The sequence below is a fragment of the Sphingomonas sp. AP4-R1 genome (genome assembly GCF_013113735.1).
Lineage (GTDB): Bacteria > Pseudomonadota > Alphaproteobacteria > Sphingomonadales > Sphingomonadaceae > Sphingomonas_I.
Window position 1 is genome coordinate 677,682 of sequence record NZ_CP053346.1, and the last position, 114,112, is coordinate 791,793.

The 114,112-nt window shown below is 65.1% G+C and carries 98 protein-coding genes, 1 tRNA gene and 5 pseudogenes (2 of these 104 only partly in view); 48 read left to right on the forward strand and 56 right to left on the reverse strand.

Features of this window, described 5'->3' with window-relative positions:
* Together HL653_RS03310 and HL653_RS03315 are read left to right on the forward strand one after the other, a co-directional pair.
* Window positions 1-61: the 3' end of a transposase gene (locus HL653_RS03310; protein WP_171743252.1), read on the forward strand. 173 nt of this gene lie to the left of the window's left edge; 61 of the gene's 234 nt are visible here — the last part of the coding sequence; its start codon lies off the left edge, out of view; the stop codon is at window positions 59-61.
* Window positions 62-118: 57 nt separating this feature from the next.
* Window positions 119-433: a DUF1153 domain-containing protein gene (locus HL653_RS03315; RefSeq protein ID WP_171743253.1), complete on the forward strand. Its 315-nt coding sequence runs from the start codon at window positions 119-121 to the stop codon at window positions 431-433.
* Window positions 434-1,535: 1,102 nt separating this feature from the next.
* Here the strand turns inward: HL653_RS03315 and HL653_RS03320 are convergent.
* Window positions 1,536-2,776, reverse strand: a pseudogene (locus HL653_RS03320) (IS701 family transposase); the annotation flags it as partial.
* A 325-nt stretch (window positions 2,777-3,101) separates the two neighbouring features.
* Between HL653_RS03320 and HL653_RS03325 the strand changes: the two are divergent.
* Both HL653_RS03325 and HL653_RS03330 read left to right on the forward strand, forming a co-directional pair.
* Window positions 3,102-3,503 (forward strand): annotated as a pseudogene (locus HL653_RS03325) (transposase); the annotation flags it as partial.
* 163 nt (window positions 3,504-3,666) lie between these two features.
* A pseudogene (locus tag HL653_RS03330) lies at window positions 3,667-3,954 on the forward strand (integrase core domain-containing protein); the annotation flags it as partial.
* 354 nt (window positions 3,955-4,308) lie between these two features.
* Here the strand turns inward: HL653_RS03330 and HL653_RS03335 are convergent.
* From HL653_RS03335 to HL653_RS03355, 5 genes are read right to left on the reverse strand one after another with little or no spacing between them, the layout of a single operon-like run.
* The gene (locus HL653_RS03335; RefSeq protein WP_171743255.1) at window positions 4,309-5,649 is read right to left on the reverse strand and encodes a peptide MFS transporter; all 1,341 of its coding nucleotides are present in this window, start codon (window positions 5,647-5,649) and stop codon (window positions 4,309-4,311) included.
* 29 nt (window positions 5,650-5,678) lie between these two features.
* On the reverse strand, window positions 5,679-6,857 hold the full coding sequence (locus HL653_RS03340; RefSeq protein WP_171743256.1) for a Xaa-Pro peptidase family protein: 1,179 nt from the start codon (window positions 6,855-6,857) through the stop codon (window positions 5,679-5,681).
* Window positions 6,858-6,859: 2 nt separating this feature from the next.
* A complete protein-coding gene (locus tag HL653_RS03345; protein WP_171743257.1) occupies window positions 6,860-7,924 on the reverse strand; it encodes a succinylglutamate desuccinylase/aspartoacylase family protein in 1,065 nt (354 codons plus the stop codon).
* Complete coding sequence (locus tag HL653_RS03350) at window positions 7,921-9,309, reverse strand: aldehyde dehydrogenase family protein (protein WP_171743258.1); 1,389 nt, start codon at window positions 9,307-9,309, stop codon at window positions 7,921-7,923. The genes HL653_RS03345 and HL653_RS03350 overlap by 4 nt, the downstream gene beginning before the upstream one ends.
* 3 nt (window positions 9,310-9,312) lie before the next feature.
* Window positions 9,313-10,701, reverse strand: coding sequence for an aminotransferase (locus tag HL653_RS03355; RefSeq protein ID WP_171743259.1), 1,389 nt, complete (start codon window positions 10,699-10,701; stop codon window positions 9,313-9,315).
* A gap of 96 nt (window positions 10,702-10,797) precedes the next feature.
* Here HL653_RS03355 and HL653_RS03360 point away from each other — a divergent pair, with 96 nt between their 5' ends.
* Window positions 10,798-11,274 carry an Lrp/AsnC family transcriptional regulator gene (locus HL653_RS03360; protein WP_171743260.1) on the forward strand — a complete coding sequence of 159 codons (477 nt, stop codon included), beginning with the start codon at window positions 10,798-10,800 and terminating at the stop codon, window positions 11,272-11,274.
* A gap of 24 nt (window positions 11,275-11,298) precedes the next feature.
* Here the strand turns inward: HL653_RS03360 and HL653_RS03365 are convergent, their stop codons facing one another.
* The gene (locus HL653_RS03365; RefSeq protein WP_171743261.1) at window positions 11,299-13,632 is read right to left on the reverse strand and encodes a hypothetical protein; all 2,334 of its coding nucleotides are present in this window, start codon (window positions 13,630-13,632) and stop codon (window positions 11,299-11,301) included.
* Between the two features lie 116 nt (window positions 13,633-13,748).
* A complete protein-coding gene (locus HL653_RS03370; protein WP_171743262.1) occupies window positions 13,749-16,679 on the reverse strand; it encodes a TonB-dependent siderophore receptor in 2,931 nt (976 codons plus the stop codon).
* A gap of 368 nt (window positions 16,680-17,047) precedes the next feature.
* Between HL653_RS03370 and HL653_RS03375 the strand changes: the two genes are divergently transcribed.
* Both HL653_RS03375 and HL653_RS24560 read left to right on the forward strand, forming a co-directional pair.
* On the forward strand, window positions 17,048-17,530 hold the full coding sequence (locus tag HL653_RS03375) for an Lrp/AsnC family transcriptional regulator (RefSeq protein WP_171743263.1): 483 nt from the start codon (window positions 17,048-17,050) through the stop codon (window positions 17,528-17,530).
* Between the two features lie 215 nt (window positions 17,531-17,745).
* The gene (locus tag HL653_RS24560) at window positions 17,746-17,889 is read left to right on the forward strand and encodes a hypothetical protein (protein WP_367613589.1); all 144 of its coding nucleotides are present in this window, start codon (window positions 17,746-17,748) and stop codon (window positions 17,887-17,889) included.
* A 668-nt stretch (window positions 17,890-18,557) separates the two neighbouring features.
* Here the strand turns inward: HL653_RS24560 and HL653_RS03385 are convergent.
* From HL653_RS03385 to HL653_RS24080, 3 genes and pseudogenes are all read right to left on the reverse strand, one after another.
* Window positions 18,558-19,798, reverse strand: a protein-coding gene (locus HL653_RS03385; protein WP_171743264.1) for an IS3 family transposase whose coding sequence is annotated in 2 segments (ribosomal slippage) — window positions 18,558-19,451 and window positions 19,454-19,798 — 1,239 coding nt in all. Because the reading frame shifts where the segments join, the coding sequence is not laid out codon by codon here.
* A 41-nt stretch (window positions 19,799-19,839) separates the two neighbouring features.
* A pseudogene (locus tag HL653_RS03390) lies at window positions 19,840-20,160 on the reverse strand (transposase); the annotation flags it as partial.
* A 58-nt stretch (window positions 20,161-20,218) separates the two neighbouring features.
* Window positions 20,219-20,452 (reverse strand): annotated as a pseudogene (locus HL653_RS24080) (IS481 family transposase); the annotation flags it as partial.
* A gap of 578 nt (window positions 20,453-21,030) precedes the next feature.
* Here HL653_RS24080 and HL653_RS03395 point away from each other — a divergent pair.
* Both HL653_RS03395 and HL653_RS03400 read left to right on the forward strand, forming a co-directional pair.
* Window positions 21,031-21,270: a hypothetical protein gene (locus tag HL653_RS03395; protein ID WP_253717487.1), complete on the forward strand. Its 240-nt coding sequence runs from the start codon at window positions 21,031-21,033 to the stop codon at window positions 21,268-21,270.
* Between the two features lie 159 nt (window positions 21,271-21,429).
* A complete protein-coding gene (locus tag HL653_RS03400; protein ID WP_171746752.1) occupies window positions 21,430-22,782 on the forward strand; it encodes an IS1380 family transposase in 1,353 nt (450 codons plus the stop codon).
* 180 nt (window positions 22,783-22,962) lie between these two features.
* Here HL653_RS03400 and HL653_RS03405 read toward each other — a convergent pair whose 3' ends face one another.
* On the reverse strand, window positions 22,963-23,715 hold the full coding sequence (locus HL653_RS03405; protein WP_171743265.1) for a DUF6118 family protein: 753 nt from the start codon (window positions 23,713-23,715) through the stop codon (window positions 22,963-22,965).
* Window positions 23,716-23,732: 17 nt separating this feature from the next.
* Complete coding sequence (gene traA, locus HL653_RS03410) at window positions 23,733-26,747, reverse strand: Ti-type conjugative transfer relaxase TraA (RefSeq protein WP_171743266.1); 3,015 nt, start codon at window positions 26,745-26,747, stop codon at window positions 23,733-23,735.
* A 173-nt stretch (window positions 26,748-26,920) separates the two neighbouring features.
* Between traA and traD the strand changes: the two genes are divergently transcribed.
* The gene (gene traD, locus HL653_RS03415) at window positions 26,921-27,178 is read left to right on the forward strand and encodes a conjugal transfer protein TraD (protein ID WP_171743267.1); all 258 of its coding nucleotides are present in this window, start codon (window positions 26,921-26,923) and stop codon (window positions 27,176-27,178) included.
* 85 nt (window positions 27,179-27,263) lie between these two features.
* Window positions 27,264-27,488: a conjugal transfer protein TraD gene (locus HL653_RS03420; protein ID WP_171743268.1), complete on the forward strand. Its 225-nt coding sequence runs from the start codon at window positions 27,264-27,266 to the stop codon at window positions 27,486-27,488.
* Window positions 27,489-27,509: 21 nt separating this feature from the next.
* On the opposite strand, the gene HL653_RS03425 is transcribed toward HL653_RS03420, so the two are convergent.
* The 5 genes from HL653_RS03425 to HL653_RS03435 all read right to left on the reverse strand — a co-directional run bounded on the left by HL653_RS03425 (window position 27,510) and on the right by HL653_RS03435 (window position 30,727).
* The gene (locus HL653_RS03425; RefSeq protein WP_171743269.1) at window positions 27,510-28,472 is read right to left on the reverse strand and encodes a nucleotidyltransferase; all 963 of its coding nucleotides are present in this window, start codon (window positions 28,470-28,472) and stop codon (window positions 27,510-27,512) included.
* A gap of 98 nt (window positions 28,473-28,570) precedes the next feature.
* Window positions 28,571-28,774, reverse strand: a complete 204-nt coding sequence (locus HL653_RS24085; protein WP_253717489.1) for a hypothetical protein — start codon at window positions 28,772-28,774, stop codon at window positions 28,571-28,573.
* A 10-nt stretch (window positions 28,775-28,784) separates the two neighbouring features.
* Window positions 28,785-29,819 carry a HEPN domain-containing protein gene (locus tag HL653_RS03430; RefSeq protein ID WP_253717496.1) on the reverse strand — a complete coding sequence of 345 codons (1,035 nt, stop codon included), beginning with the start codon at window positions 29,817-29,819 and terminating at the stop codon, window positions 28,785-28,787.
* Between the two features lie 87 nt (window positions 29,820-29,906).
* Entirely contained in the window at window positions 29,907-30,086 is a 180-nt protein-coding gene (locus HL653_RS24090) for a hypothetical protein (protein WP_253717498.1), read from the reverse strand.
* On the reverse strand, window positions 30,083-30,727 hold the full coding sequence (locus HL653_RS03435) for a hypothetical protein (protein ID WP_171743270.1): 645 nt from the start codon (window positions 30,725-30,727) through the stop codon (window positions 30,083-30,085). The genes HL653_RS24090 and HL653_RS03435 overlap by 4 nt, the downstream gene beginning before the upstream one ends.
* A gap of 135 nt (window positions 30,728-30,862) precedes the next feature.
* Between HL653_RS03435 and HL653_RS03440 the strand changes: the two genes are divergently transcribed.
* The 5 genes from HL653_RS03440 (at window position 30,863) to HL653_RS03460 (ending at window position 35,389) form a co-directional block, all read left to right on the forward strand.
* The gene (locus HL653_RS03440) at window positions 30,863-31,069 is read left to right on the forward strand and encodes a ribbon-helix-helix domain-containing protein (protein WP_216599944.1); all 207 of its coding nucleotides are present in this window, start codon (window positions 30,863-30,865) and stop codon (window positions 31,067-31,069) included.
* A gap of 368 nt (window positions 31,070-31,437) precedes the next feature.
* Entirely contained in the window at window positions 31,438-32,226 is a 789-nt protein-coding gene (locus HL653_RS03445) for a class I SAM-dependent methyltransferase (RefSeq protein WP_171743271.1), read from the forward strand.
* A gap of 242 nt (window positions 32,227-32,468) precedes the next feature.
* Complete coding sequence (locus HL653_RS03450) at window positions 32,469-33,821, forward strand: S41 family peptidase (RefSeq protein ID WP_171743272.1); 1,353 nt, start codon at window positions 32,469-32,471, stop codon at window positions 33,819-33,821.
* Between the two features lie 79 nt (window positions 33,822-33,900).
* Window positions 33,901-34,827 (forward strand): phosphotransferase enzyme family protein, encoded by a 927-nt coding sequence (locus tag HL653_RS03455; RefSeq protein ID WP_171743273.1) that lies wholly within the window; start codon window positions 33,901-33,903, stop codon window positions 34,825-34,827.
* A gap of 178 nt (window positions 34,828-35,005) precedes the next feature.
* Window positions 35,006-35,389 carry a GFA family protein gene (locus HL653_RS03460; protein ID WP_253717973.1) on the forward strand — a complete coding sequence of 128 codons (384 nt, stop codon included), beginning with the start codon at window positions 35,006-35,008 and terminating at the stop codon, window positions 35,387-35,389.
* 62 nt (window positions 35,390-35,451) lie between these two features.
* On the opposite strand, the gene HL653_RS03465 is transcribed toward HL653_RS03460, so the two are convergent.
* The 4 genes from HL653_RS03465 to HL653_RS03480 all read right to left on the reverse strand — a co-directional run bounded on the left by HL653_RS03465 (window position 35,452) and on the right by HL653_RS03480 (window position 37,773).
* A complete protein-coding gene (locus HL653_RS03465) occupies window positions 35,452-36,468 on the reverse strand; it encodes a hypothetical protein (RefSeq protein ID WP_171743275.1) in 1,017 nt (338 codons plus the stop codon).
* 383 nt (window positions 36,469-36,851) lie between these two features.
* Window positions 36,852-36,992, reverse strand: coding sequence for a hypothetical protein (locus HL653_RS23940; RefSeq protein ID WP_216599945.1), 141 nt, complete (start codon window positions 36,990-36,992; stop codon window positions 36,852-36,854).
* Between the two features lie 173 nt (window positions 36,993-37,165).
* Window positions 37,166-37,471, reverse strand: coding sequence for a type II toxin-antitoxin system RelE/ParE family toxin (locus HL653_RS03475; protein WP_171743276.1), 306 nt, complete (start codon window positions 37,469-37,471; stop codon window positions 37,166-37,168).
* Window positions 37,468-37,773, reverse strand: coding sequence for a type II toxin-antitoxin system RelB/DinJ family antitoxin (locus HL653_RS03480; protein WP_171743277.1), 306 nt, complete (start codon window positions 37,771-37,773; stop codon window positions 37,468-37,470). Before HL653_RS03480 ends, HL653_RS03475 begins: the two co-directional genes overlap by 4 nt.
* A 547-nt stretch (window positions 37,774-38,320) precedes the next feature.
* Between HL653_RS03480 and HL653_RS03485 the strand changes: the two genes are divergently transcribed.
* Entirely contained in the window at window positions 38,321-38,536 is a 216-nt protein-coding gene (locus tag HL653_RS03485) for an AlpA family transcriptional regulator (RefSeq protein WP_021316615.1), read from the forward strand.
* A complete protein-coding gene (locus HL653_RS03490) occupies window positions 38,533-38,727 on the forward strand; it encodes a helix-turn-helix domain-containing protein (protein ID WP_171743278.1) in 195 nt (64 codons plus the stop codon). Before HL653_RS03485 ends, HL653_RS03490 begins: the two co-directional genes overlap by 4 nt.
* Here HL653_RS03490 and HL653_RS03495 read toward each other — a convergent pair.
* Window positions 38,702-40,039, reverse strand: coding sequence for a site-specific integrase (locus HL653_RS03495; protein ID WP_253717500.1), 1,338 nt, complete (start codon window positions 40,037-40,039; stop codon window positions 38,702-38,704). The genes HL653_RS03490 and HL653_RS03495 overlap by 26 nt on opposite strands.
* Before the next feature lie 411 nt (window positions 40,040-40,450).
* Here HL653_RS03495 and HL653_RS03500 point away from each other — a divergent pair, with 411 nt between their 5' ends.
* The 3 genes from HL653_RS03500 to HL653_RS03510 all read left to right on the forward strand — a co-directional run bounded on the left by HL653_RS03500 (window position 40,451) and on the right by HL653_RS03510 (window position 43,555).
* The gene (locus HL653_RS03500; protein WP_171743279.1) at window positions 40,451-41,467 is read left to right on the forward strand and encodes a zinc-dependent alcohol dehydrogenase family protein; all 1,017 of its coding nucleotides are present in this window, start codon (window positions 40,451-40,453) and stop codon (window positions 41,465-41,467) included.
* Between the two features lie 110 nt (window positions 41,468-41,577).
* Window positions 41,578-42,408 (forward strand): SDR family oxidoreductase, encoded by an 831-nt coding sequence (locus HL653_RS03505; RefSeq protein WP_171743280.1) that lies wholly within the window; start codon window positions 41,578-41,580, stop codon window positions 42,406-42,408.
* 121 nt (window positions 42,409-42,529) lie between these two features.
* Window positions 42,530-43,555: an aldo/keto reductase gene (locus HL653_RS03510; protein WP_171743281.1), complete on the forward strand. Its 1,026-nt coding sequence runs from the start codon at window positions 42,530-42,532 to the stop codon at window positions 43,553-43,555.
* Window positions 43,556-43,643: 88 nt separating this feature from the next.
* Here HL653_RS03510 and HL653_RS03515 read toward each other — a convergent pair whose 3' ends face one another.
* From HL653_RS03515 to paoA, 5 genes are read right to left on the reverse strand one after another with little or no spacing between them, the layout of a single operon-like run.
* Window positions 43,644-44,261, reverse strand: a complete 618-nt coding sequence (locus HL653_RS03515) for a cysteine hydrolase family protein (RefSeq protein WP_171743282.1) — start codon at window positions 44,259-44,261, stop codon at window positions 43,644-43,646.
* Between the two features lie 14 nt (window positions 44,262-44,275).
* Window positions 44,276-46,471 carry an aldehyde oxidoreductase molybdenum-binding subunit PaoC gene (gene paoC / locus HL653_RS03520; protein ID WP_171743283.1) on the reverse strand — a complete coding sequence of 732 codons (2,196 nt, stop codon included), beginning with the start codon at window positions 46,469-46,471 and terminating at the stop codon, window positions 44,276-44,278.
* A gap of 22 nt (window positions 46,472-46,493) precedes the next feature.
* Window positions 46,494-48,707, reverse strand: a complete 2,214-nt coding sequence (gene paoC, locus HL653_RS03525) for an aldehyde oxidoreductase molybdenum-binding subunit PaoC (protein ID WP_171743284.1) — start codon at window positions 48,705-48,707, stop codon at window positions 46,494-46,496.
* 4 nt (window positions 48,708-48,711) lie between these two features.
* Window positions 48,712-49,662: a xanthine dehydrogenase family protein subunit M gene (locus tag HL653_RS03530; RefSeq protein ID WP_171743285.1), complete on the reverse strand. Its 951-nt coding sequence runs from the start codon at window positions 49,660-49,662 to the stop codon at window positions 48,712-48,714.
* Window positions 49,659-50,309 carry an aldehyde dehydrogenase iron-sulfur subunit PaoA gene (gene paoA, locus HL653_RS03535; RefSeq protein ID WP_171743286.1) on the reverse strand — a complete coding sequence of 217 codons (651 nt, stop codon included), beginning with the start codon at window positions 50,307-50,309 and terminating at the stop codon, window positions 49,659-49,661. The genes HL653_RS03530 and paoA overlap by 4 nt, the downstream gene beginning before the upstream one ends.
* 330 nt (window positions 50,310-50,639) lie before the next feature.
* Here paoA and HL653_RS03540 point away from each other — a divergent pair, with 330 nt between their 5' ends.
* Window positions 50,640-51,533, forward strand: a complete 894-nt coding sequence (locus tag HL653_RS03540; protein ID WP_171743287.1) for a LysR family transcriptional regulator — start codon at window positions 50,640-50,642, stop codon at window positions 51,531-51,533.
* 125 nt (window positions 51,534-51,658) lie between these two features.
* On the opposite strand, the gene HL653_RS03545 is transcribed toward HL653_RS03540, so the two are convergent.
* The 3 genes from HL653_RS03545 to HL653_RS03555 form a co-directional block, all read right to left on the reverse strand.
* Window positions 51,659-54,760 carry an efflux RND transporter permease subunit gene (locus tag HL653_RS03545; protein ID WP_171743288.1) on the reverse strand — a complete coding sequence of 1,034 codons (3,102 nt, stop codon included), beginning with the start codon at window positions 54,758-54,760 and terminating at the stop codon, window positions 51,659-51,661.
* Entirely contained in the window at window positions 54,757-55,854 is a 1,098-nt protein-coding gene (locus HL653_RS03550) for an efflux RND transporter periplasmic adaptor subunit (protein WP_171743289.1), read from the reverse strand. The genes HL653_RS03545 and HL653_RS03550 overlap by 4 nt, the downstream gene beginning before the upstream one ends.
* Before the next feature lie 76 nt (window positions 55,855-55,930).
* Window positions 55,931-56,551 (reverse strand): TetR/AcrR family transcriptional regulator, encoded by a 621-nt coding sequence (locus HL653_RS03555; protein ID WP_171743290.1) that lies wholly within the window; start codon window positions 56,549-56,551, stop codon window positions 55,931-55,933.
* Window positions 56,552-56,652: 101 nt separating this feature from the next.
* Between HL653_RS03555 and HL653_RS03560 the strand changes: the two genes are divergently transcribed.
* Window positions 56,653-58,107 carry an efflux transporter outer membrane subunit gene (locus tag HL653_RS03560; RefSeq protein WP_171743291.1) on the forward strand — a complete coding sequence of 485 codons (1,455 nt, stop codon included), beginning with the start codon at window positions 56,653-56,655 and terminating at the stop codon, window positions 58,105-58,107.
* 25 nt (window positions 58,108-58,132) lie between these two features.
* On the opposite strand, the gene HL653_RS03565 is transcribed toward HL653_RS03560, so the two are convergent.
* The gene (locus HL653_RS03565) at window positions 58,133-58,756 is read right to left on the reverse strand and encodes a tyrosine-type recombinase/integrase (RefSeq protein WP_367613590.1); all 624 of its coding nucleotides are present in this window, start codon (window positions 58,754-58,756) and stop codon (window positions 58,133-58,135) included.
* 672 nt (window positions 58,757-59,428) lie between these two features.
* Window positions 59,429-59,941: a spore coat protein U domain-containing protein gene (locus HL653_RS03570; protein WP_171743292.1), complete on the reverse strand. Its 513-nt coding sequence runs from the start codon at window positions 59,939-59,941 to the stop codon at window positions 59,429-59,431.
* A gap of 50 nt (window positions 59,942-59,991) precedes the next feature.
* On the opposite strand from HL653_RS03570, the gene HL653_RS03575 reads away from it, so the two are divergent.
* On the forward strand, window positions 59,992-60,150 hold the full coding sequence (locus tag HL653_RS03575) for a hypothetical protein (RefSeq protein ID WP_171743293.1): 159 nt from the start codon (window positions 59,992-59,994) through the stop codon (window positions 60,148-60,150).
* Here HL653_RS03575 and HL653_RS03580 read toward each other — a convergent pair.
* The 8 genes from HL653_RS03580 to HL653_RS03615 all read right to left on the reverse strand — a co-directional run bounded on the left by HL653_RS03580 (window position 60,144) and on the right by HL653_RS03615 (window position 68,258).
* The gene (locus HL653_RS03580; RefSeq protein ID WP_171743294.1) at window positions 60,144-60,653 is read right to left on the reverse strand and encodes a spore coat U domain-containing protein; all 510 of its coding nucleotides are present in this window, start codon (window positions 60,651-60,653) and stop codon (window positions 60,144-60,146) included. The two genes, HL653_RS03575 and HL653_RS03580, sit on opposite strands and share 7 nt — an antisense overlap.
* A 172-nt stretch (window positions 60,654-60,825) precedes the next feature.
* The gene (locus HL653_RS03585; protein WP_171743295.1) at window positions 60,826-61,389 is read right to left on the reverse strand and encodes a spore coat U domain-containing protein; all 564 of its coding nucleotides are present in this window, start codon (window positions 61,387-61,389) and stop codon (window positions 60,826-60,828) included.
* Window positions 61,389-62,450, reverse strand: a complete 1,062-nt coding sequence (locus HL653_RS03590) for a spore coat protein U domain-containing protein (protein ID WP_171743296.1) — start codon at window positions 62,448-62,450, stop codon at window positions 61,389-61,391. The genes HL653_RS03585 and HL653_RS03590 overlap by 1 nt, the downstream gene beginning before the upstream one ends.
* Before the next feature lie 2 nt (window positions 62,451-62,452).
* A complete protein-coding gene (locus HL653_RS03595) occupies window positions 62,453-62,872 on the reverse strand; it encodes a hypothetical protein (protein WP_171743297.1) in 420 nt (139 codons plus the stop codon).
* Window positions 62,863-65,364 carry a fimbria/pilus outer membrane usher protein gene (locus HL653_RS03600; protein ID WP_171743298.1) on the reverse strand — a complete coding sequence of 834 codons (2,502 nt, stop codon included), beginning with the start codon at window positions 65,362-65,364 and terminating at the stop codon, window positions 62,863-62,865. The genes HL653_RS03595 and HL653_RS03600 overlap by 10 nt, the downstream gene beginning before the upstream one ends.
* Before the next feature lie 28 nt (window positions 65,365-65,392).
* Complete coding sequence (locus HL653_RS03605) at window positions 65,393-66,154, reverse strand: molecular chaperone (protein ID WP_171743299.1); 762 nt, start codon at window positions 66,152-66,154, stop codon at window positions 65,393-65,395.
* Window positions 66,155-66,167: 13 nt separating this feature from the next.
* Window positions 66,168-66,734 (reverse strand): spore coat protein U domain-containing protein, encoded by a 567-nt coding sequence (locus tag HL653_RS03610; protein ID WP_171743300.1) that lies wholly within the window; start codon window positions 66,732-66,734, stop codon window positions 66,168-66,170.
* A 177-nt stretch (window positions 66,735-66,911) separates the two neighbouring features.
* The gene (locus HL653_RS03615) at window positions 66,912-68,258 is read right to left on the reverse strand and encodes an EAL domain-containing protein (RefSeq protein ID WP_171743301.1); all 1,347 of its coding nucleotides are present in this window, start codon (window positions 68,256-68,258) and stop codon (window positions 66,912-66,914) included.
* Window positions 68,259-68,362: 104 nt separating this feature from the next.
* Between HL653_RS03615 and HL653_RS03620 the strand changes: the two genes are divergently transcribed.
* Window positions 68,363-68,962: a site-specific integrase gene (locus HL653_RS03620; RefSeq protein WP_171743302.1), complete on the forward strand. Its 600-nt coding sequence runs from the start codon at window positions 68,363-68,365 to the stop codon at window positions 68,960-68,962.
* An 855-nt stretch (window positions 68,963-69,817) separates the two neighbouring features.
* On the opposite strand, the gene HL653_RS03625 is transcribed toward HL653_RS03620, so the two are convergent.
* Entirely contained in the window at window positions 69,818-70,951 is a 1,134-nt protein-coding gene (locus HL653_RS03625; protein ID WP_216599946.1) for an HNH endonuclease, read from the reverse strand.
* Between the two features lie 295 nt (window positions 70,952-71,246).
* Here HL653_RS03625 and HL653_RS03630 point away from each other — a divergent pair, with 295 nt between their 5' ends.
* From HL653_RS03630 to HL653_RS03645, 4 genes are all read left to right on the forward strand, one after another.
* A complete protein-coding gene (locus tag HL653_RS03630) occupies window positions 71,247-72,053 on the forward strand; it encodes a matrixin family metalloprotease (RefSeq protein ID WP_171743303.1) in 807 nt (268 codons plus the stop codon).
* Window positions 72,054-72,113: 60 nt separating this feature from the next.
* On the forward strand, window positions 72,114-73,547 hold the full coding sequence (locus HL653_RS03635; protein WP_171743304.1) for a hypothetical protein: 1,434 nt from the start codon (window positions 72,114-72,116) through the stop codon (window positions 73,545-73,547).
* A gap of 141 nt (window positions 73,548-73,688) precedes the next feature.
* Window positions 73,689-73,880, forward strand: coding sequence for a hypothetical protein (locus HL653_RS03640; protein ID WP_171743305.1), 192 nt, complete (start codon window positions 73,689-73,691; stop codon window positions 73,878-73,880).
* Between the two features lie 12 nt (window positions 73,881-73,892).
* Window positions 73,893-74,045, forward strand: coding sequence for a hypothetical protein (locus HL653_RS03645; RefSeq protein WP_171743306.1), 153 nt, complete (start codon window positions 73,893-73,895; stop codon window positions 74,043-74,045).
* 66 nt (window positions 74,046-74,111) lie between these two features.
* Here the strand turns inward: HL653_RS03645 and HL653_RS03650 are convergent, their stop codons facing one another.
* The 3 genes from HL653_RS03650 to HL653_RS03660 all read right to left on the reverse strand — a co-directional run bounded on the left by HL653_RS03650 (window position 74,112) and on the right by HL653_RS03660 (window position 76,692).
* A complete protein-coding gene (locus tag HL653_RS03650) occupies window positions 74,112-74,795 on the reverse strand; it encodes a hypothetical protein (protein WP_253717501.1) in 684 nt (227 codons plus the stop codon).
* Between the two features lie 418 nt (window positions 74,796-75,213).
* Window positions 75,214-76,443: a tyrosine-type recombinase/integrase gene (locus tag HL653_RS03655; RefSeq protein WP_171743307.1), complete on the reverse strand. Its 1,230-nt coding sequence runs from the start codon at window positions 76,441-76,443 to the stop codon at window positions 75,214-75,216.
* Between the two features lie 162 nt (window positions 76,444-76,605).
* Window positions 76,606-76,692, reverse strand: a tRNA-Leu gene (locus tag HL653_RS03660).
* A gap of 141 nt (window positions 76,693-76,833) precedes the next feature.
* Here HL653_RS03660 and HL653_RS03665 point away from each other — a divergent pair.
* The 5 genes from HL653_RS03665 to gltB all read left to right on the forward strand — a co-directional run bounded on the left by HL653_RS03665 (window position 76,834) and on the right by gltB (window position 85,397).
* Window positions 76,834-77,757, forward strand: coding sequence for a complex I NDUFA9 subunit family protein (locus HL653_RS03665; protein ID WP_253717975.1), 924 nt, complete (start codon window positions 76,834-76,836; stop codon window positions 77,755-77,757).
* Between the two features lie 73 nt (window positions 77,758-77,830).
* Window positions 77,831-78,640: an undecaprenyl-diphosphate phosphatase gene (locus HL653_RS03670; protein WP_171743309.1), complete on the forward strand. Its 810-nt coding sequence runs from the start codon at window positions 77,831-77,833 to the stop codon at window positions 78,638-78,640.
* Between the two features lie 147 nt (window positions 78,641-78,787).
* The gene (locus HL653_RS03675) at window positions 78,788-80,233 is read left to right on the forward strand and encodes an NAD(P)-dependent oxidoreductase (protein ID WP_171743310.1); all 1,446 of its coding nucleotides are present in this window, start codon (window positions 78,788-78,790) and stop codon (window positions 80,231-80,233) included.
* Window positions 80,230-80,835, forward strand: coding sequence for a DUF2059 domain-containing protein (locus HL653_RS03680; protein WP_171743311.1), 606 nt, complete (start codon window positions 80,230-80,232; stop codon window positions 80,833-80,835). Before HL653_RS03675 ends, HL653_RS03680 begins: the two co-directional genes overlap by 4 nt.
* 14 nt (window positions 80,836-80,849) lie before the next feature.
* A complete protein-coding gene (gene gltB, locus HL653_RS03685; RefSeq protein ID WP_171746758.1) occupies window positions 80,850-85,397 on the forward strand; it encodes a glutamate synthase large subunit in 4,548 nt (1,515 codons plus the stop codon).
* 274 nt (window positions 85,398-85,671) lie between these two features.
* Here gltB and HL653_RS03690 read toward each other — a convergent pair whose 3' ends face one another.
* Window positions 85,672-86,295: a class I SAM-dependent methyltransferase gene (locus HL653_RS03690; protein ID WP_171743312.1), complete on the reverse strand. Its 624-nt coding sequence runs from the start codon at window positions 86,293-86,295 to the stop codon at window positions 85,672-85,674.
* 106 nt (window positions 86,296-86,401) lie between these two features.
* Here HL653_RS03690 and HL653_RS03695 point away from each other — a divergent pair, with 106 nt between their 5' ends.
* Window positions 86,402-86,737, forward strand: a complete 336-nt coding sequence (locus HL653_RS03695; protein WP_171743313.1) for an antibiotic biosynthesis monooxygenase — start codon at window positions 86,402-86,404, stop codon at window positions 86,735-86,737.
* Window positions 86,738-86,824: 87 nt separating this feature from the next.
* Here HL653_RS03695 and HL653_RS03700 read toward each other — a convergent pair whose 3' ends face one another.
* Window positions 86,825-89,110, reverse strand: a complete 2,286-nt coding sequence (locus HL653_RS03700) for a CDC48 family AAA ATPase (RefSeq protein WP_171743314.1) — start codon at window positions 89,108-89,110, stop codon at window positions 86,825-86,827.
* Window positions 89,111-89,404: 294 nt separating this feature from the next.
* Here HL653_RS03700 and HL653_RS03705 point away from each other — a divergent pair, with 294 nt between their 5' ends.
* Complete coding sequence (locus tag HL653_RS03705; protein WP_171743315.1) at window positions 89,405-90,295, forward strand: LysR substrate-binding domain-containing protein; 891 nt, start codon at window positions 89,405-89,407, stop codon at window positions 90,293-90,295.
* Between the two features lie 129 nt (window positions 90,296-90,424).
* Here HL653_RS03705 and HL653_RS03710 read toward each other — a convergent pair whose 3' ends face one another.
* A complete protein-coding gene (locus HL653_RS03710) occupies window positions 90,425-90,877 on the reverse strand; it encodes a peptidylprolyl isomerase (RefSeq protein WP_171743316.1) in 453 nt (150 codons plus the stop codon).
* Window positions 90,878-91,047: 170 nt separating this feature from the next.
* On the opposite strand from HL653_RS03710, the gene mgtE reads away from it, so the two are divergent.
* Window positions 91,048-92,496, forward strand: coding sequence for a magnesium transporter (gene mgtE, locus HL653_RS03715; protein ID WP_171743317.1), 1,449 nt, complete (start codon window positions 91,048-91,050; stop codon window positions 92,494-92,496).
* Between the two features lie 254 nt (window positions 92,497-92,750).
* On the forward strand, window positions 92,751-93,104 hold the full coding sequence (locus HL653_RS03720; RefSeq protein WP_253717977.1) for a DUF1489 family protein: 354 nt from the start codon (window positions 92,751-92,753) through the stop codon (window positions 93,102-93,104).
* 30 nt (window positions 93,105-93,134) lie between these two features.
* On the opposite strand, the gene HL653_RS03725 is transcribed toward HL653_RS03720, so the two are convergent.
* Window positions 93,135-93,494, reverse strand: coding sequence for a hypothetical protein (locus HL653_RS03725; RefSeq protein ID WP_171743318.1), 360 nt, complete (start codon window positions 93,492-93,494; stop codon window positions 93,135-93,137).
* 177 nt (window positions 93,495-93,671) lie between these two features.
* Here HL653_RS03725 and HL653_RS03730 point away from each other — a divergent pair, with 177 nt between their 5' ends.
* On the forward strand, window positions 93,672-93,998 hold the full coding sequence (locus tag HL653_RS03730) for a hypothetical protein (protein ID WP_253717503.1): 327 nt from the start codon (window positions 93,672-93,674) through the stop codon (window positions 93,996-93,998).
* A 52-nt stretch (window positions 93,999-94,050) separates the two neighbouring features.
* On the opposite strand, the gene HL653_RS03735 is transcribed toward HL653_RS03730, so the two are convergent.
* Window positions 94,051-94,749 carry a head GIN domain-containing protein gene (locus tag HL653_RS03735; RefSeq protein ID WP_171743319.1) on the reverse strand — a complete coding sequence of 233 codons (699 nt, stop codon included), beginning with the start codon at window positions 94,747-94,749 and terminating at the stop codon, window positions 94,051-94,053.
* Window positions 94,750-94,884: 135 nt separating this feature from the next.
* Here HL653_RS03735 and HL653_RS03740 point away from each other — a divergent pair, with 135 nt between their 5' ends.
* Window positions 94,885-96,063, forward strand: coding sequence for an FAD-dependent oxidoreductase (locus HL653_RS03740; protein WP_171743320.1), 1,179 nt, complete (start codon window positions 94,885-94,887; stop codon window positions 96,061-96,063).
* 204 nt (window positions 96,064-96,267) lie between these two features.
* Here the strand turns inward: HL653_RS03740 and HL653_RS03745 are convergent, their stop codons facing one another.
* From HL653_RS03745 to HL653_RS03760, 4 genes are all read right to left on the reverse strand, one after another.
* Window positions 96,268-96,786 carry a CarD family transcriptional regulator gene (locus HL653_RS03745; RefSeq protein ID WP_171743321.1) on the reverse strand — a complete coding sequence of 173 codons (519 nt, stop codon included), beginning with the start codon at window positions 96,784-96,786 and terminating at the stop codon, window positions 96,268-96,270.
* A 349-nt stretch (window positions 96,787-97,135) separates the two neighbouring features.
* Complete coding sequence (gene fdxA, locus HL653_RS03750) at window positions 97,136-97,474, reverse strand: ferredoxin FdxA (RefSeq protein WP_171743322.1); 339 nt, start codon at window positions 97,472-97,474, stop codon at window positions 97,136-97,138.
* Window positions 97,475-97,524: 50 nt separating this feature from the next.
* The gene (locus HL653_RS03755; protein ID WP_171743323.1) at window positions 97,525-97,824 is read right to left on the reverse strand and encodes an RNA-binding S4 domain-containing protein; all 300 of its coding nucleotides are present in this window, start codon (window positions 97,822-97,824) and stop codon (window positions 97,525-97,527) included.
* Window positions 97,825-97,937: 113 nt separating this feature from the next.
* Window positions 97,938-100,490, reverse strand: coding sequence for a helicase-related protein (locus tag HL653_RS03760; RefSeq protein ID WP_171746761.1), 2,553 nt, complete (start codon window positions 100,488-100,490; stop codon window positions 97,938-97,940).
* 221 nt (window positions 100,491-100,711) lie between these two features.
* Between HL653_RS03760 and HL653_RS03765 the strand changes: the two genes are divergently transcribed.
* Both HL653_RS03765 and HL653_RS03770 read left to right on the forward strand, forming a co-directional pair.
* Complete coding sequence (locus HL653_RS03765) at window positions 100,712-102,181, forward strand: M23 family metallopeptidase (RefSeq protein WP_171743324.1); 1,470 nt, start codon at window positions 100,712-100,714, stop codon at window positions 102,179-102,181.
* 204 nt (window positions 102,182-102,385) lie between these two features.
* Entirely contained in the window at window positions 102,386-104,200 is a 1,815-nt protein-coding gene (locus HL653_RS03770) for an ABC transporter ATP-binding protein/permease (protein WP_171743325.1), read from the forward strand.
* Here the strand turns inward: HL653_RS03770 and HL653_RS03775 are convergent.
* Window positions 104,140-104,943, reverse strand: a complete 804-nt coding sequence (locus tag HL653_RS03775) for a hypothetical protein (RefSeq protein ID WP_171743326.1) — start codon at window positions 104,941-104,943, stop codon at window positions 104,140-104,142. The genes HL653_RS03770 and HL653_RS03775 overlap by 61 nt on opposite strands.
* Before the next feature lie 313 nt (window positions 104,944-105,256).
* Here HL653_RS03775 and HL653_RS03780 point away from each other — a divergent pair, with 313 nt between their 5' ends.
* Together HL653_RS03780 and recQ are read left to right on the forward strand one after the other, a co-directional pair.
* Window positions 105,257-107,359 carry a M3 family metallopeptidase gene (locus tag HL653_RS03780; RefSeq protein WP_171743327.1) on the forward strand — a complete coding sequence of 701 codons (2,103 nt, stop codon included), beginning with the start codon at window positions 105,257-105,259 and terminating at the stop codon, window positions 107,357-107,359.
* A 118-nt stretch (window positions 107,360-107,477) separates the two neighbouring features.
* Window positions 107,478-109,235, forward strand: a complete 1,758-nt coding sequence (gene recQ, locus HL653_RS03785) for a DNA helicase RecQ (RefSeq protein ID WP_171743328.1) — start codon at window positions 107,478-107,480, stop codon at window positions 109,233-109,235.
* Window positions 109,236-109,317: 82 nt separating this feature from the next.
* Here the strand turns inward: recQ and HL653_RS03790 are convergent, their stop codons facing one another.
* The gene (locus tag HL653_RS03790; RefSeq protein WP_171743329.1) at window positions 109,318-110,298 is read right to left on the reverse strand and encodes a YihY/virulence factor BrkB family protein; all 981 of its coding nucleotides are present in this window, start codon (window positions 110,296-110,298) and stop codon (window positions 109,318-109,320) included.
* 100 nt (window positions 110,299-110,398) lie between these two features.
* Here HL653_RS03790 and HL653_RS03795 point away from each other — a divergent pair, with 100 nt between their 5' ends.
* From HL653_RS03795 to HL653_RS03810, 4 genes are all read left to right on the forward strand, one after another.
* Window positions 110,399-111,211, forward strand: coding sequence for a creatininase family protein (locus HL653_RS03795; protein WP_171743330.1), 813 nt, complete (start codon window positions 110,399-110,401; stop codon window positions 111,209-111,211).
* A 5-nt stretch (window positions 111,212-111,216) separates the two neighbouring features.
* A complete protein-coding gene (gene thiL / locus HL653_RS03800) occupies window positions 111,217-112,140 on the forward strand; it encodes a thiamine-phosphate kinase (RefSeq protein WP_171743331.1) in 924 nt (307 codons plus the stop codon).
* A gap of 113 nt (window positions 112,141-112,253) precedes the next feature.
* On the forward strand, window positions 112,254-112,916 hold the full coding sequence (locus HL653_RS24095) for a PEPxxWA-CTERM sorting domain-containing protein (RefSeq protein WP_253717505.1): 663 nt from the start codon (window positions 112,254-112,256) through the stop codon (window positions 112,914-112,916).
* Between the two features lie 161 nt (window positions 112,917-113,077).
* Window positions 113,078-114,112, forward strand: partial view of a sodium-translocating pyrophosphatase gene (locus HL653_RS03810; protein WP_171743332.1) — the 5' portion only. The gene runs 1,098 nt beyond the window's last position; the window shows 1,035 of its 2,133 coding nt (coding positions 1-1,035); its start codon is at window positions 113,078-113,080; its stop codon lies off the right edge, out of view.

A 114,112-nucleotide genomic window follows, 5' to 3' on the forward strand; every position in this document is an offset into this window, starting at 1 on the left:
CCCGCCCGCCCTGACGGAGTTCGCGATCTCCTATGCGATCCGGGAAGAGCCACTTCGGTAAGCTGACAGCGCTCGGCGCTTTAACCGGATATTGGCATTCGACCGATAGTCACTGTCTATGCCGGATTCCAAACCCGATCGCCTTCAGTTCGGCAGGCGCGCCGACGCTGGCTCCGGCTGGACGATAGGGCCTTTCGGCCAAAAGCTGACGCTTGCCGATCTTCCCCCGCCGAACCCGCCCCGGTGGATTCGGCGACTCAAGGCGGAAGTCGTCGCAGCAGTGAACGGAGGCTTGCTTACGACCGACGAGGCCTGCGAGCGCTACAACCTGACTGCAGAAGAGTTGGCATGTTGGGTATCGGATGCCGCAGCCGGAGGGCTGAATGCCCTGAACGTCAAATCGATACCGAAAAACCGGGCTCGTCGCCGCTGAGGGCACAAATCTGGCGCGAGGCGGCGAGAGGGAGCTGTTCCTATCCGGACGGATCGGCCGCCGCTCACGGGCGCGCAGTGGCGGGCTGCTATGGCGGCGCTGTTCGGCGGCCGAAAGGGTGACTTGGAGCGGCGCCAGACGAACCGTTAGGGCTGTTCGCGCCATAACCCCAAGGTCAGGACCATTCTAACGATCATTCAGTTGGTCAATCGCGAGGTGGGGGCGACGGGGTATTCCGGCGTCTACACCGGCCGGACCGCCATAATACCGCGCAAAAGCACCCAGTATACAATTTGCTTTTGTTAGCACGATTGCAACTATTGTCTTGTTAAGGATTGCGCGGCCAGCCAATCGACCGACTGGCCCCCATTCGCGTTTCCCATTGGGCGACGCGTTCACGGCATCGAGCTGCCAAGCAGCAGTGGATCTTCCGAGTAATTTCATCTCTTGCGGCATTAGCCAGAGCGTTATGCTCAGATAGCCGACGCCGCCAATAGAGCGCCTCCTCTTCGGCCACGCGATCATTGGGCCCCATAGATCCCTCCCGGTTCCGATGATCAGAACATAAAGCCCACCCCTTCCATGAGTCTACCGGATTAAGCTATGCTAGGTAAAAAAATGCCGGTCTATAATCCGCTCATAGAAGGCGTTGCCTGAAAGCCGCCCACGCGGTCTCCTAAACGGACTTCGTTAAATAATCCGCAACAGCATCACGCTTGTGCAGACCGACTCGATAGCTTCCGCAAGCTGTCCGATGTCACGCCAAAATTTCTCCGTCCAGTGTTGGATGCCTGCCGTTCGATCAGGGCGATGCGGGCGCGACCCTATGCGGCACGATCGGCGATATCGTCGGACATCATCTTCTCCTCCCGTCCGGCGCGAAACGCGTCGATCGCTGGTCTGGGCGCGCGTTAAGCTTCCGCCCATAGCGCCGCGTCGATCATCGCGTGCCAGTCCAACTTGCGCTCTTGAAAGTTGAACGTACCTGGATCAGAGCCACTAGCACTACTTTGGCACCTTCAGATTGACGGCGTCCGTGAGAGGCTTGTCACAGTGAGGGCAGCGTAATGGCGGCGGCTAGGCGAAGAGATTGTGGATCGCCTGCCTGATGGCCGGCATGCTCGGCTGTGGCGGCGGCCCCCCCGACTCTTTTTTCCGTCCCGCTGCCATAAGGCGGCGGGATTGGAGGAAGGCGTAGGCGATCATCGTCATCAAGGCATGTCGGTGTAATCCCGTCCAGGATCTGCCCTCGAAGTGGTCGAGGCCCATTTACTCCTTGAGCTGCTGATGCGCCTGCTCGCCGATCCACCGCGCCTTGATCGCGGCGGCGAGCGCCTTGAGCGTGGCATCGACCGGCAGGTTCGACACGTAGTATTTCTGCTCTCCAGTCGATCTCCGCTCGCCGACGAGCCAGACCTCATCACCGGGCATGCATTGCATGCGGTTGTCGAGCATCCGGTGCTTATGGCCTTCGGCGATACGGACGCGACGAGCTGCAAAGAGGCAAGTCAGACGGCCTTTGGTGCCGCGCCGCCAGCTGATCTTCCGCCATTTCTCGTCGGACAGTATCACCTCGGCCGAGACCGGTAGCCGGTCGGGCATGTGGTACAGGCGGCGCCTGCCCTTTGAGGCGACCGGGAAGACCAGGCCGATGTCGGCGGGATAGACGTTCTGTCGTCGCGAAAGCCCTACTGCCCAGAGCAGGCCGCGCTCGCTCAAAGCCTGGCGGAAAGGGCCGCTCGATTCATATCCCGCGTCGGCGAGCACGCAGCCGAACCGCACGCCTGACGCGATGACGCGGTCGATCTCTTCGATCGCGATCTCGGGTTTCGCCAATGCCTTCTGTCGATTGAGCGGGACACGCGCCCGCATCATGCGCTCGGCATCCCCCGTCCAGCTCTCGGGCAGGAAGAGCCGCAAACCCACCATCACCGGCACCTCGCGCGAGGCGAGCGTCACCGACACCAGCGATTGGCAATTGGAGGTCTTGCCGAGCGAAGAGGCATATTGTGGCGCGACGCCGACAGAGTGCTGCCCCTTCTTCGGCAACGCCGTGTCATCGATGACGAGAAAACCAGCCCGATCACCGACCAGGCGATCTGCTTCCTTCAACAAGGCCGCCTCGAGCGGGACGCTGTCCCACACGCCGGCAGCAACGAAATGATCATAGCCGACATCCCCAGTCCGGGCGGCCATCGGCTGCATACTCTTGCGGTCGCCAGGACCGATCAAACCGGCGATGTAGAGCGGGCACATCCGCCGCCGCGCTGGATGCGAAAGCCCCGCCAGAAACGGCTCAAGCCATCGCTCCAGATCGCTCCGCCAGCCTTCGTCCACCACCATCGCCGTTGATCCGTCAGCCCACACTGACACACGAGAATCAACGACGACTCCAGCCGGTTGCTTCAACCTGCCAAAGTAGTGCTAGCCGCGCGAAGCATAGCCACCGTGGGCTCGCGCATAGCGGCTATAACCGTTCGAGCCGGCGCGCGATATTCCTCCCAGTGGTAATGCAGCGTGCCTGGTATCATGCGCGGGGAATCTGGCAGCGGCTGATCAGGATCCAGGCCGGCGAGTCCACAGAGCGCGCCCGCTATCCGCTCGATCATGGTGTCGCTCTTAGGCGCCTCCTCTCGCTCGATCACGGCCCTACCGCCTTCCGCAGCGCCTTGCCCTGGGCGTCATGGCCGACGGCACCAAGGTGGTCCTTGGCTTGTGGCGGGAGCAGAATGAAGGCGCCAAGTTCTGGCTGCGCGTCATGAACGAACTGCGCAACCGCGGTGTCGAAGATATCACTCTGGCCGTCGTCGATGGCCTGAAGGGTTTTCCCGACGAAGTCAGGCGGATCGTATACACTACCAACGCCATCGAGGCCTTGAACTCCAAGCTTTGTCGCGCTGTTCGTGCGCGGGGCCATTTCCCCAATGATGAGGCGGCCACCAAGCTGCTCTATCTGATCTTGAACCGATCGGAAAAAGAGTGGAAAATGCCGCCGCGCGAGTGGAACATGGCGAAGGCTCAATTTGCCGTTCTCTTCGGCGAACGCTTCATCAGGGCCATGACGGCCTGATGCTCAACCGCCTCGCCGCACACGAAATTCCTGACAGTCCCGGCATTGCCGGCTCCCGTTCCGACGCTTCCCGATGTGCTACGGTGTCCAGTTTGCTGACCAGCCGCGCAAACGGAACACCGCCTTCTCGCGTCAGATGCGCTTCGACATGATCTGCGAGGCAAGCGACATCGAGCACCGCTTAACCAAGCCAAACCACCCGTGGACCAACGGACAGGTCGAGCGGATGAACCGCACCATCAAGGAGGCGACCGTCAAACGCTTCCACTACGACAGCCACGAGAAACTCCGCACACATCTCGCCGACTTCATCGCTGCCTACAATTTCGGTCGCCGACTCAAGACACTCAGCGGCCTCACGCCCTACGAATACATCGCCAAGGTCTGGACTTCAGACCCCGACCGATTCATCCTCAACCCGATCCACCAGATGCCGGGACTGAACACCTAATGCAAAAAGCCGGTTGACCCCCCGGATCGGGAGAGCCTACAATGACCGGGTACCTCGAGTGCGAGAGTTTGATCGGGACCCAAGCCACGCGAATGGCATTACGGCCAGCGGCACCATGCGCCGCACCAACAGGTCGGACACATGGCCGCACCAGCCCGCGAAGCAGAGCCTCTGAACAATCTTGCCAACGGAGGGCCGTCCACGTGGGTCCTTGCCCCGAGCCTCAATTAACAGCCCACGGATTTTCGACCGCGCAAATCCGAGCCCTCATTTGTATGACACGAACTAACCCGCTGACCGTCGGCACCGCCCCTATTATTAGGGCAGGAAGCCAACCGCAGCCGTGCGCAGGATCTATAGTGCCACGCCAAACCGGCGCGAAAGAATCTTTCTGACGGGCATCATGAGACCGGCGCACAGCAGCATCAGCACCGAAAGCAAGGTGAAGAGCTGGCGGAAATCGCCCGACGGCGATAGCAAATTGGCGACGAAACCCGTAAAGAAGATCCCGACGCTGGCCGCCATCAGAAACAGGCCGAGCACCATGCTGGTGGCACGTGGCGCAAAGAGGGTGATGGCGTTCAACTGCGGCGGCCAGATCAATGCGTCGGACAATCCCATCAGGATATAGCCGAACAGCATGAGCGCCAGCGCATGCTCGCTCACTCCGATCGAGAGACGGAAGCCCGCAAAAGCGATCCCGATCGCGACAAGGCCAAGTGCCTGCTTCGCCAGCACCCCGAAGCCCCGGCGACCGCTGCCCGCCATCAAAATGGCCGCGGCCGGCGCCAGCACGATGAACGCGAGGTTCGAGATCGACAGGAACCAGGTGACGGGAATGGTGAAGCCGCCGATCGAACGATCGACCTTCGTCGACAGATAAAGGCTCAGCGATCCGCTGAACTGGAAGAAGGCCAGGCTGTAGATCATCGTGAAGAGGCTGAAGACGGCGATCAGCAGCAGCCCGTCGCGGGGACTGCCGGCGGCGTTGCCGCTCGCGCCGCGCCAATTCGCCCCGGCCTTCCAGTTCGGCTGCATGCCCACGCTGCCCAGAAGGCGGCGCGCGAACACGGCATAGAGCCCCTGGGCCACCGCCATGCCCGCACCCGCCGCGAGGAATCCCACATGCCAGCTCACCATCTCGCCCAGCGTGCCCACGATCGGGCCGGCGAGCAGCGAGCCCATCCAGACACCGACCGTGAAGATCACGAAGCCCATCTCCCGCGCCTCGGAGCGGGGGCCGTAAAGACCGCCGATGATCGAGGAGATGCTCGCCTTGAGCAGCCCGGTGCCGATGACGATCAGGCCTAGCGCCGCGATCAGCCCGGTCAGCCGGCTCGTCTGGGGGATGAGCGGCTGCAGGCCGAGGAGGATGTGCCCCAGCAGGATCAGCACGCCGCCGCGCCCGATCGCGCGCCGCTCGCCCCAGAAGCGCCCGGCGATCCAGCCGCCCACCGCCGGCGCGCCGAAGGTGGCTCCACCGAACGCACCGACGATCTCGAGCGCATGGGCGCGCTCGACCCCGAGGCCGCCGGCCCCGAGGGGCGCGACCAGATACAGGATCAGCAGACCGGAAAGGCCATAGAAGCTGAAGCGTTCGCAGAACTCCACGAGCGAGAGCAGGAACACGCCGCGCGGGTGTCGCCCGAACCGCGGTAGCGACTCCGTTTCATCGGCATCCCGCCACGATGACATTGCCGGCTCCATTGGCACCCTTCGCCCTCCTAGCTCGCCCGGTGCAGATCGCGCGGCATCGCGGTGAGTATCTCCGGCGGACCATCGCGCACGATGAAGGTCTCGCTGAGCACGCAGCTCGCCTCCTCGCGCCAGAGACCAGCCATCAGATGCAGGGTCATGCCCTCGCGCAACATGGTCTTGTCGCCCGGCCGCAGGCTCACCGTGCGGTCGATCCACGTCGGCGCCATGCCCACGCCGATCGAATAGCCGACGCGCGACGGCTTGTCGTAACCGTAGCGAGCCAATCGCTCGCGGAATGCCGCCTCGACATCCTCGGCCAGCGCGCCGGCCACCGCATAATCGAGACCGGTGGCGAGCGCCTCCCGGTTGGCATCCATCAGCCGCTCGATCCCCGCGGGAGGCGCGCCGAGCGTGATCGTCCGCGACAGGCCGACATTGTAATGGGCGCGTACGCCGCCCAACTCGACATTGACGCTGCCGTTCGCGGCGAAAGGCGAGGGGCGCCAGTAGAGATGCGGCGCATCGGCCCGCTCGCCGGCGGCGAGAAATACGGGTTCCGACGGGAAATGGCCGCTGATCGTGTCGGTGCCCGCGATCTGCGCGGCGACGATATGGCTCATCGCATCGCATTCGCGCACGCCCGGCCGGATCGCCTCGTAGGCCGCGCGCATCGCCTTGTCGGCGATCATGCCCGCCTCGCGCATCAGCACGAGTTCCGGCCCGGATTTGACCGTGCGCACCCAATTGACCAGCCCGGTCGCGTCGACGATCTCGCTCTCCGGCACCGCCGCCGTGAATTCGGCGGCCGCCTTGGGCGACAGCCAATAGCCTTCCAGTTCCAGCCCGATCCGGCCCGTGGCGAAGCCGCGCTCCCGCAGCGTTCTGGCGAAAAGCGCCCAGGGGTGGCGATCGGGATTGTCGACGTAGCTGTCGTCATATCCCATCAGGCTTTCGGCAGGCAGCCAGCTGGTATGGACCGCGCATCGCACGTCCATCGCGCGCACGATCAGCAAGGGGTCGTGCTCCGCCACCGAGACGAGCAGCACCTGATGGCTGTAGAAGCTGTGCGCGCTGTAGCCCGACAGATAATAGATATTTTCCGGCACGCTGATCGCGATCGTATCGATCCCGCGCGCGGCCATGTCGGCGCGAACGGCGGCGAGCCGGCGATCGAACTCCCCTTGGGTGAAGGCAAGATCCGGCATGGTCACTCCTGATAGGGGGGAAGATGGCGCTCGAAGCTCGCCGCCCAGATCGCATCGTCGTTCGGGAGAGGCGGCAATTCCTCGGCGATCGTCGCGACGAACGCGCCGGCCTCCACCGGGCCGCCGCCCGCAATATTGTAGACGACGCCCGTTCGCGCCGCGCGGATGAACGCGTCGGGCGCGGCGCCGGCCAGATCGATCAGGCGGGCGAGCGCATCCCCGGCGCGCACCTTCGCGCCGATCTCCACGAGCGGCCGCAGGAAGCCGCTCGCTGTCGTCCGTACCGTCAGGTCCTCGCCGATCGCCAGCAGGGCGCGCGGCGACATCGCCCGATCCGATTGACCGGCGGTGAGGCCGAGATGATCGAGCACGCGCGCCACGCCGGCTTCCGCGAGAGCCGCACTCTTCGGCGTCAGCACCGCCGCGCTCCCGATCTCGGCGCAGACGAAGGCCTTGCCCGACGCCATCACCGCTCCGTCGAGCATCGCGCCCGTCTCTTCCTGCTCGATCACAAGCACGGCATCCGCGCCGAATGCCCGCGCCATGCCGAGCGATCGACGGAAGCCTTGCCGGTCGGTCGGCCGGGGATCCAGCATGACGCTTGGCATGATGAGCGCGCGGCCCGCCGCATGCAGATCGAGCACGGCTTCCGCCGCCGGCAGCAGATGCGCCACAAGGAAATCGGCGATCGCTTCCGAAATGCTGGACGCCCCAGCGCGGAAACTGCGGTTGAGATCCCGCCCGTCCACGGGCGAGCGGCGCGCGGAGGCTGCGAGCGCGGCGGGATTGGCGGTCGGCACGAGGATGAGCCGGCCGCGTATCGGCAGTGCTTCGAGCCGGCGGACCAGATCCAGCAGGGCGGCCGGCCCTTCGAATTCGTCGCCATGGATGCCGGCCGTGATCAGCAGGGACGGCCCGTCTTCCCGGTTGAGGATCGAGACAGGCAGGTGCTCGATTTCGCCATCGGCCGCCTCGATGCGGACCCCGATATGCTGGATGCCGGGCAGCGTGCAATCCAGTTCGGACGGCGCCACGCGATGCCGCGCGATCGTGCCCGGCGCCGTCATGCCGATCGCCTCAGCACGAACAATCTTTTTTCCGCCATCGCCTCAATCGCATCCGCAACGCCTTCCCGGCCGAGCCCCGCCCCTCCCGTGCCACCGAACGGCATCGCGTCAATCCGGAAATCGGTGCTGTCGTTGACGATCACGGCTGCCGCCCGCGCCCGCTCGCGCACCGCCAGCGCGGTGTTGAGCGAGGGCGTGAAGATCGCGACGTTGATCGCGTCGGGCGCGGCGGCGATGCGATCCAGCAAATCGTCCCGCCCGTCCGCCGTCTCCAGCGTTGCCACCGGGCCGAAGATTTCGGCCGACGCCAGGAAATGCGTCGGCGCGTCCAGCTCGATCCAGGTCGGTGCGATGTGGCGGCCGCTACGGGTGCCGCCGGTCAGCACCGTGCCGCCGTCACGCGCCGCCGCGATCATCGCCATCACATGATCCGCCGCGCTATCGTCGACGATCGGGCCGACATCCGTGGCGGGGTCCAGCTTCGGGCCGGTACACCGCTTCGCCGCGCGCTCCACCAGACGGTCCCGCAATCCGGTGGCGACCGCGCGATGGGCGATGATCCGCTGGGCATGGACGCAATTCTGTCCGGCGGCGAAAAACGCGCCTGAATCGATCGCGTCAGCGACCGCATCGAGATCGACGCCTTCGTCCACTGCGACGACGCCGACCCCGCCAAGCTCCATCAGCAGCCGCTTAAGCCCCGCCGTCGCCGCGACCGCTGCGCCGGCTTGCCGACCGCCGGTGAAGGAAACGACGCGGATCCTGCCGTCCTTCACCATCGCCGCGCCGGCATCGCCGTGCCCGATCACGATCTGCATGCGCTGCGGCTCAGCGCCCGCATCGAGGAATGCCCGATGGAGCCTGAGCGCGGAGAAGGGCGTCTGCGGATGCGGCTTCAGGATGACGGGTGCGCCAAGGGCCATGGCCGGCGCGAGCTTGTGCGCGACCAGGTTCAGCGGATCGTTGAACGGCGTGATCGCCAGTACGGGCCCGGCAGGCACGAGCTGATACCAGCCCTGCCGATCCTCTCCGGCGGGGGCCTGATCGAAGGGCACCACGCCGCCACCGATCCGACGCGCCTCCTCCGCGCCGAGACGCAGCGTGACGACGCAGCGCCGCACTTCCATTCGCGCTTCGCGGATCGTTTTGATCCCCTCGGTCGCGATCAGTCGCGCATAGATCTCGGCCTCGGCCTCGACCGTGCCCGCCACCGTCTCCAGGATCCGCGCGCGGGCATGCGCTGGCGGAGGCGTGCGCCGTCCGGCCTCGCTTGCGGTCTCCAGCGCCTGCTCGATCTGCGAGGAGGGGGTGATCGCCAGTTCGCCGACGATGGCCCCGTCATCGGGATCGCGGACAATCAGCCGATCGAGATTGGCGATGGCCACGCTTTAGAGGGCGCCTTCGCGCGTCAACTGATCGGCGACCTCGCGGACGGCGGCGGCCGTGATCTCGACCATCAGATCGGCATCCTCGGCGGTCAACACCAATGGCGGCGCGAAGCCGAGGATATCGCCATGCGGCATCGCCCGGGTGATGAGGCCGCGTGCGCGCGCAGCGGCAGACAGCCTCGCCCCCACCTTCAGCGCGGCATCGAAGCGGCGCTTCGTCGCGCGATCGGCCACGAATTCGACGGCGGCGAGCATTCCCACGCCGCGCACTTCGCCCACCATCTCATGCTGCGACAGCGCCTGCGAAAGCCCGGCGAGGAGCCGGCCGCCGACGCGCGCCGCATTGCCGGCAAGATCCTCCTGCTCGACGATATCGAGGCAGGCGTTGGCGGCGGCGGCGGCCAGCGGATGGCCGCTATAGGTGTAGCCGTGGCTGAACGCGCCGGCCTGCGCCGCGCCATCGCGCACGACATCCCACACTTTCTCGCCGATCAGCACGGCCGACATGGGCACATAGGCGCTGGTCAGCCCCTTGGCGCAGGTCATCAGATCGGGCGTGATGCCGTAAAGGTCGCTGCCGAACGGCGCTCCGACGCGGCCGAAGCCCGTGACCACCTCGTCCGCGATCAGAAGCACGTCGTGGTGGCGCAGAACCGCCTGGATCGCCTCCCAATAGCCGGCTGGCGGCGGGATGATGCCGCCTGTGCCCAGCACCGGCTCCGCAATGAAGCCACCGACCGTGTCTGCGCCCTCGCGCTCGATCAGGTCGTTCAGTTCGGCCGCGCGCCGCGCCGAGAAGGCCTGCTCGTCCTCACCATCGTCGGCGCCCCAATAATGATGCGGCACGCCGGCGTGGCGGATGATCGGCAGCGGCAGATCCATCAGATCGTGATAGAAGCTGAGGCCGGTCATCGATCCCGAGATGACCGAACTGCCGTGATAGCCGCGCTCGCGCGCGATGATCTTCTTCTTGGCCGGCTTTCCGCGGAGATTGTTGTAATACCAGACCAGCTTGGCCTGGGTCTCGTTCGCGTCAGAGCCGGACAGGCCGTAAAAGACCTTGCTCATGCCGGCGGGCGCCATGCGGATCAGCCGATCGGACAGGCGCGCCAGGGCCTCCGTCGTATGGCCAGCATAGCTGTGATAATAAGCGAGTTGCTGCGCCTGACGGGAGATCGCATCCGCCACCTCGCGCCGGCCATAACCGACATTCACACAATACAGGCCGCCAAAACCGTCGATCAATTCTTGCCCGTCGGCCGTGCGGATGCGCGCGCCCTGGCCCGTCTCCACGACCACCGGATCAATCTTGCCCCAAGCGTAATCGGCGGCATGCGTGAAAGGATGGAGGACCGTAGCTCGATCCATCGCCTTGATTGTATCCAACATTTGATCCCGCCTTTAAGATTTACGCACCTTAGCTGCGGTAAGGGAGGTTTTTTCTCGTCTTTTCATCCGCCGCGATAATTTCTATCGCGTTTGCCTATGGCCCTTCTCGACGATCTGGATTCTTTCGATCTGCGCCTGCTGGCGATGATGCAGGATGATGCGCGCGTCAGCGCTGCCGCATTGTCGGAGGGCGTGGGCCTTTCGGTCCCCGCCTGCTATCGCCGGATTCAGCGGCTTCGCCGCATAGGGGCGATCAGGCGAGATGTGTCGATCGTCGATCCCGCGACGATGGGCTGGCCGCTCACCATCATCGTGCTCGTGACGCTGGATCGGGAGGGCAAACGCATCCTCGACGATTTTCATCGTGCGATCGCCGCCGTGCCCGAGATCATCGAGGCCTGGTATGTGACGGGAGATCACGATTTCGTGCTTCGCCTGGTCGCGCGCGACATGGCGAGCTTCGATCAGCAGATCAGCGACCTGCTCTATTCCAATCCGGTCATCCGAAGCTTCAAGACATTGGTAACGTTCCGAAATCTCAAGCCGCTGAGCGGCATCCCCTCCGCGCGATAACGCAATCCGCGCGCGGATACCGCTCTAGCGCTTCGCCCGATCGAGCCGGACGGGCTGCGCCATCGCGCCGTTGCCCGCCGTGTCCCAGGCGGCGAAGCGCACCCACTTCTTCCCGCGCGGATCGAACGGGATGGAAAGGCGCTTCGTACCGAAGGGAGCCTCGCCGGTCAGCGAGACGATCTCGCGGCCGGTCTTCTTCCCGTCGCCCCACACGATCTCGGCGAAATCCATGGGGAAGGTCCACTGGATCGTGGCGACCATCGAAGCGCCCTTCGCCGTCCGCTCGAGCGCGACCTGATCGAGCAGAACCTCGCCGGACGTGACGAAGAAATCGCCCTGACGCATCGTTTCGACGATCCCACTCCAGTCGCCGGGCGCCGGAAGCTTGTCCATCCTGAGATAGCTGACCGGATTATTGGCATAGATATCGTCGCCCGGCCCCTGTTCGTAGAATTCGGAGATCGCCTCCATGTGTTTCAGCGGCGCGTCCCGGGCGGCCATCCAGTTGTTCATGTCGTCCCAGGTCTTCTGGCACCGTTTCTCGCACAGGCGGCGCTCGGAAAGATCGAGGCCCATGCCCCAGCGCCAGCCGATGCCCCGGAACTGATCGCTGCGGAAGCGATCGGTGTCGGCGATCGCATCGGGATAGCCCGTCGATCCTTTCGATCGGGGATGCGGCATGAAGGCGATCATCCCCTCGTCCCGCATCATGTCCATGATGTCGCGCTCGCTGCCCAGACGGTAGATCTTCGGATGCCTGGCATCGCTTTCGATCAGCGGCTGGGCCTCCGCACGGCCCTGCGTGAAATACACCGGGTGCGGCATGAGCAGATCCCAATGGCCACCCAGCATCGGCACGATCTTCGGAAGCTCGCCTTCGGTGACTTCCGTATTCGCCATGACGGCGAATGTGCGATCCGAATTGCGCACGGCCAGATCGTAGAAGCGATCCAGATTGGCGAGATATTCGGCGGGCGTCGGCGGGGTGCGCGTGCCGGCGGCACCGCCGTCGATGGGCGCGAAGATATTGGCGCCCGTGGCGCGAATGGTTTCGAAATCCAGCGGCTTCCAGTCGTCACCCTGATTCAGGTGATGCTGGCGGCGGATGAAATAGCCGTGATCGTGAGCGAGCATCACCTGATAGCCGGGCAGGGGCTTGTAATGATCGTCGCGCGTGAATTGCAGGGCATCTGCGATGGCGCGATCGCCTGCGGAAAGGCTGGGCAGCAGGAACAGGATCATGTGCTGCTCGCTGCCGGGCGGCGCGCTGTAGAGCGCGAAATTGCCGCGATCGTCATCCGTGCCCCGGCCCGAATAGCCGGGCGCTATTTCTTCCTCGGCCTGGCGGATACCGAACGAGAAACGGCCTTCATCATCCTTGCGATACCAGCTGTAGCCAAGATTGAAGCTCATCTCGCGCGCCCAGAAGAAAGTGTGCGGGGGCGGGAACAAGGCTATGCTGCCCCCCGCAAACTCCCCGGCGATCAGCCGGTTGGCCGATTGCACGGGTACAGGGCCGGCATTGCGGCCGCCGCCCAAAAGGTTGCCGGTCCAGACGCCGCTGACGTCCCGCCATTTCACCTGGCTGCGATCGTCGATCGGCAATCCCGAGAGGCCCGCATCATATTTGTAGGCGACCGAGGGCGCGTCGGTCTTGGCGACCATCTCCTGCTTGATCAGACCCGCGCCGCGAAAGACCGTGAACTGCAGACGGCCGCGGAACAGCCCCAGTTCGGCACCGGAAAAAGCGACGGTGAGGCGCGCGCCGTCCGAGGTCACAGCGCACTGCGGCTGCGTGAAATGCAGGGTCGCGCGGCGTATCTCGTTCGCCTGGCGCGGCAATGGAGGCTGACCGAGAATGCCTTCCGCCGGCGGCGGCGACGAAGGTCCGCCATTGGAAGGGCTTCCCGGCGGGCTGAGCTGGAGCGGAGCGTCCCAGAACGCATCCCATTTGGCCTCCTCGATCACTTCGGGCGTGATCTTGACGCCGAGCTTGTTGAGCGGATCGAGTTGCTGGTTGGTGATGCGGCGTATCGCCGTGACGATCGAGAAACCCGGTCGCGCATCGCGGACGACGGTCTGCCACCGGTCGTCCACCGCCTGCAGCGAAATATCACGGAGGATCGGCATGCCGCCATCGATCGCGAAGCGGATCTGCGCTTGCCGGTCGTTCGCCTCGCTTTGCCATCTTATCGTCAGCACATCGTCGGCAAGCGTCGCGCGCAGTCCATCCGCCGCGTGATAGGAAGCCAGATCGCAGCGCAGCGGCTCCGACAGGGCGGGAAAGGCACAAAGGGCGGCGACGCCGGCGCAGAAAGCTGCCCGGAGCAGGTGATGGCCTTTCGCGACATCCATCATTCGTCTTCTCGCTCCTTGTCGCCTGCGCCGTGCCCGATTTTTCCCGCAAGGCCCAATGACCTGCGGCGGCAACGTGGGGGCTCCCGTCTGCAGGCCCCCACATGCTTCTTTTCACATCAGAATTTTACGCCTGCGGCCACCCGGAAAACCCGGCCGACCGTATCGTAAAGCGACTCGTTGGTTTGCGGATAGGCGAGGATGTAGGTGCTGGTCGGCCCGTTGCCGAGAAGCTTCGGCGCCGAATTCAGCATGTTCCGCACGATCAGGCTCAACGTCAGCGTATGCGATGCGGCGGGCACCTTCACGCTGATCGATCCGTCCAGATAGAAAGCGGAGGGCGTGTGATTGTAGTTGATCGTGCGATAGCGCGTCGAAGATGCCGGGCAGTTCGACGTGCACTCGACATAATCCTTGCCGTACACACCCGAGCTGAAGCCGCGCCCGACGAGGTTGATCGTCACCGGGTCCAGTTCATAGAAAGCGCTGACGCGATACACCCAAGCCGGGTTCACGTTAGGGGCCGGCGTGGACAGCAGCGGGAAGCCGCCATTGACGCCGGCGGCGTCCACCGGGAAGACGCCGTTGTCCGTCACGTTCTTGATGTAATGCGTCGTATTCGCCTGGATTCTGAACGTGCCCGGCAGGCTTTCCGAAATCGTCGAAAGCGGCAGGCGATAGCTTGTCGAGATGTCGAAGCCCTTGGCGCGCTGCTTCGCGAAATTGACCGGGACGACGAGAATGTTCACCGGCGTTGCACCGGAATAGATGATGCTCTGGCAGAAGGCAGTATTGCCCGAATAGCAGAGATCGATCGTCTGCTGCGCGGAAACCGATCCAATCGCATCGCGGATCTTGATTTCGTAATAGTCGAAGGATACCGCGAAGCCGGGCAGGAAACGCGGCGTCAGCACCGCGCCGGCCGTCCAGGTCGCCGCCCGTTCGGGCCTCAGATCGCGATTGGGAAGGCGCGGCTGCACCAGCGCGATCACGCCCGGCGTCGGCGCATTGGACGGGAAGGTGACCGATCCGGCGCCGGCATTCGCGCTGACGAACAACTCCTGCACGTTGGGCGCGCGAATATCGTGGCTGTAATTGCCGCGGAACTTCACGTCCGGGATCGGCGAATAAGTGGCGCCCAGTTTCCACGTCTGGACGGACCCCGACGTCGTATAGTCGGTGTAGCGGCCGGCAGCGCTGAGATCGACGCCGCGAAGCACGGGAAGGTCGAGTTCGACGAACCCTTCCTTCACGCTGTAGCCGCCCTTGTTCGAAAGGTAGTTACCGAGGCCCCAGCCTGATCCATAAAACGGATCGAGCGAGGTGGTGGACAGGCGCTCCTTGCGCCATTCCCCGCCGGTCGCGATCGACGCGGCACCGCCCGGCAGATCGAACAACTGCCCGGTGACCGATACCGACGCGACATCCTGCTGGAATTTCTGTCCGCGGTAAGGGTTGCTCGGCGTGAGATAGGCCTTGGCCGCGGCGGAGAGCGGCGCCGTCCCAAGCCGATTGACCGGCACGCAGCCGTTGGTGGGACTGGAAAGCGTCGAACGGCAGGCGATGCTACCGAGCGCAAGACCAGAGGATCCGACATTTCCGCTCGTGACCAGCACGGCATCCGTCGCCAGCGCGAGGCGCGAGATGATCCAGTTGTTGACGATGCTGTCGCGCGACTTGGTTTCGCCATGTTGATAATAAGCGTTCCACGACCAGTCATGCCCGAAGAGCGAGAAACCGCCCTTCGCGCCGGCGACGTAACGATAGACGTCGCGCCGGTTGTCGCTTCCGGGAACGCCGAGGATGGTATTCCACGCGCCGACGGGAATGCTGCTCAGGCCGTTCGCCCTCATGCTCGCCGCCACCTGCGGATAGAGCGTCTGGAGATAGGCGTTGTCGGCCTGGATGGTGATTGTGCTCGGCTGCTGCGCGAAGAAGCTCTGCGCGTCATAGCGATTCCAGGAGAACTGGCCGAAGATGGTCAGGTTGTCCGAAACGTCGAAAGATGTCCGATCGAATAGGCTGATCCGCTTTTCGCCGGCCATCAGCGATTGCGTGCCCACGATTCCGTCGAGCGTGGTCTGCCAGTCGCCGCCTACCATCCACGGACTGGATACCGCGCCGTAATTCAACTGTCGGGTCACGCCGTCGGGCAGGAAATAGGTGCCCCGGAGCGCACCCGAGGTGACGAGGCCGCCGGCGGTGAAGCCGTTGGGCCCGGCATTGGCCGTCACCAGATATTGCGGCTGACCGTTGGCGGCCGTGTAGGCCGGGTTGTTGACCGTGAAGAAGCCCTTGTTGTTCCAGGACCGGTTCACGGAATCGATCGGGCTCTGGTGATAATATTCGCCGTTCAGCAGCACGTGCAGGCGATCGTCGAGGAACGAGAGGCCGGCCGTGCCGGTAAAGCGATAGCTGTGGCCGTCGCCGAAGGTGGTGATGCCCTGATCGGCCGAGAGCTTCACGCCCTTGAACTTGGTATCGAGGATGAAATTGACGACGCCGCCGATCGCGTCCGAGCCATATTGCGCGGACGCGCCGCCGGTCACCACTTCGACGCGCTCGACGAGATCCTGCGGGATCGTGTTGACGTCCACGACTTGGTTGGCGGTGCTGCCGACCGAGCGCTGGCCGTCGACCAGCACGAGCGTCCGGGTCGGGCCCAGGCCGCGGAGATTGATTGATGCGATCCCGGCGGTGCCGTCGGAGAGGCTCCCCGAACTGTTCTGCGCGGTGCTGCCAATGCCGATCGCGGGCAGCGTGTTGACGAAATCGGAGATGTTCGCCGGCTTCTGCGCGGCGATCTCCGCGCCGCTCAGCACGGTCACGGGCGTCGGCGCGCTGTAGCCGTCGCGAACGATGCGCGATCCGGTGACGACGACCTCGTTCGCTTCGCCGGGGTCGGCGTTTTCACTGGTTGCCTTCGCGCCCTCGACGGACGTCTGCGCACAAGCGGGATGGCCAAGCAAAAGCGCCAGACCGCCTGCGGTGCCCCACAGCAAGCTACGTTGAAACGATCGGAATCGGCTGGCCGGCGCGTAGGTCGTCATTCTTGCAGTCCCCTTTATGACCTTAATTCCCTCCCCGTGCCTTCACCCCGCCGTTTTTGACCGGCTCTGTTGGTTGAATTCAACGGCCTTCCCTGACCGTCGGCCGTGAGAGGCACGTCCCAGCAAACTTAGCTCTCCACAGCACCGATTTTCGGCGAATATGGCAAGGATTTGCAGATTTTCTGCGTCGTGGACGATCAAGTGGCCGTTTTTGAGTGTACACATGCCCGCGTGTCACATAATTGCGATGTGCTGGAATTGACCTGCAGGGCACCCCTTCTTGCGGGCAGGGCCGACGATCGAAATGAAGATTGCCCAACATGAAATATGCCTGGCCGCGACGCGCCGGATCCAACCGTGAGGGATGAATGAAAATTGATCGGATCGACGCGAAGATTCTGACGGCGATACAGAAGGATTGCCGCCTCACGTCGGATCGGCTCAGCGACATAGCGAACCTTTCGCCGACGGCGGTTCAGCGGCGATTAAAGCAATTGCGCAAGGAAGGCGTCATAGAAAGCGACGTCTCCATCATATCGCCCAAGGCGGTAGGCCGCCCGATTTCGATGATCGTCTCCGTGACACTCGAACGCGAAGGCGCTGCCATCATCGACCGGTTCAAGCAGCTTATCCGCGCCACTCCTGAGATCATGAGCGGATATTATATCGCCGGGGATGCAGATTTTATCCTCATAATTACTGCTAAGAGCATGGATGACTACGAGGGATTCACGAGAGATTTCTTTTACGAAAACAACGATATAAAAGGATTTAAAACCTATGTTGTCATGGACAGGGTGAAAAGTGGGTTTTCTATGCCAATCGAACTTCCAGGCGATTTTAACGAATAAGATTCGGTGATCGGAATAGGGTGCCGGAGCTTTGTTCATCGGCTGGACGCGGCGGTGTTTCCGTTGGCACTGCTGGGCCGGCCGCGCGTATCTGCTACTCGGCTCAATGGCCGCGATCCTGGTTTTCGTGCTCCGAGTGATCGCGTCGCACAATCCGAAAGTCTCTATATCGCGATCGATATACCCTCGCTCTCGCCTGGCTGACGGTTGCCGCAATGGGATTGCGCGCTGCCCGCAACCGGCGCTTCACCTCGCACCGCGAGTGGATGGTCCGGAGCTGCGTCCTGAGTTGGACATTCGTCGGCCGCCGTCTGGCGACGATGATCGACTTCTGCCCTTGGCTTGGCATCGGGGTGTGACATGGCGGCTGTGTGGGTTAACCGGATCGTGCCGGTAGTGATCTGCGAGGTCGTGCTACGCTGGGGGATGGCAGCCGACTTGCTGCATAGACCTCTCCAAGCCTGCGGAACCTGACGGTGCCTAGCTGCCGCGTTGTTCTAGCCCAGCGGCAATACGGGAGGCTCGCAGCCAACTACGCGATTTTGATCAACAAACGCCGGTTTGAGGAAGCGCGCGCCGGCCGCTTTGACTGTCCAGAACTGGGTCCATCTCGTCAACAGCGGGTAAGCTGATGCTCACCGGAAACGGATGTTCAATCGCACGCACGAATACCAACCCAAGGCGTTCCCGAACGCAGGACCGCCGATTGCGCGAATGTCGGCTCTTCTCAGAAACCGATGTTTGGCGATCCGGGCAGGAACGACGGGTTCGTTCCAAATCCCATCATTCCCGCTGCACGACAAACAGGTCAGTCCGTCCGAAAACGCAGGGGCGGATCGAACTTAGGCCGAGCAGGAGGGCGCGGCGCGCCGAGTGTGCTGATTTTCGGCGCAGGAGGTGTGGGAGGGTTCCTGGTGGTCCGTATCAGGCCCTATGGCGTGATGTGGTGGCGTTAGCGGCTGAAGGTGGACCATTTTCAGGCCCGCATCGTGCGTAGCAGAGCCGGAACACCGAGTGTTGTTGCCCCCTAAATGCCTGACGGGGCCTCGCGGGTTTTCGCGATATACTCGCGGGGCGATCGATAGCCCAAAGCGCGATGCGGATGCATCTCGTTATAATGGGCAAGCCAGCCGGGCAGCTGCTCGATGACGGTTTGGGCATCCGGCCTCGGGCTCACGCGGACATAGTCGCGCTTGAGTGTGCGAACGAACGCTTCTGCCATGCCGTTTGATTGGGGACTGCTGACCGGTGTCGTGCGCGGCACGAGGCCGATGTCGCGGGCGAAGGCGCGAGTATTGCGTGCAGTGTAGCAGCTGCCGTTGTCGGTCAGCCATTCGATCGGCTGCGGCACGCGATTTACCTGGCCGTAGCGATGCTCGACGGTGGCGACCATCAGATCCTGAACGTCCTCGGCGGTGATGCCGGCTGTCGTCGCCACATGCCCCATTGCTTCGCGATCGCAGCAGTCGAGCGCGAACGCGACGCGGACCTTCTCACCGTTGTCGCAGGCGATCTCCAGTCCGTCTGAGCACCAGCGAGTGTTGCGCTGTTCGACAGCAACACGGCCATCGTGGCGTCGCTCCTCCCGGCGTTCGCCGTGCCGCTGAAGCAGCAGCCCGTGCACCTTCATGACGCGATAGACGCGCTTGGGGTTGGGCGCTGCTCGCCCGGTCTTCTGGGCTTGGCGGCGGAGCAGGGCATGGACGCGGCGATAGCCGTAAGTTGGCAGGCCGGCGACGAGCAGGCGGATCTCGGCGACCAGCTCGGCATCCGGCAGCGGCGGTCGTCCTCGCGGCCTTGGCGGTGGTCGGTTGCGCATCGCTGACAAATGCGGGCGGGCGATGTCGAGCGCTTGTGCCACCGCGCTCACAGGCCATCCCCCGGCAACGAGGTCGAACGCAACAGCAGTTTTTTTGGGCCTGCGGCCCGGGATACGGCCTCGCGGAGCAGCTCGTTCTCCATGGCCTTCTTGCCGAGCAGCCGGTGCAGCTCGCGCACCTGAGCCTCGAGCGCGCGATACTCGGATGCAGGCACCACTTCCTCGCCAGCCGCCGCAGCAGTCAGCGCACCTTGGCTCATCAGTCTGCGCCAGGTGAAAACCTGGCTGCCACTGATGCCGTGCCGGCGGGCGACGAGCGATACGCTCATCCCGGGCAGATACGTCTCCTCGACGATCTGCACCTTCTCCTCCGGTGTCCATCGCCTCCGGCGCTGAACACCGGAGAGGACCTCGCCTTCGTTATAACGCCTGGTCGTACCGTCAGTCATATGCCTCACTCTTATCTAAGAGCGAGATCCTGTCAGGTCATTTAAGGGGCCACCTCACCGAGGATGTTGATGATCCTGCGTAGATTGTAGGCGAGCGTCGTCAGGCTTAACTCGGCGTTGACGTTGGCAAGGCCCCGCATGAGGAATGCCCCCTGGTTCATCCACTGTTTGATGGTGCCGAAGGGATGCTCGACCATCTCGCGTCGCCGATCGAGAATGTCGGGTCGGGCGGCGAGCCGCTCGGCCATGCGGTCGAGCACGGCTTCCCCCTCCCAGCGATCGATGGTCCGCCGTATACCTGACGCGCATTGAGGCTTGAGGGCGCAGTCGCGGCACGCTCGCATATTGCCGTAGCGGATGTTGACATGCCCGTTCTTCTGCGAGCGGGTATAGGGATCGAGGCGCTGTCCGCCGGGGCAGGTGTCGCCGGAACGCGACGACCATCGCCTCTTCGGCCTCGGTCAGGGTCGCGGAATGAGGGGCCTTCGGCCCGGTCTTCAGATCATCGACCGTCGCCCGCTTAAGCCATTTCGCCACCGTCTTGGGGTTGATCCCCAGTTCCCGGCTCAGCGTCGCGAGCGAAGCCTGCGATCGCTGTATTGCTGCTCGGACAGCGTGCGTGGTCGTGGCGCACCCGTGACGTACCTGTCCCATACTGCATCCTTCCAGTCCAACGAAAGGATCGCACCATCAAACCGTGGGATCAAACTCCTAACTCCAACTGCAATCAGCTTTCGGTAGGGTCTACCTCGTGGACCGTTACCTCGGCCACAACTGGCGTGCTCCATGGGCTTAGCTTTTCTAGTGGTGGAATTTCTTGCTTCACCTCAGCTGATATCCCATTCACGATCATGAAGAGCGGCAATGCTGGAACCTCGTTCTTCTTTAGCTCGGTGGACTTCGGAAGCGGCTGCAATTTCAACGCTAATCTAAACACGGGCGCTGCGCTTACCGTCACCTGACGTGTGCTGCGACAGGGTGGGGTCGGCTACCCGCCCCCGCCCCATCGCTTCAGGCTATTTTAACTTCCTCGCGGATATCGTTGATACTTGCGTGCTACATGGAATTCGTGCGCCGATCTTGATTCAAGACCTTCCGAGTTTATATCATTATCCATGGCGCGATCTGCATTATTGGTCGCCGCACTGGCGGCAGCTTCGCTCGCGGTCGGCGCGAACTCGCCGGCTGCCGCGTAGTCGCAAAATCAGAAGCCGACAGCGCCGCAACCGCGCATGGGCTATGTGCCGGGACGCGGCACGGTGCTTGTTCAGCCCGTGCCGGCCGACGATCCCCACGCGGTTGCCCGCACGGTTATCGTGCCGGATTTCGGTGAGGTCTATGCCGTGCCCGTGCGATCAAAAGACACTCGGACCGCAAGGGAGCGTTGCCTTGACGAAGAAGTTGCGAACGAAGGCGGTTCCATCTCTCCGCTCGCGCGAGGCGCAATTGACCTGAAATGTAGCCAACGCTGAGCCGTCGGCGCCATGCGAATAGCTATGCAAGAGCGGCGGCGACCAAATGGCGCTGTGGAGCGTGACGTCAAGGTCATCACAAGCGCCGGTTTTCTGGATTATCCGCAGCCGCACTGCCTTCCGGTCGTCCCGATGAAGACCTGTCGCGTTCGCGTCCCCATGGCAGACGATAGCCATCTCCCGTTTGCGTTTCCAGCCATCCATCGCCGGAAAGTGACGGCCGCGTTTGACGGTGGCCGACGGACATCGGACGGGGGCGTGCTGCTGCTTGCTCAAGCCGAGCGTCGCATCGGCATCGCTGCTCAGCTTGCCGATTGTATTGCCGATCCGCGTGATCCGTCACGCACCGTTCATAGCCTCGACAGCATATTGCGCGCCCGAATCCTGGCGATCGCCTGTGGTTACGAGGATGCCGACGATCTCGATGCGCTTCGCCATGATCCGGGCTTCAAAATGGCGCTGGGCGAGCTGCCGGATGGTCCGGTTGGCCTCGCCAGCCAGGCGACCATGTCACGCTGGGAGAATACGCCGACGACACGGGAGCTGTTCCGCCTGACCGGCGCGCTGATCGACATCTACTGTGCGAGCTATCCTGCGCCGCCGTCCATGGTAACGCTGGACATCGACGATACCGTCGACGTCGTTCATGGCACGCAGCAGTTGAGCTTCTGGAACGGCCATCATGGCGAGCGTTGCTTTCTGCCGATCCACGTCTACGACACCGCGACCGGCCGCCCTGTCGCGATGCTCTTGCGAACCGGCAAGACGCCATCTGGCGCGGAGATTGCTGGCCATATCCGCCGGCTCGTCCGTCGTATCCGCCGCCATTGGCCCGACACCCACATTATCTTGCGAGGCGACTGCCATTATGGCCGGCCCGAGCCGATGCGCTGGTGCGAGAACAATCGCGTCGACTACGTCTTCGGACTGCCCGGCAATGCGGCGCTTCATGCAGATCCTGTCATCGTGACGGTCGCGGACGGCTGTGCCACCGACCGCGCGATCCGGGGCGACAGCCAGCTGCGTCGCTATGCCGAAACCCACTATGCGGCGAAGAGCTGGGGAAAGACCATGCGCCGCGTTGCCGCGCGCATCGAGGCCAGCGCCCTCGGCCTCGATATCCGCTTCGTCGTCACCTCGCTTAGTAGCGCAAGCGCCGAGCATATCTATGACACGCTCTATTGCGCGCGTGGTCAGGCGGAAAATCTGATCAAGCTCCAAAAGACGCAGCTGAAAAGCGACCGCACCTCCTGCCGCTCGGCCAACGCCAACCAGATGCGCCTGATCCTGCATACGGCCGCCTATTGGTTGATTTGGGCGGTTCGCGAAGCCGTTCCGGCAAAGAACCCTCTGCGCACCGCTGAGTTCGCCACCATCCGCGTGCGTCTGCTCAAGGTCGCCGCACGGGTCATCGAAACCGCCCGCCGCCTCCGCATCGCCTTCGGGAGCGCATGCCCCGACGTGCAGGTTTTCCGCAGTATCTCGCTCTCACTGCGCCCTGTAGGACCCTGATCGACGCGGCCGCGCCGCTCCATTCAGCCCTTCATCTTCAACCCAGCACGGCACCGAGATAAGCGATGGAATAGGCGCACCGGATACCTCGCGCCCTCCACCGAAACCTCAGACGGAGCCGCTCAACACCGCGCTCTTGGATTACCCCGATGAATAAGGGCGGTTAGGCCGTCCATCCGCTTAAAGAGGCTGCCCTATCCTGATCGTGCAGCGCACCGGCTCCTTGGCCTTGGCCGCTCCCCTCTCGCACGCGGCGATGGCGTCGCGGTTCGCCTGCCGCATGTCAGCGGCGTCAACGATAGCCTGCCAGCCGTCCGGGTTCCCGGCCCGCATCAGGCGGATGCCCGCATCCCATGGCGACGGCTCCCCCATCGTGCGCGTCGCGACCCGTTCGGGCCAGTCCCAGCCGCTAGGCGCGAGACCCGCCGCCCATCCCGGATAGAGCAGCCACAGGAGCGAGACGCCAAGCGCCGTGCCTACGCCGGTGTAGAGCATATGCCACCATTGCTGATCCTTAGTGCGGATCGCGCCAATGGCCCGCATCTGATCGGCATGGGCTTCGCGCAGAAGCCCATGCGCCTGTTTGATGGTCGCCTTGTCCGTCTCCCGCGCCGCTTCCGCTGACGCTGCGATCCGCTCCGCCATGCTCTCCGGGGTCATGTTGAGCGCTTCGGACTGCGCAAACGCCTTCATATGCTTGGCGAACTCGGCCAAGGCCGCGTTGATCTTGGCCAGCGTCGGACTGTAGTCGGGAACCTCAATGCTCTGTTTCTCGACGGCGATATGCTCAAGGGCGCGGGCGATGACTGCCAAGCGCCCGTCAAGCCGTTGCTCCATCGCCTCGACGCGCGCCGCCAGGTGCGCGAACGCCTCCGCCGCCGTGCCGGTCGGTGGCTGGGGTTCCGGCCCGTCCAACAGGGATTGGTCGTCCATATGCACTTCTCCTTGGTCTAGCGTTCCATGCCGCGGCTCATGTCGCGGCCATGATCGAAGGGGATGGAAGCGGAGAGGTCGCGACCGATGCTCCGGCCCATGTCCTGACTGATCTCAAGGCCAAGCTCCCGGCTGCGCAGCCCCAAAACCGATTCAAGCTGGGCGTCGCGCTCAAGGCTTTTCGCCATATCGGCGATGTGCTGCGCGGTGGTCTTGGCCGCCCGGAAATTGCCGTCGCGCACAAGCTCCTGATGCTGGCGCTGCAACTGCTGCCAGCCCTCCACGAACCTGTCTGCGCGCTGGAAGGGATCGATGCGGATTTCCGCCTCCGCCTGCATCGCGCGCACGGCGTCATGGCCGCGCCCTTCCGCCGCCTCCCGGATCAGTTCCGGGCCTGCCCGGAACGCGCTGTTCAAATCGGTGGAGCCTTCGGGCCGGATTGCATCGAGGGCGTCGCGTGCCTTGTCCAGCGCCTCGCGCTGGTGGGGCATGGGGTCGATGCCCTGCACGCGCGTCTGCCGGATCGCGTCCACCGCCTTGGCGTAGCGCTCGACCGCCCCGCGCAAGCCGCCCGCGCGCATAGGCTGCGGGTCATGCTCGCGCTGCTGCTGGCGGGCGGGATCGTGGACAGGCGCGGAAGCAAAACGGCCCAGGTCCAGACCGTCGAACATGCTGCGCTCGGGTGCAGGCGTGGGCGGAACCGCGCGATCCTGACCGGGCAGCGAGAGGCGCAACCCGTCGAAGATCCCGCGCGCCTTCTCCACCATAGGCCTGACGATTTCGGCCACCCGTTCGCCGAATGTGACGCCGCGTCGCTCGGCGAACTGCTGCGCCGGATCGACTTGGCGATAGTCGCTCGCCATGTCCTTGGCGCGCTCTCGGGACAGGGTGCGGACAAGCCGGGAATCGTCCTTGAAATCATCCCGCCCATAATGGAAGTCCACACCCTCCCGGTGGCGCGTGAGGACGACATAAGTTCCGTGCCTGTCCATCCCCGGCGTGGCGAGCGCATGGGTGCGATCGACACTGACGGCCTGCGTCTTGTGGATCGTGGCCGCATAGCCATGATCGAGGTCACGATAGTCCTTCAAGTCGAACGATACGGAGCGCCCGTCATCGGTCCGCACGGTCATGCTCTGCGCGTTGACCCGCTCGATGATCCCCAGCGTGCCGTTCTTGACCTCAAGGCTGCGTTCGTTGCGCCGGAACATGACGCGATCCCCGGATGCAAAGTCACGGTCGCCGTTGGCGGTCTTCACCCGCGCATCGTCGCCCAGCTCGCCCGCCTCGCGGCGCTTGTCGCGCGCCATCTCGTTGAGCGTACGCACCTCGTCATTGGTATGGGTGAAGATCATCCGCGTCTTGTCGGGTTCGGCCCGCCGCGCCGCGTCCCAACGGTCGATCAGATCGCCACGCGCCTGCTCGCGGGTTTCGGCGGCGTGGACCATGCCGCGATCCGCATAGGCCCGGATCGCCTCGCCGGTCCGGCCGGTCGCTAGATGCCGGGTCGCGTCCTTCTGCCAGTCCTCAAGCTGGCGGCGGATTTCGGTGATCTCGACGCCGCCATGCCGCTCATGGATGGCGCGGAACGCCGCGCCCGCTTCGATCGCCTGCAACTGCTCGGCGTCACCGACCAGCACAACCTTCGCGCCCGCCGCTTCGGCATGAGATAGCACGCGCTCCATCTGGCGCGTGCCGACCATGCCCGCCTCGTCGATCACCAGCACGTCGCGGGCAGTCAGAAAATCGCGCCCATTGGCCCAACCATATTCCATGCTGGCGATGGTCCGCGAGGCGATATCCGAACCGTTCTCCAGCCCCTCCGCCGCGATGCCCGACAACGCGACCCCGCGCACCTCGAACCCCGACCGCTCCCACGCCTCCCGCGCTACGCCCAGCATCGCGCTCTTGCCGGTGCCTGCGTAGCCCACGACGATGCTCAAATCCCGATCGCCGGTCACATGCTCGAACGCCGCGCGCTGCTCGCCAGACAGCAACAATCCGCGCCCCTCCGCACTGGTCAAAGCCGCTTCGCGCGCCTTCTCGTCGGCACGGTGCCGTTCGCGCTCCGCCATCAACTCGCTGGCGCGCTGCAACCGCTGCTCGGTGTCGATCATCTCGCGGCTGGTGAACCTGTCATCGCCGCGTCCGTCCTTGCCCAGCGCGATCAGGTCGAGCGAGGCACGAACCGCGCTCATTGCTCGGTCATACTGGTCCTTGCCGTCGCTGTGTCGGTGAACGAACATCGCAAGGTCGCGATTGGTGAATGTCGCCTGATGATGGGTGATCGCATTGAGCGCCACGGAAGGATCGGCGATGATACGTTCACCGTTCCGCTCGGCGACGGCGCGGTGATCCTCGATCCGCTCGGACTCAAGGCCGCGTGTCCCCATGCGCGACGCGGCGGGGCCGATCTTGTCTTGCGGCTCTAGGTCGATGCCCTGCGCCTCTAGGGATCGGTGATCTATGCGGGCGTCGATATCCAGTTCGGCAAGGCGGGCGTTGACGTGATCCGCCCAACGCTCGCGCCATTGTTCGACAAGCTCGGTCCTGTTCCAGTCGCGGACCTTTGCGCCGAAGCCGTCTTCGCCGACCTCCCTCATGGTGAGCATGACATGGGCATGGGGCTTCGCCAGCTTGTCCGCGCCAATGTCCCAATGCACATTGAGGTCGGCGATCATGCCGCGCTCAACAAACTCAGCGCGCACGAAATCCTGTGCCAGCGCGACGCCCTGCTGCCGGTTTAACTCGCGCGGAATGGCGAACTCGACTTCCCGCGCTAGCTGTGCGTCCTTGCGCTTCTCGGTCGCCTCGACCTCGTTCCAGAGGGTCGCGCGATCCGAGAAGCGTTCGGGCGCGCCTTCGGGCAGGAGGATTTCCGAATGGACGACGCCCGCCTTGTTCGTGAAGTCATGGTCGCGGTCTAGGCGATCGTCGCGCAGCCGCTCGGCCGCACGATAGGCCGCCGCCGCGACGGCGCTGCGCCCTCGCGCGCGGCCAATGACCTGAACGGAAAAATGGAAGATCGCCATAACGATCGTCCATTTACTATCTCAAGCGTACGTCGGCACGACGTATAAGCGCGCCCTCCTCGAATAAAATCCGAGCAGGGACTAGGCGGTGTCATCCTGTCCCAGCGACTCTACTGCACTACGGCTCACCTTCTTCTATCATGGCCACATCGTCACTCAATGGAGACTTTACGATGCGCAAGCCCAAGGACTTCGATACGGAACTCAAGGCGCTCGCCGACAAGACGAAGGCTATCAAAGAGCGCCGCGTGCGCCAGCTTGGCGAACTGGTCGCGGCAACCGGGGCCGATGCGCTCGACGCCGATCTGTTGGCTGGGCTGCTGCTCTATGCCGTCGCCAGCAAGGATGTTGCCACAAAGGAGGGCTGGCGCAAGGCGGGTGTGGCCTTCTTTCAAGGCAAGGCACGCCAGCCTACGCCGCGACCTGACTAACAGCCGGAAGGCGCTCACCCGCTCCAAGGCGGCGCGCCATCGCGTTGAGGCAGCAAAGGCGAGAACCGACACACGGGAATGGGTGATGAAGCGGCGCGAGCGCACACGCCACTTGATCGAGTTGGGCGGGCTGGTCGTGAAGGCGGGGCTGGTCGATCTGGCCGACGATGATCGCGCCACGCTCTACGGTGCGTTTCTCACCGGGGCGGAGAGGTTGCGCGGCGAGGAACGGGAGAACGCGCTGGCGTTGTGGAAGCGCAAGGGCAAGCGGGCGTTTGAAACGGAACAGGAGGTCGCTGAACGTCAATGACGTGTCGGCTTTTGCTGCCCGTCAGGGACACCTAACCTTGGATGTGGCAGGAACGCCAGCGTCACTGCCAGCCGCCACGGCTTCCAGCGCCGCGATACGGTCGCGGGAAAAGGACAGGACTGCCTGCCCAAGCTCAGCAATCCGTTCGGCGAACCAGTCAAGTTCTTGCCTGTCTACGCGGTAATTCATCGAGACACGCGCCTTGAAATACGCGTTTCTGAGCGTGTCGAATTTGGCTCTTTCGAGTCGCGTGCCGGTTGGCCATATATGGCACAAGCGTCTGTCGAGGCGTTCAGCTTGCGACCGAAGGAACGACAGATCCTTGATGTTCGGGCTATAGAGCTGCCCGACCAGCAGCGAGCAGCGATAGAGTTGTTCCGTCGCCTGATGGAACAGGAAGGCCGCCATCCGGCTTTTGCCTTGCGCTGCCGCTTCCTTGGCGAAGGCATGATAGTCGATCGCGCTCGGATACCATTCCGCGAAATAGGCCTGCGCCGCTCTCAACGCGGCATCGGGCGTTTTTGGTTTCGGCTTGAGCAAAGGGATGTCGTCGCTTTGATACAGCGCTATGCCCTCCCGCGCGATGTCCATCATGAAATCGCGGCCATGGGCGAGGCAGTCGTTCACGTCCTGAAGCGAATGAACGATGAAGGCGGCGGACGTGCCGATGGATCGTGTGATCGACATTTCACGCAGCAGCCGTTCTTCCGCTCGCGCCCAATAGCGATGGCGATGGGTCAGTTCCGGCTGGTTGACGATGATGAGAAGGTCAAAATTCGATCCGGAACTTTCGTGATCGCCGAGCGCGTCGTCCCGATCTTCCCGGACATGACGACCATAGAGGATGATCTTGAGTATCCGGCCAAGTTTGCGTTGGCCGTCTGGTGCGCCAAGGGCGTCGTCGAACTCCAAGAAGAGAAGCCGCACGATGCGGTTCAGGTCTCGACGCATGGGCGGTGGGAGATGATCTATGTCTGTCCTCATTCCTTGATCCCTGATCGGCATGATAAAACGCAAATAAGAGAGCATCGCATGAAAGGCGGAAAACACGGGGTCGAATTCGACGCGGAACAGGGCAGCGGTTAGCGCGGCACTTCCAACCGCACGCTACCGTCCGGCTCCGAACGATACTCGACCGTCGCTACGATCGGCGGGCGGCTCTTGTCGCAGTAGCGCACGGCGATGATGCCTTCCCGGATCGCAGGACACAGGCCGGAGCCATAGAGAATGTCCGCCAGTGCGTCGAAGGTCGTCGCCTTGGCGCGATAGGCCCCTGTCCAACGCACCGCCCAAATCTCATCGTTGGCCTTGACCCGGTAGCCAGCCCTCTGCGCAACGTCCATGACCGCGCCAAGCACCGTGTCCGCGCGCACGTCGAAGTCCAGCACAGCGGACAGGTCTGCGGGTTTGGAACGGACGGCCTGCGCGGATTTCATCCGCCATAGCGTTGCCTCCGCCCCGGCCATGAAAAGGCACAGGCCGATCATCGCCCAATGGCAGATGGTCAACCCAGCGCTTGAGCCTGTCCGACCGCCAGAAACGGCGAACCGGAATGAGCGGATTCCACCGGCCGCGTGCAGGAGCAGCACGTCGCACGATCCGCCACGTCCGTTGCAGCATGTTTGCACGGTGAGCAGGCCGGGAAACGGCTATGGCCGTCCTCTGCTCCGTTGGTGGCGAAAGCATCGGCGCTGGCAGGCTTGCGGCAAGCGAAGCCTGATGATCCGCGACGGCACACGCCGCGCGTTCCGCCAGTATCTCCACCCGCGCGAACGCCCATGACAATTCCTCGCCCGAAATGCGGTAGGATCGCCCATAGCGTGCCTCGACATAAGCACGGCGGATGCAGCCGAACGCGCGACGCTCGAACCGGCTGTCTCGTGGCCATGCCAAACACAGGTGCGGGTCCAACGCTTCCGCCGCCTCGCGCAGTTCATCCAGCGCATGGGTACGCGGAGCGTGCAGGCTGATCGACCGCAACACGGACAGATAGAAATGCTCGCACGCCTGATGCAGCATCAGCGCCGCCATCGGCGGATCTCCCCGGTTCCGGTAGAAAGCCGCGCCCGCCAAAAAGCCGGTTCCACGCCTATGCCACAGGATGAACTCCGCGACGCCCCGGATAGCGCGTTCCCGCATGGGAAGATGGCGCGGCTCGTGCAGGCGCAAGCCCTCCATCTGGTAGAGCGCGATACCCTGCTCGGCGATGGTGACGAAATAGGGATTGCCATCGGTCAAAGCGCCTTTCACCCGCTCAAGGCTTTCCACAGACAGCCGCACCGGGCGGGTGATCTCGCCATGCTCCCATGCGCGGCGCAGCCGGTCGCGCACCAGCCGCCAGTCGCGTTCGCTGCGGGCGAGGCGGGAATAGTTGACGATGGCCAGTAATGGGAACGCTTCCCCCGGCGCGACCTCCGCCTAATCCTTTTCGGCATGGGGACCGTGCAGGATCAGGGTGAGGATGCGGCCCGCCCGGAAATGTTCGGAGCATCGGCCCTTGGTCGTTTCCTCGAACGTCTCGAACAGGATTGTGGTGATATGGAGAAGCTCATAACGGATTGGGGCGGGCAGATGATCGGCGTCGGTGCGCAGCATCATGACCGCGCCTCCTGTGGGCGAAGCCGACAACCCTTCGGGCGCGGATGGCCGGTCACGTCGTGCACGCGGTCCACCAAGGCGCGCACAAGGGGCTTGATCGTGGCGGGGATGAATCCGCCTGTCCGGGGCCGGTCTTCCTCCCACTCGTCATAGTGATAGCCCCATTTCCAGTAGGGCGAGAGAACGATTGCCAGCCGCGCCATGTCGGGGCAGTCATGGCCAAAGCCGCACGCATTGGCGTAGGTCAGCGCCTTGGCGATGTCCTGCTTGATGTGGCGGGCGTTCCACGCATCGGCAAAGCCCACGTCGAGCAGATAGGCGCACAACGCTTGCTGACATACGAAACCGGCTTGATGCAGCGCTTCTTTGGGCTGTCGTGGGGCGGCGAGAAAATCCGCGTCCAGCGCGAGCATCCAGCGTTCCGCCTTGTGATAGCGGAAGCGGCTGACGCTCCGTCCCTCTTTCGTGCGCGCAAGCGTCACGGGTTCGTCTCGATAGCGTTGGTGAAGCGTCGCCAGCGCACCGCTCCAGGGCGAGGCAATCGCCGACGCGGCAACCGGCGCTATCGTCAATCCGCGCAGCAAGGCGCGGCGGGATGTGCTGATCTTCGAATCACTGGACGGAAATTCACGCTTCGCCATTGCCGCGCCTCCATCGGCTGAGCCTTTGAACTGCGTCTCGCCGCCCAAAGACTATCCGATATCGGTTATAACCCTAAAGAAGGCTATTTATCAATAACCGATATCCCTTATCAAACTTGCGATTGAAAGGGCGCTATGGCCGGTTACGACACTTCCATGGGAAGACCGCCGCTTGGAGTGAAGACAACCGTTGTTCGTCTGCCGGATGGCTTGGCGGAGCGAATAGACGATCTGATCGGCCCCAATCGGCGCGCCCAGTTCATCCGCGAAATCGTGGAAAGGGAGGTCGAGCGGCTGGAAAGCGAACGCGAGGCAAAATCAGGCAAGCCGCCTTCGACCTGACGGAAAACCCTCAGTCGGCGGTTGTCGGGCATTTCGTAAATCCGACAGTAATTTTCGGACAGTTTCAGCGAAACTACGGCCGCGCAGCACCGGTAATCTATGCCACCAGCCCAGACACACTCGGCTCCTGACGGAAATTGATGTGGTCTACGTCGCCGCAAATGTTCACGTTTTTCCATGTCCGAGTAAGCATTGTGGGAATTGGCGATCGGGAATAGCTTTCGGGAAAGCGAGACCCACGGGGCGTCCGTCATGGCGATCGGCGCGATCGGATTCCGGTCACACCTTCCCAATCGAAATAGGCGAAGCGTTGCTCCATACCCGTAAGCGCGCGATGAACCGACCCGCAGTTCACGACCGAGGGCATCATGGCCGAAAGTGAGCAAGGCTATCTTCGCGATGTTCAATATCGCTTTCCCGACCGGCTCAAGGCGCGGTCGATCCTGCATACCCGATATGGTCGGGGCGACTGGTTCGAGTGGTTGGCCGCCAACATCCCCCTGCCTACGGGCGGCCTGATTGCCGACGTAGGGTGCGGTGCTGGATCGTTCTGGACAAACGCGCCGCAAAGCGTGCCGTCCGATCTGAAACTGCGTCTATTCGATATTTCCGAAGGCATGGTGGGCGCAGCGCGTACCTCCATTGCCGCCATGCAGCGGTGGCATGATGTTGAGGCTTCCGTATCCGACGCGGTTGCGCTTCCGATGGCCAGTGCCAGCGTGGACACAACGATAGCCGTTCACATGCTCTACCACCTCGCGGACCCTGCTTCCGGGTTAAAGGAAATGGCGAGGGTTACTCGCGAAGCCGGTGCTGTAGCTGTGGTGCTCAACCCGGCAAACACGATGATAGAGCTTTCGGAGTTGGCGCGGGCACCGTTCGGAGGCGAGCGTGATCCACGATCGGAGCCGCTGTCATCGGAGCAAGGGCTTGCGCTCATGCAGGGCGAGTTCACCAAGGTCGATGTGGTTAGATATGATGACGAACTGCGTGTCACCGATCCTGTCGATCTATTAGGTTATCTCAATAGCTTGCCGATCGCCGACAAGCCGGGCGTCATGGAGAAGCTAGCGATTGCCGTTGAAGAGGCTTTCCGCCGAACGGAGGGGGGTTTCACCATCACGAAAGCATCCGAACTGCTTATAGGGCACAAATAGCGCTCTGCCCGGCTGTCTCCCAAAACCCGTTTCCATTCGAGACGGTCTTGGCGGTTCCTAATCGGGAAAGCTGGTGCAGCGCTACGCAGCATCGTAGGCGTCAGCGGATCGAGCCAAGCCGATGCAGTATAGGCGTGAAGGGTGGAGGAAATCTGTTGTTCAAAGGAGCCGCACTAATAGCCTCGCTTCTCGTCGCGACGGCCGCCCTTACGAAGCCGCCCCCTGCTCAGAATTGGGCCGCGATGGCAGGGGAGGATATTGTCGCCGCTCACAACATTATCCGCGACAATCATCCCGGCCCGGTTGATACGCAAAACCCTAGGTTCAATGACTGGCTTGAGAAAGGTCGATCACTGGGCCTTGCGAGGGCTAAGTTGGCAAAGACCGAAAGCGATTACTGGCGGGCGCTGACTTTCTACATCAACGGGTTTCAGGACGGACACCTCACAGTCCGGCGCAATGGCAGCGTGACCCAAGTCTGGCCCGGCTTCCTGACCGCCACCGATGCGTCGGGGGTTACACGCATCACCGTCAGCACGATCGCGGCGGCTCCGATCGGCGCACGAGCGGCAGAGTGCGACGGTGTGCCGTCCACGCGCCTGCTGGACGAGCGGGTCCATCCATACCTCACGAACGCTGGCATAGCGCATGAGCGCCTGCTTACCGCTTCTTACCTGTTCGTTGGCGAGGCGAGCGATCGGCCGAAGCTGATGAAGGCTTGCAGGATCGAGACGGGCGTCGGTGCGCCGCGTCGTATTCTGCTGGACTGGAAACCCATCGACAAGGCCGACCTCGCGCAACGGCTTCCTGAAGCGCAAGGAAGGGTGGAGCCGCCCTTGGCTGTGCGCCAGATCGACGGGGTGTGGTTCGTCTCCCTGCCATCCTTCAACTGGTGGGGCGATCAGGCGGCCAAGATGCAGGCGATGGTGGAGGAGGTGAAGCGGCAAGCTGGCACGCTTCATTCCGCTTCCCAAGTCGTCATCGACGTTCGAGGTAATCCGGGCGGAAACAGCCAGTGGGCCCGCGAGATCGCATCCGCCCTATGGAGTGATAACGCCGTCTTGGCGATCACCAATAGCTTCGATCAGACGGTCGATTGGAGGGCATCGGCCCAGAACGCCCAGCTCACTCGCGCATCTGCCGCTCGCTCAATGGCGGCGGGGCTGACCGAGGATGCAAGAGGCCGCAACCGTGTCGCCGACCAGATGGATGCAGCAAGGGCCAAAGGGCAAGACTTGTTCACCGACGCCGAACTACCGACGTCGCGCGGCCTTCCGTCAGGTTACACGTCGCCGTTCAAAGGCAAGGTGTTCTTCCTCACGGACATGCGATGTGCCAGCGCCTGTCTGGATTTTGCCGATGTTGTCACCCGCATGCCGGGGGTCACGCATATCGGCCAGCCGACCTCGGCCGATACCGTTTACATAGACAACGTCGAGATACCGCTTCCAAGCGGTGACGCCCGGCTAAGCTACTCACTTAAGGTCTACCGGCACAGGCTGCGGGGCAGCAATCAATGGTACACCCCAAAGGTGGTTTGGCCGGGAGGGCAGATGACAGATGCCTCTGTGGCACGATGGGTTGCTACGCTCTGAGTTGCTGACAATCTGGGCTTTTACCGAAGCATCATTGTTTGAGGGAGAAAGCATAGATGTGCGAGATGGACCAATGGATGTGGTCGCCGCCTTCCCGTTCGATCATCCGGGCGAGCCCGTGTCGCTCTACGACTATGCGCCCGTGCTGCGTGTTCGTGATCGTCGCGGCGATTGGGTTCTGAAGCGAACGGGGCTGGTCCATTCGGACGGCGAGGCGATCGGACATTGGCTGACGGCGCTACAAGGCTTGGGCGTCGATGTGGTGGCCCCGGCAGCGCACCTCCACCCCAATCCCCGCCGCCTTGATGACGGCAAGGAGTGGGTGGTCTATCCCTTCGTGTCGGGCACCGGCTACCATGCCCATGAAAGCGAGATTGCCGACGCCGGTCGTTTGCTCGGCCGGATGCACGCGGCCGATTTGCCCGAGGCGAATGACTTGGCGATCTACAGTGAGCCCGTGGTGCGAGATGCCGAATGGATCGAGCCGCACCTTGTTTCGGCGGAAGATGCCATCGAAACCGCCGGTGCGGATCGACACGCATTCCGGGAGGCGACGCTGGCACGCCTTGCCACGGCCAAACCCGTCATGGGTTTGCCGCTCGCCGGGTGCAGCTTCGACTTCAAGGCGTCGAACCTCGTTTTCAGCCCGAAACCCACGCTGGTCGATCCGGACCATGCGGCACGGATGCCAAGGCTCTATGACCTCGCGGTCGCGCTGCTCCTGTTCCACTGCGACCTCTCCACCGCTCCCGGTCGATTATGGACGCCGGCCGAGTGGGCGGCCTTCTTGATGGGCTATGCCGAGCATGTCGCCTTCACTGACGCGGAACTGGCGGCGTGGTCGTCGATCCTAGAACTGGCATGGCTCGATCAAGGCGTCTGGCTTTTGGGAAACTGGCCGGAGGGGTGGGCGGACGCGAAGGATCGCGCATACCTTTTGGACGTAGCCACCTTCGACCCGGCGATGTTCCTGCTAACGCCTCCCGATCAGACCTTGAGCGGTTAGCGCACTTTCCCGATCAACGATTTCAATTGGGAACGGAGATGGCCGCGTCCGGCACGTTGCGAGGGCCGAACGGATGTGGAATGCTTCGGATATGACCAGTTCGGGTGGATGTCAGTGCGGAGCGGTGCGCTTCCGGGTTGAGGGTGCCCTGGAAGAGGCTTCTATCTGCCATTGTCGCATGTGTCAGAAGGCCACTGGTGGACTGTTCGGGCCTTATGTCGGAGCGCCATTCGACGCGGTGATTTGGACCCGAGGACAACCAAGCTATTTCCAGAGTTCCAACAAGGTGCGTCGCGGATTTTGCGGAGCCTGCGGGACGCCTCTCACCTTTGAGTATGGCGAAGGGCATATCAGTTTCGCACTTGGTGCTATGGATGACCCACGATCAGTAAAGCTGAGCGAGCAACTTGCTTCGCCTGAGCGGATCGCCGATTTTGAAGCACTAGCCGGTCTACCAGAACATTCGACCGACGAGCCGCGAGCGGCTGCTCACTTGGCGAGTATCATTTCCTTTCAGCATCCTGATTATGACACCAGCGATTGGCCCCTCGATCGTAAGTAGCGAGCTGATCGCCGGGACGCGGCCTTTCCCGAAATTCGATCCTAATTGGGAAGGCTGCTTGCCTAATTGGTGCGATGGCCTAGCCGCCAGATGAGAAGTCGGATGAACGGTTCGGGGTCGTCGAGGCGGAATGCGATCCTGTTGAACGGTTCTCGCTTCTTCAGGAACGAGCGACGAGGCAATGGGCGATCCAACCGCAGCATGATGTTTGGCCAGGCCAGCAGCGCCGCGTTGAGGGTTGCGGAGGCGCGCACCTCTTCCCCCGTGAAATTGCTTTCGATGGCGACGATCGCGTCGAGCGGAACGAGTTGGTCGATCAGGAAGCCAGCTCGTACCCGCACTCCCTCCGGCGTCAGCAGCACCGGCCTGAACCGGAACGACTTGATAACGCCGACCAGATACACGAAACCTACATCGCTCAGGATGAACATGACGACCGAGGCAATGTGGCTCCAATGCCCGATCAGCAGATGGTAAACAGCAATCTCGATCGCCGAAAGGACCAACAGCATGACGCACATCGGCGTCAGGTGCTTGTGATAGGCAAAGGCGTGTGCGTTCGTGGGCACGTCCGCTGGCCCGCCCCAGCGGAACAACGCCATGTGGATCACGGTCAATTCCGCTGCGGCCAACCTAACAAGCGCTGGCGGGAATATCTCCGATATGGCGGATACCCACTGCTCCCTCCGATCGCTGCTCAGCCTGCTTAGCACCCGACTCGCCCGGGCCATGGCCCACGCAACATGGCCGACAACGACAACCACCATCATGAGCGCCAATGCGGGCGTTTCCAGCAGCACGCCACGAACCGGCGAGGGTAAACCCAACCAGACGGTAAAGCTCGCTCCGGCCAGTACGCCCAGAACGGCGCGACACTCCGGTTTTCCCGATGAACGGGCAAGTAGCGCCAGCATCAGCGTGTCCGAGACAATCCAGAGGGATAGGACCAGCGCAACGAATGGATAGGATGCTGCTAGCGGTGTCCGTACCGCCATTCCGGCCAAGGCTATGATGCCGAAAGGCGCCACCTTTGCAGCAATCTGCCAACGATTGAAACCGTCACTGGTCCGGGTTGTCATTCAACCCCCTGTCTGCGTGTGCGAATGGCCGAGCGCTGGCCATCGGTACTGTTACTTCAACTCTGCTAACGGGACTAAACGAGAAAATGATGGAATGATGGAATAACGAAAAACAGACCACCCGCTATTATGGTCGGGTCGCGACATACCCGACGCATAAACCACCTTGAAAGCCTATATGCTCGAAAAACTGCGCACGCGGGGGTCCGTTTTACCACTTTGCATCAAGACATGGTGACAATCGACTTGCCAAGCGTGTTCGAGCGCCGCTGTTACGACCGCACGACCAAATCCTCATCCCTGATAGTCAGGATGCGTGGCGACATTCTCAAAAAGCCATGTTGCCGACCTCCCCGAAGGAGATTTGGTGCAGTTATTAGGGTTCAAGTCGCAGCAACCCCTTTATCCCCGTCGGCGACGAACACTGCAATCGTCTGGCTCTCGATTGTTTCCCGCCAAATCTGCTTCGCCCGGCCGAGAGATTGAACAGCGGGACTAAATCCAACGGCTTCGAACAGCTTCAACAGGCTGCGCAAATCCTCCATGCAGGCGTGACGGACGCGGGGCATTATACACCGTTCATACACAAACGGGCTTTGACCCGTGAGGCCAAATCGAAGCAGGCGCACGCGCTCCCGCCCCCTCATGTCGAAAATCAGGTAAATCCGTCAGAGGCCGCTGGTGGCGTTCAACGGTGTTATTCCAGCCCGAAATCCGGGGGAATGTCGTGGGGCCACATGCGCGCGCCATGGATCACACGAAGGATGCGGACTGTATCCCCGATGATCTGATAAGGCGCGACATAGGGCGTGCGCGCGATTACCAGTTCGCGCGTGCCTTCGATCCGGCCCGGCCGCCCACTGTTCGGGAAATCTTTGAGGCGCTGGGCCGCTGCTTCGATCCGCTCATCCACATCGGCGGCGGCTTGAGGATTATCCTCGGCAATCCAGACGAATATCGCCATACGGTCGGTCGCGGCGCGATTGGACCACGCGAGTTTCATTGCACCGGCTTGATGCCCTTTCGCGCGTTCGCGCGAAGCTCGGCGAACCGCGCGGCAACCTCTGTATCGTCAATGTCAGGCCGATCATCGTCCAGCGCTTCCTGCACCCGCGCCCTGAACCACTGGTCATAGGCTTGCCGCTCTACCAGCAGTTCCATGGGCGCAACGCCTTCGCGAGCGGTGCGGGTCAGAAGGATGCGCACGGCGTCCGATACTGTAAGCCCCATCCGCTCGAACACGGCGGAGGCACGGTCCTTCACGTCCGAATCGATTCGGGTCTGAATCAGGGCATTGTTGGCCATGGGATCACTCCTTCGATCCGATTGTAATTCAATCGCATGACAATTGCCATCGGGAAACTGCAAAGCACTGTGATGCGAGTATCACCAAATGTGCAAATCGGCATTGGAATGCCGAAAGCGGCAGTATAGTGCCGACTTCCGGAACTCCATTTCCTATCCCCTTGCGCGCCGGGAAAAAGCGAGACAGCATACACACAGGAGGCATAGCACAAGACGGCTTGGCGGGTCGTCAACAAGAGGTCCGCCATGGCGTGCGACTCGAACAGGTCGATTGCTGTTATCGCATGGGCTGAACGCCCGTCGCATCCTTTGCGGAAGCACTGCGCCACGCTGTCGTGGCCCAAGGCACACGCCGATTGCTGCCCATGGCCGCCGATGATCCGCCGTTGCCGCCTATCACGGGAAATCGCCGCCTTTTACCGACATTTGCCGCCGTAGGCCCGCCACAGCGCTATGCGCGCCGAACGCCCCTTGCGGGCTGAGGGGCGGCCCGCATTGTTCAACTTCATGGGGAAAGAGACAACTGGCGAATCTATGGAATAAGTCGATGTCCAACACCGATCGTATCATTCGATTGAAGACCGTTCTGGCCCGCACCGGGCTTTCCCGCTCCACCCTTTACCGCAAGATTGCGGACGGCACGTTTCCCGCCCAAATCAGGATCAGCGTTCATGGCGCTGGCTGGCGGGAATCATCCGTCGAACGCTGGATGGCCGATCCGGTCAGCTATCGCGAGGAACGAGCCGGGAGCCATGCCCAATGACCGCGCTCCCGCCCCCCGAACCGATCTGCGTCCGCGTCAATGAGGCGGCGCGCATGATCGGTGTCGGTCGCACCAAGCTCTATGAGCTGATCGCGGCTGGCGAGGTCGAAACGGTGAAGCTCGGCAAGGCTACCCGCATCACCACCGCCAGCCTGCACGATCTGGTCAGGCGGCAACGCGGAGCGCTGTAGGCTCGGACGCCGTTCCAGCGGCGTCCTTCGTCTTGCCGTTCTGCGTCTCCGGTCGGTCCAGATACTCGGACCAACGCGCCATGAGGCTGCGCCGCTTATCGAAGAAGTCGGTGCGGCGATAGGCGGCCTCAACCTTGTTGGGCAGCTTGTGCGCCAGCGCCTTGTCGGCAACCTCCTTCGGGAAGCGGGTCCGTTCCGATGACCAGTCGGTGAAGGCGGAGCGGAAACCGTGAACGGTCACGCCCTTGATGCCGTCATCACGCAGCAGCTTGGTCATGGTCATGTCGCTGATCGGCTTTTCGCCGTCATTGGAGAACACAAGGCCGGTGTCGCTGCTACGCTCGTTCCACCGCTTGCGCAGCAGCGCCACGGCGGGCGCGGACAGCGGCACGACATGGGTTTCGCCCGCCTTCATGCGCTCGCCCGGAATGGTCCAGATAGCCTTGTCCAGGTCGAACTCGGTCCAGACGGCAAAGCGCGTCTCGTTCGAGCGCACGGCGTTGTAGATGGTGAAGCGCAGCGCGTCCCGCCCGGTCGTGGGCGAGGCCGCCGCCAACTTCTGCATGAGCGCGGGAACCTCCGCATAGGGCATGGCTTCCAGATGCCCGCCCTTGTCCACCTGACGGGGAAGCCCCTTGCGCACGGAGCGCAAGGACACCTCGCCGGGAAGCCATCCCTTGATGTGGGCGAAGTCCAGCACCGCGCCAATGCGTTGCAGCACGCGCCGCGCGCTGTCGGGGATGGTGAGCCAGATAGGCGAAAGCACTTCCACCACGCACGCGCTGTCCACCTGATCCACCGGCTTGGTGCCGATCATCGGAAAGACATGGTTCTCGAAGCTGGAAATCCAGTTGGCGTGCCGCTTGTTCTTCCAACCCTCTTTCAATGCCTCATAGCAGTCGCGCGCCGCCGTCTCGAAGCTCGGCACCACCTTGCGCGCCTTCCGCCGCTCCGCGACCGGATCGGCACCCTCGCGGACCTGACGGCGCAGCGCCGATGCGGCATCGCGCGCTTCGGCAAGCGACACGTCCAGCGCCGATCCCAGCCCATAGTCGCGCCGCCTGCCGTCCTTCTGCATCCGCAGCACCCATGTCCGCGCGCCGCTGTCCTTGACCAACAGGCAAAGCCCCCGGCCATCGACATGGCGACCGGGCTTTGCGTTCTTCACTTTCAATGCTGTGAGTGCCATCGGTTCGGTTCCCTGTTTGGGCATTGCGGGCGTTCCCACACTTTTCAGCGGGGATATGGTCCCACAATCGTTCCCACATTTTGCGCCAAATTCAGGCAAACCGGAGCGACCGACCGCGAACACCTTACAAGACAAATGCTTGATTTTACAGTGTAGTTAGAGACGCCCTGAGCTTGCTTGACACAAAAGTTCTACACTCGTAGGGGTCACCAGCTTGATTTTGCTGGGGTTTTCCGGAGTGCGGCGATATGTCAGCCGACGCGGGGATGGTTTTCCTCCCCGCATTTTCTTCATCCCCTGCGATTTCACCCCCTCGTCGCCCACGATAGGCTCTGCCTTCGCCGGCCCGCGCGCGTCGATTCCGCCCGCATTGATGAATTCCCCACATGACGGCATCCACCCAGCCGCGGCTAATCCGATCGGGCCGGACCGGGTAGATCCTCCTCTTCCTGCGCATCCCGGCGTCACGCCGGACCGCGCCGTCGATCGGCCGGGCGCCCCTCGCCCGCCGCCGCAACACCGAGGAGACACCGCATGCTGGGCACCGTCATGTATGGAAAGGGCGACGTCCGCTTCGAGGAGCGGCCCGAGCCGGAGATCCTGAAGCCCACCGACGCGATCATCCGCCTCTCCGCCGCCTGCATCTGCGGATCGGATCTGTGGCCCTATCGCGGCTATGGCGACAGCGCCGAGCCCAAGGCGATGGGCCATGAATATTGCGGCATCGTCGAGGCGGTCGGCAGCGACGTGACAACCGTGAAGCCCGGCCAGTTCGTCGTCGGCTCCTTCTGCCTGTCCGACAACACCTGTCCGCATTGCCGGTTCGGCTTTCAATCCTCGTGCGAGCAGCGCGAGTTCATGACCGGCGCGCAATCCCCGCTCGCCCGCGTCGCGCTGGCCGACGGTACGCTCGTCGCGCTGGATCATATGCCGGACGAGGACATGATCCCGCACCTGCTGGCCGTGTCCGACGTGCTGGGCACAGGCTGGTATGCGGCCGACGCCGCGCGCGTGCAGCCCGGCTCCACCGTGGCGGTGGTGGGCGACGGCGCGGTCGGCCTGATGGCCGTCCTCGCCGCCAAGCAGATGGGCGCCGCGCGCATCATCGCGATGAGCCGCCACAAGAGCCGCCAGGATCTCGCGCTGGACTTCGGCGCGACCGACATCGTCGCCGAGCGTGGCGACGAGGGCGTCGCCAAGATCAGGGAATTGACGAAGGGCGTCGGCGCCGATGCCGTGCTGGAATGCGTCGGCATGGAGGAATCCATGTGGCAGGCGATCAACGCCGCCCGCCCGGGCGCGATGATCGGCTATGTCGGCGTGCCGCACGGCGTGGAGTTTGACGGCCAGAAACTGTTCTTCGCGCAGAAGGGTCTGATGGGCGGCCCCGCCCCCGTCCGCCGCTTCCTGCCCGACCTGATCGATCGCGTGCTCCGCCGCGAGATCCAGCCCGGCAAGGTGTTCGATCAGGTGCTGCCGCTCGCCGACGTCGCCGAAGGCTATCGCGCGATGGACGAGCGCCGCGCGATCAAGACGCTGCTGCGCGTCTGATCGCGGGGCTGCCGGGCGCACCAGCCCCCCATAGCGCCCGGCAGCCCGAAATATCGACGTTCACGATTCGCCGCCCCACCCACGCGCGGCGCCGGATTGAGAGGAATGTGATGACGAAGACCGTGATCGTGGTCGTCGGCTCGGGGCCGCTCGGCGTGGCCATCGCCCGCCGGACAGGCGCGGGCCAGCATGTCGTGCTGGCCGACGTGCGGGCGGAGACCGCACAGACGGCGGCCGAGAGCCTGCTCGATGCCGGCTTCGAGGCCAGCACGGCGGCGGTCGATATCGCCTCGCGGGAATCGGTTCAGGCACTGGTGAAGACGGCGACGGCGATCGGCCCGATCACCGGCCTGATCCACGCCGCCGGTGTCTCCCCTTCGATGGCCAGCGCCGAGGTGATCCTGCGGATCGATCTCTACGGCACGGCCGTGCTGCTGGAGGAATTCGGCAACGTCATCGCGGAAGGCGGCGCGGGCATCGTGATCGCCTCCCAGTCTGGACACCGCCTCGCCGCACTGACCCCGGAAGAGGATACCGCGCTCGCGCTCACCCCTTCGGAAGACCTGCTCGCGCTGCCGATGCTGCAGCCGGACGCGGTGACCGACACGCTCCACGCCTATCAGCTTTCCAAGCGCGCCAACGTGTTGCGCGTGAAGGCGGAGGCGCCGCGCTGGGGCAAGCGCGGCGCGCGGATCAACGCGATCAGCCCCGGCATCGTCATCACCCCGCTGGCACGGCACGAACTGACCGGACCGCGCGCTGATTATTATAACCGGATGATCCAGGGCAGCCCGGTCGGCCGCGCCGGCACGCCGGACGAGGTCGGCACGATCGGCGCGCTGCTGATGGGCCGCGACGGCGCCTTCATCACCGGCAGCGATATCCTGATGGACGGCGGCGTCACCGCTGCATGGTTTTACGGCGATCTGAAACCGGAGTGATGCGGCAATGAAGGGCGTCGTCCGGTTTCATGAATACGGGGCATAGGCCCATGCCGTTTCGTGCCGCTAATCCCATAGCCACCGCGCCTTATTTGCTGCCGAGCATCATTTGGAGGACGCAATGGACACCCGCACGCTCGGTAAGGATCTGACCGTCTCGGCCCTCGGCTTCGGCTGCATGGGCCTCGATTTCAGCTATGGCCACAAGCTGAGCAAGGAAGACGGCATCGCGCTGGTCCGCCAGGCGGTAGATCGCGGCGTCACCTTCTTCGACACCGCCGAAATCTACGGCCCGTTCAGCAACGAGGAGATGGTGGGCGAGGCGCTGCGCCCCGTGCGCGATCAGGTGGTGATCGCCACGAAGTTCGGCTTCGACATCGATCCGCAGACGCGCGAGGTGCGCGGCGTCTCGAGCCGGCCGGAGAATATCCGCGCGATCGTCGAGCGCTCGCTCCAGCGCCTCGGCATCGAGGCGATCGACCTGCTCTATCAGCACCGCGTCGATCCCGACGTGCCGATCGAGGATGTGGCCGGCGTGGTCAAGGATCTGATCGCCGAGGGCAAGGCGAAGCATTTCGGCCTGTCCGAGCCCGGCGTGCAGACGCTGCGCCGCGCGCATGCCGTCCAGCCCGTGACGGCGCTGCAGAACGAATATTCGCTGTGGTGGCGCGCGCCGGAAACGAACGGCATCCTCGATGCCTGCGACGAACTCGGCATCGGCTTCGTGCCCTACAGCCCGCTCGGCAAGGGTTTCCTGACCGGCGCGATGAGCAAGGACACGCTGCTGGCCGACGATGATTTCCGCCGCACCTCGCCGCGCTTCCAGCCCGAGGCGCTCGCCCGGAACGAGGCGTTCGTCGATCTGCTGAAGCGCGTCGCGGCCGCGAAGGAGGCGACCCCGGCGCAGATCGCGCTCGCCTGGCTGCTCGCCCAGCGCCCCTCGATCGTGCCGATTCCGGGCACGACCAAGCTGCACCGGCTGGAGGAGAATATCGGCTCCGTCGCCGTCAGGCTCGACGCACGGGACCTGGCCGAGATCACCACCGCCGCCTCGCGGATCGAGGTTGCGGGCGATCGCTACAGCCCGGCCCATACGGCGATGGTCGGCCGCGAAGCCCCCGCGAAGGTGGCGGCACCGGCGGCCTGAGGCCGTCACCCGTACGACGAAGAATCCTTCGACGCGGCGCCATCGGCGGGGAAACCCGTGGATGGCGCCGCCCCTCCTTGGCGGGGGCTCAGGCGGTGGCCTCGGCCCCCGCCAGCTCCCCCAGAAACGCCTGATGCGTCATCGGCAGCGAGAACATCGGGAAATCCTTCTCGATCGCCACGCGCTGCTCCTCCTCGCCGATCGTGGCGCAGCAATCGGTGAGCGTCACCACGCGATAGCCGCGCTCATAGGCCGATCGCATCGTCGATTCGACGCAGCAATTGGTGAGGAAGCCGGCGATGGCGACATCGGTGATCCCGCGCTGGCGCAGGATGAAATCGATATTGGTGCTGGCGAAGCAATCGAGCCCGCGCTTGCCCTCGACGATGATCTCGCCGTCCTGCGGACGCATCGGATCGGCGATCTCCGCGCCCCACGTCCCCCGGCGAAACGCCTGCGCGGCCAGCACGCCGGCGAGGATGCCGTAGGGCTTTTCCGGCATCTCGGGATAGCCGTCCGCGAAGGAGATCGGCACGTGCAGCACCACCGCCCCCGCCGCCCGCACGCCCTCCAGCAAGGCCACGCTGTTCGCCAGCATGCCGGTGGAGGCCATCACGCCCTTCACCGCATCATGCTGCGCGCCGCCCTCGGTGACGAAGTCGTTCTGATATTCGATCAGCACGATCGCGGTCTTGGCGGGATTCATGATGCTTCCTTCGGTCAGGCGACCGCCGGCAGGCGGTCCAGATATTTGTCGAGCGTCAGCGGATAGTCTCGCACGCGCGCGCCCGTCGCATTGTACATGGCATTGGCCACCGCCGCCGCAACGCCGGAAATGCCGAGTTCGCCCACGCCCTTGGCCTTGAGCGGCGAGGCGATCGGATCCAGCTCGTCGAGGAACACGGCGTCGAGATGCGGCACGTCCGCATGGACGGGCACTTCGTAGCTCGCCAGATCATGATTGATGAACAGGCCGAAGCGCGGGTCGATCGCCAGTTCCTCGGTCAGCGCGGCACCGATGCCCATCGTCATCCCGCCGATCACCTGGCTGCGCGCCTGCTTGGGATTGAGGATGCGCCCGGCCGCGCACACCGCCAGCATCCGCCGCACGCGCACCTCGCCGGTATAGGCATCAACGCCGACCTCGCAGAAATGCGCTCCGAACGTCTGCTGCTCATATTGCTCCTTCAGCGCGCCCCATTCGATCCTGTCCTCGCCCGCCAGCGCGCCGCCGGACAGCGCGTCGGCCAGCGGGCGGCTGTCATTGCCCACGCGCACATGCCCGTCGGAAAAGTCCGCCGCCGCCGGATCCAGGCCCAGCTTCGCGGCGATCGCCTCGCGCAATTTCACGCACGCCGCATAGACGCCCGAGGTGGACGAGGCCGCGCCGAACTGGCCGCCCGATCCCGCGGCCGTCGGGAAAAGGGAATCGCCCAGCGTCACGTCGACCGCCGCCAGCGGCAGGCCCAGCATTTCCGCCGCCGTCTGGCCGAGGATCGTGTAGCTGCCGGTGCCGATGTCGGTCATGTCGGTTTCCACCGTCAGCCGGCCGTTCGTCTCCAGCCGCACGCGCGCGGCCGACGCGATCGTCGGCGCCCCCCGGATCGCGGAGGCCATGCCCATGCCGACGATCCAGCGCCCGTCCCGCATTTGGCCGACCCGCGCACCGCGCCGCGACCAGCCGAAACGCTGCGCCCCCTCGCGCAGACACTCCACCAGCATGCGCGACGAGAAGCGCTTGCCGGGCTCGGCCGGATTGACCTGCGTATCGTTCAGGATCCGCAGCGCGACGGGATCCATGCCCAGCTTTTCGGCCAGCTCGTCCATCGCCACTTCCAGCGCCATCATCCCCGGCGCCTCGCCCGGCGCGCGCATGGCGCTGCCCTCGGGCAGATCGAGCAGGCCGAGGCGATGCGCGATCAGCCGGTGCACGCCGGCATAGAGCAGATTGCTCTGGTCGGCGGCCGTCTCCGCCATGCCGCCCGGCACATTGCCGGACAGACTCTCATGCGCGATCGCCGTCAGCCGCCCGTCGCGCTCCGCGCCCAGCCGGATGCGCTGGATCGTCGCGGGCCGATGCGTGGTGTTGTTGATCATCGCCGGACGCGGATGCGCCACCTTCACCGGCCGCCCCGCCGCGCGCGCGCCGAGCGCCGCCATCACCGCATCCGCGCCGACCGATCCCTTGCCGCCGAAGCCGCCGCCGATGAACGGCGTGACGATGCGGATCTTCTCCTTCGGCACGCCGAGGAGACTGCCGAGATCGCGCTGCGCCCAGCTCACCAATTGCTGCGCCGACCACAAGGTCAGCTCATCCCCGTCCCACGCCGCGATCGTGGCGTGGGGCTCCATCATGCAATGGCTCTGATCGGGCGTGTGATAGGTGGCGTCCAGCGTGACGGGGGCCGCCGCGAAGGCCGTGGCGAAATCGCCCACCACCGTATCGTCATTGCCCTTGGGCGCCTTCGCCGCCGCGCGCGTCGCCGCCAGATCGTAAGCGCCCGGCTGGCGATCGATCGACACGCGCACCAATGCGGCCGCATCGCGCGCCTGCTCGAACGTCTCGGCGACGGCGATCGCCACCGCCTGATGATAAAAATGCACGTCGGGTCCGGCCAGCACCGGGGCCTTGTAGAAGCCCGGCGGCCCCATACGCGGCACGTCCTGATAGGAGAGGATCGCCAACACGCCCGGCGCGCGGCGCGCGGCCTCCCGGTCGATCGCCGTGATCCGGCCCTTCGCCACGCCCGCATAGACGATCACGCCATAAGCGGGGGCGGGCGCCGCCTCGTGCTGCTCATAGGCGTAAGGCGCCGTGCCGGTCACCTTGCGGGGGCCGTCGATCCGGTCGTGCGGCTGGCCGATCACCCGCTGGCGATCGAAGGGGGTGTCGCCTACGGGTGTCTCATATTTCATCGTACGGCTCCCCTGCCCGGCCTCATGCGACCTGCGGCAGTTTCTCCAGATGCTTGTCGAGCGTGATCGGATAATCGCGCACGCGCACGCCGGTGGCGTTGTAGATGGCGTTGGCGATCGCCGCGCCCACCCCGCACAGTCCCAGCTCGCCCACGCCCTTGGCCTTCATCGGTGAGGATTTGTCGTCCGGATAATCCAGGAAGATCACCTCCTGGTGCGGGATGTCGGCATGGACGGGCACTTCATATCCGGCGAGGTCGTGATTGACGAACAGGCCGAAGCGCGTGTCGACCGCCAGTTCCTCCATCAGCGCCGCGCCCGCGCCCATCGTCATCGCACCGATCATCTGGCTGCGCGCGGCGATGGGGTTCAGGATGCGGCCGGCATCGGCCACGGCGAGCATCCGACGGATGCGCGTCTCGCCCGTATAGGCGTCCACCGCCACCTCCACGAAATGGGCGGCGAAGGTCGATTGCTGCCAGCGCTTGCCCATGTCGGTCGGATCGAAGCCGTCCTCGCCGGTGAGCGCGCCGCTCTTGGCCGCCTCGGCCAGCGCGATGCTGCGCCCGCCCGCCATCACCTTGCCGTCGGCGAACTGCGCCTCGGCCGAGTTGAAGCCGAGCTGCTGGGCCACGGCCTCGCGCAGCTTCACGCACGCCGCATAAAGGCCCGCGGTGGAATTGTTCGCGCCCCACTGCCCGCCCGATCCCGCCGAAGCCGGGAAATCGCTGTCGCCCAGCACCACCTTCACGTCGTCGATGCCGACGCCCATCATCTCCGCCGCCGTCTGGGCGAGGATCGTGTAGGTGCCGGTGCCGATGTCGGTCATGTCGGTTTCCACCGTCAGCGTGCCGTTCGTCTCCAGCCGGATGCGCGCGGCGGATTTGGTGAGCTGGTTGTTGCGGAAGCCGCCGGCCATGCCCATGCCGATCAGCCACTTGCCGTCGCGCCTCTGGCCCGGCTTCGGATTGCGCTTCGCCCAGCCGAATTTTTCCGCGCCCGTCCGCAGGCACTCCACATAATGGCGCTCGGAAAAAGGATGATCGGGCTTGGCGGGATCGACCTGCGTGTCGTTGACGATCCGCAGCTGGACGGGGTCCATGCCCAGCGCCTCGGCCAGTTCGTCCATCGCCATTTCCAGCACCATCAGGCCCGGCGCCTCGCCCGGCGCGCGCATCGCATTGCCCTCGGGCAGATCGATCACGGCGAGGTTCATGAAGGTTTCGCGGTTGGGTGCCGCATAGAAAAGCTCGGTTTGCGACACCGCCGTCTCGGGCTTGCCGTCGGGCAGGTTTCCGCTCGTCGAATTGTGCGCGATCGCGGTGAGCTTGCCGTCGCGCGTCGCGCCGAGGCGGACGCGCTGCATCGTCGCCGGGCGATGCGTGGCGTTGTTCATCATCAGCGGGCGCTGCATCGCGATCTTCACCGGCCGGCCGGCCGCCTTGGCCGCGAGCGCCGCGCACACCGCATCGGCGCGCACGAACAGCTTCCCGCCGAATCCGCCGCCGATATAAGGCGAGTCGATCCGCACATTCTCGGGCTTCAGCGACAAGGTCTTGGCGAGCGACGCCTTGCTCCACGCGATCATCTGGTTCGAGGTCCAGAGCGTGAGCTTCTCGCCCTCCCACGCGGCGATGGTGGCGAACGGCTCCATCATCGCGTGGCTCTCGTCGGGCGTCGTGTAATTCCGGTCGATCTTCACCGGCGCCGCCGCAAAGGCCGCCGCGAAATCGCCGACCTTGTTGACGGGCGGTTTCTTGGGATCGTCGGCGCCGTCCAGCGGCGCGTTCGGCGCCTCGCGCGCGAGATCGAACTTGCCGGGCACGCGGTCATAGATGGTGCGGATCAGCGCGCCCGCCGCGCGCGCCTGCTCGAACGTTTCCGCGACGACGACGGCCACCGCCTGATGATAATGCGCGACGTCGGCGCCGCCGAAGAGGTGCGCGATGTTCATCATCCCCAGCGGCAACGGCGCCGGATGTTCGAGCGTCGTCACCACCGCGATCACGCCGGGCGCCGCCTTGGCCGCGCTCGTGTCCATGCTGCGGATGCGGCCCTTCGCCACCGCCGCGCCGACGATATAGCCATAGCTCTGGTTCGCCGCGACATCGTGCCGCTCATAGGCATAGGGCGCCTGGCCGGTCGTCTTCAGCGGCCCGTCGATGCGGTGCGTCGGGCGGCCGACCACCTTGAGCTGGTCGATCGGATTGGTGCCGGCGGGTGCATTGAACTTCATGGGATCAGGCCTTCGCTTGGGCGATCAGCGAGGCGAGCGTGCGCGCCGCGAGCGGAACCTTGAAACCGTTCTGCTCGGTCGGCTTCGCATCGGCGAACACTTGGCTGGCGACTGCGGACGCGCCCTGCGGCATCGCGGCCTCCGCCGCCTCGACGCGCCAGGGCTTGTGCGCGACGCCGCCGAACGCGACGCGCCCCGTGCCGTCCTTCTGGATCACCGTCGCCACCGAGACGAGCGCGAAGGCGTAGGACGCGCGATCGCGCACCTTGTGATACAGATGCATGCCGCCGATCGGCTTCGGCAGCGTCACGCCGGTGATCAGTTCGCCATGCGCCAGCGCATTGTCCTTCTCGGGCGTGGTGCCGGGCAGGCGATGGAAATCCGCGATCGGGATGATGCGCGTCGTGCCGTCGGCCTTCACCGTCTCCACGCTCGCATCCAGCAGCCGCATCGCCACCGCCATGTCGCTCGGATAAGTGGCGATGCACGCGTCCGACGATCCGATCACGGCCAGCTGGCGCGAGACGCCGCCGATCGCGGCACAGCCCGATCCGGGCTTGCGCTTGTTGCAGGGCAGGTTGGTGTCGTAAAAATAGGGGCAGCGCGTGCGCTGGAGCAGATTGCCCGCCGTCGTCGCCTTGTTGCGGAGCTGGCCCGAGGCGCCCGCCACGATCGCGCGGGTCAGCACGCCATAATCGCGCCGCACGCGCGCATCAGACGCCAGTGCGGTGTTCGTCACCAGCGCGCCGATCCGCAGCCCGCCTTCGGGCGTCGGCTCGATGCTGGCGAGCTTCAGATCCTGCACGTCCACCAGATGCGTCGGCGTCTCCACCTCGATCTTCATCAGATCGAGCAGATTGGTGCCGCCCGCGAGGAATTTGGCGCCCGGCGCGCGCGCCACGGCCGCCGCCGCTTCGGCGGGGGTCTTCGCCCGCTCATAGGTGAAGCTCTTCATGCCTTGGCTCCCGTGGAATCGACGCCGGCCACTTCCGCCATCGCCTCGGCGATGTTGGAATAAGCGCCGCAGCGGCAGATATTGCCGCTCATCCGCTCGCGCATTTCCATGTTGGTGGGTTTCATGCCTGCGGTGATGTCCTCGCTCACATGGCTGGGGATGCCGCGTCGGATCTCGTCCAGCACCGACACGGCCGAGCAGATCTGCCCCGGCGTGCAATAGCCGCACTGATAGCCGTCATGCTTGATGAAGGCCGCCTGCATCGGGTGCAGCGTCTCGGGCGTACCGAGGCCCTCGATCGTCGTCACCGCGTCGCCCTGATGCTGGAGCGCGAGGCTGAGGCAGGAGTTGATGCGCTCGCCGTTCACGATCACCGTGCAGGCCCCGCACTGGCCATGATCGCAGCCCTTCTTCGTGCCGGTGAGCTTCAGATGCTCGCGCAGCGTATCGAGCAGGGTGGTGCGCGTATCGAGGGTCAGATCGTGGCGCTTGCCGTTCACCGTCAGCGACACCGGCATCATCGGCGGCTTGCCCGGCGCGACGGCGGCGGCGTCCACCTCGTGCGAGAACCCCGGAACCACCGCGCTCGCGGCGCTTGCGGCGAGCACCCCGCGCCGGCTGATCTTGAAGTCTTCGGAGCTGTTCATATCGCTATCGTCCTTCCGGAGCGCGCCGCATGCGGGGGGTCGCGGGACCGTGATGGGATGGGAGACCGCCCCGCCGTCCCGATCTTAACGCACGAGCCGAAAATCGATTACATGCTCAGAACGGCATGATCTCATGAAACGAGATCATGAAAACCATTATATACAGTCATATATAGTCATGATGCCGCGCGAGGCGCGCATCGATAGGCGTGGGTGCTTTGAGCCGCTCCCACTCCACCATTCTGCAATGTTGGACGCAGAATCGCGCCGCGCCTATGCTGGGAGTTCATCAAATCCGCCGCTTTCCCCGATCGCGGCACAGGAGGCCCGATGCGGCGCGAAGACCTGGTCGACCTCAACGCCTTCCTCGCCGTGGCGGAGGCGCGCAGCTTCACGCGCGCGGCCGCCCAGCTCGGCACGTCGCAATCGGCGCTCAGCCATACCGTGCGCCGGCTGGAGACGCGGCTACGCGTCCGCCTGCTCACGCGCACCACGCGCAGCGTCGCCCCCACCGAAGCGGGCGAACGCCTTCTGGTGACGCTCCGCCCCGCGCTCGAGAATATCGGCGAGGAACTGACCCGCCTCGGCGAATTGAGCGACCGGCCGACCGGCACGCTGCGCATCACCACCGCCAGCCATGCCGCGCGCACCATCCTGTGGCCCGCGCTGGAGAAATTGCTGCCCGATTATCCCGACGTGCATGTGGAGCTGAGCATCGATTCCGCTTTCTCGGACATCGTCTCGGATCGCTTCGATGCGGGCGTGCGGCTGGGCGAGGCGCTGGCCAAGGACATGATCGCCGTCCGCATCGGGCCGGATCTGCGAATGCTCGTCATCGGATCGCCCGCCTATCTCGCGCAACATGGCGTGCCGAAGACCCCGCAGGATCTCTCGGCGCACCGCTGCATCAATCTTCGGATGCAGAGCTCGGGCATCCTCTATCCGTGGGAGCTGGAGAAAGACGGGCGCGAGCTGCGCGTACGCGTGGAAGGCCAGCTCGCCTTCAACAATACGGAGATGATCGTCACGGCCGCCACAGCGGGCTTCGGCCTCGGCTTCGTGATGGCCGATCAGGCGGCGCCCTATATCGCCGACGGCCGCCTGATCCCGGTCCTGGAGGATTGGTGCCCGCCCTTCCCGGGCTATCACCTCTATTATCCCAGCCGCCGCCAGCCTTCGGCGGCCTTCTCGCTGCTGGTGGATGCGCTCCGCTACCGGGATTGAGGCTCAACACCTGCCCCAAATCCCGTTCGTGCTGAGCCTGTCGAAGCACCGTCCTTCTTCTCTCGGACAGGAGGAGAAGAACGGCCCTGCGACAAGCTCAGTGCAAACGGAGGGAAGGGCCTCGCTTACATCGCGTGGACGGGAACCGGCGTGTGCGTGGCGCCCGCATCCACCTCAGCCTTCGGCGTGATCTTGTACCACAAGGCATAGAGCGCCGGCAGGAACACCAAGGTCAGCGCCGTGCCGCCGATCGTGCCGCCGATCAGCGTAAAGGCCAGCGATCCCCAGAAGACCGAGAAGGTCAGCGGGATGAACGCCAGCACCGCCGCCAGTGCCGTCAGGATCACCGGCCGGGCGCGCTGCACCGTCGCCTCCACCACGGCATCGTGCGGGGAGAGCCCGTCCGCCTCGTTCTGGTGGATCTGGCCGATCAGGATCAGCGTGTTGCGCATGATGATCCCGGCCAGCGCGATCATCGCGAGGATGGCGTTGAAGCCGAACGGCTGGTTGAAGATCAGCAACGTCGGCACCACGCCCACCAGAGCCAGCGGCGCCGTCAGCAGCACCATCGCCATCGCCGAGATCGAGCGGACCTGGAAGATGATCACCACCATCATCAGGATGATCATCAGCGGGAAGACCTTGGCGAGCGCCACATTGGCCTTGCCGGCTTCCTCCAGCGCGGCCGCCGTCTCGATCTTGTAGCCTGCGGGCAGCGAAGCGACGATCGGCGCGATCTCCTTGATGATCTCGTTCGAGACGTCCGGCGGCTGGCGCTGTTCGGAGATGTCGCCGCGCACCGTGATCGTCGTGTAGCGATCGCGACGGCGCAGGATCGGATCCTCCATGCGGACTTCCGCCTTGCCGATCTGGCTCAGCGGCACGCGCTGCCCGGCGCTGCCCGTGAGCGTGAAGGCGCCCAGCTTGGCCGGATCGAGGCGATCCGATCCGGCGCTGCGGGCGATCACGTCCACCGCGCGGATATCCTCGCGCACCTGCGTCACCGATACGCCCGTCAGCAGGAATTGCAGCTGCTGGGAGGCATCGTGCGAGGAGAGGCCGATCGCGCGCAGGCGATCCTGATCCAGCACGAAATGCACGGTCGGCACGCGCTCGCCCCAATCGCTGTTCACCTGCCGCATCGAGGGGTTCTTCAGCATCACCGCGCGCACCTGCTCGGCGATCGCGCGCACCTTGCCCTCATCCGGGCCCATCACGCGGAAGGCCACGGGGAAAGGCGAGTAAGGCCCGAACACGATCTGCGTCGCACGGATGCGCGCGCCGGGGACGAGGCCCGCCGCCGCCACTTCACGCACTCGATGCTTCAGCGCCTCGCGATCCTTCTCGCTGGGCGTCAGGATCACGATCTTCGCGAACGAAGGATCGGGCAGTTCCGGCGCCATCGCGAGGAAGAAGCGCGGCGCACCCTGCCCCACATAAGAGGTGACGATCTTCGATTCCGGCTGCTTCTTCAGCCAGTCTTCCATCGTGCGCGCGGCCGCGTCGGTCGTCCCGATGCTCGTGCCCTCGGGCATCTGCACCTCGACCAGCACTTCGGGCCGGTCCGAGATCGGGAAGAATTGCTGCTTCACGAAGCCCATGAAGAAGAAGGCGACGAAGAACAGCGCCAGCACCGTGCTGGCCACCTTCTTCTTGTTGTCGACCATCCAGGCGATCGCGCGACGCAGCTGGTTGTAGCGCGGCGTGCCGTAGATGGCGCCGTGCCCGCCCTCGATCTTGGCGATATCGGGCAGCAATTTCACGCCGAGATAGGGCGTGAACACCACGGCCACGACCCACGAGGTCAAAAGCGCGAAGCCGACGACCCAGAAGATGTTGCCCGCATATTCGCCCGCGCTGGATTTGGCGAAGCCCACCGGCATCAGGCCGATCGTGGTGACGAGCGTGCCTGCCAGCATCGGCGCCGCCGTATGCCCCCAGGCATAGGTGGCCGCGCGGACGCGGTCATAGCCCTCCTCCATCTTCACCACGATCGTCTCGATGATGATGATCGCATCGTCCACGAGCAGGCCGAGCGAGAGGATCAGCGCGCCCAGCGTGATGCGATCGAAATCGCGCCCCGTCGCCAGCATGATCACGAACACGCCCGCCAGCGTCAGCGGCACGGCCATCGCCACGACGATGCCGGTGCGCCAGCCGAGGCTGATCAGGCTCACCGCGATCACCACGGCGAGCGCGACGAAGAATTTCAGCATGAACTCGTCATAGGCCTCGGCGATGTTCACCGCCTGATCGGTCACCTTCGTGAAGGACTGGCCCAGCGGCATCTCGGCCGAAATGGCCTTGGCCTCCCTCTCCAGATCCTTGCCGAGCTGAAGGCCGTTATAGCGCTCCTTCATCACCACGCCGAGGATCAGCGCCGGTTCGCCATCGTTGCGGATCAGGAAGGTGGCGGGATCTTCATAGCCGCGCTTCACCTCCGCCAGATCGGACAGCTTCAGCGTGCGGCCACCCGCCACGATCGGCGTGTCCTTGATCTTCTGCACATCGTCCAGCGCGCCATCCAGACGCACCTGCACCTGCGGCCCGTTCGTATCGATCGAGCCTGCCGGCGTCAGCACGTTGCGGTCGTTGAGCGCGGCGAACACGTCGCGCGCCGACACGCCCAGATTGGCGAGCCGCGCATAGGAGAATTCGACGTAGATGCGCTCCGGCCGCTCGCCGATGATGTTGACCTTCTTCACGCCGGTCACGTGCAGCAGGCGCTGGCGCAATTCCTCCGCCTGGCGGACGAGCAGGCGCTGCGGCTCGCCCTTCGCCTTCAGCGCATAGAGCGCGAAGGTCACGTCGCCATATTCGTCGTTGATGAAGGGGCCGGCCACGCCGCGCGGCAGCTTCAGCGCCTCGTCGCCCAGCTTCTTGCGCGCCTGGTAGAATTCCTCGGGCACTTCGGCGGGCGGGGTGGGATCCTTGAGCGTGACGGTGGTGAAGGCCAGGCCGGGGCGCGTGAACGTCTCGGCCCGATCATACCATTTCAGCTCCTGCATCCGCTTTTCCAGCGGCTCGGCCACCTGATCCTGCATCTCCTGCGCGGTGGCGCCGGGCCAGGTCGTCACGAAGGTCATGGCCTTGATCGTGAAGACCGGATCCTCGGCGCGGCCCAGATTGAGGAATGCGAACAGGCCCGCCGCCGAGATGGCGATGATCAGGAAGAGGGTGACGGCGCGTTCCCGCACCGCCAGCGCGGAGAGATTGAAGCCGCTCATTTCGAAGCGACCTGCTCGGCGACGCGCACCGCCTCGCCCGGATGCAGCAGATGCGCGCCCAGCGAGACGAAGCGCTCGCCGGGCCGGATCCCGCCCGTCACGGTCGCGGATTCCTCGCTGACGCGCGCGATCTGCACCGCGCGCCATTCCACCGTCTGCGGCGAACCGGCGACGATCCACACGCCGGGGCCTTTGCCCGTGTCGTAGAGCGCCGCGAGCGGCACCTCCATCTGCGTGCCCGCCTTGGCGAGCGGCAATTGGATCGTCACGGTCGCGCCCAGCGGCGCGGCGGCGGCCGAACCCTCCAGCACGTAGCGCGCCTCATAGGTGCGCGTCAGCGGATCGGCGGAATTGGAAAGCTGGCGGAGCCGGGCCGAGCCCGCGCCGCGCGCGTTGAACACGGCCGCCGTCGCGGTCGATCCGATCGCGGGGCGGATCGTCTCGGGCAGGTTCACCGTCGCCTCGCGCGGGCCGGAGCGGGCGAGCCGCACCACGGTCTGGCCGGCCGTCACCACCTGTCCCGGCTCGCCCAGCGTCTCGACGACGATGCCGTCCGCATCCGCGAGCAGCACCGAATAGCCCGCTTCGTTGCGCGCGACGCCGGCCTGCGCCTGTGCGGCGGCGAGTTGCGCCTTGGCCGCATCCGCCGCCGCCTTGGCCTGATCGTACGCCGAAGCCGACACCGCGCCCGCCGAGACGAGATCGCGATAGCGCGCCTCATCCGCAATCGCCTGCACCGCGCGCGCCTTGGCCGCATCGACGACACCGGCCTGCGCCACTGTGGCGAGCGCCAGATCCGTGCGGTCGATCCGCATCAAGGGCTGGCCGCGCTTCACCGCCTGGCCCGTATCCACGAGCCGCTCGACGATCTTGCCGGGGACGCGGAAGCCGAGGTTGCTCTGCACGCGCGCCGAGACGACGCCCGTATAATCCTGCGTCATGTCCACCTCGCCACCGGCGGTCGCCACCCGCACAAGGGGCGGCCCCACGCGCGGATCGGCCGGAGCCTTCGCGCAGCCCGCAATCGCGAGCGTGAGAGCGAGCGACGATGCGCCCAGAAACCGGATCGGAGCAGTCTTGAACAAGCGTGGCATGAGTCGCGTCCCTTGTTGGGTCGCCGCTCAAATGAAGTCGAGTGACTCTTGTGTCAACTAGTCACTAGTAACTTTTTTACGGGGCGAGGCTCCGCAGGATCAGGCTCACCACCTCGTTCGCGCCCTCCGGCACCGCATCCAGATTATATTGCAGCATCATCGGGTTCATGAACGGCTGGAACGCCATCATGATCGATCGGGCCGCCTCGTCGATCGGCGTCTTGCGTTCGAACTCGCCCCCCTCGCGCCCTTCGCGGATGATGTCCGCCACCATCTGCTCCACCTTGGCGACATAGGCCTCGGACGAGGGCCAGCGCTCCGAGCAGGAATAGACGGCGATGTCGTACAGCTTGCGATCGCTGAAGAAGAGTTCGACGCTGAGCGCCGATATGGTATTGAAAAGGCGCCTCATCTTGTCGGTCGACGACTTTCCTTCGGCCACGGCCGCCTCCACGGCATCCATGATCGATCCCAGGCAGCGGGCGCAGATCGCTTCGCCGATCGCCTGTTTCGAATCGAAGAATTTATAGATGTAGGCCTTGGAAAAGCCGATCGTCTTGGCGAGATCCGCCACCGTCGTCTTGCCATAGCCATAGTGGCTGAAATGCTCGTCGGCCGCCTCCACGATCTGGTCGCGGATGTTGTGATCGGCGGGGCCGCGCTGTCCGGCGGCTTTGCTGGCTTTGAGAACGCTCATGGGGCGTCACATAATCACTGGGGATGGAATTGACAACGAGTGACGTAATTGTATATTCGTCACCATCCTTCCGATCCCCATTGTTCCGACCCGAGGTCACCATGCGCCTTTCCGCCTCCCTCTCGTTGCTTCTCGCCTCCGCCGCGCTCGCGGGTTGCGCGGTCGGCCCGGACTATCAGCGGCCGGCGCTGGCGGCCCCCGCTACCTTCATGGGCAAGGCCGCCGTCGATGCGCGCCACCCCCCAATTTCCGCCACAGCCCCGATCGCCGTCACCTCCGCCACCTCGACAGTCTGGTGGGAGACGTTCGGCGATCCGGTGATGACCGATCTGGTCGCCAAGGCGCTCGATCAGAATCTTGACATCGCCCAGGCCGTCGCCCGCGTGACGCAGGCGCGCGCCGGCCTGCACAATGCCGATGCCGCCCTGCTTCCCTCCGGCACCCTCTCCGCATCCGCCGGCGCCTCCCGCCTGTCGACCGAGACGCTGCAGGGCCGCCAGCTCGCCGCCTTCGGCACGAACCGCAATCAGGAAAGCTACGACGCCAATCTCGGTGCCAGCTGGGAGATCGATCTGTTCGGCGGCCTGCGCCGTGATCGGGAAGCCGCTTATGCCGATTATGAAGCCTCGCAGGCGGGCGTCGCCGCCGCCCGGCTGACGGTCGCGGCACAGGTGGCCGACACCTACATCATGGTGCGCGGCCTGCAGGCGCGGCTGGCCGTCGCCAACGAACAGGTCGCGACACAGCGGAAACTGGTCGACACGATCGGCCTCCAATACCGCAAGGGCATCGCCGCCGAACTGCAGCTGCGTCAGGCCGAGGGCGTCCTCGCGCAGGTGCGGGGCACGGTGCCGGTCTTGCAGGTCGCGCTGGATGGCGCGCTCAACGCGCTGGACGTGCTGATGGGCGCCCAGCCCGGCACCTATCGCAGCCAGCTCTCGCAACCCAATGCCATCCCGGCCGCCCCCGCCATCACCGATATCGGCAGCCCCGCCGATCTGCTCCGGCGCCGCCCCGATCTGATCATTGCCGAGCGCCGTCTCGCCGCCTCCAATGCCCGGATCGGCTCCGCCATCTCCGAATATTTCCCGAAGCTCTCGCTGACCGGTCTGATCGGCACGGCCGCGACGGGTCCCGCCGCTCTCTTCACCGGCGGCGCGACGCAGGCGCAGGGCGTGGCCGGCCTGCGCTGGCGCCTGTTCGATTTCGGCCGCGTCGATGCCGAGATCAAATCCGCGCGCGGTCGCAATGCCGAGTCGCTCGCCGCCTATCGCCTCGCCGTGCTGCGCGCGTCGGAGGATGTGGAGAACAGTTTCTCGGCGCTGGTGAACCGCGAGGACCAGCAGCGCACGCTCGCCAGCGGCGAAACCGCGCTCGCGCGTGCCCAGCAATCCTCGATGGCTGCCTATAAGGGCGGTGTCGTCAGCCTGATCGAAGTGCTCGATGCCGACACCCGCCTACTCCAGACCCGCGACGCCCTCGCCCAGGCCCGCACGGAATCGGCGCGCGCGGCCGTCGCCTCCTATCGCTCGCTCGGCGGCGGCTGGTCGAGCTGACGCGCTCCGGCCGGTCGCCACGGCATCACGTGGCCGATGCGGCCCGCGCCTCGCCGGCACTCCCGCTCGGATAGCGATGCCAAAGCTTCTGGGCGATGGCGCGCTCCTCCGGTCCCGTGACCTGAGCGTAGATCGCGGTGGTTCGCAGATCGGCATGGCCCAGCCAGCGCTGCAGCAGGCTCAGCGGCACGCCGGCGGCCACCGCAGAGACGCCGAATCCGTGTCGCAAAGCCTTCGGGCTGGCATTCTGGCCGACGATGCTCGCCTGGATCATGAGACGACGGACGTGACGATAGCCGGTCATGCGCGCCCAGGGCCAAAGCAGGGATGTCATCACGGCGGGATCGGCGCCGCGCAGGCCGTGCGCCTGATCGAGCAGATCGATCATCTGGTCCGAGATCGGGACCATCCTGAAGATCCCTCGCCGCCTTTTCTTGAGGGATTCGAAGATCACGAACCCGCTGGAGAGATCGAAATTTTCGCCTCGCAAGGCAAGAGCCTCGGATATCCGGCATCCCGTTTCCGCGAGAAGACAACAGAAACTCTGGATTTCGACCGGTGATTGGCGGGCCTGGGCCAGAAAAGCCGCCAGTTCCTCCTCGTTGACATATTTTCTTCGCCCATAATGGTCGAGTACCATTCTCTGCATCGAGCCCGTCCCCAGCTGAATGTCCGCTCATATGAAATCGCCGGATGGACTGGTCTTTCAGCTCCGGCGAGAGCGCCGGATCCGACAGTCGGGCATGCACCGCATGCACCGTCGATTGCGATGACAGGCCCGGCGATCGACGCGCCGATCGGCCGCTGCACTCCGTTTTTGAACGGAAAACCGATCCCTCGGCAGGCAAGCGGCCGCCCGGCGAGGCACGGTCCTTCGCAAGCCCTGACACATCTCAGCGGCGGCGATCGGGCGCCGCCCGCACGACCATCCCGTCCCGCGGCGGCGGAGCGACATGCATATCGCTCTTCGCCTTGCACAAACGGCGTGACGCCAGCGCGGCCCCCGCGATGGGCGCACTGTGGCCAGGCCGTCGACCGGCCCGATGCTTCTTCCCGTATAAACTTACATATTGTAATGCGTCGACCGCTGTGTCAGCGATGCGATCGCGTCTTATCCCGTTGGATTTAAGAAATAATACAACTGTCTTTCTCAACAGTTTATACTAAAGCCGTAACAATACGATATTTATAGATCGTTTCAGCTATATACGCTGATACGTCGTAGGGCCATATTGTTTTCAATTCGTTAGTTTACGCAATTTCAGCCGATCGACAGATCGATGATCAGGCCTGCAGATGGCAGCGCGCTAACGAGTGCCGCTCAGTAATCGATCCGCACCAGCACCGTGTCGGTATAAACACCATCCGCCGGCACACCGTTCGAAACGATCAGGCGCCCCGCGATCCGGACGGACGTCTCGTCCCCTCCCTCGGGCGCGAGGGGATGGGGCTGGTCGTCCCACAAGGGAGCATCGCCGCCCGCCCCGCGCAGCAGATCATAGGCGAGCAGCGCTCCGCCCGGGCCGCGCAGATTGCGCTGCTGGCCGATCGCGTTGCGCCCGTTGTCGAGGGTCACCGCCACGGAGGCCCCCTCGCTGCAGCGGATCGGCAGATCGCCCGCGATCAGCACGGTTTCGCCGCCGGACATGGCGCGGGCTCCGAAATCGATCGTGCCCCGTCGCAGTCCGCCGGTGGCGCTCCCTCCAATGTCGCAGCTCGGCAGGATCCGGGCCGAGACGGGCAGCCGTTCCGTGCTCGATGCGGCGCGGGCCGGCGGCCATGGCTGCGACCATGCGACCAGACCGAGCGGCACGGCGACGGCCCAACGGATCATCACGCTCCTCCTTTCCTCCGCCCACCACTCCGGCGGGCAGGCATTTCACCATGAGCGGGATTGCGAACGCGACCATGATCGCCGCCGCCGGGGCGGGCGGCGACGATCAGGCGCCTGGATCCGGACAGGCCGGAAGCCGGGAGGCGGGGATGGAATTCACCTCCCGGCAGGCTGGGATGGGCCTGCCGGATCCCGCGATCCATCAATAGGTGACGGTCAGCACCACCGTATCGAGATAGTCGTCGGGAGCCGGCAGGTGCGTGCCGGCCGGGATGCGACCATAAACGGTGAGAGTCTTGGCATCGCCGTCACCTACGCCACCCGTTTCACCCGAGCCGTCGAGCGTTTCGGAAGCCGCGGTGGGGAAGGTGATGCTCCGATCCCTATCGGCATAGATGTCGTAGGTCAGGTAGGCCGTCGTCGCGAGCGTCTGGCTGGCCATGCGGCGCTGTCCGGCGACCGCGTTCGCACCAGTGCCGGCCGACACGAAATAGGGGGTCGTGTCGGTGCAGGTGAACGTGAGCGATCCCTGATTGTCGATATTGTCGCTGTTGCCGTCGACATCGCCGAAGGCGAGCGTCTGGGTCGAGCTGATCGAGCAGCTGTCGAGCACCTTCGCCGTCACGCTGAGATTGTCCGTCTTGACGGCGGCATAGGCCGGCGTAGCGAGCAGGGGGACGGTGGCCAGCAGGCCCATCAGGATTTTACGCATGGGAGATCCTTCTCGGTGGAATGAAAGAGTGCGAGTGGGGCAAGTCATCGGATCGTCCGGAGCCCCTCGCCGGACGAAAGCTGGGAAATTCGGACCGCATCCCGGCGCCGGCCCGCAGGCAACGGCACGGACACGCATCCACCGGAACGAGGCGGGCGGCGGGGCCGGGACATCAATAGGCCACCGTCACGAGGATGGTGTCGGCATAGGCGCCGGGCGTCTTCGAAACCGTCGTGCCGGCCGCGATCCGGCCGTAAACGATCAGATCCTGGCTGGCGCCCGAGCCGGTGCCGTCCACCCCGCCGACGCCGCCCGCAACGCCCTCGCCGATCCCGTTCGCATCCCAGACCGTGCCGCGATCCACGTCCTTGAACAGCTGGTAGGGCAGGCGCGCGGCGCCGTTGCCCATGTTGCGAAGGCCGCTGCCGGCCGAAGCGCGATGATCGCCGTCGCCGAGATAGACGGTATAGGGCTGCCCCTGCGTGCAGGAGACGGTGAGGCGGCCCGTCGCGTCGAGCGCGTCGGCGAGTGCGCCCGTGCCATCGATGCCGCCGAAATCGAGATCGCGCGTGGAGACGAATTCGCACACGCCCGCCAGCGTCGCCTTGATCGTGGCGGTGCCGGTCACCGTGCCCGCGCCGCCGGGCGCCGCACCGGCGCCGAACGCAACCGCGATGCCGAAAGACAGGCCCCAGCATCGACGGGTGAGCGGACCGAAGGGGCGCGGCGGACGCATCAGTAGACCACCGTCACGAGGACGGTATCGGAATAGGTGCCGAGCGTCGGCGGGAGGATGGTTCCCGCACGGATCGCCGCATAGAGAGTGGTGGCATCGGCCCCGCCGGTCGCGGTCTTCGTGACGCCGCCGGCGCCACCCGTCACGCCGGCGCCCATGCCGGTTTCGTCCCACACGGCAGCCAGATCGGCCGCCTTGTAGAGCTGATAGGGCAGACGGGCGGTGCCGTTCGCCATGTTGCGCAGGCCCGCTCCCGCGCCGGCCCGGTTCGCGCCGTCTCCGAGATAGATGCTGTAGCTCGTGGTATCGGGGCACGTGACCGAGATCGCTCCCGACGCGATGCGATCGCTCGCGAGCGTGCCGATCTCGTTGATGGTGCCGAAATCGATCGTCGGGGTCGCGTTCAGCACGCAGGCGAGCGGGACGCCCACGGACAGCGCCATCGCGCTGGTCGCGGCGGTGGTGCCGGTGGGGCCGCCGCTGCCGCAACTGCTCGGCCGCGAGGCATAGAAGCGCCATGCGGACGAGGCCGAGAAGGAATAGGTGCCGGGCGTCGTTCCGGGCGGAGCCGTCGTGGCGAGAAGATGCGCGTAGACCGTGATCGTCCGCGCCGAATTGGTGTCCGAGGTTTCGAAGACCGTGCCCGAGGGCTGCCCGGTGGCGGTGCCGTGGGAAATCGCCGCCCCGGACGGCGTGAGATACAGTGCGGAATCGAAGGCCAGAAAGGGATTGGCCGTGGAGGCATCGAGGTAGAGGCGGCCGCGATTGGCGTCGTTCGAAACCTCGCCGATACACACGGTCGTGCTTCCGTCGGCTTCTCCGCTGCACGTGTAGCTCGTCGTGATCGGCACCCATTGTTCGGTGCCGAGCATCGATCCGCTGATCGTGAAGCTCCCGGTCGGCTGCGACAGGGTGCACGTGGCCTTTGCGGGCGTGGCCGGGAGGAACAGCAGCGGCAGGGCGACGATCGCGCCCGCCAGCATATGCCCGCCCAAGCCCAGTGCCGCGAGCGCGGCGCCCGCGATACGGACGCCGCGGCGTCCCCGATCGAGCAGGGTCATGGTCAATATTCCACGGTCAGGCGGCGCGGCGCGATCGCGACGGGCGCGACCTGCGGCGCGGCGGCCGATGCAAAAGCGGAGGACACGACCTCATCGGGACCGGCATCCGATCCGATCGCGGCCCGATAGGGCGTACCGCCCGGACACCGGACCAGGAACGGCTCCGCAGACGTCGCGCGCACCGAACAGGCGGGCTCGACGAGCAGGGTCGCGCGGACCCGCGCGAAGGCGCGCGGCCGACCGACGGCACCACGGTGCGACGGGCCGAGCCGGGCGGGATAATCGGCGCCCTTCAGCGGCGGCACCGTCAGCGGCACGCCCGCCGCGCCCGGTGCATCCGCCACGATCGTCTGGGCGGCGACCGGCGCCACCAGCGACGCGCACGCCACGCCGATGCCTGCGAGGCGACGGATCACCGGCATGCCAGGGGTCCGATCTTGGGCTGGGCCGGGCCGGCCATGTCATAGGGGAAGCTGGCGGTGCAGGTGCCGCGCGGGCCGAGATCGATGCTGATCCGGTTCGAGGGGCCGAGCCCGCGAACATAGGTCTCCCCGCCATATCCCACCGTCGCCGGCTCTCCGCCCTGCACCTGCGCGACGTAGCCCGGCGGAATCGGGCGACCGTCCGCATCCTGCAGGACCAGAATGGCTCCGCGCACGATCTTGGCGCCGAAATCGACGACGGCGCCCTGCCGATAACCAGCGACCGCGAACCGCTCGGTCGCCTCGGGCTCCCACCCGTCGGGCAGGCTCGCCGGATCGATCGCCAGCCGCTGCGTGTAATATGGAATGAGGTCGGGGAGCAGTGCCCGGCCTGCACCGTTGGTCTTCCCCATGCGGGCGCCACCCTGGATCACCTCCACATGAGGGCCCGCATGGGTGACGACGGCGAAGGCCTGACCGATCCGGTTGGCCGCGAAGATGCCGCCCCCGGCCGCGACCAGCGATCCATCGACCTGAACGCTTCCGCGCCATGCGCTCCCGCTCTGATCGACCTGCGCCCGAAGGAGCGCCTGCGCGGCGCGGTAGGTCACGTAGCCGGTGCGCTGGGCATCGACATTCCCGTCGCTCTCGCGATCGGAGAGGCCCCAGCCGAAATCGCCTTGCCGCTGCCCGGTCGATCCCGTGGCCTGGACGGTATAAGCGGTGCGGCCATTGTCATGTTCGGTGCCGGCCGACACGCTGACGGTCTGACCGAACCGCATGCTGAGCGTCGCGAACAGGCCGTAATGATGGCTGCCGTCGAGGTTGCGATAGCCGCTGGCGTAGAGGCTGATCCGGTCCGTTATCCCGCGCGACAGCGAGAGGCTGCCCGTGCACGATCGGTTGCCGGGGGACACGATGCGATTGTAGCTGAGGCTGATCGAGGTCCTGTCGAACCACGGCGTAAAGGCGATGCCCGCCCGATCGATCGCGCTGGCCTGCGCGGTGGCCGCGAGCAGATTGCCGGAGGGCAGCGGGGACGCGGCATCATAGCTGCGGATCGATCGCTGGGACGACACACGCGCCAGATCGAAATAGTCGCCAAGGGTGCGATCCGTCCCCGCGAACAGCCTCACGCCACGGACGTTCGCGTCCACGTCCACCGAAAGCTTGCCGCCGTGATGGCCCTTGTAGCGGCTGCCGGCGATCGAAGCGGTGATCGCGCCATAGCCACCGATCGCCGTGGTCGCCCCGCCCCCGGCGTTGAGCAGGCCGTCCGTCGATCCCTCCCCATGGCCCTCGATCGTCAGAACCTGGGTGACGCCGTAGCGCGCCGAGCCCGACGCGAAGACGACCTCGTCATAATCGAACGAGCGGACGCCGTAGGACAGTCTCGGGGCGCCGACATCCAGCGAATATTGCAGCACGCCCCGCCGCAGCAGATTGGCCGAATAGAAATAGGCCTTCGTCACCTCCACCTGCCGGCCGGTGGCGTCGGTGGTCACCAGCCGCACATCGCCGCCCGAGACATAAGGGAGCGATTTCAGGTCGAATGGTCCGGAAGGGACTTCGCCGGAGTAGATTTTCTGCTGGTTGACGAACAGATCGACCGTCGACGGCAGCGCCGCCGATCCGGAAAATTGCGGGAGCGCGGCGGTGACGATGTCGGGCCGCTGATCGAACGCGCTCGCGATCTGAAAGCCGGCCAGGCGGACGCTGCTGGTCCAGGCCAGCGCGTTGCTCGCGAAATCGCCGAGCGTATAGGATCGGATCGCCTTCGGATCGATCAGACGCCAGCTGCTGTCGAGCCGCACCGCCCCCGACGATCCGAGGCCCGGCCGGCTTCTGAAGATGCCGTTGGTCGCGACGATGCCGAACCCTGTCATGGCGACCGCCTCGGCATTGCCGCTGAACTGGGTCCCCCCCTGCGCGCGCGCGCCGTAGAGGCCGTAATTGAGCAGGAAGCCGGGCGTCGGCCGGACGGCGTCCAGATCGATCGGGGTCCGCTCGCCGCCAAGGCCCAGCTGATAGGATGTCAGCAGCGCATCGGGGACCTGCAGTGCGATCGCCTGCCGCGCCTCGTCATAGCGATACGAAACGCCGGCGAGATCATCGAACGCGATATCTTCCTGGCTGCCGAGAGCAGGATCGAGCTTGATGCGGATGCCCCGCAACTCGCCCGCTTTTCCGCTGAACCTGCCGTCGGCATCCTGCTTCATCCGCAGCAACTGCCCGGTGGGCGTACCGTTCAGGGTGACGTCCAGCAGCATCGTCTGGGGCGGCGGCGCAGTGCTGGATTTCGGCGGCTGGCCGATCTGCGCCAGCGTCACGGAAATATCCTCGCCGGATGCGGCGACGAGCCACGGCCGGGACGCGTTCGCCAGCAACTCCGCAGAGGGCGGCGAGGCGCCGGCCGCAGCCTCCGCCGAAACCGCGCACAACATCCCGCCCGCGCCGACGCCAAGCGCCGTTTCCAGCAGCCCCCGACGCATCCGACCTCTGCGACCGCTTCGCTCACGTTCAGCGCTCCCCGACAACCACCGATTCCTTGATGTCGGTGCCATCGTTCTTCGCGGAGAGCGCCACGGTCGATCCGATGGCGGGAAGCGCGGACGCCTCCGGCTCGGCCTTGTCGGCCGGGCGGGGAAGCTTGAAGTCGAAGCGCTTGGTCGTGCCCGCGAGGACATAGCCGTTGAGCCCCGAGCCGAACACGATCGGCTTGCCGTCCGCCGGCGCGATGGTGAGCGCCGCGATCTTGGCGTGACGCTGGCCCGTATTCAGCACCTCGGCATGCAGGCCGTTCCTGTCGCGCCATACCGTCCAGGCGAGGCGCGCGATCGCCTTGGGATCGACGACGAAGACAGGCATCGACGTCCGCAAGACCATCGCCACGCCCTGGCCCACCGTGCGCGGATCGATCGGCTTGGGCAGTTCATCGATGAAGATGCGATAGGATTGCTCGCCCTGGACGGGCATCACGGCGGGCCGGGCGACGCGCACCGTATAGGATGCTCCCGGCGGCACGGTCGCGGCGGGTGGGCTCACCAGCATGTCGCTGGTCTCGTCCAGTTTGTCCTCGCCATTGGTCTGCGACCATTTGAAGATGCGGATCTGCAGACTGACCGGCTCGCTGTCCGTGTTGACGAGCGTGATGGAGGCGGCGCGCTGCTTTGCCGGTATGTCGATCCCGACCGGCGAGATCCGGAGGGACGCGGCGCGGGCGGGGCCGATGGCGGCCAGGACCAGACCGGAGGCCAGAGCGGCGGTGCGGAATATCGTCACTGTCCTGGTCCGCTCAGTAGGACAGCATCAGCGTGACGGTGTCGGTATAGAGACCGTCGGGGAGGCCCGTGACGCCGGCTATGCGGCCGAAGATCGCGACCGGGCTGGCGGCGCCGGCCGTGGGAATGACGAGCTGGGTGGCGGCTCCGGGCGTGTAGGGAATGGTGCGCGCCCGATCCTGGAACAGTTCGTAGGCGATCGTGATACCGTTGGGGCCGGCGAGGTGGCGCTGCGCGCCCGAGGCGTGCGCGCCGCCATCCACCGTCAGCATCGGCGCGCCGGAGCCGGTATAGCTGGTCGAGCAGGAAACGCTCAGCGCGGTTTCGTCGCCACCCGCGATCGCGGTCGTGTCCCCGCCGGTCATCTCGTCGCTGCCGATCCGCCCGAAGTCGAGCAGGATGTCCGTGGCGGGGGCGCTTGCGGGAATGCCGCCCGCGCTGCTGGAAAATCCGCAGCCCGGCACGACTTCCAGGCGCACGTCGAGCTGGCCGGTGCTGCTCGCGGCGGTCGCCACGAAGCTCCCTGTCGGTACGGCGATACCCATGCCGGCAAGCGCGGCGAAGGCTGCGATGCTGTTCATGCGTCATGATCCCCATCAGATCGGCGGGCCAGGACGGCGCGCGACCAAGGCAGTCGATCGGGCCTATCGCGCCCTGTAGGGCGCCCGACTGCCTTCGGACGCCGCGTGGAATGCCGGCGAGAGCGCCGGATCGAATCTTCTGCTCCCTTCGTAGGAAGCGAGGATTTTCCGTGTCGATCAGGCAATTAGCCTCACCATCTCGATCAATCCCCACCAGAGGAAAGCCGAGAGGCAAACGGCGACGGCTATGCCCCTTCGCAGCCGTCGGACATCGGGCCGAGGAAGGGCCGGCAGGCTCGTTTCGGCGGGGATCGCCGCTGGGGGTTTCGAAACCGGCGCCGTCGGCACGTCCGTCAGCAGGGCAAGGCGAGGCGCACCGGCCTCGCGGCCGGAGAAACCGGACGCGCCGGCCGCCTCCGCCCGCCGCATATGATCTTTGGTCTCCGCACCATCGACCAGCACGATGGACGAGTAGTTGCGCGCGAGACCGACCAGATGGCCCAGCGCCTCCGCCCCGCTCACATGACGCAGGAAGATACGATCGACGATCACGAGATCGGGTGCGAGCATCGGCAGATGGCCGACGGCTGTCTGGCCCGCCCCGAAATTGGCGAGCGCGATCTGGCATCCCAATCCGCGCATCCGATCCGCGAAGATCACGGCTTGAGCAATCGAGGGGAAAGGCGCGGCCTGATCGATCGCGACGATCAGCCGCGCCGCCACCTGCGGCGCGCTCCGCAGCGCGGCGAAGATCGATTCCCACCAGGCGGACACGGTCGCGCTCGCCGCCGAGATGCTGCACGCCAGCCGAAGCTCGGGCTGCTTGCGGAGACGTTCGATCGTGAGGCGTACGACATGACTGTCGAGCAGCTCGGTCATGCCGATGCGCTGATAGGCCCGCATCATGTCCTCAGGATCGAGGCTCGCACCGGCCGTGTCAGGCAAATGGGGCGTCGCGTGATAGTGGAGCAACGTGCGGTCCGGACCGCACGCGACGACCGGATGCCACGCGAGGAAGAGCGCGCACTCCCCCATCGCCTCGGCAAGCCGCGCGGCATCGGCCATGGCGCCGACATAGCTGGCGATGCGGACGGCGTCCTGCGGCGACGGTCGCCGCGGAGCGACCGCGCCCTCTTCCGTGACCGCGCTGAGCTCGGGCAGGATATCGACGTCGCCATAACGGACCGGCCGCGCGGCGATGGTCCGGAGCGCGGCTTCGATGAAGCGCGTGGCGCCCCACGTGCCGAAGCCGGCATCGCCGTGGAGGATCAACGCGACGCCGTCCGCCCCCTGGCGGACCACATCGCCGGCAGCCCCGAGGAAGGATATGGCGCGTTTCTCGACTTTCTCCATGAGGACCATGGCGGCGTCCTCCCCGAAGATCGCGGCGACGATCGCCCGATTGGCGACGACGAGTCCAACCCGGCATCGGCGGTGCGCGGACGTCCCACCTCGCATGTTCGAACGCTCGTAGAGCGTTGATACTACGCCGGGTTCGTCGAACGCTCTCAGAGATACTGACATCACACACGGGCTCCGAATCACCCGTCAAGGCGGGGCCCGTTCCGAATAACGAATAGTGTAACAGGCCCCCCGCAGGCGGGAACGCGACCAGAAGGAGCGCTCTGATGGACTTTTCGGTGTTCGATACGCAGGGTCGGCGCAAATATCTGAACCGCACCGAGGTCCGCAGATTTCTCGAGCAGGCGAGCCGCTGCGACGATCCGACGTACAGTTTCTGCTGGCTGATGACGGAAACCGGCTGTCGGATCTCGGAGGCCCTGGCGCTCACGCGCGGCAATATCGATCTGGGCTCTCGCCTGGTCGTGATCGAATGCCTGAAAAAGCGGCGCAAAGGCGTGTTTCGCACGGTGCCGCTCTCGTCGGAGCTGGCCGCATTCCTCAAGCAAATATATGATTTGCAAGGCACTTCAGCGAAGCACGAGGCTGCCGAACGGCTGTGGCCGTGGACCCGCCTGACGGGATATCGCAAGATCAGAAAAGTGATGGCGTTTGCCGGCCTGTCGGGGCTGCATGCGACGCCGAAGGGGCTGCGGCACGGCTATGGCGTCGCCGCCATCAGCGCCGGCATTCCGCTCAATCTGGTTCAGAGCTGGCTGGGCCACGCCGATATCGCGACCACCGCAATCTACGCCGCGGTCACCGGCCCGGAAGAGCGGGCGATCGCCAGCCGCCTGTGGACCTATTATGCGCCGTCGGGCGGCTGAAGCCTCAGAGTCCGCGGATGTTTAATCGAGCTATATCAAGCATAGAATGCCGCTCGCCGCACGATGAACTCAGCTCAACTTGATTTGAGATACACTATTCGTTATAGTGTAACAGGCATACATATGTAATACACCAATTTCTTAAATCTTTTCCCGACAGATTTGTTCCGGCTACTGCATCCGCCCACAGAAGAGGTGGATGGGGTTCATCGCGTCGCGGGTCGTCGCATCTCAATATAAAAGGCGGGCGTAATGGTCCGGCGGACCGAAGCCCCCTTTTTTTCTCAGCCGTCTTGCCGATGCCCGTGTCAGCCGGCCGCGTGCGAGCTGAGATCCGGATAGCGCCCGAGCATAGTCGCTGCTGACGGCGTAGCGATACGTCATCCACATCCACCGGAACTTGGAGCGATTGGCTCGGACGAGCAGACAAGGCCAGCCATTTTGAAGGCGGTCCCTTGAGCGCGCTTTGTTGCGCAACGGGCTTAGGCGCCCCTTGAGGCCGGCATTCTGGTTGGAATGGTCGCGGCGTTGGTGCTGATCCACCGCCTTGGGGTGGTTGATTCAGGGGTGTGCCGGGTTTGGAGGTTCGGCCCCGAGCCGCCCGGCTCTGTGGGGGCCTGTCGCGCGGTGAAGGAACGGCCCTCAAACGAAAAGCCCCCCGGCGCTGTTTGCGCTGGGGGGCTTTTGGTATGTGTTGGTTGCGGGGACAGGATCCAAATGAGCACGCACCTGCATATTGGTTGTTGATAATACTGGGCTTTCTGAACATCTAAAATGAAACACCCCCGCCGATACCCTCGCAGTTGATCAATTCGGACAAGACGTTCCCATAGCCATCATCGGGTACGCACTCGCCTAACCCGGCTTTCCATGATCCTCGCGATGCCAGGCCAATGCCTGCACACTTGGTCGATCAGCTTTGCCATGCGGAAGCCGCAGCTTCTTGCCCGCCAGCTTCCCGTAAGTTGATCCCACGAGCCGAAGATCGACGACGACGCGCAATGATCCGTCTATCGTGATGAGGCCGAGGTCGAATAGTGTGTGAAGGTCTGCCCTTAGCAGCAGCCCGTTACAGACCACGTTCGTTTCTTTGCCGAGATATGGCCGGATATGAGCAGCCTCCAAGATCGGCTCTACGGCGCATCTAGTTATCGCGCATCGCCCGCCGTAGGCTCGCAAAAGTTCCCTGCGAAACTTCGCCTGCCCCTGCCGCCGCTTGACCTCTGCCCACACTTTCTTTCGACCGTCCTCCAGCGAGGTAGGGTCAAAGGTATCTTGCGGCGCTTCAATATCCTGCTGAATGGACCACCGCTGGAGGACGAAGTTCGTCGGACCACCGCCGGTGTGGCTGACATATTGAAACGGCCCCTCGAACCGAAAGCCAGCCCCAGGGTGCTGTCGTTTGCTGTCTCGATAGAAGATGAGTAGTTCATCCCCGACCTGTTCATGGCCAATAATCTTGTCATCTGTCCGTCCGGCTGTTTGACCCTGCCAGTAGAGCAGATCGCCTTCCAGATGATCCGCATATTGCGTGCGGTCAGATGTCTTATCCCTGGTAACGAACAGCCAAACTGAATTCGAGCCGGCTGGCTGGAAAACGCCCGTGTTGAGCGTCGCGTCAGTGATCTTGAACATCTCACGGAGGTCATCGCGCGTGTAGATTTCACCTTCTTCAAGTCGTGGGGATGTCCAATCCACGACCTTAAAGCCAAGCCTTCTCATCGCAATCTTGACGGGATCGCCGCCTGAGAAGTCGTCTGCGTGGAGCGCGCGCCCGTGCTGGAAGCCGTATGCGGCGGCGACGAGCGGCTTGCTGTCGTAACCGACGCCTTCGTGGATGACGAAAAAGCGGTTCGATCTCTCAAACCGCTTCTCAGGGACGCTGTAAGCCTCGATAAACTCGTCCCGCCCCAACTGGCGAAATTGCTCCATCGCCTCAAGGACCGCGCCGCGATCAGTAAGCTCAGACAGTCTCTGCCCTGTCGCCATGCCGTTATTTCCTTAGTCATTCCCGACAGTGTGACCGACTACGAATCTGTGAGACTGCCTGTCCACAGCAGCGCTGGCCATATGACTTATCCGGCCGAACCGACATGACAGATACATCCACCAAAAACCGTTAATTTGCATGATATATCCGTACGTTATGAATGATCGTTCTGATATCTTTGAAAATTTATATTTGTTACGTTTTAGAAATAAAATGAATTTGAATCAGTCATTTTAAAATAGATGATAATTATATATTCTAGCATCCGGTCAGACGTTCTGAGAGGGATCGGGCATGGCACTTGCAATCACGGGGTTGCGTACGGCTGATGAGATAGAAATCGATAATCCATTTGAGCTGATCGATGACGCATTGCCGATTTCGAGCGACGAAGTGCATGTCATTCGGGAGGGGGTGCTGTGCACGACCGAGCCGAAAGGGCACGCAACGGCAAAGGGAGCCTCGCTTCTTGAACTCGTGCTCAATGCCCCCGACGGCTTCATCCCTCTATGGGCGCCCAACATTACGCTACGCTGGCGATTTCAGGAGGCGTCACTTCGCCGCTATCGCAATCCGAACGCCGTCAAGGTCGAAGTGGAGAAACTGCTTGGCGAAGCCTTGATTGCCTGGGGTGATGCGGCACCCGTGAAGTTCGTGCGGGCGGATGACAATTGGGACTTCGAGATCGTGGTTCGAGACGGCGATGAATGCAGTCCGCAAGGCTGCACGCTCGCTCGCGCTTTCTTTCCCGATGCGGGACGCCATGAGTTGGCCATTTTCCCGAAAATTTTCTCCCAGCCTCGCCAGGAGCAGATGGAAACGCTGGCCCATGAGCTTGGCCATGTGTTCGGCTTGCGCCACTTCTTCGCGCTCGTGAAGGAGACGGCATGGCCGGCCGTGGTGTTCGGCGAGCACAGCAATTTCAGCATCATGAATTATGGCGCGGACAGCCGGCTTACCGATGCCGATCGGGCCGACCTGAAGCGGCTCTACGCTCAAGTCTGGTCCGGTCAGCTCAATAACATCAACGGCACCAGGATCCGGCTTGTGACGCCGTTCCATCAAGCCGGGGTCAGTCCCGGAACGATGATCGTCGCATAGGCGGTCGCCAACACAGCTTGCGTGGTTCGAAAGGGGGGAGAGCCAATGAGATACACTTCATTGACCTGGCTGATCGCCGGCTCGCTGCTGATTAGCAGCTGCGCGACAGTTCGCACGACACCGCGGGCAGCCGATGAACTCGCGTCAGGCGTTACTTATTATCTTCCCAAGCGCGAGATAAAGGTCACCGCCGAACGCAAGCTTCTCAAAAAGGACGACTTGCAGAAGGCGGTGACGGCCAAAAAAACTGAGCTTGAAACAATCAACACGCTTATCAAGACGACCGATTCCACGATAAAAACGGCTGGCGATCGGCTGAAGGCCGCATCGGTGCAAGGCAATGCCGATGCAGTGGCTGCGATCAATAAGGAATTGGCGATCGCGACAGCAGATCTTGATATTGCAAAAATAAAGAAAGCCTCTGTCGAGGCAGAAATAAATATCGCTGAAGCGAGCATCCGGATTCTTGAGGCTGCACCAAAGGATAGTTGCGCGTTCTCCTATTCAGCAGCCATCGAATTGCTTACGCCTGTCGCGGATACCAGGCTGCGTCTGGTCGCCGACGCCTTTCATAGCCCACTGCGGGACGACGACACTAAGCTTGCTATCAATAGCTCCGGCCTGCTCAGCACGGCCAATGTCGTCGCTGCGGATCGTACAGGTGATATCATTGTCGAAATTGCGTCAGCTTTTGCCGGCGTCGGTAGTGGTGGCACTGCGGGCCCACTCGCTCTTGTCGGCGGAGAGCCAAAGTTTGCCGGGAAGCCCGAGTGCGAGAAGCTCCCGACCAAATTCGCCTACCGGCTCGATCCCGCTTTGGGCGATCAACTCTCCAAGCTGAATAACGAATTCTATACCGCGGGCTTTCCATTTCGACTGGATGTTCCGCCCATGCCGGATGGCAGCACATACGCTGTCAAAGACAAAGATCCGACGATCAGAGATCGACAGCGCACGACCGGGAAGCCCAAGACTGGCGACGAGTACACGTACCCGATCGACAACGCCCTCTATCATAAGGGGATGAATGGCGCGCTCTTCTATCGGACAGCGCTCCCGCAAACCATTGTCCTTCGCCAATGTAACAACGGGACCGCGTGTACCAGTATCAAGGATACCGTCCCTATAGATGCCACGATGACGATGCTGCCGCAGGTGGGACCAATTTCCTATATTCCCATGCAGTCCTCGATCTTCGTCAAGACAGTCGACGATGTCGTATTCGACAATGGCATGCTGGTGTCATGGAATGCGACACGCCCGAGTGAAGTGCTCGAGGTGGTTCGATTGCCCGTCAAGATCCTCAAGGCCGTTGTCTCCGTTCCTGCCGAGCTCATAAAATTGAGGATCGATCTTTCCGATCAGCAAAAGGGCCTCGCGGCTTCGCAAGAGGCGCAGATCGGAGCGCAAGCGAAACTGGCCAAGATCCAAGCCTGTGTCGATGCCACAGGCGGCGACAAGGAAAAGGCCCTGGCCTGCTTCAAGACAGAGTAGGAATTCCGCTTCGCCCGATCGAATGAGGGATCGATATGTTCGACATCCGCGAAGGCAAGCACATACCTTTTGCAATATGGAATGCAGGCTGGGTCTCGATCTGCCAGAGTGTCCCGCGTTAACCATATGGGAGCCGTTGCCATGAAGCTGTTCATTGCGCTCACCGCCGCCGCGGTTTTGACCACCCCCGCGTTTTCCGCGCCTTGCAAGGATGCGAAGGGTAAGTTCATGAAGTGCCCAGCCGCGTCAGCACCGGCATCGAGCGGCATTACCAAGGGTAAGGATGGCAAATGCCGCGACACCAAGGGCCATTTCGCGAAGTGCCCGAAGTAAGAGCGCATCGGCATGATGATCGACTTCGAGGATCGTGAACCGGCACCGCACTTGCGGTGGCCGGACTGGGCGATCATCGGGCTTTTCCTTTTCGGGACCGCGAGTGGGCTGATCGGCTATGGTCGAACAATAGTGAAAGTGGCGGTCGACCTGTTCAACCGCTGAAGCATTTCGGCACCAGAGTAGAAGCCTTTGGGCACCGCAATGGCGAGCATCACGGCGCCCTGAACCTCAACGCGGCGACGTATCGCTGACCTTGGTGAGGACGGCCGGCATCGCCGTCGGAGCGGCGACCGGAGCTGCGGTCTGCAGCGGCTCAGGAGCCGCCACGACCATCGGCGATGAGGCCGCGGCAATCGTCAGCGGCACGTCTTCGTCGATGAAACCTTTGACCGACGCGCCAGAGGCAACCTTCGCGCTGGTGCCGGTGGTGAAGAAGCCAGCTACGGGCACGAAAGCGATGGCCGCGACAACGCCGCCCGTCCCCGTCACGCCCTTATCGTCGAACGATCCGCTCAGACGGATCTGACGCCCGTTGACCGTGACATACAGGATCCGCGCGCCCAGATGACCCGACTTGCCCCACATGCCCTTGTTGCGAACGTCGGTGATCTCACCGATTGCCGGGCTGCCGACCGGGATCACAACCACACCGTTGACCGCGACGGCTTCCGCCACTTCCATATGGAAGCGCTGACCGACGCGCAGCTGCTTGCCCTTCGTGGTGAGTTCTTCCGACAAACGCAGAGCCACCTCTGCCCCCGTCCGCAGGACAGCCGTGGTCGTACTCGGTGCAGCTATGGCGGCGGGTGCCACTGCTGGCGCGGGCGTGATGACAGCAGAGGTCAGTTGAGCCTGCCCGATTGCAGACGAAGCAGCGAAAGCGGCCAGAGCCGCTGCAAAAATACCCTTCATGAAATCCCCCTCGGATCGACAAACCCCCGTGTGTCGATCGGCGGATTTGTCCCGCACCGCCCCCTCCGCACAAGGGGGCAAGGGCATAAGATCCCGTAATTCCACAAAAATACGCAACGGATTCGGAGTGAATATCGGATAGCCTTGGGCGTCCGCCACTCGGGTGGGCGTCATTCGGACGCTACGCTTTTCGCCGGAACGCCCAAACGAGGGTGGCAACGCTGCTCACGAGCGTCGCGATCGCCAGCACGAACGAGGTATCGAAAGTCGGCATGGGGCACCTCCGACTCAAACCCGTAGCGAAGCCGTTCTCTGTAGGACATCAAAAAAGAACAAACAAAGAACAATATGACCTGCGAAGGCGCCCTTGTCCCATGCCACCGTAGACGCCAGCTTCAACAGGCTGCCCCAAAGGACTTCAGCCTGCGGCCCCAGCTTGGCCAAATCGCCTGTGGAGCACGACGCCTTGGCTTCGGAGCTCATCAAGGTGATCCGACCACCATTGCGCCATGCGGACGCGCTCTTCCCAATGCGCGCCGCGATGATAGGCCGCACGGACCGGGTCGCGATCGCGATGGGCCAAGGCGCGCTCGATCGCATCGGGATGCCACAGGCCCGATTCGTTGAGGAGCGTGCTGGCGATCGCCCGAAAGCCGTGGCTCGTCATCTCCCTCGATCCATAACCAAGCCGGCGCAGCGCCTGGTTCAGCGTATTTTCGCACATGGGGCGCGTGGACTTGCCAAGCGCCGGGAACAGATATTCGCTCTCTCGACGAAGCGCCTGAAGCTCTCGCAACAGGGATAGTGCCTGCGAGGATAGAGGGACGACATGGGGGATTCCCATCTTCATCCGCTCGCCCGGAATGCGCCAGACGGCCGCCTTGAGATCGATTTCCGACCAGCAGGCTTGCCGCAGCTCCCCTGGCCGGACGAACAAATGCGGCGCGAGCTTCAGGGCAATCCGCGTTTCGGTGCGACCGGTATAGTCATCTATCGCGCGGAGCAGCTGCCCAATTCCACGCGGCTCTAGAATCGCAGCATGGTGTCGGACGCGCGGAATGGTCAGCGCGCCGCGCAGGATATCAGCTGGGTTATGCTCGGTCCGGAGCGTCGCAAAGCCGTAGCGGAAGACGCGCCCGGCAAAAGCGCGAAGCCTCTGCGCCGTCTCATGATGCCCGCGCCGCTCGATTTTTCGGAGCGCCGCCAGCAATTCGTGCGGCGTGATATCGGAAATGGGGCGATTCCCGATCGCTGAATCGAGCAGATCGCAAAACCACCGCGCCTTGCTGAGGGTGGGCGACTTGCGCCCTTCCCGCTCCATCTTTGCAATATATTCGTCCGCGACGAGCCGAAACGTCGTGTGCGCCGCAGCCCTGACCGCCAGCTTCTTCTTGCGCCGCTCGGCCGCCGGATCGATCCCGTCGATCAAGCTCGCGCGGGCTTCGTCGCGCTTGGCGCGCGCCTCTGTCAGCGAGACCTCGGGAAATTCGCCGAAGGCTATTTTTCGATCGAGGCCATGAAATTTGAAACGGTAGCGCCACAGCAAAGCGCCGCTTGGCTGGACAAGCAGGAACAGCCCCTTTGCGTCGGGCACCCTGTACGGTTTGGCAGCGGGTTTGAGCGCGCGAATCTGGACGACCGTGAGCACCGAGAACACCCTCCAAAGGCTGTTCGTGGCCCCCATTTCGTGGTCCACTTTTCCCGGGGATGCCCCGGAACAAAGTGAGACACGATGGGTCCACCGATGCTCGGTTTTACCAAATTTCCTCGTGTTTTACGAGGCTTATCCCTTTGAGAACAAAGGGAGAACTGGTGCCCAGAAGAGGACTCGAACCTCCACGACCTTGCGATCGCCAGCACCTGAAGCTGGTGCGTCTACCAATTCCGCCATCTGGGCACGGGGTAGGGGCGCGCCTTTAGGTGGCGGGTCGCACACTTGTCAACTGGCTCGATGCGTGATGGCTTGCATGGCGGGCGGCGCGGGGGCAATGCAGGCTCCATTGCGGCGCACAATCGGCCGCGCAGATCGGAAGGACGGATCGTGGCTTTGGTGACGCTGTTCGGTGGTGGCGGGTTCCTCGGCCGCTATGTCGCCCAGGAATTGATGAAGGCGGGCGCGCGCGTTCGCATCGCGGAACGCGATCTCACCTCCGCCCATTTCGTGAAGCCGCAGGGCGATCTCGGCCAGTCGCAGATCATCGCCGCCAGCATCACGCACCCCGATTCGGTGCGCCAGGCGGTGCAGGGCGCGGATGCGGTGATCAATCTGGTCGGCGTGCTGGCGGGCGATTTCCAGAAATTGCATGTCGACGGCGCGCGTATCGCGGCCGAAGCGGCGAAGGCGGCGGGCGCCAAGGCGTTCGTGCAGATCTCCGCGATCGGCGCCGATGCCGGATCCGCTTCGGCTTATGGCCGCACCAAGGCGGCGGGCGAGGCCGCGGTGGCGCAGGCCTTTCCGGGCGCCACGATCATCCGCCCTTCGATCATCTTCGGCGCCGAAGATGATTTCGTGAACAAGTTCGCCGCTCTGGCCGCCAAGCTGCCGGTGCTGCCCGTGATTCGCGGCGCGGTGCGCTTCCAGCCCGTCTGGGTGGCCGATGTCGCGCAGGCGATCGCGCACGCCGCGCTCCATCCGGAAGCCCATGCCGGCCGCACCTACGAACTGGGCGGCCCGCGCGCCATCTCGATGGCGGAGCTGAACGCGTGGGTGGCGAGCGCCATCGGCGCCAAGCCGGCCTTGTTCGCGATGCCGGACGGCCTTGTCGGCCTGCTCGCCCGCCTGCCCGGCGCGCCGATCACGAAGGATCAGCTGGCGATGCTGCAGACGGACAATGTGGTGGCGCCCGGCGCCGCCGGCTTCGACGCGTTCGGCATCGAACCGACGCCGCTGGAGGTCGCCGCCCCTTCGTGGCTGGTCCGGTATCGGCGCGCGGGCCGCTTCAGCCTGACCGCGACCGCCTGATCCTCCCCGTCGAGCCGGGTCCGCCCCATCCGGGCGGCCGGGCTCGGCCAGACGCCGCCCACCGGAGTAACTGATGAGCGTGACCGAACCGATCCTCCTCGGCATTGTCGAGGGGCTCACCGAATTCCTGCCGGTCTCCTCCACCGGCCATCTGATCCTCGCCAGCGCGCTTCTCGGCTATGACGAGGACAAGTGGGCGATGTTCAACATCGTGATCCAGCTGGGCGCGATCCTGGCGGTGGTCGTGCTCTACTGGCGTACCTTCTGGGCGGTGCTGATGGGGCTGGTGAGGCGCGATCCGGTTTCGTGGCGCTTCCTGCGGAACCTGCTGCTCGCCTTCCTGCCCGCCGCCGTGATCGGCCTGGCGCTCCACAAGCATATCGAGGCGCTGCTGGGCCGGCCGGACGTGGTGTGCGTGGCGCTGATCGTGGGCGGCATCGCCATCCTCCTGATCGAGCGGATGGCGAAGAAGCAGAATATCGTCGGCGTGGCCGATCTGCCGCTCGGCACCAGCCTGGGCATCGGCTTCATCCAGTGCATCGCGATGATCCCGGGCGTCAGTCGCTCGGGCGCGACCATCCTCGGCGCGCTGTCGCTGGGGGTGGAGCGGCGCACGGCAGCCGAGTTCAGCTTCTTCCTCGCCATCCCGACGATGCTGGGCGCGACCGTGCTGGAGCTGGCCAAGAACGCCCACACGCTCGGCGCGCCGGGACAGGTGAGCGCGGGCACGATCGCGATCGGCTTCGTCGTCGCCTTCATCGTCGCGCTGGCGGTGATCCGGGGCTTCGTCACCTTCGTCTCCCGCCACGGATTCGGGCCGTTCGCCTGGTATCGAATCGTCGCCGGCGCGGTGGGTCTCGTCTGGCTCAATCACCTGATATAACCGGATCGGCCCTTTATCTTCGACCATTTACGACCAATTGACGAAAAAAGCGGGGCCAAGCCTTTCGGATAGGTAAGTACTGCTTACCTATCCCTTTGACTCCCGCGAAATGGTCCATCATGTGGCCTTCCGTAAGGGAGCGACCATATGGCGATGCTGCAATTCCCGAAGATCGGGCAGACCTATCCGGACAAAAGGACCGCCGAGGAGCGGGCCCAGGATTTCGGCGAGATTGCGCGCGCCTATCAGGTGACGAAGGCGGAGGAGCAGTCCTCGCGCTGCTCGCAGTGCGGCGTGCCTTATTGCTCCACGCATTGCCCCCTCCACAATCACATCCCCGATTGGCTGCGGCTGACGGCGGAAGGGCGGCTGCGCGAGGCCTATGAGCTCTCCAACGCCACCTCGACCATGCCGGAGATCTGCGGCCGCATCTGCCCGCAGGATCGCCTGTGCGAGGGCAATTGCGTCATCGAATTTTCGGGCCATGGCGCCGTCACGATCGGATCGGTCGAAAAATTCATCACCGATACGGCGTGGGAGGAAGGCTGGGTCGAGCCGCTCGTGCCGGGTCCGGCGCGCGGCCAGTCGATCGGCATCATCGGCGCGGGTCCGGCGGGGCTGACCGTGGCCGATCTGATGCGCGCGCGCGGCTATGAGGTGCATGTCTACGACCGGCACGATCGCGCCGGCGGCCTGCTGACCTACGGCATCCCCGGCTTCAAGCTGGAGAAGCCGATCGTGATGCGCCGTGTCGAGCGGCTCGCGGCGGGCGGCGTGATCTTTCACCCCAATTTCGAGGTTGGCCGCGACGCCAGCCTGCCGGAGCTGCGCGCGAGGCATGACGGCATCGTGATCGCCACCGGCGTGTACAAGCCCCGCGCGATCAAGGCGTCCGGCGTCGGCGCGAAGGGCGTGGTCGAAGCGCTCGACTATCTTACCGCATCGAACCGCAAGGGTTTCGGCGACAGCGTCCCCGATTTCGACGAGGGCCGGCTGAACGCCGAGGGCAAGAATGTCGTGGTCGTCGGCGGCGGCGATACGGCGATGGATTGCGTCCGCACCGCGATCCGCCAGGGTGCGGCCTCGGTCCGCTGCCTCTACCGGCGCGATCGGGCGAACATGCCGGGCAGCCAGCGCGAAGTGAAGAATGCCGAGGAGGAAGGCGTCGAGTTCGTCTGGCTCGCCGCCCCCGAATCCTTCCATGACGAAGGCGGCGCGGTTTCCGGCGTGAAGGTCTCCAAGATGCGCCTCGGCCAGCCCGATGCGAGCGGCCGCCGCGCGCCGGAAGTGGATCCGGGCGCCGAATATCGCGTCGATGCCGATCTCGTCATCAAGGCGCTGGGCTTCGATCCGGAGGAATTGCCGCATCTGTTCGGCGCGCAGGAACTGGCCGTCACGCGCTGGGGCACGATCCGCATCGATCACAAGACGATGATGACCAGCCTGGACGGCGTGTTCGCGGCGGGCGACATCGTGCGCGGCGCGAGCCTGGTCGTGTGGGCGGTGCGCGACGGCCGCGATCTGGCCGATCGGATGCACGCCTGGCTGAAGGCGAAGGCGCCGGCGGCGACCGCCGCCCTGGTGTCGGCATGAAGACCCTCGCTGCTTTCCTGATCGCGGCCCCGATCGCGGCGCTGCCGCTGCCCGTCGCCGCACAGGCCCCCGCGGCCGCGCCGGCGACCGACGCCGCCGCGAAGCCGGTCGATCCGGCGGCACAGGCCGCCGCGCGCGAGCTGTTCGAGGCGAGCGACATCGGCGCGACGATGCGGGACACCAGCGCAAAGATGCTGGCGCAGATGCGCTCCGGCGCGGCGCTGAGCGTGTTCGTCGATCAGAATCCGCAGATGCGGATGAAGCGCGCCACCAATCCGCAGGCGTGGGATGCCGCTCTCGTTCGCCTCGGCACGAAGCAGGCCGCGGCGGTCGAGAAGATCATGGCCGAGCTGCAGCCCGAAATGGAGGCGCGCACGATCCGCATCTATGCCGAAACCTTCACGATCGCGGATCTGAAGGGCTTCGCCGCTTTCTATCGCACGCCGCTCGGCCGCCGCATGGTGGAGAAGATGCCGACGGTGCTCAACCAGACGATGGGCTGGATGCAGGCGGAGCTTCCCAAGCGCGTCGCCCCGGCGATGGCCGAGCTGCAGCCCGAAATCCAGCGTGAGCTGGCCCCCCTGATGTCCGCGCCCAAGTGACGGAAGGACGCATGATGACGACCTCCTCGATCCACGACCTCCCCCTTCCCTCCGCCGCCGAGCGGGAGCGGATCGCGCGTGAAGGCATGTATCGCCCCGAACAGGAGAGCGATGCGTGCGGCGTCGGCCTCGTCGCCGCCACCGACGGCAAGGCCTCGCGCCGTGTCGTCACCGCCGCGATCGATGCGCTGAAGGCCGTCTGGCATCGCGGCGCCGTGGACGCGGACGGCAAGACCGGCGACGGCGCCGGAATCCACCTCGATATCCCCGCCGCCTTCTTCGACGATGCGATCGAGAGCGCCGGCCACCGGCCGCGCCCGAACCGCCTCGCCGTGGGCATGATCTTCCTGCCGCGCACCGATCTGGGCGCGCAGGAGACGTGCCGCTCGATCATCGAGAGCGAGGTGATCGATTTCGGCTACACCATCTATGGCTGGCGCCAGGTGCCCGTCGACATTTCGGTGATCGGCGAGAAGGCGATGCTGACGCGTCCCGAGATCGAGCAAATCATGATCGCGGGCCCCCTGCCCGAGGACGAGAGCGAAGCGGAGTTCGAGAAGAAGCTCTATCTCGTCCGCCGCCGGATCGAAAAGAAGCTGATCGAGGCGCAGGTGCAGGGCTGCTACATCTGCAGCCTTTCCACGCGCTCGATCATCTACAAGGGCCTGTTCCTCGCCGAGGAGCTGTCGGTCTTCTATCCCGATCTGCGCGACGATCGCTTCGTCAGCCGCGTGGCGATCTTCCACCAGCGTTATTCCACCAACACCTTCCCGCAATGGTGGCTGGCGCAGCCGTTCCGCTGCCTCGCGCACAATGGCGAGATCAACACCATTCGCGGCAACGTGAACTGGATGAAAAGCCACGAGATCAAGATGGCCTCGTTGGCGTTCGGCCAGCATTCGGAGGAGATCAAGCCGCTGATCCCGGCCGGCGCCTCCGATACGGCCGCGCTGGACGCCGTATTCGAGACGATCTGCCGCTCCGGCCGCGATGCGCCGACGGCCAAGCTGATGCTCGTGCCCGAGGCATGGCAGAGCGCCGATCTCGGCGCCGACGTGGGTGCGATGTACAATTATTTCGCCAGCGTGATGGAGCCGTGGGACGGCCCGGCGGCGCTGGCGATGACGGACGGCCGCTGGGTGGTGGCCGGCGTCGATCGCAACGCTCTCCGCCCACTCCGCACGCTGCGCACGGCGGACAATCTGCTGATCGTCGGCTCCGAAGCGGGCATGGTGATCGTGCCGGAAAGCTCGGCGGTGGCGAAGGGCCGGATGGGGCCCGGCCAGATGATCGCGATCGATCTGGAGGAAGGCCGCTTCTACGACGATGCCGCGATCAAGAGCCGGATCGCGTCCGAGGCGCCCTATGGCGAGTGGGTGAAGGGATTCCGCACGATGGCGGATCTCAAGGTTCCCGCGGGCGATCATCTGCCCCAGTGGAGCCGCGCCGAGCTGGTCCGTCGTCAGGTCGCCGCAGGCCAGACGATGGAGGATATGGAGCTGATCCTCGCGCCGCAGGTCGAGACCGCCAAAGAGGCGATCGGATCGATGGGCGACGATACGCCGCTGGCCGTCATCTCGGACAAGGCCCGGCTGATCAGCCACTTCTTCCGCCAGAATTTCTCGCAGGTCACCAACCCGCCGATCGACTCGCTGCGCGAAACCCGCGTGATGAGCCTGAAGACGCGCTTCGGGAATCTCGCGAACATCCTGGACACCGAAGCGCAGCAATCGGGCGTGCTGGTGCTGGATTCGCCGGTGTTGACCAGCACCGACTGGGCGACGCTGAAGGCCAATTTCGCCACCAGCCATGCCGAGATCGACTGTACCTATGCGGCCAATGGCGGCCCGGATTCGCTCCGCCACGCCATCGCCCGCGTCCGCGCCGAGGCCGAGCAGGCCGTGCGCGAGGGCAAGAGCGAATTGTTCCTGACGGACGAGGGCGTTTCGGCCGAGCGCGTCTCGATCGCGATGGTGCTGGCCGCCGCCGCCGTCCACACGCATCTCGTCCGCAAGGGGCTGCGCTCCTATGCGTCGGTCAACGTGCGCTCGGCCGAGTGCCTCGACACGCATTATTATGCGGTGCTGATCGGCGTGGGCGCCACCACCGTGAACGCCTATCTGGCCGAAGCCGCGATCGCGGACCGCCATGCGCGCGGCCTGTTCGGCAACATCACGCTCGCCGATTGCTTCAAGCGCTGGCGCAAGGCGATCGACGAAGGTCTTCTGAAGATCATGTCGAAGATGGGGATCGCGGTGATCTCCTCCTATCGCGGCGGCTATAATTTCGAGGCGGTCGGTCTCTCCCGCGCGCTGGTCAACGATCTCTTCCCGGGCATGCCCACGAAGATTTCGGGCGAGGGCTATGCCTCGCTCCAGCTGTCGGCGAAGATGCGCCACGATCCGGCGTTCGACGAAACCGTCTCGACGCTGCCGATCGGCGGCTTCTATCGCCAGCGCTCGGGCGGCGAGGCGCATGCCTATTCGGCGCAGCTGATGCACCTGCTGCAGACGTCGGTGACGAACGACAGCTACACGCAATATCTGCAATTCTCGCGCGGCGTGCGCGATCTGCCGCCCATCTATCTGCGCGATCTGCTGGAGTTCAACTGGGCCAAGGAACCGATCCCGATCGATTCGGTCGAGGCGATCACCGAGATCCGCAAGCGCTTCGTCACGCCCGGCATGTCGCTCGGTGCCCTCTCCCCGGAGGCGCACGAGACGCTGGCGATCGCGATGAACCGGATCGGCGCGAAGGCCGTCTCGGGTGAGGGGGGCGAGGACAAGCGCCGCTTCACGCCGTACGAGAATGGCGACAACGCCAACTCCGTCATCAAGCAGATCGCATCGGGCCGCTTCGGCGTCACCGCCGAATATCTGGGCTCGGCCGAAGAGGTGGAGATCAAGGTCGCGCAGGGCGCCAAGCCCGGCGAGGGCGGGCAGCTGCCCGGCTTCAAGGTGACCGAGATGATCGCCAAACTGCGTCACTCGACGCCGGGCGTCACGCTGATCTCGCCGCCGCCGCATCACGATATCTATTCGATCGAGGATCTGGCCCAGCTGATCTACGATCTGAAGCAGATCAATCCGCGCGCGCGCGTCTGCGTGAAGCTCGTCTCGTCGGCCGGCATCGGCACGGTCGCGGCGGGCGTCGCCAAGGCGCATGCGGATGCGATCCTCGTCGCCGGCAATGTCGGCGGCACGGGCGCCTCCCCGCAGACTAGCGTGAAGTTCGCCGGCACGCCGTGGGAAATGGGCCTGAGCGAGGTTAATCAGGTGTTGACCCTCAACGGCCTGCGCCACCGCGTGAAGCTGCGCACCGACGGCGGCCTCAAGACCGGCCGCGACATCGTGATCGCCGCCATCCTCGGCGCCGAGGAATACGGCATCGGCACGTTGTCGCTGGTGGCGATGGGCTGCATCATGGTGCGCCAGTGCCATTCGAACACCTGCCCGGTGGGCGTCTGCACGCAGGACGATGCGCTCCGCCAGAAGTTCGTCGGCACGCCCGAGAAGGTCATCAACCTGATGACCTTCATCGCGGAGGAAGTGCGCGAGATCCTGGCCCGCCTCGGCGTCGCCAGCCTCGACGACATCATCGGCCGCACCGAATTGCTGCGGCAGGTGAGCCGTGGCGCCGAGCATCTCGACGATCTGGATCTCAACCCGATCCTCGCCAAGGTGGACGCGCCCGACGACAAGCGCCGCTTCCAGATCCCGACGCATCGTAACGAAGTGCCGGACAGCCTCGACGCGCAGATGATCCGCGACGCCAAGGCCGTGTTCGAGCGGCGCGAGAAGATGCAGCTGACCTATACGGTGCGGAACACGCACCGCGCGGTCGGCACGCGCTTCTCGGCGGAGATCACCGGCCGCTACGGCATGGATTCGCTCGCCGAGGGCCATGTCCATGTGAAGCTGCGCGGTTCGGCCGGCCAGTCGCTGGGCGCCTTCGCGGTGAAGGGGCTGACGCTGGAGGTGATGGGCGAGGCCAACGACTATGTCGGCAAGGGGCTGTCCGGCGGCACGATCATCGTGCGGCCGACCGTCTCCAGCCCGCTGGAAAGCCGCGCCAACACGATCATCGGCAACACCGTCCTCTACGGCGCCACCTCGGGCAAATTGTTCGCGGCGGGCCAGGCGGGCGAGCGCTTCGCTGTCCGCAATTCGGGCGCGACCGTGGTGGTCGAAGGCTGCGGCGCGAACGGCTGCGAATATATGACCGGCGGCACCGCCGTGATCCTCGGCCGCACGGGCGAGAATTTCGGCGCGGGCATGACGGGCGGCATGGCCTTCGTGCTGGACGAGGATGGCAGCTTCCCGGCCAATGCGAACCCCGAGAGCATCCTGTGGCGCCGCCTCGGCTCCACCTATTGGGAGCAGCGCCTGCGCTCGCTGATCGCGGCGCACGCGATCGCTACCGACAGCAAATGGTCGAACACGATCCTCGACGATTGGGATCGCTGGCGGGATCGCTTCTGGCAGGTGGTGCCGAAGGAGATGGTCACCCGGCTCGAACAGCCGCTCGACGATCAGCCGGCGGAGATGGTGGCGGCGGAATAATCCGCCGCCGCTTCGAGAGCGGAAAGAAGAAGGGGTTCACGCGGAGGCGCGGAGACGCAGAGGTGTTGCGCCCGCGCGCAGCGCCTCCCCTCCTTTCACCGTCGCGAGAAGATAAAGCCGCTACGCGGCGACAGGGCGAACCCTCTCCGCGCCTCTGCGCCTCTGCGTGAAAAATCTTCCTTCTGCCTTACTCGGCAGGAGGAAGAGACGACGCGGACACGACCGGCCGATCGAGATCCCAGCATGCGCTGAGATGACGTCGGCCTCGCCGGCGTCAGTCCTTCCAGCCCCAGTAAAGCTGGGCCGGCGGGATGTTGATCGGCTCGAAGGCGTGATCGATGCGATCGAACGCCAGCGCCATGAAATCGCGACACTTGGGGTTGAACTGATAGACGAGGAAGGCGCCGCCGACGCGCAGCGCCGCATGCGTTTCGATCGCGATCTTCGGGCCCACGCCCGGCGGCAGCGTCGAGAAAGGCAGGCCCGACAGGACATAATCGGCATGATCATGACCGCGATCGGCGATGATCTGGCGGACATCGGTGGCCGAGCCATGGACGGGGACGAAGCGCGGATCGTGGAAGCGATCGGCCAGATAGGAGATGAACTCTTCGTTCGTGTCGATCGCGATATAGGTGGCGTCCGGGCCCATCCGATCGAGAATCGCCTGCGTGAACGTGCCCACGCCCGGCCCATATTCCACGAACAGCTTGGTGTTGTCCCAGTCCGTACGCGAGAGCATATGGCCGATCAGCTTGTTCGACGACGGGATGATCGAGCCGACCATCACCGGATGCTTCAGGAACTCGCGGAAGAACATGCCCATGGGGCTCAGCTTCGCCTTGCCGCGTCGCGCTCCGCGCCGCTCGAGCACCTGCTCCCCCGAAGGTGAGGTCATTACCTAGTCCCTTGTACCGTGTGCGACCGCGACCCGTCGCAAAAGCGCAACGCAAACGCAAGCGAGCCTTCATTCGGTTCGCCACAAATGCCTTGGGAAGAGACGAATGGACAAGACGAAGCGTTCCGGCATCGCGGTGATTTTCAAGAGCCTGCGGACGCCCCACGACGACGAAGGCTATGCGGCGGCGGCCGAGGCGATGGATGCCGAAGCGCGCCGCCAGCCCGGCTATCTCGGCATCGACAGCGTGCGCGACGCGGCCGGCCACGGCATCACGATCAGCTATTGGGCGGACGAAGCGGCCGCCCTCGCCTGGCGCAATCACGCCGACCACAGCGCGATCCGCGCGCAGGGGCGGGCGGACTGGTATGAAAGCTACGAGGTGATCGTCGCGGAAATCGGCCGTTCCTATGCGTGGGAAAAACCGGCGACTGTCATTTGACCCTCGCCTTCGTCATTCCCGCGCACGCGGGAACCCAGCAGCCGCCGTCGAACTGGGTTCCCGCGTGCGCGGGAATGACGAATAGCCTTAATTCCGCGGCTTCAGCATCCCCGGCGCAATGAACCCGATCGGCTCCAGCGCGAGCGAATCCTGCTTCAGGCGCGCCTGGATCTGCTCATATTCGCGCTCGATCTCGGGCGTCACCGAAGCCCGCGTCTCCTCCAGCGCGCGCGCGAAATGCGCCGCCGTCACGATCCGCGAGTCGAGCGACTCGCGCAGAGCGTTGAGGCCGGCCCGCCGCACCAGATCCTCCAGATCGGCGCCCGAGAAACGCTCGGTCCGCCGCGCCAGCGTCGGCAGATCGACATCGTCGGCCAGCGGCATCTTGGCGGTATGGATGCCCAGGATCCGCGCACGCCCCGCCTCGTCCGGCACGGACACGTAGATCAGTTCGTCGAACCGGCCCGGCCGCAGCAAGGCCGGATCGATCAGGTTCGGGCGATTGGTGGCACCGATCACGACGACCGACTGCAGCTCCTCCAGCCCGTCCATCTCGGCCAGGATCGTGTTGACCACACGCTCCGTCACCGCCGGCTCGCCGAGTCCACCGCCGCGCGCGGGGACGAGGCTGTCCAGCTCGTCGATGAAGATCACGCACGGGCTCACCTGCCGTGCGCGCGCGAACAGGCGAGCGATCTGCTGCTCGCTCTCGCCATACCATTTGGAGAGCAGGTCGCTCGATTTGGTCGCGATGAAGTTCGCCTGCGCCTCACGCGCCACGGCCTTGGCCAGCAGGGTCTTGCCGGTGCCGGGCGGGCCATAGAGCAGGAAGCCCTTGGCGGGGCGGATGCCCAGCCGCCGGAACGCATCCGGATCCTTCAGCGGCAGTTCGACGCCCTCGCGCAGCCGCTCGCGCGCCTCGTCCTGCCCGCCAATATCGTCCCAGCCCACGTTCGGGGCCTGCACCATCACTTCGCGCATCGCCGAAGGCTGCACGCGCTTGATCGCCTCCTGGAAATCCTCGCGCGTCACCGAGAGCGTATCCAACACCTCGGGCGGGATCGTCTTCTCCTCGAGGTTCAGCTGCGGCATGATCCGCCGCACCGCCTCGATCGCGGCCTCGCGCGCCAGCGCGGCCAGATCCGCGCCGACGAAGCCGTAGGTCTGCCGCGCCAGCTCATCCAGATCGACCCGCTCGCCCAGCGGCATGCCGCGCGCGTGGATGCCGAGAATCTCGCGACGGCCGCGCTCGTCCGGTACGCCGATCACGATCTCGCGATCGAAGCGGCCCGGCCGTCGCAGCGCTTCGTCCAGCGCCTCGGGCCGGTTGGTCGCGGCCATGATGACGAGGTTTGCGCGCGGCTCCAGCCCGTCCATCAGGGTCAGCAGCTGCGCGACGAGGCGCTTCTCCGCCTCGCCGGTCGTCTGGCCCCGCTTCGGCGCGATCGAATCGATCTCGTCGATGAAGATGATCGAAGGGGCGTTCTGCGTCGCCTCCTCGAAGATCTCGCGCAGGCGCTTCTCCGACTCACCATAAGCCGAGCCCATGATCTCCGGCCCGTTGATCAGGAAGAAGTGCGCGTGGCTTTCATTGGCCACCGCGCGCGCCAGCCGCGTCTTGCCCGTGCCCGGAGGCCCGTACAGCAGCACGCCCTTGGGCGGATCGACGCCGAGACGCTGGAACAGTTCGGGATAGCGCAGCGGCAGCTCCACCATCTCGCGCACCTGATCGACCGTGGCGCCGAGCCCGCCGATATCGTCATAGGTGACGTCCGCGCGGCGGCCGCCATCCTCGCGCACCGGTGTATATTCGGTGCGCAGCTCGACGTCGGTATTCTCGTCGATATGGACGATGCCCTTGGGCGTCGTCGAAATCACGGTGAGGCGGATTTCCTGCAGCGAGAAAGCCGGCGCGTTCAGCATCGTGCGCAGCGCCGAAGGCATGTCGCCCTGGTCCAGCCTTTGCTGGCCGGTGGTGGCGACGACATCGCCCGCCGTGATCGGCCGCATGCCGAAGCTGCGCTTCAGCGCCTCGCCCGATCCCTGCAGCCGCAGATTCTGTTGTGCAGGTGCGAAGACGACGCGCTGCGCGGGCTGGCTCGCGGCCTTCTTCACCTCGACGAAATCGCCCGATCCCACGCCGGCATTGGCGCGCTGCAGACCGTCCAGCCGCAGGATATCGAGCCCTTCGTCTTCCGGATAGGGCAGCACGGCGCGCGCGGGAGTGCCCCTGCGGCCGACAATCTCCACCACATCGCCCTCGGTCAGCCCGAGCGCGCCCATCGTCGCACGCGAAAGCCGCGCCAGCCCGCGACCGGAATCGTCCGGCCGGGCATTCGCCACCTGCAGCTTGCGTGTTTCGCTATCGGCCATTCTGCCCTCTCTCTTCGCGGCTCATGCAGATAGGGAGGCATGGCGACATTGCGAAGTCCCCCGGCAAGGCGAAGTCCCGCAACGGGAGTGCAGCGCGGGGAGCGCAGATAAAAAAAGGGCCAGCCCCGAAAGGCCGGCCCTTAAGTCTAGGAGAGGATGCCTGAAAGGCGGGTTCTTTATGTCGGCGGGCCGGTTTTTGTGCAAGTGCGAACGGCGTGGCCGCAGTTGCGAATTACGCAATTTGCATTCATACGCATTTTGCGTCTTCCGGAAGCTGCAAGGAAGGAAGCGGAAATGCGGAGATTGCCGCCGCTCACAGCGGTAGAGGCTTTTGTGCAGGTGGCACGGCTCGGCTCGGTCAAAGCCGCCGCGGAGGAGCTTGCGCTCTCGTCGCCGGCGTTGAGCCGACGCATTCAGGCGTTGGAGCGTTTTCTGGGACGCCCGCTGTTCGCGCGGCGGCATCAGGCAATGGTGCTGAACAGCGACGGGCAGATGCTGCTCGCGCGGATCGCGCCTGCGCTCGATGCGCTTGCCGTTGCGATCGACGCAACCACGGGTGAGTCCGAACTGTTGCGACTGCGTCTCAGCGTCCCCCAGCTTTTCGCATCGCAGCGACTTTTGCCGGGCCTGCCTCAGCTGAAGCACGAACATCCGCAGCTGCACATCGATATCGATACGCAGCCGCACGCTTTGACCCGCCTGGGCGAAGGAATCGACGCCGCGGTGGTGCTGGGTCGCGAGGTTGACGCGACCTTCTACAGCCGCCGGATCGCGCACAACAATATCGCGGTGATCGGCGCGAAATCCTTCCTGCAGGGCGAGAATGCGATCCGCACGCCCGCCGACGTGGCGCGCGCGACCGTTCTGATCCACCGTGATCTGCCGGAGCTGTTCAACGAGTGGCGCGATGCGATCGGCGAGCCGGAGCTGGAGCCGGCCGCGTTCGATCGTTTCGATTCGGGAGCCGTGGTGCTGGAGGCTGCGGCGCAGGGGCTCGGCATCGCCTTCATGCTGGAGGATCATGTCGCGCTCTCGCACGACGATCGCCTGACCAATCTGGTGCAGACGAAGGTGCAGTCCAGCTACAGCTACTGGTTCGCCTCGCGCCGCACGGCGCTGTCCAACCGCGCCGTCCGCATCTTCCATGACTGGCTGTTCGGCGAGTTCATGCTGGGCGAGGAATAAGGTTTGGGCTCACGATAAGCCCAGCCCGTTTGCACTGAGCCTGTCGAAGTGCCGTCCCTCTTCTCCACCACCTAGGCAGAGGAAGGACGGTGCTTCGACAGGCTCAGCACGAACGGAAGAACGGGTCGCTTAGGCGACCGTCGCCGTCACGATCTTGCCGGGCGTGCGCGGCGGCTCGCCCTTGGGCAGCGCGTCCACGAATTCCATGCCCTCGGTCACTTCGCCCCACACGGTGTACTGGCGATCGAGGAAGGTCGCGTCGTCGAAGCAGATGAAGAACTGGCTGTTCGCGCTGTTCGGGTTCGACGCGCGCGCCATCGAGCAGACGCCGCGCACGTGCGGCTCGGCCGAGAATTCCGCCTTCAGGTCGGGCTTTTCCGAGCCGCCCATGCCGGTGCCGGTCGGATCGCCGCCCTGCGCCATGAAGCCGGGGATCACGCGGTGGAACACCACGCCATCGTAGAAGCCTTCCTTGGCCAGCTCCACGATGCGCGCGACATGGCCGGGCGCCAGATCGGGCCGCAGCCGGATCACGACGTCGCCGCCGCTATCGAGCGAAAGGGTCAGGGTTTCGTCTGCCATGATGGCCTCCTCAGTTTGATCGGGGCGCGCTTAGCAGGAGTTCGCCGGGCCGCCATCTTTATCCGCCCCTTAACGCCCGATATGCCAGTTTCGGCCCTGTCGGGGCTGACAGGGCAGCATCCCCGGCTTAAGCGGGCCGGGAATCCAATGCGCGTCCGGGAGTTGGTGCGATGAGCGAGAGCGAGATCGAGACCATCATCCCCGCGACGGAGGCTCCCGCGTCAGGCGCCCCTGCCCCCACGCCGCTGGACACCGCGCACGATTCCGAGGCGCGGCTGACGCCCGAATTCGTCGCCGCCGTGATCGAGAAGGTCGAGGATGGCGACACGGAAGGCGCGCGCGCGCTCGTCGAGCCGCTCCACCCCGCCGACGTCGCCGATCTGTTCGAGCTGGCCCCGCGCGAGCATCGCCAGGCGCTCGCCACCGCGCTCGGAATCGACGATCTGCTCGACGCCGACGTGCTGGCCGAGATGAACGATTGGGTGCGCGAGCAGCTGATCGAGGTTCTCTCGCCGCATCAGGTCGCCGAGCTCGCCACCCAGCTCGATACCGACGATGCCGTCGCGATCATCGAGGACATGGAGGAGGAGGACCAGCGCGCCGTCCTCCGCGCGATGGAGCCGGACGATCGCGCCGCTATCGAGGAAGCGCTCTCCTATCCGGAAGAGAGCGCCGGCCGCCTGATGCAGCGCGATCTGATCGCGGTGCCCGAGCATTGGAAGGTGTCGGACGTGATCGCCTATCTGCGGTCCAACGACGATCTCACCACCGATTTCTGGGAAGTGTTCGTCGTCGACATCGCCCACAAGCCGGTCGGAACGTGCAAGGTAAGCTGGGTGATCCGCGCGCCGGACGATGCCCCGATCGCCGACGTGATGGCGCGCGAACAGACCCTGATCCCGGCCGACATGGATCAGGAGGACGTGGCTTTGCGCTTCCAGAAATATGCGCTCGTCTCGGCCGCCGTGGTCGACAAGTCCGGGCGTCTGGTCGGCATGATCACCGTCGACGACATCGTCCACATCATCCAGGAGGAAGCGGGCGAGGACGCGCTGCTGCTGTCCGGCGCGGGCGACGGCGACATCAACGAGCCGATCCGCTTCACGGTGAAGACGCGGCTCACCTGGCTGATCGTCAATCTCGGCACCGCGATGATCGCCGCTTCGGTCGTCGGGCTGTTCCAGGGCGAGATCGCCCGTTTCGCGCTTCTCGCCGTGCTCATGCCGATCGTCTCGGGCATGGGCGGCAATGCCGGCACGCAGACCCTGGCGGTGATCGTGCGTGCGCTCGCCACCAATCAGCTGACCAGTTCGAACACGTGGCGCATGATCGGCCGCGAATTCCGGGTGGCGCTCGCCAACGGACTGTCGCTCGGCACGATCATCGGGCTCGGCACCTTCCTGGTCTATCGCAATCACGATCTGGCGCTCGTGATCGCGCTGGCGATGGTCATCAACAATCTGGTGGCGGGGCTCGCGGGCGTGCTGATCCCGATCGGCCTCGACCGCGCCCGCGTCGATCCCGCCGTCTCCTCGGCCGTGTTCGTCACGATGGCGACGGACGTGATGGGCTTCTTCTCCTTCCTCGGCCTCGCCACGCTGTGGGGATTGGGCGGCTAGGATCGCAGACCTTCAACTCTTCCGTTCGCACTGAGCTTGTCGAAGTGCCGTCCTTCTTCTCCTCCGTGGAAGAAGGACAGTGCTTCGACAGGCTCAGCACAAACGGTTTTGGGGAAGAATGGGAATAGCCACCGCGCCTAGCGGCGACGCCCACCCCGCCCCATATCGCCCGCGTGCCGAAGACCGATCCCGCCCCCTTCCCCGACGCTCCCCTGAATCTCACGAAGGTCGCGGTCGGCTGTACCGACGTGGCGATGCTCGACGCGCGCCTCGCCGGCCGCGCGATGGGCGGCGAAACCTATGTCGTCACGCGCTACCGCCCCACGCGCCACAGCGAGCTGATCGGCGGATCGCTGTTCTGGATCGTCCGCCACCAGCTCGTCGCCCGCTCGCCGATCCTCGGCTTCGCGGAGGCGGAGAAGGGCCATTGCGTGATCCGCCTCGCCGCCGATCTGGTGCCCGTCCGCTATCGCCCCAAGCGCGCGCATCAGGGCTGGCGCTACCTCACCGCCGCCGACGCCCCCGCCGATCTGGACGGCGACGAGGCCGAGGGCGACACGCTGCCGCCCGATCTGGCGGGGAAGCTCGCCGCGCTCGCGCTGATCTAGCGGCTAATATAACGATCCCGCGCCTCTATATTATTGATATCGGGATAGCTTTTCGAAGCCGCTGTTCGTCTTCGTCATCTTGATCAGCTTGCGCAGATAGGTCCGCACCTCGCGTTCGAAACGCTTCTCGTTCCGCACCCCGATCCGATAGAAATCATCCTCGTCGAGCAAGGCCTTGAGCATCTCGCCAAAGCGCTGCTGATCGCCCGTGGCATCGCTGCTCTTCGTCTTCCGGCAGACCCATTCCTCGGCCGCGGCCTTGTCGTAATCGTCCTCCCGCTCGCGGCCATACCGATCCGCCGCGTCCTGATCGGCCAGCGCGGCAGCGAGGCGGCTCTGCAGCCACGTGCGGACGATCTCGCCATTCCATTCGCTTGCACTGTCGCTCATCGCGCCGGTTTAGGGGGCGCGGATGCCGTCCGCCAGAACGAACGCATCGGGCCGCAACGCGGACGAAGGGCTTCGACATGGGACTGTCGATGCGCATCCCGGCCGCTTGTCCTCCCCGTCGGAATCCGGGCATCTTCCTGCCGGGCCTTCGCCCGCGCACGTGCTGGGGCGATTCGAATGCCTGCGATCTTCCTGTTCGCCGCCCTGATGCTGGCCCCTCCGCCGACCTACGCGCCGACATCGCCTGCTGCGGACGAGATCGTCGTCCTCGGCGAGCGGATGCGACGGCTGAAGCTGGCGACGAAAACCGACCGGAAAACCGGCGCGACCACCTGCCTCTTCAAGCGCCGCAGCGGCGACCCGGCTTTCGACACGCTGATGTGCGACGCGCTCCTGGCCTGCGCGAAGACCGTGACGACCCGGTCGCAGATGGAGGCCTGCATCGGCCCGCATGTGGAGGCCTATGCGCGCACGCTCTCAGGCGGACGCCCCGGCACCTCTTGAACGCCGCCCCGCATGCGCGTGAACGCCTGCACGGACGAGCCGCGTTTCAGTCTCAGCCGCCGCAGCGCACGCTGCCGGGGCCGCGCTTGACGACCTGGCAGCGTGGACGGCCGCCGATGCGGACATCGCCGGGCCCTGTGAGCGTGACGTTGGCCGTCCGCAGCGCGGTCAGCGCGACATCACCGGGTCCGGTTACGACGACGGTGGCATCGTTCACGGTCCAGCCCTCGCCGTGCACCTGCCCCGGCCCGCTGCCGACGATCCTCGCGGCGCCGGTCTTGCCCGACAGCCGCAAGTCGCCCGGCCCGCTGACGGCCACGTCCGCACGGCTCGCCTCGATCGATCCGATGGAAATATTGCCCGGCCCGGAAAGCGCTACGTTGGCGATCGGCGCACGCAGCGCGTTCACGGTCATGTCGCCCGGCCCGGCCAGCGATACACCGTTCAGGCGCGGCGCGGTGACGTTGATCGTCACGCGATCCTCCTTGTGGATCGTGATATTCTGATACCAGCGGCCCTTGTCGGCATCGATCACGAGTTCGCCGTTGCGGACAAACACACGCAGCCGGGCGAGGACCTCGTCCTTGCCCACGGCATGCACGCCGAGCGGCGCGCCCGTCCGGACGACCACGTCGAACGGCACGTTGCTGCGCACCCTTTCAAAGCCGCCGACCGGAAAGGTGCGTGTGGCAGCGAAGGCCGGCGCGCTGACACCGACGAGCAAAAGCGCAGCAAGATTCGCAATCCGCATCTCGATCTCCACTGTGTTAGGTTCATAATACAGAACCATATCGCTCACGCAAGCGATGCCCGCTTGGGTTCGCAGCCGCAATATGCTCTTGTCGAAACGGGGAGAGGGCGCCGTTTTTTGGGGGAGAAGCGCGGAATGGATCGTCGTTCGTTTATCGGAAATGCGGCCGCACTCGGGATGGCCGGCCTCGCCGCGCGGCCGGAACGCCTGCTGGCGCAGGGAATCGCGCCCGCGCCGTTCGGCACCGAGCCGATTCTGCCGCTGGCCGCCAGCCCGGATCGCATCTTCCGCACCACCGTCTGCCTGCGCCCGTTCCGCGCCGTCGGCCCCCGGCTGGAGGTGGAGCGGATCGCCGGCAAGCGCATCGTCCATCATTATGGCCATGGCGGCAGCGGCTGGTCGCTCTCCTGGGGGTCCGCGCTCGATATGCTCGCGCTGGCGCTGCAGGATTCGCCGAAGGAGATTGCGGTGGTCGGCGCGGGCGCGATCGGCCTGACGAGCGCGATCACGCTGCAGCGCGCGGGCGCCAAGGTGACGATCTATTCCGCCGCGCGCTTTCCCGACGTTCGCTCCGCGCGCGCCACGGGCACCTGGTCGCCCGATTCGCGCGTGGCGATGGCGGACAAAGTCGCGCCTGACTTCGCCGATCGGTGGGAGCGGATGGCGCGCGCCTCGTTCGCGCGGCACCAGAGCTATCTCGGCCTGCCCGGCGATCCGGTCGACTGGACCGATCGCTACAATCTGTTCGACACGGAGCCGCCTGCGGCCGGCAACCGTCCGCATGTCGAAACCGGGCTGCACTTCGCCGAATATCAGGAGCGGCTGCGCGATCTGGTGCCGAGGACGCATCCGCTGGCACCCGGCACGCATCCGTTCCGCGTCCCCTTCGCGCGCAAGACCACCTCGCTGATGTTCAACGTCGCCGATTTCGCCCACACGCTGGAGACGGATTTCCAGCTGGCGGGCGGGCGCTTCGTGCCGATGGAATTGCACGAGCCCTCCGATTTCGCGAAGATCCGCGAGAAGGTGATCGTCAATTGCACCGGCTATGGTGCGCGCGCGCTGATGCGGGACGAGAGCATCGTGCCGGTGCGCGGCCAGATCGCCTGGCTGATTCCGCAGGCGGGCCTGCGCTACGGCCTGTTCTATCGCGACATCAGCGTGCTGGCGCGCAAGGACGGCATCGTCGTCCAGGCGGTGGGGGCCGACGATTCGTTCGGCTATAACGACGCCAACGAAAGCCCCGATCGCGCTGCGGCAGACGCCTCGGTCGCGACGATCGCCAGCCTGTTCGAGCCGCCTGCGAAAGCCTGACGGCCCGAAGGGCCCATCATCACTCTTCTTCCTCCGCGTCTCTGCGCCTCTGCGTGAACCCATTTTCTTTTTCACGCAGAGACGCGGAGACGCAGAGAGAAAAAAGGAAAGATTGCCGCTTCGCGGCCGGTCGTTGGGCACGAAAAAGGGCGCGGAGCCGGAGCGCCGCGCCCTCTTCCATCCTGCGGCCGAAGCCGCCGGATCTTACTTGTTGTGGATCGCCGCCGCCGCGCGGAGGATGTCCAGGATCTTCACCTGCGCCGTCGGCTCGTCGACCTGCTCCATCGCCGCCAGTTCGCGGGCGAGACGGCTGCACGCCGCCTCGAAGATCTGGCGCTCGGAATAGCTCTGCTCGGGCTGATCGTCGGCGCGGAACAGATCGCGGACCACCTCGGCGATCGACACGAGATCGCCCGAATTGATCTTGGCTTCATATTCCTGCGCGCGACGCGACCACATGGTGCGCTTCACCTTGGGCTTGCCCTTCAGCGTGGTGAGCGCGTCCGTCATCTGCGCGTTGGACGAGAGCTTGCGCATGCCCACGCTCTCGGCCTTGTTGGTCGGCACGCGGAGCGTCATCCGCTCCTTCTCGAAGCGGAGCACATAGAGCTCCAGCTTGGCACCGGCGATTTCCTGGCTCTGCAGTTCGACGACGCGGCCTACACCATGCTTGGGGTAAACGACGTAATCGCCGACGACGAAGCTCAGCGCCTTTGCTGCCATGTAGGAAGACCTTTCTGAACGGTCCGCCGCTTCCGCGGCATCCGGGCAGGGCGCCTGGACGCGAAACAGCGGAACGGGGTTAGCGACCTGTTAACGACTCGTGATCGACGATGAACGGAAAAAACACCGCCTTCGGACGGTGCTTATAGCGTAAATCCAGCAGGATTGCCAGCTTTGCACGCAGGGCATGGCAAAGCGGCCGCCAAAGCCGATCGTTTCGGATCTGTTTCCGACCATTCTTTGAGCAGCATCAAGGCAAGCTCGACGATGCTCAAAGTTTGTTTGGGATCCGCCTATCGGCGGATCGCGGCCTCGAAATGCGCTCTTCCGCGCATTTCGAGGCCGCGCGTCAGTCGCCCTGGCCGGGCTCCGGCGAGAAATGCTCGTCCAGCTTGTTCTTCACGTCCTTCCACTCGTCCGCATCGGCCGGCGCCTCGCGCTTGCGCGTGATGTTCGGCCACTGGGCGGAGAAGGTCGTGTTGAGTTCCAGCCACTTTTCGAGGCCGTTCTCGGTATCGGGCAGGATCGCCTCGGCCGGGCATTCCGGCTCGCACACACCGCAGTCGATGCATTCCGAGGGATTGATGACGAGCATATTGTCGCCCTCGTAGAAGCAGTCGACGGGACACACCTCGACGCAGTCCATATATTTGCAACGGATGCAGGCGTCGGTGACGACGTAGGTCATTCTAAGCTCCCGGGAACGGTGGCGCGCATATGGCGCAGCACCCCTCCAAGTCAACTAGATGACGCGTCCGGCTGTTCACGCCGGTGTTCATCGGGCGGCAACGGATCCAGATCGGTGTAGCAGGCCTGCGCCTCCGCAGCCGGCCCGCGCCGCATCGGCAGCAGCTCGATCCGCAGCACGCGCACCCGATCGTGGAGCGGAAAGCCCAGCACCATGCCGGGCTTCACGGTAGCGTGGCTGCGATCGACCGGACGCCCGTCGATCCGCAAATGCCCCTGCTCGATCAACGCCTGCGCCAGCGCCCGCGTCTTCACCAGGCGCACGAACCAGAGATATTTGTCGAGCCGCACGACCGGCTATTCGCTGCACCGCGTGCGCCTACGAACGCAGGCGCCCAGGGTCGCGATCGCCGTGCCTGACGCTCTGGGCTCCTGCGTTCGCAGCAGCACGGAGCAAGCCGCGATCAAAGCCGCAGCCCCGCGAGCGCGCCGAAGGCATTGCCGGGGCGCGGGCGCGCCGCCTGCGCCTTGACCTTTTGCGGAGCGGGCTTGCCCCGCCACAGCCAGCCTTCCTCCGCCCGCCGGAAGCCGAGCGCGAGCATCAACTGCTGGAAGCTGGCCGATCCCAGGCCGAGGCTCACCGGCAGACCGGGATCGGGCGCGAACGGGCGCCGCCCGCCTTTGCCGTCCGGGCGCGCCTCATGCGCGTTGCGCGCCAGCCGCTCCACTTGATCCACGCGCAGCATCTGCGCGCCGAGCGGCCGGAAGCCGGCCATGACGAAGGCCGCCGCCAGCGCGGCCTCGTTCGGCGTATCCACCGAAACCGCGCCGATCGGTGGAACCGACGGCATGGTCGCCCCCTCCTGCGCGGCAAACAGCGCGATCCGCCAGCGCGAGGGCTCCGGCTTGATGAGTGCCGGCACGAAGATGTCGAGCGTGCCGATCCGCACGCCCAGCCGCGCCACGATTGGCCGCAGCGTCTTGTCGAGCGCTTCCAGCACCGGCTCCATCCCACGCCGCGCCAGCACGCCCGCCGCCTCCGCCAGCGGCGCCAGCAGCGCGCGCACCGCCGCCGGCTGCTCGCGATCCCGCGCCGCCGTCGTCAGCGCGACGAGCGGCGCCAGATGCCGCGCGATCCCGCTCTCCAGCCAGCGCGCCAGCCGTTCGACTACCGCCGCCCGCTCGGCCTTGGGCAGGCTTTCCAGCGCGCGGTGCAGCTCGATCCGGGGGTGGAGCAGATCCTTGCCCTTGGTCAGCCGCGCCACGACATCGCCCTGCCAGAAGAGCGCGACCGGCCGCCCCGGATCGGTCGCGAGGCTGAACGCCGCATCCTCGTCCGCCGCCAGCGCCCGCGCGCGCCGCGCCAGTTCCTCGCCCAGCCGACGTTCGGCCGCCGCCATCAGCCGTTTCATGTCGCCATGGCGCGCCTGCGGATCGGCCTTGAAGCGGAAGCCGATCAGCGCGCCGATCGCCTCGCCGTCCACGGTGACGGTGCCGTCCTCCGCCACCTTCATCGGCAAGATGTCCGCCCCGCGCGCACCCAGATCGCGCATCAGCACGGCGGTGCGCCGATCGACGAAACGCTGCGTCAGCTTCTGGTGGAGCGCGTCGGACAGGCGCTCCTCGATCGCGCGCGTCCGCTCGACCCATTTGGCGGGCTCAGCCAGCCAGTCGCTCCGGTGCGCGATATAGGCCCAGGTCCGCACGCCCGCGAGCCGATCCGAGAGCGTCTCCACATCCCCGCTCACGCTTTCCAGCCGCACCAATTCGTCCGCGAACCATTGCACCGGCAGCGTGCCGTCGCCCTCGCTGCGATGGCGGAAGATGCGCGCGACGAGGCGCGAATGCGGCTCGGCGCCGGTCTTGCGGAAATCGGGCAGGCCGCACGCATCCCACAGGCGCGCGACCATCTTCGATCCCGCCGCCCGCTCGCGCACCCACGGCTCTTCCGCCAGCCGTTTCAGCACGGCGAGGTCGATCGCCTCGGGCGCGGGGCGCAGCACCGGATGATCCGGGCGCCGCTCCAGATCGCGGATCAGATCGTCGATTCCGGCAAGGCTCGGCGCGCCCTCGCGCCAGTAGAGATGGTCGAGCGGGGGCATGCGATGCTCCTCGATCGCCATCACCTCCTCATCCTCGAACTGCGCGGAGCCGCCCTCGAATGAGAGCGTGCCGAACGTGCCGTCGCGCTGGTGGCGCCCGGCGCGCCCGGCGATCTGCGCCATTTCCGAGACGGTCAGACGCCGCACCTTGCGCCCGTCGAACTTGCGCAGCGAGGCGAAGGCGACATGCGCCACGTCCATGTTCAGGCCCATGCCGATCGCATCGGTGGCGACGAGATAATCCACCTCGCCCGCCTGGAACATCGCTACCTGCGCGTTGCGCGTGCGGGGGGAGAGCGCGCCCATCACCACCGCCGCCCCGCCGCGCAGGCGCCGCAGCATCTCGGCCACGGCGTAAACCTCCTCGGCCGAGAAGGCGACGACCACCGAGCGCTTGGGCAGGCGCGACAGCTTGGTCGTGCCCGCATAAGTGAGCGTCGAGAAACGCGGCCGCGTGATGATCTCGGCCTTGGGCGCCAGCGCGCGCAGCATCGGCCGCAGCGCCTCGGACCCCAGCAGCATCGTCTCCTCGCGGCCGCGCGCGCGCAGCAACCGATCGGTGAAGATGTGGCCACGCTCACGATCCGCCGCCAGCTGCGCCTCGTCCAGCCCGACGAACGCGAAATCCCGCTCGAATCCGCCCTCGCGCCCGCCTGAGACCGGCATCGATTCGGCGGTCGTCAGGAACCAGCGCGCCTGCGGGGGGACGATCTTCTCCTCGCCCGTGATCAGCGCCACCGAAGCCTCGCCCTTGATCGCGACGACCCGGTCATAGACCTCGCGCGCTAGCAGCCGCAGGGGGAAGCCGATCAGCCCGGACGAATGCGCACACATCCGTTCGACCGCCAGATGGGTCTTGCCGGTGTTCGTCGGCCCGAGCACCGCCACGAGCGGCTGATCGGTAAAGCGCGTCATCTCGAACAGCAAGATGGCCGATCCGATACCAAAAGCAAGCGCCGCCGTCGCCGTTTCGTAAACTGGCGCGCGTTGCACGATTCGTCGCCGGAAAGATTCATCTCGTCGCAGCTTCGGCCTGTAAATCGGTGAATTAGTTTGACTTTAACCTTCCTGATTCACAGTCATGCCGCCGGCCTCCGCTGGCACAGGCGGAACCGTACAGGGATGGACTGGGGCTGATGTACCGGCAGGATAGCGGAGAGCTTGCAGGCGGGGGTGCTGGCACCGTCGCGCTGCGGAGCCGCGCTTATGCCCGCTTCGATGCATCGTTGCTCCGCCGCGGCCTCGATCGCACGCGCGATCTGGATCTGGTCGTCGATCTCGGCGCGCGCATCGGCAGCGGCGAATGGTGGCGCGGCCTCGCCACCTGCACCGCGCTGTGCGCCTCCGCTTTCGCGCTCGCCCCGTCCTATCGCCCACTCGTCGGCCAGACCGCACCGGCGCTGGGCGACGCGCAGCAGCAGGAGATGCGGACCCAGGCGATCGCGCCCTCGGCATACGGCGCCGATACCGGCCGCGTCACCGCGCCCACCGCACTGGTCGAGGAACTGGCCGAGACGCCCGAACGGCCGGAGATCGACATCACCACCACGCTCGGCCGCGGCGACGGCTTCGCCCGCGTGCTGACCCGCGCCGGCGTGGGCGAAGAGGATGCGAAGCGCACCGCCGATCTGGTGTCGAATGCCGTTTCGCTGGGCGACATCAAGCCCGGCACCAAGCTGGAGATGACGCTCGGCCGCCGCCCCAATCGCAAGGTGGCGCGCCCGCTCGATCGCCTCGCCTTCCGCGCCAAGTTCGAACTCGCGCTGGAGGTGAACCGCAACGGCGGCCAGCTGCAGCTGCTGAAGAAGCCGATCGCCGTCGACGAGACGCCGCTCCGCATCCAGGGCCGCGTCGGCTCGGGGCTATTTGCGGCCGCGCGCTCGGCCGGCGCTCCGCCCAAGGCGATCGAAGCCTATCTGAAGGCGGTCGCCCAATATATGCCGATCTCCGGCGTGCGATCGAACGACCGCTTCGATCTGATCGTCGAGCATCGCCGCGCCGCCACCGGCGAGACCGAGACGGGCAGCCTGCTCTATGGCGGCCTCGATCAGGGCAAGAAGGTGCTGCGCCTGCTGAAGTGGGACAAGGACGGCAAGGAACAGTGGTTTGACGCGGCCGGCGTGGGCGCGGAGAAGAAGGGCGGCATGACGATGCCCGTCCACGGCCACCTCACCTCTTCGTTCGGCGCGCGCTTCCACCCGATCCTCGGCTATAGCCGCATGCATCAGGGCGTCGATTATGGCGCGCCGATGGGATCGCCGATCATCGCCGCCACGGACGGCACCGTCCGCTTCGCCGGCTGGCATGGCGGCCACGGCAATTACGTGCAGCTCCAGCATCCCGGCAATCTGCAGACCGGCTATGCCCATATGAGCCGCATCGTCGCCAAGGTCGGCCAGAAGGTCCATGCCGGCCAGCTGATCGGCTATGTCGGCTCCACCGGCCTGTCCACCGGCCCGCATCTCCATTTCGAGATGTTCCAGAATGGCCGCGCGGTGAATCCCGCCGGGATGAAGCTCGCCCAGGCGGCCCAGCTCGCCGGCGCCCAGCTCGCCCGCTTCAAGGCCACCCTCGCCCGCCTGCTCACCACCCGCGTCGGCGGCTGACGCCCCAGTCGGTTCGGTTCGAGCCGCTTCGAGCATGGTCGAGAAGCGACCGTCGAGAACTCGGCCAGCTGGCCGCGCTTTCTCGACTTCGATCTCGATAAGCTCGATCTCCGCTCGAAACAAACGGGATGAAAACAAGCGGATGTGAGGCGATAGCGGCGAACCGCTGACATAGTCCGTCACGCTCCCTATCTTGGCGCGGTCATGCCGCCCGCCTCCACCGAACCCACCGCCAAGCCGATCGACGGTTTCGCCGCGCTCCGTCGCTTCCTGCCTTATCTCTGGCCGGCGGACCGCCCTGCTCTGCGCGCGCGCGTGTCGATCGCGATGCTGTTCGTCCTGATCTCCAAGGGCGTCACGCTGCTGATGCCCTTCGCCTACAAGGGCGCGATCGATCGGATGGCGCCCGGCATGGAGCCCGGCGTCGCGCTCGCGATGGCGCTGGTCGTGGCTTATGCCGGCGCGCGCTTCGGCGGCGTCTTGTTCGACAATCTGCGCAACGCCATTTTCGAGCGCGTCGGGCAGGAGGCCGCGCACCGCCTCTCGCTGGAGGTGTTCGGCCATCTCCACCGCCTGTCGCTGCGCTTCCATCTTGAGCGCCGTACCGGCGCCGTCACCAAGGTGATCGAGCGCGGCACCAAGAGCATCGATACGATGCTCTACTTCATCCTGTTCAATATCGCGCCGACCATCCTGGAGCTGTCGGCGGTCTGCGTGATTTTCCTCGCCAAATTCGGCTGGCAGCTGGTGGCGGGCACGATCGTGATGATCGCGGCCTATGTGCTGTTCACGCAGCGCATGACCGAGTGGCGCACGACTTTGCGCCGCGAATGGGCGAAGAATGACAGCGAGGCGACGCAGAAGGCGGTCGACAGCCTGCTGAACTACGAAACGGTCAAATATTTCAACGCCGAGGAGGTGGAGCGCCGCCGCTACGGCGCCAGCGTCCGCAAGCTGGTCGATACCACCGCCACCGTCGAGGTCAGCCTCGCCTGGATGAACATCGGCCAGTCCTTCATCACGAACCTGATGATGGCCGCCGCCATGGCCTATAGCGTGTGGGGCTGGAGCAAGGGCCTGTTCTCGGTGGGCGATGTGGTGCTGGTCAACACGTTGCTCTCGCAGCTTTTCCGCCCGCTCGACTTCCTCGGCATGGTCTATCGCGAGATCCGGCAGGGCCTGATCGACATGGAGGCGATGTTCGGCCTGATCGACACGAACGAGGAGGTGAAGGACGCGCCCGACGCGACCGCGCTGATCCCGGCCGGCGGCGCCGTGCGCTTCGAGGATGTGCGCTTCGCCTACGATCCCGATCGCGCCATCCTGAAGGGCGTGGACCTGACGGTGCCGGCGGGCGGCACGCTCGCGGTGGTGGGCTCGTCGGGTGCTGGCAAGTCCACGCTCGCGCGCCTGCTGTTCCGCTTCTACGACGTCACCGGCGGGCGCATCACGATCGACGGGCAGGATCTGCGCGCCGTGACGCAGGCGTCGCTGCGCCGCGCGATCGGCATCGTCCCGCAGGATACGGTGCTGTTCAACGACACGATCGGCTACAATATCGCTTATGGCCGCGACGGCGCGACGCAGGCCGAGGTGGAGGCCGCCGCCAAGGGCGCCGCGATCCACGATTTCGTCCTGTCCCTGCCTCAGGGCTACGATACGCCCGTTGGCGAGCGCGGCCTGAAGCTGTCCGGCGGCGAGAAGCAGCGCGTGGCGATCGCGCGCACCCTGCTCAAGGATCCGCAATTGCTGATCCTCGACGAGGCGACCAGCGCGCTCGACAGCCGCACCGAGGCCGAGATCCAGGAAACGCTGACGCGCGTGGCCGAGCGGCGCACGACGATCATCATCGCCCACCGCCTCTCCACCATCGTCCATGCCGACGAGATCGTGGTGATGGAGGCCGGCCGCATCGTCGAGCGCGGCACCCACGCGGCCCTGCTCGCCCGCGACGGCCTCTATGCCGAGATGTGGGCGCGCCAGCAGGCCGAGGACGAGGAAGCGCTCGCGGCGGAGTGATCCGCAGCGATCATGATCCGCCTCTTCCGCATGGATGCACCGACCAGCCCGAAGCCCGCGATCAGCATCGACCAGATTGACGATCTGGGCACCGGCGACGGCGCGGGCGGAGATGTATCGGAACCCTGCAGCCGGAAGTTGTCGTAAGATGTCGGCGCGCCCGATCCCGAGCCGGTGGTACGGTTGGGCTGATTGTCGTTAAGCCCCACATAACCGCTCGCAAACTGATCGTTGACGAAGGACGTGACCAATGTCCCGTTGACTGAGACGGAATAGGTATTGCCGGTTACGTCGACCCCGATCTGGTAATTGCTTCCCGGCGACAGAATACGCCGGACGAAGCCGTAAGCGGGCGACGTCGCGCCATTGCTTACGACATGAAAATAGACAGAATTCCCTGAGTCCCCTCCGCGCAGGCCCTGACCATACCCCATCCCGCCCAGAACCAGCAGTATGCCGTTCTGCGCGTTGAGATCGGACCGGAGCCATATACCGCTGTCGCCTACGGCCAGAGCGTCCACGGTAATCTTGTAATCGGTCATTTCGAACGGCAGGAGAGTTGCCGTGAGCGGATGGTTGTTGGGAATGGCCGCCAGATACGATCCTGCGCTTGTCGTCCAATTTCCCCTTAGATTGCTCCAAAGAGGCGACGAGCCGGCGTCGAAATTATCGGAAAAATCAACGACCGCCGCTTGAGCGGGGAAAGAAACGATCGCTGCCATACAAATGACCAGTCTCTTCATTGCACCCCCCCTATAAATAACATGATCCAAATAATGATGTTATTATGAATTCAGATTTCATTCTGAGGTATGTGCAAATAATACACTTTGTCAGCAAATATTAAAACACGACAATCATCCGCTTCGGATATATTATATTACCTTTATTTGCGGCTGGACGCCTCCACCACGGCCACGATGATGCATTGGAGGCCGAAGGGGTCTGGTATCGACGGTCGCGAGTTCACAGCGCGCCGGGGTGACGAGTCAGATGGCAATGGTCTAGACGGGAAGCATCCGCCGCGCCGACGCGGCCCCGCTTTCAGGGAACTCCATGCTCCGCACGCTCCTGCTCGCCACCAGCGCTTTCGCCGCGACCGGCGCCCTCGCCCAGCCCACCGCCAATCCCTTCGCGAAGACCAGCACCCTGCCCTATCAGGCGCCGGATTTCGCCCATATCCAGGATAGCGATTTCGCGCCCGCCTTCGCCGCCGGCATCGCCGCCAAGCAGGCCGAGATCGCGAAGATCGCGGGCAATCCCGCCGCCCCCACCTTCGACAATACGCTCGTCGCGCTGGAGAAGGCCGGCCAGGAACTCGCCCGCGTCGATATGGTGTTCGGTGCGCTGACGCAGGCCAACACCAATCCCACGCTGCAGGCCGTGCAGAAGGACATGGCGCCCAAGCTCTCCGCCGCCGACGACGCCATCTATCTCGATCCCAGGCTGTTCGCGCGCGTGAAGGCGCTGCACGATCACGCCGATACGCTGAAGCTGGATACCGAGCAGGCCGCTCTGCTCGACACCTACTGGACGCGCTTCGTCCGCGCCGGCGCGCAGCTTTCGCCCGCCGATCAGGCGACGCTGAAGGGCTATAACAGCCAGCTCTCCTCGCTCGGCATCACCTTCCGCCAGAAACTGCTCGCCGCCACCAAGGCGGGCGCTCTGACGGTCGACACGCCGGATGCCCTCGCGGGTCTGGGCGAAGCGGGCATCGCCGCCGCCGCGCAAGACGCCAAGGATCGCGGCCAGCCCGGTCGCTATCTGCTGCCGATGCAGAATACGACGATGCAGCCCGGCCTCGCCTCGATCACCGTCCGCGCCACGCGCCAGGCCTTGTTCGACAAGAGCTGGACCCGCGCCGAGCAGGGCGACGCCAACGACACCCGCGCGACGATCCTCGAGATCGCCGCGCTGCGCGCGAAGAAGGCGGCGTTGCTCGGCTTCAAGAGCTGGGCGGACTACCAGCTCACCGACAATATGGCGAAGACCTCGCAGACCGCCCGCGACTTCCTGAACGGCCTCGATGCCCCCACCGCAGCCGCGCAGAAAGCCGAAGTGGCCGAGCTGCAGGCCGCGATCGACAAGGACAAGGCCGGCTTCCAGCTCAGCCCGTGGGACTGGGATCTGTATGCCGAGAAGGTCCGCAAGGCGAAGTATGATCTCGATGAGAACAACACCAAGCCCTATCTAAACATCTGGAAGGTGCTGGAGGACGGCGTGTTCTACGCCGCCGGCGAAATGTACGGCCTCACCTTCAAGCGCCGCACCGATCTGCCGACCTACGATCCCGACATGCGCGTCTATGAGGTGTTCGACAACGGCAAGCCGCTGGGCCTCGCTTATTTCGATTACTGGAAGCGCGACAACAAGGCAGGCGGCGCCTGGATGTCCAATTTCGTGCGGCAGTCCAAGCTCTTCGGCACGAAGCCGGTGATCTACAATGTCGCCAATTTCACGAAGCCCGCCCAGGGCCAGCCGCCGCTCGTCACGTTCGAGGACGTGCGGACCATGTTCCATGAATTCGGCCACGGGCTGCACGGCCTGTTCGCCAGCCAGACCTATCCGTCCATCTCCGGCACGGCGGTGGCGCGCGACTTCGTCGAGTTCCCGTCGCAGTTCAACGAGCATTGGGCGCTGGAGCCCAAGGTGCTCGCCCATTATGCCGTCCATTATCAGACGGGCGCGCCGATGCCGGCCGATCTGATCGCGAAGATCAAGAAGGCCGAAACCTTCAATCAGGCGCAGACCTTCGGCGAACTGCTCGCCTCGGCCCAGCTCGACATGGCCTGGCACTCGCTGCCGGCCAGCGCGACCTTCGGCGATGTCGATGCCTTCGAGACGCAGGTGCTCGGTTCGATCGGGCTGGACACCGCGCATGTGCCGCCGCGCTATCGCACCAGCTATTTCAACCACATCTGGGGCTCGGGCTATTCGGCCGGCTATTATGCGTACATCTGGACCGACATGATCGAGGAAAATGTCTACGCCTGGTTCAAGGCCAATGGCGGCATGACCCGCGCCAACGGCCAGCGCTTCCGCGACCTGATCCTGTCGAAGGGCCGCACGCAGGATTATGGCGTGATGTTCCGGAACATGACCGGCCACGATCCGGAGCTGGCGCCCTTCCTCAAGAGCCGAGGCCTCTCGCCGGAATGATCCATACTCAAGTTCCGTTCGGGCTGAGCCTGTCGAAGCCCCGCCCTTCTTTTCTCGTCCGGGAAAGAAGGACGGGCAGCCCTTCGACAAGCTCAGCGCAAACGGGTGAGACGAGCGCATGACGCCGCTCGAAGCGCTCGGCACCACCTTCGGCTACAAGAGCTTCCGGGGCCGCCAGAGCGAGGTGATCGATCGCGTCATGGCGGGCGAGCGCACGCTCGCCGTGATGCCGACGGGCGCGGGCAAGTCGCTCACCTATCAGATCCCGGCGCTGTGCCGGCCGGGCGTGGGCCTCGTCATCTCGCCCCTGATCGCGCTGATGCACGATCAGGTGCGCTCGGCCGAGGCGGCGGGAATCCGCGCCGCCGCGCTCACCTCGGCCGACGACAATCGCGACGAGACGATCCGCCGCCTGCACGATGGCGATCTCGATTTGCTCTATGTCGCGCCCGAGCGCGCCAATACCGAGGGCTTCCAGCGCCTCGCCTCCAGCGTGCGGCTGTCGCTGGTCGCGATCGACGAGGCGCATTGCGTGTCCGAATGGGGCCATGATTTCCGCCCCGATTATCGCCAGCTGCGCGGGCTGCTCGACGCCTTCCCGGATGTCCCCCGGCTCGCGCTGACCGCCACCGCCGACATCCGCACCCGCGCGGACATCCTCGCCCAGCTCGGCATTCCCGAAGAGGGGCTGATCCTCGCCGGCTTCGATCGGCCGAACATCCAGTATCGCATCTCGGCACGCGAAGGCCTGCCCAGGCAGCTCTCCCAGTTGATCGCCGAAACCGAGGGCTGCGGCATCGTCTATGCCCAGAGCCGCGCCGAGACCGAGCGCCTCGCCGCCACGCTGCGCGACACCGGCCGCCCGACGCGGGCCTATCATGCCGGGCTCGATCCCGCCGCGCGCGCTGCCTCCGCCAAGGCGTTCGTCCAGTCCGAAGACATGGTGATGGTCGCCACGATCGCGTTCGGCATGGGCATCGACAAGCCGGACGTCCGCTTCGTCGCGCATGCCGGCCTGCCCAAATCGATCGAGGCTTATTATCAGGAGACGGGCCGCGCCGGCCGCGACGGCGATCCGGCCATCGCCCACCTCTTCTGGGGTGCCGACGATTTCGCCCGCGCCCGCCGCCGGATCGAGACCGAGATGGAGGAGAGCCGCCGCGGCGGCGAGCGCGCGCGCCTCAACGCGCTCGCGTCTTTGGTGGAAACGAGCGGCTGCCGTCGCGCCGTGCTGCTGCGCCATTTCGGCGAGGATCCGCCGTTCACCTGCGGCAATTGCGACAATTGCCTCAATCCGCCCGCGACGGTGGAGGCGACCGAGATCGCGCGCAAACTGCTCTCCGCCGCCTTCCGCACCGAGATGCGCTATGGCATCGGCCATCTCACGGACGTGCTGGCCGGCAAGCAGACCGACAAGATTCTCGGCGCGGGCCACCACAGCCTCTCCGTCTTCGGTATCGCCACAGCGGAGGAATTGCGGCTGGTGAAGCCGGTCGCCCGCGCGCTGATGGCGCGCGATGCGCTGCGCGCCGACGATTTCGGCGGCCTCTCCTTCGGCCCCGGCGCGCGCCCGATCCTGAAGGGCGAGGAGCCGGTCGCGATCGTGCTGCCGCCCAAGCGCGCCGAGCGCCGCTCGCGCGGCACCGCGCAGGATTTCCCGCACGATCCCCTGTTCGAGAAACTGCGCGAGGTGCGCCGCGATCTCGCCAAGGAGCAGGGCGTGCCGCCCTATGTGGTCTTTCATGATTCCGTGCTGCGCGAGATGGCGTCCGAGCGCCCCAAGTCGCTCGCGGCTTTGGGTCGCATCGGCGGCGTCGGCGCGGCCAAGCTGGACCGCTATGGCGATGCGTTCGTCGCCGCGATCCGGTCTTATTGAGCGCTCGGGACTCCAGCGAACGCCAATCCCTTCGTCATTGCGAACGCAGCGAAGCAATGACGGATATTCCTGCGAGGCCCACTCAGCCCGGCGGCGCGACCTGATCCGCCACGCTCGCGCCCCGCTGGCCTAGCGGCTTTTCCGGCCCGGTGGTCGTGTCCCGCGCGGTCTGCCGCTCGGCTTCGGCATTGATCACCGCGCCCAGCAGGATCGCATAGGCCGACACCCACAGCCACATCAGCAGCACCACGACGGCGCCGAGCGACCCATAGGTGGCGTTATAATTGCCGAGCGTGGAGGCGTAGGCACCGAACCCCACCGTCGCGATCAGCCACAGGAAGGTCGCCAGCGCCGACCCTGCCGACAGCCATTGCCAGCGCGCATCGTGGCGCGAGGGGCCGAAGCGATAGGTGGCGCCGATTCCGATCGAGGCGAGCGAGGCCGCCACCGCCCAGGTGGTCGCGTTGATGCCGATCGCCACGCCGGATCCCAGTCCGTCGACGAAGCGCCCGACCAGAGCGAGCGCGGAGGCGGCCAGCAGCCCGACGATCCCCACCAGCACCGCACCGACGATCAGCACGAACGAGATGAAAGTCGTCTTGATGATTCCGCGCCGCTCGGGCTCCTCATAGACGACGTTTAACGCCGTCATGATCGCGCCCGAAGCGCGCGTCGCGCCATAAAGCGCGATCACCAGGGCCACGAGCAGGCCGACGCCCTTCTTGCTCGCGGCGGTGGTGACGAGGCCCACCAGCTGGTCGAGGATTAGCGCGGCCGCATCCTTCGGCACCACGCTGATGATCGCGCGCATATGGCCCGCGATCGTCGCCGGATCCGCGATCAGCCCGTAGGTCATCACCAGCGCGCCCAGCAGAGGCACGATCGAGAGGAAGGCGTAGAAAGCGACGCCCGCCGCCAGCAGCCCGATATTGTCGGTGCCGGTCTTGACCCACACCCGGCCGATGATCTCGCGCCACGCGCGCAACGGCAGCGCGATCGGCGAAAAGGCGCGACGCCCATGCGGATCGGCGCCCCCGCCGCGATGCTCTGCCCCTGTTGCCATGCTGGCTAAACGCTTGAAACCACGATGGTGCCGCCGGAATTTGCGCCCCGGATCGGCCGGGCCTAAATTCCCGCGACCAAGAACAGAAAAGGATAAGGCGATGCGGTGGACGGGTGCGATGGCGGCGATGATGGCCGCGGGCCTTGCGACGACGGCGGCGGACAGCGCCCCCAAGCCCGCCGCGCTGGAGCAGCTGACCACGGTGGAGCTGAAGGAGCGATTGCAGACGGGCTGCCCCGTCGCCCTCCTCTACAATGGCGGGGTCGAGGAAAGCGGGCCGCATCTCGCGCTCGGCAAGCATAATCTGCGCATCTATCAATATGGCGCGCAGCTGGCGCAGGCGATCGGCGATGCAATCCTGCTGCCGGTGATGCCCTTCTCGCCCAACGATGCCGCGCGCATGGCCTTCGCCGGCACGATCAGCCTGCGCCCTGAAACCTGGGTGGCGGTGAACGAGGATGTGATCCGCAGCCTGATCGGCGGCGGCTTCCAGCGCGTCGCGATCCTCACCGATCATGGCGACGGCATGCCCCAGCTACGCGACATGGTGGATCGGCTGGACAAGGAATATCGGCCGAAGAATGCGCGCGTCTTCTTCGTGGAGGATGCCTATACCAAGGCACGCACCCAGATCGAGGCGGAGATCAAGGCATCGGGCAAGGTGCCCGGCGGCCATGGCGGCCTGTGGGATACGGCGGAGGCGATGGCGGCCGATCCCAATCTCGTCCGCCCCACCCTGCTCGCGCCCGGCACGCTCACCGACGACGGTAACGGCCCGATCGACGCGAACGGCGTCTCCGGCGATCCGCGCGGCGCCTCGGTGGCGATGGGCCGCCGCTTCGGCGCGATCCGGGTGAAGCTGGCGACCGATCAGCTGCGCGGCCAGCTCGCCGCCGCCGGCCCCTGTCGCTGACACGCATGTCGGGGGAAAGCGCCTTCATCGCCGCGCTGCGCGGAATCGCGCGCGATCCGGCCGCGCGCGCGCTGGTGGACGATGCCGCCGTGCTGTCGATCGGCGGCGAGGCGATCGTCCTCACGCACGACATGATCGTGGAGGGCGTCCATTATCTGCCGGACGATCCGCCCGAGGATGTGGCGTGGAAGCTGGTCGCGGCGAACCTGTCCGATCTCGCCGCCAAGGGCGCGCGGCCGCTGGGCGTGCTGCTCGGCTATCCGCTGGGCGGCGAGGCGTGGGATCTGCGCTTCGTGGCGGGCCTGCGCGACGTGCTCGATCGCTATGACGTGCCGCTGCTCGGTGGCGACACGGTGGCGGGGGCGGCGGGCAGCGCGCGGATGATGGGGCTGACGGCGATCGGCGCCGCCCCCGCCACCGGCGCGCCCTCCCGCATGGGCGCGCGGGTGGACGACGTGCTGTACGTGACGGGCGCGATCGGCGCGGCCGGGCTGGGCCTCGCGGTCGCACGGCGAGAGCGCGACGGGCCCGAAAGCGCGCTCGCGGCCTATCGCCGCCCCGTCCCCCGGCTCGCGGCGGGACAGGCGCTCGCGCCGCACGTCCATGCGATGATGGACGTATCGGACGGGTTGCTGATCGACGCGCTCCGGATGGCGCAGGCCAGCGGCATCGGCCTGACGATCGATCTTGATGCGGTGCCGCTGGCAGAAGGCTGTGGCGGCGATCAGGCCGGGCGGATCGCGGCGGCCAGCGCCGGCGATGATTACGAACTTCTCTTCGCAGCGCCCGAGGGGCTGGAGATCGCATTGCCGGATGGCCTGCCCATCACCGCTATCGGCCGCTTCCAGGCAGAAGAGGGCTTCGTGTTGATCGACGCGCTCGGCCCGATCGAGCGGCCTGAGAGGCTGGGTTACGAGCATCACGGATAACCCCTCGGTCCACCAGGCTCAGCGGGACATGCTTTCCAGCAAAACTGCCATGAAAACGTCGCTGATCCGCGGATAGGGGCAGCGCCGGTTTCATTAACGGAAGGTTTACCAACGTGCGCTTTGCCCTGCTCGCTGCCGGTCTCGCTTTCTCGCTCACCGCCTCCGCCGAGGCCGCGACCATCCTCAACTTCGATTCCGTGCGCGGCCGCGATGGCGACACCGGCTATGTCAGCGGCCCCTATCGCGAGCAGGGCTATACGCTGACCTCCAACAGCTGCTCGACCCCGCAGAACACCTGCTTCGTCACGACCGGCACCTCGCTGACCAGCCTCGACCGCGTCGGCGCGGCGCTGACCAACTATCATGGCGGCGCCCGCACCACCGTCACCAAGGATGACGGCAGCGCCTTCCTGCTCAAGTCGGTTGATATGGCGAACAACTATGGCGACGGTTTCGGCGTCTCGCCCTACCGCACCAACACCGTGGTGTTCACGTTCAACTTCGCGGACGGCTCAAACCTGACGCAGAATTATACGATCAATGTCGATGCGGGCCAGTGGCTGACGGTCAACACGCTGACCTTCGATCTCGCCCCGCTCGTCTCGTTCAGCTGGGTGCCGACCACCAACACCAGCGGCTTCATCCAGTTCGACAATCTGACGCTGGACACCGCCGCCCCCGTGCCGGAATCCTCCACCTGGGCGATGATGATCGCCGGCTTCGGCCTGACGGGCGCCGCGATGCGCCGCCGTCGCCGATCGATCGCGTTCACCTGATCGCTCTCTCGCCTGCGTCGCGATCCGATCGCGACGCGGGCGAAACCGGATCGCGCGACCGGCCGCCTTTGCGCGCGCTTGCCCTTACCTGAATCGCTGTTCATACTTCCCGCTTGAGAAGCCGCCACGAAGCGCGCTTCCGCAGGAGAAGAGGACATCGCATGGCTATAGTCCAGCTTGCGATCGCGTGTGGCGTTCTGGCCGTACTGTACGGCCTCGTCACGAGCGGTCAGGTACTGAAGCTGCCCGCCGGCAACGCCCGGATGCAGGATATCGCCGCCGCCGTGCAGGAAGGCGCCCGCGCCTATCTCGCCCGCCAATATACCACCATCGCGATCGTCGGCGTCGTGATGGTGATCCTCGTCTTCCTGCTGCTCGGGCCGATTTCGGCGGTGGGCTTCCTGATCGGCGCCGTGCTGTCGGGTGCGACCGGCTTCGTCGGCATGAACATCTCGGTGAAGGCCAATGTCCGCACAGCGGAAGCCGCACGCGGCAGCCTGCAGGCGGGGCTCACCACCGCCTTCCGCTCCGGCGCGATCACGGGAATGCTGGTGGCCGGGCTCGGCCTGCTCGCCATCTCCGTCTTCTTCTGGGCGCTGATCGGTCCCGGCGGCCATGCGCCGACCGACCGCATCGTGATCAACGGGCTGGTGGCGCTCTCCTTCGGCGCGTCGCTCATTTCGATCTTCGCGCGCTTGGGCGGCGGCATCTTCACCAAGGCGGCCGATGTCGGCGCCGATCTGGTCGGCAAGGTGGAGGCCGGCATCCCCGAGGACGATCCCCGCAATCCCGCCGTCATCGCGGACAATGTGGGCGACAATGTCGGCGACTGCGCCGGCATGGCGGCCGATCTGTTCGAAACCTATGTCGTGACCCTCGGCGTCACGATGGTGTCGATCGCCCTGTTCGTGAAAGGACCGGAAGCGCTGGCGCTGATGAGCCTGCCTCTGCTGGTCGGCGGCGTGTGCATCATCACCTCGATCATCGGCACCTATATGGTGCGGCTGGGATCGGGCACGATCATGGGCGCGCTCTACAAGGGCTTCTGGACCTCGGCGATCCTCGCCGTGCCCGCCATCTATGCGGCCAGCCATTATGCCCTGGGCGATCTCAACGCCCCGATCGGCGGACCGCTGGAAGCGACCGGACCGGGCACGCCCGCCGCCGTCGCCGCGCAGACCGGCTTCACCGGCATG

Excerpts from the sequence above, each read along its gene's own strand:
- HL653_RS03315 (WP_171743253.1), top strand. The coding sequence starts at position 119 with ATGCCGGATTCCAAACCCGATCGCCTTCAGTTCGGCAGGCGCGCCGAC.
- HL653_RS03335 (WP_171743255.1), bottom strand. The coding sequence starts at position 5,649 with ATGTCATCGTGGCGGGATGCCGATGAAACGGAGTCGCTACCGCGGTTC.
- HL653_RS03340 (WP_171743256.1), bottom strand. The coding sequence starts at position 6,857 with ATGCCGGATCTTGCCTTCACCCAAGGGGAGTTCGATCGCCGGCTCGCC.
- HL653_RS03345 (WP_171743257.1), bottom strand. The coding sequence starts at position 7,924 with ATGACGGCGCCGGGCACGATCGCGCGGCATCGCGTGGCGCCGTCCGAA.
- HL653_RS03355 (WP_171743259.1), bottom strand. The coding sequence starts at position 10,701 with ATGTTGGATACAATCAAGGCGATGGATCGAGCTACGGTCCTCCATCCT.
- HL653_RS03360 (WP_171743260.1), top strand. The coding sequence starts at position 10,798 with ATGGCCCTTCTCGACGATCTGGATTCTTTCGATCTGCGCCTGCTGGCG.
- HL653_RS03365 (WP_171743261.1), bottom strand. The coding sequence starts at position 13,632 with ATGATGGATGTCGCGAAAGGCCATCACCTGCTCCGGGCAGCTTTCTGC.
- HL653_RS03370 (WP_171743262.1), bottom strand. The coding sequence starts at position 16,679 with ATGACGACCTACGCGCCGGCCAGCCGATTCCGATCGTTTCAACGTAGC.
- HL653_RS03375 (WP_171743263.1), top strand. The coding sequence starts at position 17,048 with ATGAAAATTGATCGGATCGACGCGAAGATTCTGACGGCGATACAGAAG.
- HL653_RS24560 (WP_367613589.1), top strand. The coding sequence starts at position 17,746 with ATGGGATTGCGCGCTGCCCGCAACCGGCGCTTCACCTCGCACCGCGAG.
- HL653_RS03395 (WP_253717487.1), top strand. The coding sequence starts at position 21,031 with ATGGGCTATGTGCCGGGACGCGGCACGGTGCTTGTTCAGCCCGTGCCG.
- HL653_RS03400 (WP_171746752.1), top strand. The coding sequence starts at position 21,430 with ATGGCAGACGATAGCCATCTCCCGTTTGCGTTTCCAGCCATCCATCGC.
- HL653_RS03405 (WP_171743265.1), bottom strand. The coding sequence starts at position 23,715 with ATGGACGACCAATCCCTGTTGGACGGGCCGGAACCCCAGCCACCGACC.
- traA (WP_171743266.1), bottom strand. The coding sequence starts at position 26,747 with ATGGCGATCTTCCATTTTTCCGTTCAGGTCATTGGCCGCGCGCGAGGG.
- traD (WP_171743267.1), top strand. The coding sequence starts at position 26,921 with ATGCGCAAGCCCAAGGACTTCGATACGGAACTCAAGGCGCTCGCCGAC.
- HL653_RS03420 (WP_171743268.1), top strand. The coding sequence starts at position 27,264 with ATGAAGCGGCGCGAGCGCACACGCCACTTGATCGAGTTGGGCGGGCTG.
- HL653_RS03425 (WP_171743269.1), bottom strand. The coding sequence starts at position 28,472 with ATGAGGACAGACATAGATCATCTCCCACCGCCCATGCGTCGAGACCTG.
- HL653_RS24090 (WP_253717498.1), bottom strand. The coding sequence starts at position 30,086 with ATGATGCTGCGCACCGACGCCGATCATCTGCCCGCCCCAATCCGTTAT.
- HL653_RS03435 (WP_171743270.1), bottom strand. The coding sequence starts at position 30,727 with ATGGCGAAGCGTGAATTTCCGTCCAGTGATTCGAAGATCAGCACATCC.
- HL653_RS03440 (WP_216599944.1), top strand. The coding sequence starts at position 30,863 with ATGGCCGGTTACGACACTTCCATGGGAAGACCGCCGCTTGGAGTGAAG.
- HL653_RS03445 (WP_171743271.1), top strand. The coding sequence starts at position 31,438 with ATGGCCGAAAGTGAGCAAGGCTATCTTCGCGATGTTCAATATCGCTTT.
- HL653_RS03450 (WP_171743272.1), top strand. The coding sequence starts at position 32,469 with ATGGCAGGGGAGGATATTGTCGCCGCTCACAACATTATCCGCGACAAT.
- HL653_RS03460 (WP_253717973.1), top strand. The coding sequence starts at position 35,006 with ATGTGTCAGAAGGCCACTGGTGGACTGTTCGGGCCTTATGTCGGAGCG.
- HL653_RS03465 (WP_171743275.1), bottom strand. The coding sequence starts at position 36,468 with ATGACAACCCGGACCAGTGACGGTTTCAATCGTTGGCAGATTGCTGCA.
- HL653_RS03475 (WP_171743276.1), bottom strand. The coding sequence starts at position 37,471 with ATGAAACTCGCGTGGTCCAATCGCGCCGCGACCGACCGTATGGCGATA.
- HL653_RS03480 (WP_171743277.1), bottom strand. The coding sequence starts at position 37,773 with ATGGCCAACAATGCCCTGATTCAGACCCGAATCGATTCGGACGTGAAG.
- HL653_RS03485 (WP_021316615.1), top strand. The coding sequence starts at position 38,321 with ATGTCCAACACCGATCGTATCATTCGATTGAAGACCGTTCTGGCCCGC.
- HL653_RS03490 (WP_171743278.1), top strand. The coding sequence starts at position 38,533 with ATGACCGCGCTCCCGCCCCCCGAACCGATCTGCGTCCGCGTCAATGAG.
- HL653_RS03500 (WP_171743279.1), top strand. The coding sequence starts at position 40,451 with ATGCTGGGCACCGTCATGTATGGAAAGGGCGACGTCCGCTTCGAGGAG.
- HL653_RS03505 (WP_171743280.1), top strand. The coding sequence starts at position 41,578 with ATGACGAAGACCGTGATCGTGGTCGTCGGCTCGGGGCCGCTCGGCGTG.
- HL653_RS03510 (WP_171743281.1), top strand. The coding sequence starts at position 42,530 with ATGGACACCCGCACGCTCGGTAAGGATCTGACCGTCTCGGCCCTCGGC.
- HL653_RS03515 (WP_171743282.1), bottom strand. The coding sequence starts at position 44,261 with ATGAATCCCGCCAAGACCGCGATCGTGCTGATCGAATATCAGAACGAC.
- paoC (WP_171743283.1), bottom strand. The coding sequence starts at position 46,471 with ATGAAATATGAGACACCCGTAGGCGACACCCCCTTCGATCGCCAGCGG.
- paoC (WP_171743284.1), bottom strand. The coding sequence starts at position 48,707 with ATGAAGTTCAATGCACCCGCCGGCACCAATCCGATCGACCAGCTCAAG.
- HL653_RS03530 (WP_171743285.1), bottom strand. The coding sequence starts at position 49,662 with ATGAAGAGCTTCACCTATGAGCGGGCGAAGACCCCCGCCGAAGCGGCG.
- paoA (WP_171743286.1), bottom strand. The coding sequence starts at position 50,309 with ATGAACAGCTCCGAAGACTTCAAGATCAGCCGGCGCGGGGTGCTCGCC.
- HL653_RS03540 (WP_171743287.1), top strand. The coding sequence starts at position 50,640 with ATGCGGCGCGAAGACCTGGTCGACCTCAACGCCTTCCTCGCCGTGGCG.
- HL653_RS03545 (WP_171743288.1), bottom strand. The coding sequence starts at position 54,760 with ATGAGCGGCTTCAATCTCTCCGCGCTGGCGGTGCGGGAACGCGCCGTC.
- HL653_RS03550 (WP_171743289.1), bottom strand. The coding sequence starts at position 55,854 with ATGCCACGCTTGTTCAAGACTGCTCCGATCCGGTTTCTGGGCGCATCG.
- HL653_RS03555 (WP_171743290.1), bottom strand. The coding sequence starts at position 56,551 with ATGAGCGTTCTCAAAGCCAGCAAAGCCGCCGGACAGCGCGGCCCCGCC.
- HL653_RS03560 (WP_171743291.1), top strand. The coding sequence starts at position 56,653 with ATGCGCCTTTCCGCCTCCCTCTCGTTGCTTCTCGCCTCCGCCGCGCTC.
- HL653_RS03565 (WP_367613590.1), bottom strand. The coding sequence starts at position 58,756 with ATGCAGAGAATGGTACTCGACCATTATGGGCGAAGAAAATATGTCAAC.
- HL653_RS03570 (WP_171743292.1), bottom strand. The coding sequence starts at position 59,941 with ATGATCCGTTGGGCCGTCGCCGTGCCGCTCGGTCTGGTCGCATGGTCG.
- HL653_RS03575 (WP_171743293.1), top strand. The coding sequence starts at position 59,992 with ATGAGCGGGATTGCGAACGCGACCATGATCGCCGCCGCCGGGGCGGGC.
- HL653_RS03580 (WP_171743294.1), bottom strand. The coding sequence starts at position 60,653 with ATGCGTAAAATCCTGATGGGCCTGCTGGCCACCGTCCCCCTGCTCGCT.
- HL653_RS03585 (WP_171743295.1), bottom strand. The coding sequence starts at position 61,389 with ATGCGTCCGCCGCGCCCCTTCGGTCCGCTCACCCGTCGATGCTGGGGC.
- HL653_RS03590 (WP_171743296.1), bottom strand. The coding sequence starts at position 62,450 with ATGACCCTGCTCGATCGGGGACGCCGCGGCGTCCGTATCGCGGGCGCC.
- HL653_RS03595 (WP_171743297.1), bottom strand. The coding sequence starts at position 62,872 with ATGCCGGTGATCCGTCGCCTCGCAGGCATCGGCGTGGCGTGCGCGTCG.
- HL653_RS03600 (WP_171743298.1), bottom strand. The coding sequence starts at position 65,364 with ATGCGTCGGGGGCTGCTGGAAACGGCGCTTGGCGTCGGCGCGGGCGGG.
- HL653_RS03610 (WP_171743300.1), bottom strand. The coding sequence starts at position 66,734 with ATGAACAGCATCGCAGCCTTCGCCGCGCTTGCCGGCATGGGTATCGCC.
- HL653_RS03615 (WP_171743301.1), bottom strand. The coding sequence starts at position 68,258 with ATGTCAGTATCTCTGAGAGCGTTCGACGAACCCGGCGTAGTATCAACG.
- HL653_RS03620 (WP_171743302.1), top strand. The coding sequence starts at position 68,363 with ATGGACTTTTCGGTGTTCGATACGCAGGGTCGGCGCAAATATCTGAAC.
- HL653_RS03625 (WP_216599946.1), bottom strand. The coding sequence starts at position 70,951 with ATGGCGACAGGGCAGAGACTGTCTGAGCTTACTGATCGCGGCGCGGTC.
- HL653_RS03630 (WP_171743303.1), top strand. The coding sequence starts at position 71,247 with ATGGCACTTGCAATCACGGGGTTGCGTACGGCTGATGAGATAGAAATC.
- HL653_RS03640 (WP_171743305.1), top strand. The coding sequence starts at position 73,689 with ATGAAGCTGTTCATTGCGCTCACCGCCGCCGCGGTTTTGACCACCCCC.
- HL653_RS03645 (WP_171743306.1), top strand. The coding sequence starts at position 73,893 with ATGATGATCGACTTCGAGGATCGTGAACCGGCACCGCACTTGCGGTGG.
- HL653_RS03650 (WP_253717501.1), bottom strand. The coding sequence starts at position 74,795 with ATGAAGGGTATTTTTGCAGCGGCTCTGGCCGCTTTCGCTGCTTCGTCT.
- HL653_RS03670 (WP_171743309.1), top strand. The coding sequence starts at position 77,831 with ATGAGCGTGACCGAACCGATCCTCCTCGGCATTGTCGAGGGGCTCACC.
- HL653_RS03675 (WP_171743310.1), top strand. The coding sequence starts at position 78,788 with ATGGCGATGCTGCAATTCCCGAAGATCGGGCAGACCTATCCGGACAAA.
- HL653_RS03680 (WP_171743311.1), top strand. The coding sequence starts at position 80,230 with ATGAAGACCCTCGCTGCTTTCCTGATCGCGGCCCCGATCGCGGCGCTG.
- gltB (WP_171746758.1), top strand. The coding sequence starts at position 80,850 with ATGACGACCTCCTCGATCCACGACCTCCCCCTTCCCTCCGCCGCCGAG.
- HL653_RS03690 (WP_171743312.1), bottom strand. The coding sequence starts at position 86,295 with ATGACCTCACCTTCGGGGGAGCAGGTGCTCGAGCGGCGCGGAGCGCGA.
- HL653_RS03695 (WP_171743313.1), top strand. The coding sequence starts at position 86,402 with ATGGACAAGACGAAGCGTTCCGGCATCGCGGTGATTTTCAAGAGCCTG.
- HL653_RS03700 (WP_171743314.1), bottom strand. The coding sequence starts at position 89,110 with ATGGCCGATAGCGAAACACGCAAGCTGCAGGTGGCGAATGCCCGGCCG.
- HL653_RS03705 (WP_171743315.1), top strand. The coding sequence starts at position 89,405 with ATGCGGAGATTGCCGCCGCTCACAGCGGTAGAGGCTTTTGTGCAGGTG.
- HL653_RS03710 (WP_171743316.1), bottom strand. The coding sequence starts at position 90,877 with ATGGCAGACGAAACCCTGACCCTTTCGCTCGATAGCGGCGGCGACGTC.
- mgtE (WP_171743317.1), top strand. The coding sequence starts at position 91,048 with ATGAGCGAGAGCGAGATCGAGACCATCATCCCCGCGACGGAGGCTCCC.
- HL653_RS03720 (WP_253717977.1), top strand. The coding sequence starts at position 92,751 with ATGCTCGACGCGCGCCTCGCCGGCCGCGCGATGGGCGGCGAAACCTAT.
- HL653_RS03725 (WP_171743318.1), bottom strand. The coding sequence starts at position 93,494 with ATGAGCGACAGTGCAAGCGAATGGAATGGCGAGATCGTCCGCACGTGG.
- HL653_RS03730 (WP_253717503.1), top strand. The coding sequence starts at position 93,672 with ATGCCTGCGATCTTCCTGTTCGCCGCCCTGATGCTGGCCCCTCCGCCG.
- HL653_RS03735 (WP_171743319.1), bottom strand. The coding sequence starts at position 94,749 with ATGCGGATTGCGAATCTTGCTGCGCTTTTGCTCGTCGGTGTCAGCGCG.
- HL653_RS03740 (WP_171743320.1), top strand. The coding sequence starts at position 94,885 with ATGGATCGTCGTTCGTTTATCGGAAATGCGGCCGCACTCGGGATGGCC.
- HL653_RS03745 (WP_171743321.1), bottom strand. The coding sequence starts at position 96,786 with ATGGCAGCAAAGGCGCTGAGCTTCGTCGTCGGCGATTACGTCGTTTAC.
- fdxA (WP_171743322.1), bottom strand. The coding sequence starts at position 97,474 with ATGACCTACGTCGTCACCGACGCCTGCATCCGTTGCAAATATATGGAC.
- HL653_RS03760 (WP_171746761.1), bottom strand. The coding sequence starts at position 100,490 with ATGACGCGCTTTACCGATCAGCCGCTCGTGGCGGTGCTCGGGCCGACG.
- HL653_RS03765 (WP_171743324.1), top strand. The coding sequence starts at position 100,712 with ATGTACCGGCAGGATAGCGGAGAGCTTGCAGGCGGGGGTGCTGGCACC.
- HL653_RS03770 (WP_171743325.1), top strand. The coding sequence starts at position 102,386 with ATGCCGCCCGCCTCCACCGAACCCACCGCCAAGCCGATCGACGGTTTC.
- HL653_RS03775 (WP_171743326.1), bottom strand. The coding sequence starts at position 104,943 with ATGAAGAGACTGGTCATTTGTATGGCAGCGATCGTTTCTTTCCCCGCT.
- HL653_RS03780 (WP_171743327.1), top strand. The coding sequence starts at position 105,257 with ATGCTCCGCACGCTCCTGCTCGCCACCAGCGCTTTCGCCGCGACCGGC.
- recQ (WP_171743328.1), top strand. The coding sequence starts at position 107,478 with ATGACGCCGCTCGAAGCGCTCGGCACCACCTTCGGCTACAAGAGCTTC.
- HL653_RS03790 (WP_171743329.1), bottom strand. The coding sequence starts at position 110,298 with ATGGCAACAGGGGCAGAGCATCGCGGCGGGGGCGCCGATCCGCATGGG.
- HL653_RS03795 (WP_171743330.1), top strand. The coding sequence starts at position 110,399 with ATGCGGTGGACGGGTGCGATGGCGGCGATGATGGCCGCGGGCCTTGCG.
- thiL (WP_171743331.1), top strand. The coding sequence starts at position 111,217 with ATGTCGGGGGAAAGCGCCTTCATCGCCGCGCTGCGCGGAATCGCGCGC.